Genomic DNA, 113,065 nt, shown 5'->3' with positions numbered 1-113,065 from the left:
AATAGTGCCAGCCCGGCCCCGGCCAGGGCGATAGTGTCCTCGGTGAGGGCCGTCAGCGTCGTTACGTCGCTGGTCTTCCGGAAGGCATCTGGAAAGCCCGACCAGCCGTGCTCGTCGATCTGGTCACTCATGACGCGGTAGGCCTTCAGGAAGGCGTAGCTCTCGAAGGCGATCGCACCCAGCAGCACCGCATAGTTGACGTAGACGGGTTCGATCTGGTAACCCAGCAGTTCCGGGGCTCGCGCCTCGACGGCGTGGCCTCCCTCAGCCAACTTCTCGTAGCCGTGTTTGACGCTCTCCCAGCCCGCAATGCCAAAGAGGAGCACCGAGACCAGAAACGAGTAGAAGAACTGGGCCTTCCCGTAACCGAAGGGGTGGCGACGGTCGGCTTCGCGGGCTCCGTAGCGGATCCCGATCAGCAGGAACACCTGGTTGCCGGTGTCAGAGATCGAGTGATACGTCTCGGAAAGCATCGCCGCGCTCCCGGTCAGCAGGAAGGCACCGAACTTCAACAGCGCGATCGCGCCGTTGGCGAACAGTGCCGCGATCACGACGGAGCGACTGCCGGCCATGGGACACGCTCCGCCGGGGAGTCACAAGTAGGTCGGGGTCGAGGCGGTTTTGAGCGGGGCAGTCGTCCATCCGATATGCTCGCTGTGCTTGCTGACACCCACGGGACCGGAACCCTGCGGCTGACTGACCGGGCAAGAACGGCACTCGAAGCGGCACAACGTGTCGTCCACGCCGGGGATTTCACGACGCCGGCAGTCTACGAGGCGTTCGAGGAACGGGCGAAAGAGTTGATCGCCGTCCACGGCAACAGCGACACGGCTGAGTTACGCGAGCGACTCCCAGCGGTACGGACCGTCAACTGGGATAGCTGGAAGCTGCTGGTCGTCCACGGACACGAACACGATCGAACGTCCCTGCCGTTGCTGGCCCGAGAACGAGAGGCAGACCTCGCAATCGTCGGGCACACGCACCGCCCCGGGATCGAGCGGGTAGGTGACCTGCCGGTCGTGAACCCGGGAAGCCACGCCGACCCGCGGGGTGGCCCCCCGACCCACGCGGAATTGCGACCGAAAGGGGGAACGCTAACGGTCGAACTCAGGACTGGTGAAGGCCAAACGGTCGACCGCGAGCAGGTTCTGGGAGGGGGGTAATCGGGTGCGTGCGATCGGGAGGGCCGAAGCGGGTCAGCGCACTTCGATCAACGGGGGAGAGGACAAAAACGACATCGGAGGATCAAAGAGTCGTTTGACCCATCATCGCCGGACGTACCAGAGGACGCCGATCGCGACCAGCACCGTGACGCCACCGGCGAAAAAGAGCAAGCCAGGCGGGAGTCCCCCGCCCCCGTCGGGCGCGACAGCCGTCACCGCGTCGACGGTCTCGGTCACCGTCTCGACGGGCGTCTCGGTCCCTGTCGGCACTTCTGTCGCTGTTTCGATCGCGGTCTCGGTCTGTGTCGGTGTGGCTGTCGACACTTCCGTCGTCGTTTTGACCGCAGTCTCGGTTTGCGTAGGGGCGGCCGTCTCGACAGCTGTTTCCGTTCGAGTCACAGTTCCGGCCGGCTCACTCGTTTCCGTGACGGTCTCGGTCGCCCGTCGTACCGTGTCCCCACCGTCTTCGAGGACCGTCGTCGTTCCCGTCATGTTCTCGCCCACGTCCGCAGGTGGTGGACCACTGCCGAACCCGAGATCACTACGGTCGCCGTATAGCGACTGGACGACGACGCTGGCCAGCGCGAGCACGCCGATCCCGCCGAGGAGTCGCGAGAGTGCTTCCCGGAGAGTGGGGGTTCGGGACTGCTCGCCCGCGTAGATGACCAGGGGCCGATCTGCCGGCGCGTAGACGTCCATCTCACGGCCCTTCTCGGAGTAGACGGTGTCGATCACTTCGACGGCACCGGCCTCCGCGAGGTTCTCTAAGTGATACTGGACGTTCTGGAGGCTGGTATCGACGCGATCGGCGAGGGAGGACGGCGGGGCCGGTTCGTCGTGGAGAGCGGCGAGAATCTCGCGGGCCGTCTCCGAGGACAGTGCCGCGATGAGGTCGTCGGCCGCGTCGCTATCCACCCCGATGACACGCGGGCTGGACTCCTCAGTGTCCGACGTATCTGGCTCGGAGGGCAACAGGGACATACTCGCCCCAAGATCCGGGAGGGGTGACCAAAAACGTCCGGGGAAGGCAACGAGTCCACCTCCGGCGTCCTCCTCGTAGACGACGGACAGACCGACGAAACACCTATGCCATCCCGAGCGCAACCGGCGAGCATGGTCGATCCGGTACTGGTCGCAATCGTCGTCGTCCTGCTGGCGTTCGTCTTCTTCGTCTACCTGTTTCTCCGGCGGATCGCGACCGGGTTTAGCGAGGGGATGCGCGAGGGCAAGCGCGGCGGGTAGGCCCGCCGGCGTGACGAAACTGGTTTGGCCGGCGGTCGAGAAGGAAACGGCGTCATGGATCCACGTATCCGCGAGCACGCACAGCTGATCGCCGACGCGATCGATCTCAGCGCCGGTGACAACTTTCTCATCAAGAGCGAACCAGCGGCCGAGGACCTCGTCGTCGCGCTCTACGAGGTCGCCGGCGACCGCGGTGCCCACCCCGTCGCGATCCGCACCAACCGTAGCGGGCGCGCCATCCGGAACTACCTCCAGGCCGCCGACGCCGCCGACGTGGACTTCGAGACGCCACCCCACGAGGAGGCACTGGTCGAGGCCGCGGACTGTCACGCCGTGATCCGCGCCCACGCGAACGTCACCGAGTTGGAAGACGTTCCCCCCGCGGTCAATTCCGACTACGAGAAGGCACACCAGCCGATTCTCAACGAGCGGTTGACCGACCGCTGGACGCTTACCCAGCACCCGACGCCTGCCGACGCCCAGCTCGCCGAGATGAGCACCGAAGCCTACGAGAATTTCGTCTACGACGCGATCCTCAAAGACTGGGACGAGCAGCGGGCGTTCCAGTCACAGATGGTCGATATCCTGGAAGACGCGAGTGAGGTCCGCATCGTCAGCGGCGACACCACCGACGTCACCATGTCGGTCGCCGGTAACCACGTCATCAACGACACGGACAGCCACAACCTCCCCGGTGGCGAGGTATTCACCGCGCCGATCCCCGACAGCGTCGAGGGCGAGGTGCTCTTCGACAAGCCCGTCTACCGCCGGGGTCGGGAGATTACTGACGCCCAACTGGTCTTCGAGGACGGTGCGGTCGTCGAACACAGCGCCTCGAAGAACGAGGATCTCCTTTCGAGCATCCTCGACACCGACGAGGGCGCGCGTCGCCTTGGCGAGCTTGGAATCGGGATGAACCGCGACATCGACCAGTTCACGTACAACATGCTCTTCGACGAGAAGATGGGCGACACCGTCCACATGGCGGTCGGGCGCGCCTACGAGGACAACGTCGGCGAGGGCAACGAGCAAAACGAGTCGGCCCAGCACGTCGACATGATCGTCGACATGAGCGAGGACAGCTTCATCGAAGTCGATGGCAAGATTGTCCAGCGAAACGGGACGTTCCGCTTCGAAGACGGCTTCGACGACTGACCCCGAACGCGAACGGAGTGAGCGTCCGGTCTTGTACGGGTGTTTCCGGGTGGAATACCCTCCAATACCCCCCCTGAATAGGCGAGTGGCGACAGACGGAACAGACGAGTGGCGAGAGCGAGTGGCCCATCGACGATGCCGACGTTCTCACGCAGAGTATCGTCACCGAACACCAGATCGATCGTCCCGTCGCCGTTCGGCGTGGGCATGAACGGATTCATTCGCGGGTCCGGATCAGTGCGTGCGGCGACCGCCTGCAACGCCTGTGCGTAGCCGAATTCCGATCCGTCGACAGTATACGTTACTGGCGTGAGGTTGAGGGTCTTGAACGGCGCGACGTCGTATCCCTCGTCGTCGAGTAACCGGCACAGCAGGCTCGTGACGAAACTCTTGCCGACACCAGTGCCAAAGCCAGTGGAGCTGACGAATATCGTTTCGCCTGTCATGATTGGTGTCTCCTGGGCGTTACCTCCTCGCACAGGGGTAGACGCCCGCGCCGTGAACCGTTAACCCGGACATTTCCTGCACATCAAAAATCGGCCGGATGGACGACTGTCTGGGACAGTAACTGCTGTTGGCCGCGGCGCAACAACTCCGAAAGTGCCGAGGTCGTCGTGTCCAGTTCGTCTGCGAGATCAGCCAGTGTCGCCTCACGGGGCACCGCGAAGTACCCCGCCTCGAAGGCGGCCACAAGCGCGTCGTGCTGACTCGGTGTCAACCCGTACGCGTCCGTAGTGTCGGCTCGCGCCTCGAACAATCGCGTCAGGTGAAACTCGATGCCTGACTCGATGCAAGCCTCTCGAAACGCCGCCAGGTCATCGCGACTCGCGAAGTGCGTCCGGGCGCGCCACCCGCGCTCGGTCACCGTCGCCCCTTCCGGATATGTCCGCAACGAGACTAACCGCTCGTAGACATCCGGAACCGGTCGGTCGACGGTCACTCTGGCGCGCGTCTCCTCGAACGTCGATTCGAGGCTGACGACGTTGATCACCCCCGATCCGTTCCCCAGCGCCGCCTCGAGACGGTCAGGCGCGAAATCGTGCTTCGAGACCACAATATGGGGCCGTGCCGGACTCTCGGTGATCACACGCTCCACGTTGACGTCTGTCTCGAGTGTCGATACGACATCCGTCAGCGGGAGAGCATCGCTGACCAGCGTGAACTCACAGACCAGACTCATAGTCACACTTCGGCTGGGACTGGGTTAACATCACGACCTCAGCCGCGTACTACGCGACCGACGGATGACGACGAATGTACACTCTCGCTCATCAGAGAAGAGATCCGGCCTAACGGAGTGCTGGTGGGACGACGAGTTCGAGACGTAAGTAGCGATTGCGGGGCTGTGGTGAGATACGGCGAGCGCCGCGAACCGTTTCGCTGCGAGTGCGCTCGCAGGCGTTTTTGCCCACGTTTTGCAAAGAGGGCGCGCTTACGTGCTCCCGACGAAGGAAAAAGGTGGACCGGTACGGTGGGATTCTCACTCGATGCCAGACCTCACTTCGCTCGGCCTGCCGTAGTTCGAATCCTGATGCCGTTACTGCTCACTATCGTTCGCAGATAACGGGCACGGTGGGATTCGAACCCACGACCGTCGGATTAGAAGTCCGACGCTCTATCCGAACTGAGCTACGTGCCCCGTCAGGAGACAAACGAGGGGGAGCAAAAAGCGCCCGGATTCGGAACGCGATCAGGTGCTGACTCGCGGTTCGCCCCCACCGATCCTCGATTCCGCGATCGCGAACGCGAGCGTGCTGAACAGGCCCAGCAACGTTCCCGCGGTCAACATCATGGCCAAGTACGAGAGGTCCACACGCCCGAGCACGTACAGGCTCACGGCGTGGACGACACCGGCGATCGCGAGGATGTAAAACGGGGCATTGAGGTATCGCCAGCGGAACGCCCCGGCGAGGTACTCGTCAGTGACCTGTCCGAGGCTAGAAGTGATCCCCGCAGCAGCGAGCCAGTGGATCGAGCCCGCAATCACCGCGGCGACCGTCTCGCCGGCGCCGAGCATTCCCGGCCCCTCGCGGACGGCAGTCAACATCTCAAAACCGCTGGCAGCACCGATCACCAGCAGTGTCAGCGCGACCACGTAGGTGACGATCGTGACTCGTCCAGCGTACAGGCCCGTGCGGGCGCGCTCGACAGCCGCATCGAGCCACTCGCCGAGCCCCAACCCCCGCGAGAGGAGATAGAGCCCGAGCAGGCCCGAGGCGACACCGAGAGCGTCGCCGGGCATACCCATGACGTCCGCGAGCACGGCCAACGGGTAAATGAGCAACAGAATGCCCAGCGGGACAAGGATGGTCCCACGCGTCTCGGGGTCGTTCAGCACCTGCTTGATGGTGTAGTACATCGACTCCAGATCCTCCGCCTGGCGGACGACCACGCGCCGGACGCCGTCGATGTCGATCCGCGAGCGAATGACCGGAACGACGCTCTCGTCTTGGGCACCGTCGGTGACCACGATCGCACGGATGTCCTCGCCAGTGGTCAGGCCAGCCAGGACAGTGTCGATCTCCTCGCCGACGGCCCGGTTGGCGACGACGTCGCTACCCTCAGTCCCCGTGACCGCGGCGACCTCAACCGACTCGGAACTCTCCTCACGGAGTTCGTCGTGAAGGTGTATCCCCTCGAAGAGGACGTTCGCGTCGCTGTCCTCAGGATCGGCAGTCGCTAGCGCGACAGCGGCCCCCTCGACGGCATCGCGTCCGACGACCGGCGTCTCGACACCCGTCTTGCGACCGATGTCATCGTCGAGGTCCACACAGAGGACCAACAGCATCGAGCGGGGATACGCCACGGGCGTTTAACACTTTTCCGGGCCAGCGACTCACCCCGACGCAAGGATCTCGTCCATCGTCTCGACCTCCCGGTCGAGGGCGTCGTCACCGATCCGATCTACTTCCTGCTGGAAGTATTCCCGGAAACTCCTGAGCCGAGACTCGTAGGGATCAGAGACCGACAGCGGCTGGGACTGCTGTTCCCACTCGCCGAGCGGGAGTTCGCCGGGCGGCACGTCGATGGCGTCGTCGGCCGTGACATCGATCCGTTCGGGATCGCGCTCGTGGACCATCCAGTTCTTCAGGAGATCAGCGTACCTGGCCAACAGTACGGCCTTTCGGATCCCGGTGTTGTCGAAGTGCTCGGGAGAGCTATCGGGGAAGTCGACTGTGGTCGTCGTCTCGTCGGTCGAACCAGAGCGGTCCTCCCAGGACGCCCGAAGGGTCAACTCCGCGCCCTCGGCGTCCCCCGCGAGCTTGACGAGGACCACCCCGCCGCGGGTTTCACCGTCCGCCGTCGGGGAGGGGAACAGCGTGTTGACTTCGAGGAGTTCGTCAGTCGCCTCCTCGGCGGCCGTCGAACCATACACTGTCTCGATCGTGGCCCCGGATGCGTCGAGTTCGACCGAGAGGTCATACACCAAGGGCGTCACCATGTATTCGAACTCGTCGCCGAGATAGGACTCGAAGTCCTCGGCGGAGTGGACCGACCGATAATTGGCCCCTCGAACGGCCGTGATCTCATCGACGAGTTCGGGATTGAAGTCGACGCCGACGCCGACAAAGCTCGTATGGATCCCATCGTCTGCGTAGCCGGAAAGGCGGTCCTGCAGTACTCGGTCGTCAGTCTGGCCCGTATTTGGCATCGCGTCGGTGACGACGATCTGTCTGGTCTCGACCGCGGTCGGATCGGCGTCGCTGTACTCGCCGAGCATGTCGGCAGCCTCGCTCATGCCGTCGGCGATGTTCGTCCCTCCGCCGGCCTGGATGTCCTCGCGGACGTGCCCGCGAATCGCGTCCATGTCCGTCGTCTGGACCTCTCGAAGGGGTTTGGCGACACTCGCCTCGTGGTTGAACAGGACGATCCCCAGCCGATCGTCCGGTTCGAGGTGCTCGGTCAACGCGACGAGGGCGTCCTTGGCGACGGCCATCTTCGAGCGGCTGTCGTCTTCCTCGACGGTGTGTTTGTTGCCGAATCGGTCGTAATAGTACTGATCGAACTCCGAACCCATAGATCCGGATATGTCCAGGACGATCACGACGTTGAGCTGTTTTCGCTCGAAGGATTCTGTATCGAGTGTCGAATTCAGCCCGACAGTAAAATAGCGATCCGTCGAGTCCCCGAGCGGATCCTCCGTGATCGCCGTCGCATAAGAGGGACAGAACAGCGACGAGCACTCGCCCGACCCACCGGTGTCGAAGTAGTAGTTGTAGAACAGGCCTTCGTAGGGGAGGCTCTCGGGGACTGGAAGGTACCCCTCCTCGACGTTGCGCCGGAAGTCGGCGACGTTCTTAGCTCCGCCAGTTGCGAAACCGAGGTCGGCGCTTTCGGCTGCGCTCCCGGCGGTCGACTGGAGGGCGGTACCGCCGCTTGCGTTCAGACCATCGGTCCGCTGGGCGGGATCGTACTGCCAGTCGTCGATGCGTTCCGGATCGTCCTCGTCTTCCGTCAGTGGGCCGTCTCCTTCGACGAGACCGGTACAGCCCGCCAACGCCGCGCTGGCACCGATCGCACCCAGACGGAGGAACTGTCGTCTGTCGTGATCCATGTGCGTCCGTACCCCGCCACATACCATAAGTGAGTTGAAGAGTCAAGTGAGCGTTTGAGGTATGCAGCCACTCGCGCGCGAACGGTTCCCAATCGGCCGGTGTTGTCGAAGTCGCACGGCTTATACGGTTCAGACGGGTCTAGGGTGATACGCGAATGATCTCGGAAGGCTGCGAACAGTGCGCCAAGGGCGGCAAGATGGTCATCTTCGTCTATGGCTACTGCGACCAGCGCGATTGTTTCTACTGTCCGCTCGGCGAGAACCGCAAGAACGTCACTGACGTCTACGCAAACGAACGCAAAGTCGAGGAGGACCAAGACCTCATCGAGGAAGCCAAACGCATGGATGCGCTGGGGTCGTCGCTGACTGGGGGCGAACCCCAGGAAGTCATGGACCGCACCACGCGGTACATCTCGCTGCTCAAAGACGAGTTCGGCGAGGACCACCACATCCACCTCTATACGGGAATCACTGGGGGACGGGAGAACATGCGTCGCCTCGCGGAAGCCGGCCTCGACGAAATTCGCTTCCACCCGCCGCTGGACATGTGGGGCGACCTCCACGGCACCGAGTGGGAGGACATCCTCTACATCGCTCGCGAGGAAGGCATTACCCCGGCCTTCGAGATCCCTGGCATCCGCCCGGAGGACGAGTTCGTCACCTTCGTCGAAGAGGGAGCCGCCGAATTCGTCAACGTCAACGAGTTTGAGATGAGCGATGGCAACTACCGCCGGATGCAACAGCAGGGTTTCGATCTGAAAGAAAACCACATGAGCGCCGTCGAGGGGAGTCACGATGTCCTCGATACGATGGCGGCCCACCCGAAGGTCTACTTCTGTACCTCGGTATTCAAAGACGCCGCCCAGCACCGCAATCGGCTCAAGCGCATGGCCAAAAACGTCCGCCGGTCCTTCGACGAGACCACCGAGGACGGCACCCTGGTCTACGGCAAGACCTGGGTCGAACCCGAACGGCTCGACGAACTCGGCGTTCCAGCGGAGTACTACGCCGAAAAGTCCGAGCACGTCGAACTCGCCTGGTGGCTCTTAGAGGAGATGATCGAGGAAGGCGACCTCGAAGAGGGCGAAGTCGTCGAGCAGTATCCGACTGTGGATGGGACAGTAGTCGAGCGGACGCCACTTCCTGAAGTATCCGCCGAGCAAGGCGAAATTGCTCAGCAATCTCGATGAGGCAAGCGGTATAACCGCGAGCCAGTGAGGGTGTTGACTGCGAGTAACCGAAGGGAACGAGCAGGTCGTTTTTCGCCACCGGGAGAGCAAGCTCTCCCGAGCCCACACTCACTTCGTTCGTGTGAACCACGTTTTTCCGAGTCGAGCGGGACCGGCGGTCCCGCTGACCATGCGGATAGCGTGAGAGCAAAGCTCCCACGGACAGTGCGAGCGGTCTGTGGGCGTCGCGGTCCCGAGGACAGAAACGATGGAAGAGGGGACGAACGGCGGAACCACGAGCTGGGCGAGATTCTCGTGCAGAGACAAGCCACGAGTGGCAAGCGATGGAGTCCCAAGTAGCGAGGAGCGAGCGCCAGAACCCGGTACGACTCGATGGCGTTGCCGAACACGAATGAAAGCAGTTATTCGACCGGACGCCAATCAGGATGCACAATGACTCACACGAACCCGGAGAGTGAGAACCGATGCGCGTCGTAGTCAAGTTCGGCGGGACGAGTCTAGGTAGCGGCGAGCGGATCGAGCGAGCCGCGGACTCGATCGCGAAAGTGGCCGAACAAGGCCACGAGGTAGCGGTCGTCGCCAGTGCGATGGGGTCGACGACCGACGACCTGCTCGAGGACATCGAGTTCGAGGCCGACGAGGCCGACCGGGCAGAGATCGTCAGCATGGGCGAGCGCACCTCGGTCCGGATGCTCAAGGGCGCGCTGACCGCCCGCGGGATCGAGTCGGAATTCTTCGAACCCGGCGGCGAGGAGTGGCCGGTGATCACCGACGCCTACGGCGAGGTCGACGTTGAGGAGACGAAAAAACGGGCTCACGCCCTGGCAGGCCGGATGAAAGACGTCGTGCCCGTCATCAGCGGCTTCATCGCCGCGGATCACAGCGGCGATACGACCACGCTGGGCCGTGGTGGCAGCGACACGACTGCCGTCATGCTCGGCAGGTACATGGACGCCGACGAGGTCATCATCGTCACCGACGTCGAGGGAGTGATGACCGGCGATCCCCGGGTGGTCGAGGGGGCCCGCAACGTCGGTGAGATCTCCGTCGACGAACTCCGAAACCTCTCTTTCCGTGGTGCGGAAGTCGTCGCGCCGTCGGCGCTGTCCTACAAGGACGGGAACATGGACGTCCGGGTCGTCCACTACCAGCACGATACCCTCCTGACTGGTGGAACGTCTATCGAGGGCGAGTTCGAGAAACTGATCGACCTCCAGGAGAACACCCTCTGCTGTGTCACCGTCGCCGGCCGAGCGATCCGAAACCAAGCGGGTATCCTCGCAGATCTCTCGACAGCACTGGCAGAGGTGGACATCAACGTCGAGGCGGTCTCGAGCGGGATGGACTCGATCACGTTCTATCTCGATTCCGAGGTCGCCGAGGACGCGGAAGCAGTCCTCCACGAACAGGTCGTCGACGACGAGACACTCTCGAGTATTACCGTCAAACACGATATCGCGGTGATCCGGGTGACCGGCGGTAGCCTGCCGAACCAGCCAGGTGCGGTAAAGCAGGTAATCAATCCGATCTCCGACGCCCACATCAACCTCTTCGACGTCATCACCAGCGCGACCTCGATCTCCGTGTTTGTGCCCCGAGAGGACCGCGAACAGGCACTCAGTCTAGTTCAAGACGCTTTGTAAACTACCTCAGCCTACTCGCTCACTACACTCGCTCCTTGAGGTCGGAGGCTCCACCTTGTATATCGCTAAAAGCCCTGATCGAGTTGGTGGTGGCACCGTTTCGAGGCGTCCGTTGCTCGATACCGCCGCTCAGCGACCGGTCCCGAGTCGAGTGCCGATCCGTCGCGGAAGTCCGGCCTCGGCGACGGCGTCGATGACCGCCCCCACATCGTACCCGACGCGACGCTGTTCGACGGTCATCGCGTCGAGATCGAGGATGGCGTAAGCCGCTCCCGGATCGCTGTCCCGGGGCTGGCCGACGCTACCGGGATTGCAGACGATCCCGTCGTCGTATCGTTCGTGATGCTGGACGTGCGTGTGTCCCAGGATCAGAACGTCTTCCTCGCCGAGCATGTCGGGCCCGAACTCCCCGGGATAGGTGTAGTGATCGGGATTGTCGGGGTGACCGTGGACGACCTTCACCCGACCATCGAAGAGCTGTCGTTCCGTGGGGAGGTCGCCGAGCCACTCGCGTTGGGCGGCCGACAGCCGCTCGCGCGCGAACTCGACGCCCGCGGCCGCCATATCGTTGAATCCCGGATACGAGCCGGTGGCGACGGCCCGGTCGTGGTTGCCCTGGACAGTCGGCACGTCCCGCTCGCGGATCCACTCCAGGCACTCACCCGGCCACGGGCCATAGCCCACGATGTCGCCGGGCGAGACGATTCGGTCGACCTCGGGCATGTCGGCCGCAACGGCCTCGAGGGCGACCTTGTTCGAATGGACGTCGGAGATGACGGCGATTTTCACAGTCTCCTATCTAGACTCAACGTAGTTAGAAGTAGTCGTCTCCGTTTGACCATGATGGTCTCGGACACGGCGGTCTACCAGTCGGCCGGACCGTCGACTGTGGATGTCACGCTGTCGGCCGGATCGTCGCTGTGGACGTCACTCAGGCGTGCAGATTGCCGACTGCGGACGTCACTCGTTGACGATCGCCGTCTCGAAGTCCCCCGTCGATCCCGAAACGCCGGCCGCACACACCGCGTGTTCGAACTCGTGGTCGTAAACCTCGCGGGCTACTCCAGTGGCGTCCTCGCTATCGAGATCGAAGGAGACCGGGTCGTCGCGCTCGTAGGTCGCCACCAGCGTCGGCTCCTCGACGGCTTCCACGAGAAGCGCGTCACGACGGACGGTCCCGATGGCTGCGCCGGCTTCACCTGCCGTGGGGTCGTCCTCTGGGACGCCGACGATCCCCGCGATCCGGGGCGTGTCGTAGTCGTCCTTCTCAAAGTCAAGCGCCTGCAGGGGAGCCGCGAGGGCGTCCCGAGCCGGCGTCCCCAGCGCGAGTTTCTCCGCGATGGGATCGACGTGAGAGCCGTTCCCGATCACTGCGCCGCGGTCAGTCAACCGGACCGCGTTGTAGGAAATGTAGGGATTGTCCGTCTCCGGGGCCTCGGCCGTCGGCGCGACGGTGATCGTTCCGTCGCGATCGACAGCCTTCCGGTTGGGAAACGAGCGGGAGGAGACGCGATACGCGCCAACCTCCGGAGCGACGACGACGAAACGTCCGACGTACATGCTCGCTGCTCGGACCGAGACCGGAAAGTAGGTGTCGGTTTGTGACATCGACGCCCAAAGCCGGTGCGTTCATCCGGCCCGGGACCCTCCATGGGGTCGATGATGACAGGCCTGGACAGCGAAATAGTCGGAGCCGAGGCTGCCGCCCAGCGGCGCGACGAGGTGGTCGATGCGGTCACCGAACACGCCGGACGGATCGCCCGCGAACTCGCCCGGCTACAGGGTGGCGACTACGGGCAGGCGGACTTCGAGACCGACGCCGGGACCTGGACGCTGAAGTACGAGGCCGGCGACGTCCAGTATCTCCGCTTCGACGGCCGCGGTGCGGACACATACGTCGTCTCGACCCAGCAGCCACCCGAACCGGACGCCCTCGCCACGGCGATGGCCGACTACGACGCCTTCGTCGCGGCGTTCAACGAGCACGTCCGCTCGCTCGCAGGCGTGCTCGACGATGTCAGCAGTGACTTTCCCGCGGTCGAATCGGTCGACGATCTCGTGGCGGAACGCGAACGTATCCTGGGGAAGATGCGGGAAGCGACCGACGCCATGGCCCGCCAGCTCCAGCGCTACGAGGGCGGGGACTACGGGACGTTTGCGGCTCGGGTAACCGACGGCGGTGGCGCCGCTGGATCGAGACGTGGTAATTCTACTTCCTCCCACGGTTCCCGGTGGGAACTCAAATGGGAGGACGGCCGGACGAGCTACCTTCGGGTCGGCGGCGAGGGTGGAATCTATATCCTCTCGCAGTACCAACCACCATCCGTGCGGGATCTACGCGCTCACGCCTCTGACTTCCCGGGATTCGTCAGAGCGTTCAACGAGGAGATTGCCGCCGAATCCGAACATCTCGAAGATATCTCGCTATAACTCGTTCGCACTGAAACCGATCGTCTTCAGGTCGCTTTCGGCATAGACGAGTCGACGACCGGCGACGTCGATGGTCAACCGGAGGTCGAGGCTCTCGTTCGAGCCGTCGCCAGCGTCGACAGTTGTATTCCGTTTCATACCGACAAATGGTAGGAGATGCCACCAGATACCGCCTCTGTCGAACTACTCCGACATTTATAAATCGTGGAGGGATGGTCTTTTCGCGACGTCAGCGGTCAATCGGTTTCCGTCGGGTCGGTAGACGCGTCGGCGACGAGACTGCCGACGACGTGGCCGAGCGCCCGCCGGAGTCGGACCGACATCGTCGATTCAGAGACGTTGAAGTACTCGGCGAGTTCAGCGAGAGAGGTTGCCCGAGGCACCTCGAAGTAGCCGGCCTCGTGTGCAGCGGCCAGGACCTCGAACGCATCGTCTTCGACGGGGAGTGCCATCTCCCCGACCGGTTCGCTTGCCTCGAAGACCCGGGCAAGTCGACAGTCGATCTCGTGATCGGCACAGAACTCGAGGAACGCCCGGATCGAGGCACGATCAGTCGTCCGGATACGGACACGCCAGCCGTCGGCCGTCGATCGCAGATCGAGCAGTTCGTCGCCGAAGCTGGCGACGTGCTCGGTCATCACCGGGACGTCCGGGGCGATCGTCAGTCGGTAGGTCCGCCGGTCGCCATAGGCGGCGAACACTTCGCTGTGGGCGACAGTCGGGTCCGCGGCGAGGGCGTCCTCGAAGGCCTCGAAGTCTGCGGCCAGAACGGTCACGTGAAACCAGGTCGAACCCTCGTGAGAGACCGGTAATCGCTCGGCGTAGACAGTAACGTCGAAATCGCTCGCGAGCGTCGGGCCGAGCACGACACGCGAGGAGGAAACGTCCAGTTCTGCGATGATGGTCTGGCGGTCCACGCGACAGTTAAGATAGGGGAGAACATCCGTATTTCGACCCGGTCCTTTGATGCGAAAAACGCGGGGAGACAGCGCATGACGAGCCAGAGTGAATGCAGCCACGCGATGCGGGAAGCGGCCGAGCGTCTCGGCAAGTCCCCGACGAAAGCCGAGTACGAGAGCCTCGATCTGCTGCCGTCGGCATCGACGATTCTTCGGGTCGTCGGTGGGTGGAGCGAGGCGAAACGACGTCCTGGACTCGAAACGAGTCCGTCTACAGGGACGCAGGTCGAGTCGAGACCCGACGATGTCGACCTCCCAGACGGAACGAACTGGGCAGATCTGACGCAGGGCCAGCGGAGGCACGACAAGCACGTCGAGGAAAACACCGAACGGACGCTAAAGCGCCGAAAAGGACGACGAACGGGGTGAACGAACGAAAAGCCAGTCGTGGTTGTTCAGAGTGGGGAGAGTCCGATCCGGCGTATCTGGATTTCCATCACATGAACGGCGACAAAGACATGGCAATCACCGACATGGTCACGAACGGATATTCGACCGATCGGTTGGAAGCGGAGATCGCCGGCTGTGAGGGTCTCTGTGCGAATTGCCATCGAAAAGAGCACGTCGAGTTGCCAGACGTGGCGGCCGTCAAGGGGTGATACGTCCCAGTCTGTCAGGGGGAGACACGGTTCGCAAAACTCAAGTACGACAGACGGGTATGCCCGAATGGAGTCCTGTGGTGTAGTGGCCAATCATGTAGCCTTCTGGGGGCTACGACGGAGGTTCGAATCCTCCCAGGACTATTTTGCGACGGAACAACTTCGTGGGTCGCAAATGTCCCTGAGATTCGAACGCTGGATCGGGACAGCGAGTCACTGTCAGCTCCTGGTTCGTCGGTCACGGCGATTCCCACGGCGAGTTTGCCAGCGGATTGGCCGCTGTCCTCTTCCAGGACAGTCCGTCCAGCCAGAGACCCGAGTCCGTTGACGCTCAAGATAGTCGCTGTCAGCGTAGTTCGACGATGATCCGTTCGGCGTCGCCGTTCCGGATCCGGCGGCTGTACGGTTCGCCGATCGTCGAGCCATCGACCTCGACTGTCTCATCGTCGTCGGACGCCTTCGCTCCCGGCGAAACGCTGGAGTCGACCGGTACTGTCGAGAACACCAGCGACGTCGTCGGTCAAGATGTCGTCCAGCTGTATGTCCGAGACTTCATCGGGAGTCGTTTGCGGCCCCAGAAGGAACTGGTCGGTTTCGAGACTGTCGAACTCGAACCCGGAGAGACCGCTGCGGTGACGATCGAGATCGACGAGAACGATCTGGCGTTCTGGACCGCCGAGGAGGAGTGGGCAGCCGAATCCAGCGCGTTCGGTCTGATGGTCGCTCACGCTGCCGACGACATCGTCCACACCGAACGATTCACGCTCGACGAGTAGCGACCAGGAGGGTGTTACTGCGAGGACGAGTACGCAAGTCTACCCTGAACCATTGCGGTATCGCCAGACACCTCACAGTGCAAGTATAAGTTTCTCGCCGTCGAACGGGACGTATGGTCTTCGAGAATCTGACGCTGTTCGAGGTACACTTAGAGGACGCGACGTTCAGTCCGACGCAGAGCCTGGGTGAGGGGACAGACGACGAGCGGTCGGCCGGGGGCGACGACCAATCGACGGCGGACGAACACGAAGCGCCGACAGATGGCGCTGGAGTGGGCCGAGTACTCGCGCTCGTCGTCGCGAGCGTCGTCGCTTCGATCGTCGTAACGGTCGTCATCAGGCAACTCGTCGGCGACGAGGAACCCGAAGTCGACATCGACGCGCCGGAGGAACCGGTCGACGTGTCGATCGACGACTGAGTCGGTCGGGATCAGTAGTTTACAGTCGGTCTTTGATCGCCTCGGGTGCGTACTGGACGGAGAGTTCCCGCGAACGGCCGCGCCCGTCGACACTCGTGTAGGTTGCCTCGATCAGCCCCAGCTGGTCGAGTTTGTTGATGATCTCCGAGTAGCGCGTATAACCCAGATCGGTCTCCGCCTGGAAGAACTCGTATATTTCGCCCGCCCGCTCTCCGTCGTGGTCGGCAACGACGTCCAGCAACGCCCGTTCGTTGGCCGACAGTCCCTCGAGGTATCGCGAGAGGTGGACGTGTTTGGACTTCTCGTAAGCCTGGGCAACGTCCTCGTCCTCGACCTGCTTGCTGGCCCGCATCTCGGCGTTCAACCCGGCCCGACGAAGGAGGTCGATCCCGACACGGAGATCACCTCCCTGCTCGGCAGTGAGTTCCGCGACCCGGTCGAGCACGGGTGCGTCGACGACCCCCTCGTGGAAGCCCCGGTCGACCCGTTCCTCGAGGATGTCCGCGATCTCGGGTTCGTCGTACTTCGGGAAGTAGACTTCCTCGGGTCTGAAGACACTCTGGACGCGCCCGTCCAGCGCCTCGATGACGTCCAGATCGAGGTCCGAGGAGACGACGACAACGCCGATTTTCGCCCCCGAATGGGCCTCGTGGGCACGCAACAGCGAATAGAGTGTGTCCGAGGCTTCGCCCTCGTAGAAGAGATAGTTCACGTCGTCTAGGGCCACCGCCAGGACTTGGCCGTCCTCGACGAGTTTCTCGGTAATCTGGCCGAACAGCTTCTTGAACGAAACGCCGCTGGTGGGCGGTTCGTACTCGAATACCTCCTCGAACAGCCGCGAGAACACCGCGTATCGCGTCGAGTCCACCTGGCAGTTGACGTGGGCGACCCGGACGTCAGTCTGAGCGCCCAGTTCCCCGTAGAGCTTCTGGATCGCAGTCGTCTTGCCGGTCCCCGGCGGTCCGCGCGCGATGACGTTCAGCGGTCGTGAGCCCCGAACCGCCGGCCGGAGGGCGTACTTCAGGCTCTCCATTTGACTCGACCGATGGCGAAACGTTTCGGGGACGTAGTCGATCTCGAAGACGTGTTCGTCTCTGAAGACGGACTCGTCCCAGGAGAGCATCCCCTCCTCGGGGTCGTCGGTCATCACTTTCACCACGCCCGGGACGCTACTTAACTCTTGGCGCGAAGGAGAACGCCAACGTGCAGAAACGCGTTCGCGTGGGGAAACACTGGCACAAAGAACACGAAAGCCCCCGCCCGTGCCGGCGACTTCGCCGGCCGATCGAAGTGGAAAAGGAAGCCGACCGAGCTATTCCGCAGTCGTCTCAGTCGCCGTCTCTGTGACTGTCTCCGTAGATTCTCTGGTTGTAGTGCTCGTCGATGACTCCACTGTCGGAGTGTCCATGAAATACACAGAGGAACTCTGAACGGACTGACAGTCTACAGAATAGGTCACCTGTCGTGAGTCAGCCGTTTCGGTGAAAACGTCAGTCCCTTCGGCAGTGACGTCGAAAGAGGCAGTCACAACCCGCCGGTCTCGTTAGCAGCACACGCGAACGTAAATTCGGAAAACCGATCGACTCACTGATACCGAGATTAGCCGTCTCGAGAGTGCCGACGTTCGGATCGGCGGAGACGTCACTACCTAAACGATTATTTAACGAAATAGAACCCGACGAACGGCACTGAAAGATAAATAATTATTTCACTATATCCATATATTTTATCCATATTTGTATATCATTCACCCATCAATTTTAAAATAATAAATACAGTTTCAATCACCTAGTAGAGAGCAATCGAATGGGGTGACGATCAACGCGACCGCAAACGAGTCCGAGCTAGCTGACGTGTTCACGTCACCACACATACCCTGACTGCCACGATTATCGAGAGCAGTGTTCCACAGCTGTACGTTGTCACTATCTCGATCGCTGGCTATTACGACCGGAAACAGAAACGGTGAGAACCGCTCGTTTCAGTCCCGCTCAGTGTCAGCTAGGAAGATGATCTTCTGATAGGCCTCTCGAAGGTGGTACTTCGTATTCTCGTCCTCGGCCGTCTCCAGGGCTGTCGAGAGGTGTTCACTCACTGTCGTCCGCTCCTGTTCTCTATGTTTGGTACCCATACCCATCCTCTCGAGAGTGATAACGGCTTCCACACCCTTTGTATTGGAGTCCCTAATACCATCAAACGAGACATTGACGGTATGCTACCGGCAAAAACGATTATTTCATAATCCACCATCACTGATATAACAGTGAGAGAGACAGATATTCATACATATTTTCGTATCGTCCCCCACCGATCGTATCGGGGACACGACCGCTACGGCCACTCCTCAACAATCACCTTCTGGGAGGCTTCCCGGACATGTTACTTCGTGTCCTCGTCCTCGGCCGTCTCCAGGGCCGCCAAGGGGTGTTCCCGAAGCGACGTTTTGTCCTGTCGTCCCCGTTCTCGTCCACAGTTGTCACCGACCGGGCGTACGTGAGTGGAAAGCATCGTATGGACGAACATGAAGTCACGCAGGCGAACTGTCCCGATTGTCGACCACCTCGGAAAACGTCACGATCGCACTATTGGCCCTGATACAGGGTGTCAGAGAACCGTTGAGCGGATTCAAACGGCGGTGTTCAGATAATTGAAGAGTGGGGCGTGGCGTTTTCAAAGTGATCTATGCCTGAAAACGCACACCTCAGCGGTAGTATCAACCAGATCAACGTAGAGTTTGTGGGGCACGAAGCGACACCGCGATTGCTGATGAAGCTCAGTATTCAGTTGCATCTTGCTGGACTATCTATTTCGAATACTGTTTTTATTCTTGAGGAGTTTGGTGTCAAACACGCTCGTTCGACTGTTCATAACGGAGTTCACAAAGCCGATCTACAGCCCGAAACTGGACGAAGCTCGGATCAGATTGCGATTGACGAGACCGTGGTCCGACTTACTGACGAGAGATACTGGCTGTACGCCGCCGTCGATCCCGACACAAACGAATTGCTGCATACAGCGCTTGAGCCGACGACTAATTCGGTCATCGCTCACGCGTTCTTTCACGAGCTGCGTGAGAAACACGACGTTGACGATGCTGTGTTTCTCATCGTTGGGTCGCACTCGTTGAAAGACGTCTGCAACCGATACGGCCTCGATTTCAGAGACGAAAAACGTGGAAATCGGAACAGTGTCAAACGTGTATTTCTTGAGGTAAAACACAGAACCTATTTGTTCTCAAACTGTTTCAGCCACGCCGCTGCAGAAACAGCTGACGACTGGGTCAGATCCTTCGCATTTGCATGGAACCAGCTTATCTGAACACTACCCGTCGGCAGACACCAACTTATTTATATGAGATTGCCGTCATCGCAAGCATGACTGCGGTACGCCGACGCCTCGAAGAGAGTGGAGTCGTAGCGGTGCTTCGAAACGTCGATCCCGACGCTATGGTCGAGACGGTGGCCGGACTGCAAGACGGCGGCGTCGAGGCGGTCGAGATCACCGCCGATGTCCGAAACGCTGCGGACATCGTCGCGCGGGTGACCGAAGCGTTCGAAGACAAGAACGTGCTCGTCGGAGCTGGATCGGTACTCGACGCGGCTACCGCGCGGGCGATGATCGACGCGGGTGCGGCGTTCGTCGTCGGCCCGACCCTGGAGCCGGACGTCATCGAGACGGCACACCGATACGACACGCTCGCCGCCCCGGGAATCATGACGCCGACGGAGGCCCTCCGGGCAGCGGAATCCGGTGCCGACTTGTTGAAGGTGTTCCCCGCTGGGACGGTCGGGCCAGGCCATCTCAGCGCGATCCAGGCACCGCTTGGGGACCTCCCGTTGATGCCGACCGGCGGGGTCGATACGGACAACGTCGGGGCGTTCTTCGACGCAGGGGCCACCGTCGTCGGTGCAGGGAGTGCACTCGTCGACCACGACGCGATCGAACGACGTGATTTCGATGCCGTCCGAGCGCAGGCCGAGCGTTTTGTCTCCGCGGTCGAGGACGCACAGGCCTGAACGTCGGTCGGGACGCCGCCGACTTCCTGCCGACCGCCGCGAGGACGGTTCGAGTCTTCGGCCGTCAGTAAGCGTGTCTACCGGAGAAAACGAATCATCTTCTCGACCGCCCAGGACACGGTCACGGGCGCGTTTGTACAGAGCGGCCGCTCGTCAGTGACACGAGCCGTTCTGATGGAGAAATGGTGCCGCTGAGGACCAGTCGATACCTTCCGGAGCGTGCCTGTCGGGGACCACCCATGTGTCACGGAGAGAGGTCTGACTGGCGGCGCCAACGCCTCAAGTGGTCGATCGCGCAATCGCTCCTCGCTCCGCGGGTGGTTTCAGAATCGTCATGCCAATGGGAAGATCGTCGAAACGATCAAGACCGTTATGAGACCGCTGACCGAGATGATCGTGGTGAGGACGGTCCAGGTTTTGAGCGTCTCGGTCTTGGTGAGACCTCCGATCTCGCTGACGAGCCAGAACCCGGAGTCGTTGAACCACGAGCAGATGTTTCCGCCGGCACCGATCGCCATGACCAGGTACGCAGGGTGGACCGCGAGCTGGCCGGTAAGCGGCGCCATGATCCCGGCGGCGGTCAGCATCGCGGCAGTGGCCGATCCCTGTGCGATCCGGACGATCGCGGCGATCAGCCACGCCGTCACGATCAGTCCAATGCCGACGCCCTGGAGAGCGTCCGCGAGGTAGTTGCCGATCCCCGAGGCCGCGAGCAGCGCGCCGAAGGCCCCGCCGGCTGCCGTGATCGCGGCGATGTTCCCACCACTTTTCAGCGCCTCGGTGAGTTCATCACTCCACGCCTGGCGATCCATATCGTCGAAGCGGTAAAACGTGTATGCCGCCGCGAGCGCAGCGATCGTCAGTGCGACGTTCTTGTCGCCGAGGAAATTGGTGTATGGTTGGAATGCCTCCAGTGCAGGAGCGACTTCCTGAAACGTGTCGACCGCAGTCGCGGACGCGATAAGCACGACGGCCAGAAAGATCGGAGCGACCGATTCGAGTACGCTCGGAAGGTCACTGGTCGGCCGGTCTGCGACTTCCTGTAGCTCCTCGGTCGAGGTTGCCATCGTGTCCCGCAACGGGATGTCGAGACGGCGGTTGATCCATCGGCCGTAAACGAGACCGGTCACAGCCGCCGCCGGGATCGCAGTAACCAACCCGATGACGATCGTCATCCCGAGATCGCTCCCGATCTGATCGGCGACCGCGAGCGGACCGGGCGTCGGCGGGACGAATACGTGCGCCGCAGCGGCCCCTGTCCCGACGACAACGATGAAGAGCGTGTAGTCACGACCCAAACGTGCACGCATCGAACGCGCAAGCGGCGCCATGAGGTAGAACACACTATCGAAAAACACCGGGATCGCGAGCAGCGAGCTGCTCCCAAGCAGCGCAATATCGGAGTTTTCCTCGCCGAGCACGTTCTGAAAACCCCGGACGATTCGCTGGGCCGCACCGCTTTCGAGCATCCCCTTGCCGATGATCGCCGCCATCAAGATTGGGATCCCGATCCCCGCCATCCCGTTCCCGAAGGCCGTCGCGACTTGGCCGGCCGCATCGGAGGCAGTGAAATCCGCGACGAATACGGAGTTGATGATGCCGACGAAGAACGCCGACATGATCAACCCCACGAACGGGGGTAGATCGAGCCAGACCAGCAACGCGATGACCGCAATCAATCCTAACACAAAGGTAATCAGCGGGCTGTGCACGAACTCCGTCATTTGTAATGGTATGACTACCATACCGTCTCAAACTGTATGCAGTTGGTACTTAAAAATTATGGTCGTTTATAAACCGTTCAGATCCGCTGACATCCGGCAGGCGAGACGCCTTCGCGTTCACGGCGATGGGGACGTGGCATTTGGTCACCGCCCGACGACTGCGTTTCGCGTCTCTCAGACCACAGCCACTCGGCCGGTCAGCGCCCTCAGGCCAGCTCAGGCCGGATCGAACACCGTCAAGCAAAGCTTGAGCAGCCCGGTCCCGCTACGCGGGATCGAACGCCGAAAATCGAAGATTGTCGAGTCCTACGAGGTTACGCCTCGTCGAATGAGTCAAATCGGAGATTTGCCGATTCGATCCGGCTCAGGCCGGATCGAACGCCGACAGGCTCGCCCCGCTCGCCTGTCGAGTCCGACGAAGCTATGCTTCGTCGAACACCGTCTCGCCGTCGACGGCGTGCTCAGCGACGGCGTCGAGATCCAGCGTGAGTCCGAGACCCGGCCGCTCGGGGATCGTGATCGACCCGTCCTCGATGACCGATCCCTCGACGAGGTCGCTCCACCAGCCCAGCTCGTAGGAGTGGTACTCGACGGCCAGCGCGTTCGGGATGGCCGCCCCGACCTGGGCTGAAGCCATCGTCCCGATCGGCGAGGCGACGTTGTGCATCGCTACGGGCACGTAGTAGAGATCGGCGAGGTCGGCGATCTTACGTGACTCGCGCATCCCGCCGACCTTCGGGACGTCCGGTGCGACGATGTCGATGGCCTGCTCTTCGAGGAGGCGTCGCATCCCGTGTTTGCGGTAGACGTTCTCGCCGGCGGCGATCGGGGTGGTCGCCGTCGTTCGGGTGACCTCCCGCTGGACGTCGTGGTTCTCCGGTGGAACGGGGTCTTCCAGCCACCAGATGTCGTAGGGTTCGAGGGCCGCCGCCAGGCGCTTGGCGCTCCCACCCGTGAAGGTCCAATGACAGTCAAAGGCCACGTCCGCACGGTCTCCGACACGCTCGGTGACCGCCTCGACGATCTCGACCTTGTGCTCGATCTCCGGATCCCGGAGATGACGGTTGGCGCGATCCTTCTCGTGGCCGCTGGGGACGTCGAGGTCGAACTTGATCGCGTCGTAGCCCAGTTCTTCGACGACGCGTTCGGCCTCGTCGGCACAGGCCTCGGGGTCGGCCTCGTTTTCGGTGTGGAGGTCACAGTAGACCCGGACGTCGTCGCGATACTTCCCGCCGAGCAACTGGTAGGCAGGGACGTCGAGAAGCTTCCCAGCGAGGTCGTGCAGTGCGATCTCGATACCCGAGATGGCGGTGACTGTGACGCCCTCGATCGAGCCCTCGCCGGACATCTTCTGGATGAGGTGTTCGTAGAGGCGGTCGATGTCCAGCGGGTTCTCGCCGACGACGAAGGGCTTTATCCGCTCGATCAGTTCGGGCACGCCGGCACCCCAGTACGCCTCGCCGGTACCGACGACTCCGGCATCGGTATACACCCGTACCAGCGTCCACGGGTAGTTCCCATCGACCATCGTCGTCTGGACATCCGTGATCTCGACGTCCCGCGGGCCGCGGTCGACCTCGACCCCCATGGTTCCCGAGGAGAGGTCTCGCATCGTGTACTCCGCGTTCGGATCGTGCAGCTGTGTGTAGTCGCGTGTCACACCGAACAATTCCTAGTTCTAGTGTTTATATTTTTCCCCATAACCGCTCACCGGTCAATCCCTCGACGGTTGGCCTCGCGTACGTCCGCGACCATCTCCGGGGTGACGACGGCGAGATCACCCTCGATCGTCCGTTTCAGCGCCGCGGTCGCGACCCCCCATTCCAGCGCCTCTGCCACCGGCGCGCCATCGAGCCACGACGCGAGGAAGCCGCCGACGAACGCATCGCCCGCCCCGACGGAATCGACGGTCTCAGTCGCGAACGCGTCTTGCCGGTGGACCGTGGAGCCGTCGAACGCGAGTGCCCCGTCAGCGCCCAGCGTCACGACGACGAGGTCCAGATCGTGCGCCTCGGCGAGGGTTCGTGCCATCGCGTCGGGATCGCTGTCGACGTCGAGTACCGCACGAGCGTCCCGTTCGGCGACGAACAGGACGTCGACGTCCACGAGCAACCGTTCGATCGTCTCGCCAGCCGTCGAGGGGTCCCAAAGGTTCGACCGGTAGTTCACGTCGAAGGTCGTCGTCGTGTCGGCCTCGGCCGCCGCGGACAGCAACGCTCCCGTCGTCTCGGCGAGAGTTTCGGACAAGGCCGGCGTAATACCCGTAACGTGAAAGGCCCCGGCTTCGGTGATCGGATCCATCGACAACTCGCTCGGTGACGCGCTCCTGATCGCTGCCCCCTCCCGATCGTACACGACCCGTGAGTCCCGCGGCTGGGTCCCCCGCTCGAGATAGTACGTCCCGACCCGGCCGTCGTCGGCCCACATCACCACAGGCGAGACGCCGTGGGACCGGTACGTCGAAACGATGCGCCGCCCAAGCGGTGTCGCCGGAAGCTTCGAGAGCCACGTCGCGTCGATCCCGAGACGCTGGGCGGCGACAGCGACGTTCCCCTCCGCGCCGCCGACATAGACATCAAGCGCGTCGGTCTCTTCGAGCAGTGTACCCGGATCAGTCCCCAGCCGGAGCAACGATTCGCCGAACGTGACGAGATCAGGCATGACATCCGCGACTGGCACGAGAGCTGGCATAAATCCTCCGGGGAGCGATTGGGACAGCCGTATCGGCGGACCGTCTACCACGATTGGACGATCATCAGTTCCCCCGATAAACACCGCAGAACCCCGAAATGGGCAGACAGCAGAAAGGACACAATTATCATTAATGGATAAGAAGCCGCCCCCGGCACAGAGACCGTCCAATGAGGTTGGACAAGATTGGCACCAGAATGACCACACGATCGGCGACATCTCGGCCCTGCCCCCGATACTACGACCGTAGAAGGGCAAAATAGCATATATCGGGGAGGAGCACAGGGAACAGACATGATAACTCAGTCCTGTCCAATACTGTCGAACGGTAGCCTCGGTCCCGTGAAATGCTGGCGGAACTCGTCGGTTCGGTGGGTCTCCCGCTGGTTCCGAAGGAGATTTCCGGGCAGCCGTTGACAGTCGGTCGCATGAACGAGGGGAACTCGGGTCCGGCCGGCAACCACATCGAGGCTGTACAGAAATCGTTCACGCTCGTCGAGGCGTTAGCCGAGCATCATGCAATGGGCATCTCGGAACTGGGACGGACAGTCGATCTGCCCAAGAGCACAGTTGACGTCCATCTTCGAACGCTCGAAGAACTCGGCTACGTTGTCCGGACCGACGACGATGCCTACCGGCTCAGTCTCCAATTTCTCGAACACGGTGGCCGGATCCGCAAGCAGATCGACCTCTATCACGTCGCGCGGCCCCAGGTGGACAAACTCTCGAATTCCGTCGGGGAGGTCGCAACGATCGGCTACGAGGAGCGCTACCAGCGTGTCTTGCTACATCGAACAGAACCCATCGAGGGGTTATCGGACAACGCGCCGGTGGGACAGATCAATCGACTCCACTGGACGGCCCTCGGAAAGGCGCTCCTCTCGCAGTTGTCTGCCGAGGAGATCGACCACGTGATCGAAACGTTCGAGCTCCCACAAGCGACCGATCGGACGATCACTGATCGGGAATCCCTGCTCGAAGAGGTCGACCGGATCCGTGAGCAGGGATACGCCGTCGAAGACGAGGAACACATTCAGGGCGTCCGTTCAGTCGCGGTCCCACTTGATGTCGACGACGAAAACGCAGCGATTTCGACCGTCGGCCCGAAACACCGCGTGACGACCGACCGGATCGAAACCGAACTCGTCGAAGCGTTGCGGGAGACGGCGAACGTCATCGCACTCAAGTACGAACACTATTGATCGGGCGCGCCTCGAAACCGATTGTTTGTCGCTGCCAGCGGTTCCTCGTTCGGTGATGCGCCACTCGTAGCCAGTACTTTACAGTCATATTGTTGTAATCAACGCCGGCACATCGAGAGCACTCTACTTTACGACCATGTTGTTGTAAAATTTGGAGTGTAGGCGAAGTTCGAAACCGAAGATGAGGCGGTTCACGTGACTGCACGCAGAACAACAGAGATAAAAGCAGTTGAAGAGGGGCAATTCGGTATAGCACTCTATGTCCGAACACGATTGTCTCAGCGAACGGTTAGTTCTAATCGTCGTATACTCAGCGAAAATTTAGACGAAATAGATACAATATTTATTAAACAAGAACGAACACTGTGGCGAGGAATGACGCTCAGTAGTCAGTGTACCAAGCTTACCTATATTTCCAAATACTGTTGTTATTTTTTATATGTTCGTGGATTAATGGCCGAGTTCGACTGGTCACACCGACGTTGAGAAAGTCGATCGACAGTCGGAGTCTGGTCCCTCACCGAATCACGCTGCGGTCGTCAATACCGTGATGCAGCTGAACAAACAGCGCGATCGACAGTACATCACTGTCGACCGCGATACTATCGAATTGCCGTACGCAACGTTACTTCCACCAAAACGAGCGTAATTTCTCACGCGTCTTTCGCCCAACTTCCTGAGAAAGACGACGGCACCAGCGCCGTGATGGCCATCGATGACACCCAGCGTTGAACGCTGCCTGCTCACGTCACGGCTCCGCTCACAGATTCGAACACTATGTGATTTGAAACTAAGCCCAAAACATATTTTCGCATATAATAAATAGAACGTTTTCGTTTTCGTACTATTTCAGCAGCGCTTACCGAGAAACTGCTGCCGGCGAAATCGAATCTTCCGCATGGGACCGGCGTCTCTGAACACGACCACCCTACGGCCCTCAACCATTATGAGGTGATAGAGAGAGAGCTCGGGGCCGCACGAGTGGGTGGGACCTTCGGGTCCGCGCACGAATCGTTGAGAACGACGAACTGCTCCTCGCTGTCGCGGTACTTCTCGACCTCCTCGGCGGGTTTCTGACGTATACGGGCCTCGTCGATCCGGGAACCGACACCAAGACGCGGGAAGTATCCTCCTGGGAATCGAGTGGCGAGTTCGCTCACCGGACGACGGTCCTGAACGGGACAGCAGTCTTCGCCGAGGGGAGCACGCTACGGAACCGATCAGTATACTTCCGGAAGATACCCCCAGCTGAACGGCTCGTTCGCCTACACCTACCGCGCCACGGACGGGGGCGACCTGACGGTCGAGACGACCGCCTCACCGGTCTTCCGGTCGATCGAGCGTGTCGAGGACCGTCCGAACTGACGGCCGGGAAACGGACCGGGACGGAGCCGGGATCACGCGCGCCCATCCGCCGTGTGTACCGGAACATTCTCAGTGTTAACAACTCTCTTGGGGTAGACGTTCGTCCAGAAAAAGAATCTATACAAAGTTATTTTTTGATGTTTTTGTCGTATAGAAGTCCCCAAGAATTGTTTCCCGTAGTATTTGTCGGGAATCTCCGGAGCGTTTTTCCGTCCTAATTAGCGACACTCGAACGAATGTCTACAACTGTTGAAAGTGGCGTATTGAGTGGTGACGGTGATCGGTTCGTCTACCTGGTCTCGGCGATGGCCGCGCTGAACGGGCTGTTGTTCGGCTTCGACACCGGCATCATCTCCGGGGCGATCTTGTTCATCAACGACACCTTCAGTATGTCGCCGCTGGTTGAGGGGATCGTCGTCAGCGGGGCGATGGCGGGTGCCGCGACCGGGGCGGCCCTGGGCGGCCGGCTGGCCGATCGGGTCGGACGGAGACGGCTGATCATGTTGTCGGCCGGGGTGTTCTTCGTCGGGTCGTTCCTGATGGCCGTCGCGCCGACGGTGCCGGTCCTGGTGGCGGGCCGACTAATCGACGGCCTCGCGATCGGCTTCGCGTCGGTCGTCGGGCCGCTGTACATCTCCGAGATCGCCCCGCCGCGGATCCGCGGTGGGCTCACTTCGATGCACCAGCTGATGGTCACCATCGGGATCCTGGCCTCGTACTTCGTGAACTACGCCTTCTCCGGGAGCGGCGCCTGGCGCTGGATGCTCGGGACCGGAATGATCCCCGCTGTGATCCTCGGCATCGGCGTCCTGAAGATGCCCGAGAGCCCGCGGTGGCTCTACAGCCACGGGAAACCCGATCGCGCACGGGCGGTGCTCCGTCGGACGCGACAGGGCGACATCGAAGAAGAACTCGGAGAGATCAAAGAGACCGTCGAGCGCGAGTCCGGGACGAGTCTCAAGAGGCTGCTCGAACCGTGGCTTCGCCCCGCGCTGGTCGTCGGGATCGGGCTGGCGATCCTCCAGCAGATCACCGGCATCAACGCGGTGATGTACTACGCGCCGACGATCCTGGAGTCGACCGGGTTCGGTAGCGCGGCCTCGATCCTCGCGACCGTCGGGATCGGCGTCGTCAACGTGGCGATGACCGTCGTCGCGATCGCCTACATCGACCGCGTCGGCCGACGGGCACTCCTGCTGGTCGGGACCGCCGGCATGACCGTCACGCTCGCGATCCTGGGCGTCGTCTTCTACCTCCCTGGGCTGTCGGGTGTCCTCAGTATCACTGCGACTATCTGTCTCATGCTTTATATTTCCTTTTTCGCCATCGGCCTAGGGCCGGTCTTCTGGCTGCTCATCTCGGAGATCTACCCACTGGCGGTCCGTGGGTCAGCAGAAGGGGTCGCGACGGTCACCAACTGGCTCGCCAACCTCGCCGTCGCACTGTCGTTCCCGATCCTGACGGCGAACATCGGCCCCTCGTCGACGTTCTGGCTGTTCGGCGTCTTCAGCGCGGTCGCGTTCGTGTTCACCTACGGGTTAGTCCCCGAGACGAAAGGACGGACGCTCGAAGCCATCGAGAACGACCTGCGTGAGAACATCGGCGTCGGCGACTGATCGCGAGATTCAGTCGCCCGAGAACGGCGGCTGGTCGCCCCCCAGGCGCTCTGATACCCGTTCGACAGCCGAAGAGAACTGGTCGTCGCTCTCGGTGATCGCCGCCCAGTCGGCCAGCCCGCGTTCCTCGCGGGTACCCGGCACGGTGTTGTCCAAGGCGAATGCCACCATCCCACCGACGGCCATCTGAACGTCACCGACGATGTACAGCGTCTGGGCGACGACTTCGGTACCGAGCAGGGAGCCGACGAAGGGCACGTCCGTCAGGCCCTGGCGGAACAGTTCGAATCCGCTCGCGACAGCGTCCATCTCGGCCGCCGCAGCGTCAACGTTGCCGATGTAGGCCGGGATGGCCATGCCCGCAAACAGGGCGATCCCGATGATGAAGAGGTTCCGCGAGGAGTCGAGATCGACGTACTTCAGATTCGAGAGCCCGACAGCGACGATCTGGCCGAACATAGCGATGTAGAGTCCGCCGACGATCGGTCCCGGGATGGTCGCGATCACGCGGCCAAAGAGTGGAATCACGCCGACGATCAGCATCGCGATCGCGCCGATCTGGACGACGAACCGGGAGGCGACGCCAGTCAGTCCGATGGCGCCGATATTCTCCGAATAGGACGTCGAGCCGCCGGTGCCCATCAATCCGGAGAAGACGTTGGCTAGCCCCTCCATGCCGATGCCGTGGTTGATGCGTCGCTTCGAGGGCGCGCCAACACCCGAGATGCGGGCAACGGCGTGGTAGTCCGCGAAGGACTCGATGATCGAAGCGAGAACGCCCGCGAACATCCCGATCGCGAAGGAGGTCCGGAACTCGGGCATCCCCCACTGGAGAGGGTAGGGGACGTAGACGAGTGTCTCGGTCGTGAGTTCGCCGAAGTCGAGATACGCAGGATCGCCCGCGGGAATGACTCCGGTAGCCGATCCGACCGCGGCGACGAGCCACGCACCGGCGATGCCCAGCAGGATCGGGAACAGATCGAACACGCGGGAGACCCGATCGAGGTATTGCGAGAAGACGACGATCAACAGCAGCGTCAGCCCGAGCAGATACCAGTTGTTCGTCGCCGAGGTGATGTCGCCGGCCGAGAACAGCGACAGACCGATCAGCGCGACCACCGGTGCGACGACGACCGGCGAAAGATACTCCCGGATCTTCCCCACAAGTCCGAAGTATCCGATAGCCACCTCGACGAGGGCGGCGCTGATGATCGCCCCCTGGAGGAAGAGCAGTTTGGCGTTCCAGGAGGGGAGCCCCTGGATAGTCACCTCGGTGGTGACGATGGCAATCGCGGGCGCCAGCATCGAGAACGGTGCGCCCTGGATGATCGGGTAGCGGTTACCGACCGTGGTCTGTGCCAGCGTCGCGATCCCGCTGACGACGAAGAAGGTGCCGACGAACTTCGCGGTCACGTCGGCGGGCATCCCCATCAAGTCCGCCAGGATGAGCGGGACGGCGATGTTCGCCCCGATCATCGTCAAGTAGTGCTGGACTCCCAGCAGGATCGAGCGGGAAAGCGGCGGGCGGTCGTCGATTCCATACTCCACGAGTGCGTCGCGGTCGTCCGCCTTCTCGGTTTCATCCATGCCTGGGGCCCACCTGTCGGAACGAGATTGAAAAGCCATCGAAACGCGCACTTCTTTCGAGCGGGTTGGCACACTGGACGGATGGGCACCCGTCCGACGCCCGATAGCGTGCCCGTGGGCCAGCGGATCGAGCGTCACGGGTCGCAACGTCTATGCCCGTCGACTGTCCCTAGTGACACATATGAGCGACTTCGACGAGGAAGCCGAGCGCGAACGACTGCGCGAGCAGTACGAACGCGAACAACAGAAGCGCGAGGCGACCGAGCACATGAGCGAACTCCTCTTGAAGGGCGCAACGATGACCGACGCCCACTGTGAGGAGTGTGGCGACCCCATCTTCCGGTACGACGGCCAGACGTTCTGCCCGACCTGCAAGCAAGAAGTCGACCCCGAAGACACCGAGGAGCCCAGTGAAGACGACTCCGGAGCCGAATCTCCGGCCGGAGCATCTAACGAGGAACGAAGCGACGCAGAATCAGGGACAGAACAGTTATCCGCAGATGCGGGCGCAGCGATCGACAACGCTAACTCCGGGAGAGCGCCGACGACCGCCAGCGGACGAGAGAAATCCGAAACGGGAGACAACGCGACCGTCCCGTCTACCGCCGGGCGGGTCGAGGTGCCGGCGGTCGAGCCCGAAGGCGGAGCGGATTCGCCTCGGGACGGGCGCGAGACCACAGGTAGTCTGGAAGATGCTCGCAACTCGCTACAGCGGACTCTCCTCTCGTTCGCCCGGCAGGCCGAATCGACCGACGATCCGCGGCGCGCCCGTGACGCACTCGAAGCAGCCCGCGAGGCCGCCGACACTCTCGCCGCGATCGACAAGATCCGATAACCGCGTCGATCCACGGTCGACCTTCCGGAACTCGACGCCCAAACAGTCGCGATCAGGCGGATCGATTTTTCTATCATCTGGCCATAGTTTCGGCCGTATCAAGTAGTTTGGATATATAGTAAAACCGCACACAAGTAGAGATTTGACATGATTGGGGGGTGTCTCACTGCAAGAAGGCGAAATCAGAGCACTGTCGGAGACAACGGTGTGGGCAACGCAAAGCCCAGTAAGACGCGGTGGTGTCCAGAAGCGAGCAGAGAGATAAGTCAAACAAGACAGTCGACTCCGTGGATTACAGAACCCCAAAAGGGGGATCAGCACGGATTTCGGCGGTATTCTGGCGAACTCGGGCGGGCCGACATTCGGCTCCGAGGGCTGTGCTTCGAGCTATTTATCATCGCCGCGGTCGTCATCAGCGCGACGAACCACGGCGAAATGGAGAGCCACTGGGATTGCTCCTAGATTCGCTCGTGTTCAGTTTCCCATCTTGCTGGTGTTAAAGGGGATGTCCGTCGAGATCCAAGAGGGGCGATGTAGTCGTCATCGGCATCGTGATGGTTGATACCCTCCAAGGACTGAACCTGGGCGAGTCGCGCTTTGGAACCGCGTTCTCGATACGAGTCCCAGTCGGCGAGACCCGCGCTCACTCCGTCGGCGGTTCGACCGCAAGCAGGCCTTCGAGTGATTCGATCTCGAATGTCGGTTCCGGATCTCCCTCCGGTCGATCACCCTCTCTGACCAGTAGCGCCGAGTCGGCGCCGGCTCGATCGGCCGTCTCGACGTCCGAGAGTCGATCGCCGACGAACAGGGCGTTGCCCGGTTTGACGCCCAGCGCGTCCAGGGCAGTCTGTAGGTAGTGTGGGTCGGGCTTCATCCGATCATACCCCGGGAGCGTCGGCGCTCGACCGTAAGCAGCCTCGAAGTGATCGCCCCACGGGAAATAGTCTCGGACAAACCGGACGGTGCCGTGGCGGTTGTTGCTGGCGATCGCCAGTTCGCCAGACTCCGCCAACGTCTCGAGAACATCGACGTCCGGGAAGGGCTCGCGTTCTCCCTCGCGGATCCAGTCGTTTTCTAGCTCCGTGGCTGCGTGTTCACGATACCCCCAGTAGGATGCAGCCGGAACATCAAACCGTTCACATAACCGGCGGATCGTGGCTACATCGTCCGGCATGACTAGTTCGGCCGGTGGTTCGTTGGTCGCGGCGTCAAAGTCGGCTAGCGCTGTGACGGTCGCCTGTCGATAGACGGCCGGTGCCGTGTGATAGCCGGTGAGCAACACCCCATCCAAGTCGAACACGATCGCGTCGTACACGGATGGGTTTCAATGCGTCCGCGACGACAGTAGGTGTTGTGAAAGCTGGTTCATCCTGGCGAGACTAGAATTACAACGGACAGACTGAGCCCGCAGAAATCCCACGGGCCGGATGGGAATTGAACCCGATGGCGAGATGGTCCGGTTCGGCTCGCTGTGCTCGCTTGCACGGGCTGCAACTCGCGTGATTCAATTCTCATCGGTCACGCACAGCAGGCGCTCGCTGACGCTCGCAGAAGTCTCACGGGCCGGAGGGGAATTGAACCGAGTGAAGACGTTCCGGGATACTCGTTCACATTGTTCGCTGCGTTTCCGGGGCTGCGACTTCCCGGCTTCAATTCCCATCGTCGCGCATTTGTTGCTCGCGAATTGCTCGCAGCAAAATGCTACGGGCCGGATGGGAATTGAACCACGGTCGTTCCCGTTCGCTCGCTACCTCACGGCTACGCCGTTCGGCTTTTCGAGGTCGCTTCGCGACCTCGCACCGCTCGCTCACCTCCCACTCTCTGATTCAATTCCCACCGGCAACGCACAGCAGGCGCTCGCGATTTGCGAGCGCCACGAGAGCGGGCCGGATGGGAATTGAACCCATGACCGTCTGGTTAAAAGCCAGACGCTCTGCCTGACTGAGCTACCGGCCCTCACCGAAGTTTGGGGGAGTCCCCGGCTAAGTCCTTACGGTTGTCGATGGTCGGGGTCGCCAACGGCGTCGTAGTGCTCGGAGAGCGCCGCAGCGATCAATACTCCGGGCGATTTGTCCTCCAGAGAAGCGCGCCGACGGAGTTCACAGTACGCATCAATTGGGAGTGTGACAGTGATTTCACCGAGAGGGTAGCCGGCACTGGAAAGCGCCGAGACGGGCTCGGCTCCGTCGTTGATCTCACTGGCGAGCGACCGCACTTCTCTGACAGTCAGCCCGTGATCCAGAGCCGCAAACGCCAGCAAGAACCTAGACGTCCCGCCGACGCGGGCGATATGTTTCGCCGCCGTGGGGGCTATCTCACCCTTGGCAACGTGGCGACGGATCGACCGCGGCAGATCGTGGACCCGTGACCACTTGCGGATGAACGACACCGTCGCGGAGCCACCCGCCCGCTCGGCGGCTGCCTTATAAGAACCCTCACCGCGGACGAGTGCCGCACACGCCGCCGCGCCACGCAGCATGTAGACGCTGTCCTCGTCCCCAGCGGTGTCCTCGGCGAACGAACGGACGGTCTCGGCAGCCTCCGTGAGACTGTCGGGATCATCCGGATCGAAGGCTACTGCACGATCAGCGTGTTCGCCGGTCGCCTCCGGGTCTCCCCGGATCACCGGCTGTCCCACCGGCGACTCCCGATCAGTCGGAAGCCCGGCCCGCTCCGGCTCGTCACTCATGTGTGACCCAGAGTTGTGATGCGTAGGTAAAAACGTCCGGTCGAAGATCAGTCGCCCGCAGCGTCCTGTTCGCGTTCCTCTGAGAGGTGCTCCCAGACTTCGGCACACCCACACCCGTCTTCGACGTTGTCGAGGTGATCGGTCTCCGCTGACTCGGCGTCACTCATCGATTCTCCCTCCGTTCGACCCGCCAGTCACCGCGACTGCAGCAGGCGTCTGGACGGCGCCGTCTGCGCTGTCAATCATCACCCGTCTCTACTGGACACACCCTCAAAAGGCCGCTCACACGGGTAATGACTACCCGAACTCCCGCGTAGGAGTGATTCTTGCCGCGACTGCTGACGCAGTCGTGTCATGGACTCCCGAGGAAGACGGCTGGAGAACCGTCCAGGTCCGGCGAGCGATCGGCGCCCCGAGCGTCGAGTGACGGCGAGACTTGTCCGGGCCGACGCCTACTCGGGGACGAGTCCCGTGGCGGAGGTAATGGTGACTGCCGTCCGGATCCTCGACGATGGAGCGTGGATCAGCGTCGACGACCAGCGTGTCGTCTCGGTGAGTGAACTCTGGCGGCTTCTCGACCACGGCGTCTGTGACTGTCAGATGGCGGATTTCCTCGTCGAAGGGTTCGTCGAAGTCGACGTGGTGGATCGGACGGTGCTCGTTCGGGCGGCCGGCCAGTGTGTGACCTGTGGGGCGAGTGCGGTCGCAGGGTGGCACCCAGTCGGCCGGATCGTCGGTCCGGACCGCCGGTTCGCGCCACTTGCCCCGGGGGACGTTCGCACGCCACAGGTTTGAAGCAGGCAATATCATCCGCTTCCGGGGAGAGGGCGGGAAGCTTGACGAGACACGCGGGCGTATACGTGGTCGGACCCAGGAACGGATATATGCCGACTGACGTGGAACGCTGGAAAGACGAAGTCTACGGCGAGGAGATCCGCGAGCACCTCATGGAGTTCGCGGAGGAGGGCTGGGAGGCTATCCCAGAAGACGAACACGACGCCTGGTTCGAGCGCTTCAAATGGTGGGGGCTGTACCACCAGCGGGCCGGCCAGGAGAGCTACTTCATGATGCGCATCGGGACGCCCAACGGCGTCATCGAGCCGGGACAGCTCGAAGTCGTCGGCGAGATCGCAAAGGAATATGCGACTGGACCCGCCGAGAACCCCGAGTTCGGTGGAGCCTACTGTGACTGGACAACCCGTCAGTCGATTCAACTGCACTGGATCAAACTCGAAGACGTCCCCGAAATCTTCGAGAAACTGGAGGACAACGGTCTCTCGACCCAACAGGCCTGCGGGGACTCCTGGCGGAACATCGTCGGCTGTCCGGTCGCCGGCAAGGACAGCCACGAACTGATCGACGCCTGGCCGATTGCCCGGGATCTCCACGACACGTTCAAAGGGAACGAAGACCACACGAACCTCCCCCGGAAGTGGAAGGTCTCCGTGACCGGCTGTACGGAAGGCTGTGGCCAGGGTGACATCAACGATCTCGCCCTCGAGCCGGCACGAAAGGAGATAGACGGCGAAACAGTCACAGGATTCAACGTCCGGGTCGGCGGCGGCCTCTCACGGAAGGAACCCCGCCTGGCCCGAGACATCGACGTCTTCGTTCGACCGGAGAACGCCGACGCGGTTGCTGGGGGCCTCTCCTCGCTCTTTCGGGAGCACGGCGACCGCGAGAACCGCTACAACGCCCGCATCAAGTTCCTCGTCGACGAGTGGGGAACCGAGAAGATCCGCTCGGTCCTCCAGGAAGATTTCGTGGACATCGACCTCCACAGCGCGGGCGAAGATCTCCGCGAGGAGTACACCTACAACACTGGGACCCAGGACGGTCACAACGATCACGTCGGCGTCCACGAGCAGGTCGACGGGAACTACTACGTCGGGTTGAACGTCCTCGTCGGGCGGATGGGTGCCGAGGATGTCCTCGAACTGGCCGACCTCGCCGACGAATACGGCAGCGGCGAGGTGCGACTGACCCAACGGCAGAATATCATCCTCACCGACGTCCCCGAAGATAACCTCGACCCGCTACTGGACGAACCCCTGCTGGAGGATTATTCGCCGGACCCCTCGCCGTTCATGCGTGGGTCGATCGCCTGTACGGGAACGGAGTTCTGCTCGCTGTCGATCGTCGAGACGAAGAACCGCCAGGTCCGGTACGCCCGCTGGCTGAAAGAAAACGTTGAGCTCCCAGAGGATCACGAGGAGTTCCACATTCACCTCTCTGGATGTACGGCCTCGTGTGCCCAGCCCCAGATCGCGGACGTCTCCTTGCGCGGGATGAAGACCCGCAAAGACGGCGATCCGGTCGAGGCCTTCGACGTCGGCCTGGGCGGCGGCCTTGGCGAGGACCCGCGCTTTGCCGACTGGATCGCGATGCGCGTCCCCGCCGATGAGGTGCCGGGCGCGATCGCCAACCTGATCGAGACCTTCGCGGACCGTCGGGCGGACGGCGAGACGTTCCGGGAGTTCGTCGAGGCCCGCGACGAGGACGAACTCGCCGACCTGCTCGACCCCGAAGAGACTGATTACGAGGACCCCTATATGCATAACACGAAGAAGACCTGGTATCCCTACGCAGCGGAAGACGACATGGACGCTTCGCCCGCGCCGACCGACGGCGCCGGTAACTCCCTGCCGGCCGACGACTGATCGGAACCAGTCTGCTCGGCCGGCCGATCGGATAGAAGTGCCAGTACGGGCTGTCGGGCCGATACTTATGGGCATGGCGTGTCAACGGTAAACATGCGCCTATCGAAGAGGGGTGTCCGGCGTGGCCAGTCGGGGGCGCAACTGCCAGGGAGTGACCACCAATGCCAACGTACGTGACCCTGCTTGAGTACACGGAGCAGGGGATTTCGACAGTGGAATCGAGCCCGGACCGCGTCGAGGCCCACAGGGACCTCGTTGCCGATCTCGGTGGAGAGTTCAAGGACTTCTACATTACGATGGGCCAGTACGACGGGGTCGCGATCGCCGAGTTCCCGGATGATGAGACCGCCGCAGAGTATGCGCTGATCCTCGGGAAAGGGGGCAACGTCCGGACAGAGACGCTTCGGGGCTTTAGCGAGGAGCAGTTCAGAGACGTCGTCGACGACATCTCGTAAGCGTCCCTGCTGAGTTCGACCGTCTCCCCTTCTCCGTTCTTCGCACGGACGACACGGCTAAGTCCGCCCGGCCGTCAGTCCGCGTATGGCCGATCGCATCCTCACAGTCAACGCGTACACGACCTTCGACCTCCTCTCTGCCCGCGTCGAGGGCCACGGCTTCGAGGCGATGGCACCGGCCGTCCTGAACGTCACGACCGACCGGACAGCGCCCGATCACGTCAGGCTCGAACTCGAACTCGACAACACCGAGACCGACGAACTCCCAGCCCACGCCGAGACGGTCGAACTGTCGGCCGAGCAGGCCCGGGAACTCGCGACGGAACTGCGCAAGCACGCGGCGGAACTCGAACAATAGGGGAACTGCGCGAGCACGCAGCGGAACTCGAAGACCACAGACCCGGATTCCCTCGGACGAGTGAGCCCCCAATATACGGGGATTCAATCCAAGGATGCATCCAACATATGTGAACAAAAAGACCGGGATGCATCTCGTATGTGAGAAATTGATGGCGTGATGCATCTCGTATTCGGGCAAAGACTGTTTTTCACGCCTTGGGAATAGCGCTGTCATTTACTATCGTTAAGAACAGTTCTTCCGATGTGAACCGAACGTCAATGCCACTATATAGGGGGTTAAAGTAGCGATGAGCGACGGCTGGAACATCGTCGTCTGTGTCAAGCAGGTACCTGATGCCGCAGAGGTGTCGATCGATCCCGACACAGGAACACTCAATCGGGCTGACGCCGACGCGGTGATGAACGCACCGGACTACAACGCCGTCGAGGCGGCCCTGGAAGTCCGGGACGAAGTCGGTGGCACAGTCACGGCACTCACGATGGGGCCACCGAGCGCCCAGGAAGTACTTCGAGCGGCTGTCGGCATGGGTGCCGACGACGCCGTGTTGCTGACCGATCGCGCCTTTGGCGGCAGCGATACCTGGCCGACGGGTCTGGCGCTGGCACGGGCGGTCGAGGAACTCGACGCCGACGTGGTCTTCGGCGGCGAGGAGACGACCGACTCCTCGACCGGCCAGGTCCCGCCGGGCATCGCCGCCCACAACGGCTGGGCGCAACTCACCTACACCGAGGCCATCGAACCCCGGCCCGACGAAGATCGGCTGATCGCGAAACGCGACATCGAGGGGGGCTACGAGCGGGTCGCCGCCGAGTTGCCCGTCGTCGTCGCCATGGAGTTCGGCGAGAACGAGCCTCGGACTGCCGGCCTTCACCGAAAGATCTACGCCGAGACCGACTTCGAGCCGGTCGAGTGGTCGGCGGCCGATATCGGTGTCGAAGACGAAGTCGGCCTCGCAGTCTCGCCGACCCAGGTCGGCGGGATGGCCACTGCCGAACCAGTCCCGCGCGAACAGGAGACCGTCGACGACGTCGAGGACCTGGCTGATCGCATCGTGGAGGTGCTCTGAGATGGCTGCCGGTGCCCAATCGGACAACGCCGCCGACATCGAGGCCCACAGCGACGTCTGGGTGTTCGTCGAACAGCACGACAGCGAGGTCGCGAAGGTCGCCTGGGAGCTACTCGCCAAGGGTCGCGAACTCGCCGACCAGAAGGATGAGGATCTGGTCGCACTTGTCATGGGCGAGGACATTCACGAGACGGGGATCCCGCAGGAAGCGATCGCCCGCGGCGCAGATCGCGTCTTGATTGCCGACGATCCGATCTTCGAGCCCTACCGAGCCGACCCCTACGGCAAGCAGTTCCGCCACCTCGTCGAGGAGCGCAAGCCGGACATCGCACTGATCGGCGGGACTCACACTGGTCGGGACTTCGCCGGCCGCGTCGCCGTCCCGACTCACGCCGGGCTCACGGCCGACACGACAGAGCTAGAGATCACCGACGAGCGCTACGAGATGCGCCGGCCGGCCTTCGGCGGGGACGCCCTGGCGACGATCATCTGCCCGAGCCACCGCCCGCAAATGTCCACCGTCCGGCCGGGCGTCTTCGACACGCCCGGCCCCGACGAGAGTCGCGAGGGGGAGATCGAGGACGTCGAGGTCGTGGTGAGTGAAGACGAGACGATGACGGAGGTCCTCGAACGCGAGGTCGGTGACGTCGCGGACATCACAGACGCCGAGATCATCGTCGCCGGTGGCATGGGTCTGGAGGGTGACTTCGATCCCGTCTGGGAACTCGCCGACCTGCTCGGCGGCGAAGTCGCGGCGACGCGGGAGGCCGTCGAGGAGGGCTGGATCGAACCCGCTCGCCAGGTCGGACAGACCGGCAAGACTGTCCGACCGAAGCTCTATATCGCCGTCGGCATTTCCGGCGCGATCCAGCACGTCGAGGGGATGGACGACTCCGAGACTGTCGTCGCGATCAACACCGATCCCAACGCGCCGATCTTCGAGAACGCCGACTACGGGATCGTCGCCGATTATGCCGACGTGCTGCCTGAATTGATCGAGTTGCTTCGCGAGCATCTCGAAGCCGACACCCAGGAGGCCACAGCATGAGTACCGACGCCCAATCAGGAGAGAACAATGGCGTCGAACCGGAACCCGAGCAGACAGACGAGGACAGCGAGGGGCCACCGATGCCCCAGCCCACCAGCGAGACGCCCAACTACGACGGCGAGTTCGACGCGATCGTCGTCGGAGCGGGTCTCGCAGGGAGCACTGCCGCACTGACGATGGCCGAGGAGGGTTTGGACGTCATCATCCTCGAACGGGGTAACTCCCCTGGAACGAAGAACGTCTTCGGCGGGATCCTGTTCACGCCTCGCATTCGAGAGCTGACGGACTTCGATGATGCGCCGAAGCAGCGCTTCGTCGCCGAGAAGACCTTTTCGATGCTTTCCGAGGAAGGCGACGCGACGGAGGTCTCGATGCAGCCGGCGGCCTGGAAGGAAGAACCACACAACGACTCCTGGATGGTCCTGCGCGGGGACTTCGACGAGTGGTTCGCCGAGCAGGCTGTCGAGGCCGGGGCGACGCTGATCACTGAGACCACAGTAACCGATCTCGTCCGCGAGGACGGGGCTATCGCCGGTGTCGAGACCGACCGACCGGACGGCACGCTGCACGCGCCGACAGTTGTCCTCGCGGAGGGGGCCAACTCGCTGGTCAGCGAGGGGGCCGGCCTAGCCGAACCCCAGCAGCGCAAGGACGTCGCGGTCTCCGCAAAGGAGGTCCGCAAGTACGACCGGGAGACCATCGAGGATCGCTTCCACCTCACCGACGAAGAAGGGGCCGCGATCCACTACTTCGGCGACGGTGCGGTCGGCGACGCCGTCGGCGGCGGGTTCATCTACACGAACAAGCGCACGCTGGCTATCGGCGTCGTCTACTCCATCGAGGACGCTGTCCACGACGAGCGGAGCCCCGACGACGTGCTCGATGACTTCAAGTCCCATCCGGCGGTCGCACCGCTGGTCAAGGGTGGACGGATGATCGAGTACTCCGCCCACGCGATCCCGGAAAGCGGCCCCGACGCGATGCCCGACCTCGTCCACGACGGCGCGGTGATCACTGGCGATGCGGCCGGACTGGTGCTCAACAACGGCCTGCATCTGGAAGGCACAAACATGGCCGTCGAGAGCGGCTACCAGGCCGGGAAAGCCGTCGCCAGCGCGGTCGAAACCGGCCGAACCGACGCCGCGGCACTCGCCGACTACGAGGATGCCCTCGAAGCGTCCTGGGTGATGGACAACCTGAACCACTACGGGTGGTTCCTCGACGCCGCGGCCGAAGACAAAAAGTTCCTCTTCGACGACTTGCCACAGGCACTCGCCGACGCCGAGACCGACTACTTCCGGATGAACGACGAACCGAAGACCCGCCACACGAAATCCGCCCGCAAGCGCCTCGTCGGTGCGATGGGTGGTTACCTCGGTGCGGCGAAGAAAGCCTGGAAATACCGCAAGCTATTCCGCTGACTATGAGTGCACACCCCAAAACCCCCGACGTCGAACAGCCATCGATCGAGGACCGCCTCTACACGGTCAAGTACGAGGACCCCGGCGAGTCCCACCTCGACGTGAAACTGCCCGGGATCTGCGAGGAGAAATGCGTCACCCAGGACTGCGTCTCGGTCTGTCCCGCCAACGTCTGGCGGATGGAGGGCAACGACAGCGTCCCGACGATCGCCTACGAGAACTGCCTGGAGTGTGGCAGTTGCCGATGGGCCTGCCAGCACGGCAACGTCGTCTGGGAGTACCCCGAGAACGGGTCCGGCGTTTCCTACAAGTACGGATAGCGCGTCGGAGACGGGCTAGGCTCACGAAGGTTTTTATCACTTTCCGGACTATTCAGCAGCATGGCACGGGCCGATCCTGGTGACGCCGACGCGCCGGATCGAGAAATCCCACAGATGCCCATCGGCCAGCGAGCGCGCCGGCAAAAGCTCACCAAGCTGGAAGGACGGTCTGATCGCGATCGAGAGAAAACCAGCGACCGGTAGTATCGAGTGCTCGGTGCAGCGGTCGAGCCGCCGATCGAACTACCGGCGGTGGCGTGAGAGTGTTGTTCGAGTGGAGGTATAGTCGGCATCCGGATGTATGGAAGTAGAGCGAAATCCAGCACAAGTACGGGATCCAAGCAAAATGCTCTCGACACGATGACCAAATAGATGAAATGTGCTTGTTTGGGGCCTAAAAACAGTTCTCACGAAGATTGGGAAGACCAGCAACAGACAGGTCGTGTACCCAGAACCGATCTGTATCGGATAACGAACAGTCCAGGAGATCTGTTTAGTATCTGGCCGCGAATCGGTCTAACTCAAAATGAAACGATGGTTTCTCAGTTATAACGGGATATGGCCGACAATTCTTCATAGAGGGACGCTATCGATTCCGATGCTAACTCAAATCTAGATTTATTCCGTGTTCTCGAACGACCGGGTCAAGATATCGAAGATGTCCACGGCCTTGAACTCCTGATAGCGCTCTTTCCCAGTCGTTTCCTGAAGTACGCCCTCGTTCTCCAGGTCGGTTATCGCGTTCCGTGCGGTCTGGTGAGAGACGTCGAGTAACGCCTCCACCTCGTTGGTCGTGACGTACGGATACTGAAAGAGCCGCATCGCCAACCGGTCTCTCGCGGTCTTTTCGTGGCCGTAGCGTGCCTCGTACTTCCGGCGCAATTCCCGTAGTTCGTTCGTTCGCGTAATCGCATCCGCCGCCTGCTGACGGATACCGTCGACGAAGAACTGGAGCCATGGTTCCCAGGCGCCCTCCTCGCTCACCGCACGCATGCGGGTGACATACTCGATCTTGTGCTCGTTGAAATACGCGCTCGGGTAGAGGTACGGCTCAGTCAGATAGCCCTGCTGGATGAGTTGGAGCGTGATCAACAATCGGCCGAGGCGACCGTTTCCGTCGCCGTACGGGTGAATCGTCTCGAACTGATAGTGGACGATTCCGAGGTCAACGAGGTCGTGGTAAGCGCCACCGCTCTGGATGTAGGTGACGAGATTAGCCACGAGATCCGGGACCTGCGTGGCAGCGGGTGGAATATACGGCGTCAAATGGGGCTCTGGTGGGGGGATGTGGACCGGTGCCGTCCGAAACGTACCAGCACTTTCACCTTCGTCACGGACGCCCTCCATGAGCGTTCCGTGAAGGTCGTCGAGCAAGTCGATCGAGATCTCCCCGTCCTCAGAGACACGAGCGGCCCCCTCCCGAACGGCCGTCTCGTAGTTTACGCCCTCGCGGATGTCTTTGGTCGTTTCGCCATGATCGATGTCCTCGGGCCGAAAGAGATCCTCGAGTTCGATATTTGCCCCTTCGATGAGAACTGATTCGACGGCCTCACGCCGCACGAGTGACGTATAGACGATCGGGCTGGCGTCCGTTTCCTCGCTGATCCCCTCCAGACGACCTAGCTGGTAGATCGCATCCTGGAGTGTCTCTTGAAATTCGGAGCTGAATTCGATCTCGTTCGCTGGCGGGAGTTCGTCAGGGAGGTAGTACGACCGCTGTCCGAAGGGAACGTATTTCCCCGGTGCCTCTTCTGGAAGTGCATCCGTGGACATTGTAATTAGGAAAGCGAAAGTGGCCCTAACTCAAATATCTTCTCTAGAATTAGGATTAAGCTGTGGCAGAACCACGCCACTTATGAAGAGATAGTCACGAGGGCGGACGCTAACTCAAATCCACCGTCCAACAGTACCCGACTCACCGAGGATTCCGTCAACCGACAAATAGATCGAGTAACTGTTAACTTGACTTCGGAATTGCAAGCCGCTATTATGCCTCCTCCTCTCGTGACCTGCTCGTTGTACGCCGACAATGCGAACGCCCACGGGTGAAAAAGTGGAGATCGAACACGTCATCCGCTCTCGAACGGCGGCGCCAGGTTCGACATCGAATCCCAGAACGATTCCAAGTGGCGTATCGACGTAACGCGGCCTGGCGACGTCGATCTCGTGACGACCTGGCGCGACGGGCTTCTTGACGATCTCGATGAGCCCGATTGGATCGAAGACGTAGTGGCGCAACTCCAGCGGGCAGCGTATCTCAAGCCAGAAGCGGGCAAACGTGGAATGAGTGGGTGGCAAAGGTTACCTGAGGACGGGAGAGCGATCCTTAACGAACGTGATCGTAATATTGCGGTGTCGTGGAACGAAGAAGTACATAAGTGGATGATTCGTACCCTTTTCCTCAACTACTAATTGTGATGAGTGTTATTGGATCAGCAGGATGGGCGAGTCAGGTAGGGATCCAGTAGATACAAAAAACGAATTAAATCTCCTACAGCAGCGGCTCCAAAACAAGACACAAAATATAGGGCGGATTATCCAATTCAATATTATTTCGTTATCGATCGTAGCTGGATTCCTTCAGCTCGGAGACCTGTCGGACGTTGGCTGGAATTTAATTACAATCAGTGGTGTATCGATCGTCGCTCTCTCTATCTTTTTGGCAGTTTTCGGAATGACTCTCAGTAGAGCTTCTTTTGCTTGGATGACGAAAAAACCGTCAGAATCGGCGAGTAAACAAATGGTGCTGCACGAATATCGGACACGTAATCGGTATCTTGGTTGGATCGTAGCCGGATCGATTGGAGCTGGTGGCTTTGGTATTGCAACGATGTTGGTGGGGGTTTTCAGAGCGGTCGAGATAGAGCCAATTTTTCCATGGTGGGTGAGTGAATCAATCGTTCTCGTTACCCTTGTTGGAAGTGCGCTCCTCGGATATTGGTTTGCACGGCGTATCAGGACGGATATTTCCGAATAGGGCTACCGGAATTTTTCGGAGCCTGCACAGGCGCGCGTGCCATTTGGGCCAGACTGTGAGCCTACACGACGATCAGCTCAGAACGAGAGCGTCCCATTCCGGAGCATGATCCCACCGGAGATCGCAGCTACGAGTGCAACAGCCCCGATCGTCGCGAACGCTTCGTTAGCCCACTCGTTTTTCGCGTAGACCAAATCCAGCGTGTACCGCGTACTCGACCACGGTCGGAGTGGACGGATCCCCATCGGCGTGATCACGTCCCCTGCGAGGTGACTCAGGAAGCCCAGAAACGCACCCCCGAAGGTCGCACCGACCAGCACGACAACATGCGTGTCGATCGGATACGTCCCACTGACGGCACTGTAGAGTGCAAGCGCTGCGACGACGCAGCTGGCCACCGCCCCGGCCAGGAGTGTGTGGGCGCCCCGCGGTGCGAGACCAGTGGAAGCTGCATATCGAAGTCCGGGGCGTAGCTGAAGAACACGGCACAGATCAGTCCCAGGGCCAACACCGACAGGAGATCGGAGTAGCTCAGCACGAACGCGACGGGTGCGTAGAATAGCATCCCGAGGCCGATGTGGCCTTTCGAGTGCATGCCAGTGCGTTAGTAATTCCGGCGGTCCTGGACGGCGCCGTCCGATCCGTGGATAACGAGTGTGTCGCCCGAGCTTGTTTTCTTCTGCCCAGCGGAGACGGCCGGCTGCTTCTTCCGGTGGTTCGAGACAACGGATCCACCCGCTTTCTGGAGGCGCCACTGGTTGCCGCTGGGAACGACGTGATATTCCGTCATGTATGGCACCGAGACTTGCAATTCTAATAACTTTCTAGGGTACCGTAGTGGTGTACCAAACCTGCCAACGAAACGTACGCGCGTGGCGTTGCTCACAGCATAGCTGATGTGATTTACTCCTCAAGCGAGAGTAGCTCATCTTCTACATAGTCTTCCCCAGTGAGTGTGAGTTCGTACACATCACTTCCCTCCCGGGTATCGACTTTTTGTAGATGACTTTCCTCAACTTGTTTTGAAAGATCCCGTGACACATTAGCCCCTAATTGGATTTTTGCATCTTGCGCTTGGTCTTCGACCTCTGGTCGAGTAAAATTCGACTGATCGCTCTGGTATTCAAGGTACCAACCGACAATAAGTGCAGCGTCTCGCTTAGTGAGGTTATTTGCCATTTTATAATATTCTTGCAAAGACCTCGACTTGTTGGTTGATGTTCCGGTATTTTCTGAGACTGGTTTTTCTTCTGAAGAATTTGTAGCATCCGTGGTTGATCGTGTAGCAGCAGCGGCCACTGCTTCAGAATCAACGCCGTTTAGGTAATCTTCTTTTAAGCCTTCAAACCAAGTTTCAGCGTCATCAATTGGTCCCTCAACTTCAATCGTCACATCACCAACGGAAACATGGAGATGAAGGGTTTCTGTCGATGCCATTTCTTCTGTTGTTTCAGCCATGCTAGCTAGCTACTATATCCTTCCCATATATTTGTTGGTGACTTGTTTCACTTGTCTTTACTCCGTTCTTTAGAATGACCAATCCTTGACTATTTTAGCCTACCGGGTGTATATACCGAACTATCTCAAGTACAAGTAAATCTAAATGGTTAGAATATATACTAGCGATAAGCATGTCAGAAGAACAATCGACTTTCCAAGATCTGCTGGTTGATGAAGAGGAAGCAAGCGAAGTACTCCTCACTGAAACACTAATTGACTACATTCGAATTGGAGATGATAGCGGGAACATCGTCCCTCAGGAGAAGTTTGAGGACCTTACTAATCCAAAGAAAGTATCGGTTATTCTCCTCGCCCAGCATGCCCTTGAGGGACTGGAAATGGAAGAGGAACAGTGGCTGACCCCGACGGAAATCAGTGAAAAGAGTGGTATCAAAAAAGGGTCCGTTTACCCAGCGGTCCGGAGACTTGATGATGAAAACATTGCAGAAACGGACGATGGGTCATATCGAATCCCGTCGCATAATCTAGAAACCGCAAAACAGTATCTCACACAGGAGGAAAACTAATGACTGAAGTCGAAGCCCTCGAAACCCGTGTCGAAGAACTCGAAAGCCGAGTCAATGAACTAGAACAGCTGATTCACGATGGACAAGGGACTGATGAGGTGACTGGTTTACGTGAATTCGTGAATCAAATCAATCCAAGCACACATGTAGAACGAGCGCTGGCCATCGGGTATTATCTTGAGCAATACCAAGGTCAAGAAAACTTCACTCGTGCTGATCTTGAGGAGGAGTACCGAACCTGCCGGGTCCAAAAGCCAGCGAACATGAGCGATGTTCTGGCCAATCTTCGAGAGAAAGAATGGGCGATGCCCGATGGGGAGAAAGGCCAATCGAAGCCGCATCGTCTGACTGCAGATGGTCTAACACAAATCGAGGAGGGGCTCAGCGATGGGGCTTGATGAGCGTATTCAAGACGAGATGTACGTTGATACTGAGTCCCTTCTGGAAGACGAATTCGACCGGGCCAAAGAACTCTACGATATATATATGAAGACAATACGGTTGATATTGACGACAGAATTGAGGAAGTTGAAAACAAAGAGAAAATCCTCATTCACTTGATTGCATGGCAGTATATAGCGGAAGCGACAGAAGAAGCCACATCCGGACTTGAGTACGATTATTTTTATGAGCGCATTGATGCTAGCGATAGCACCATCCGCGGCTACTTCAGCGATCTTGATGATGAAGGTCTCATCCGCGAAAACGAAGACGGAAATAAGGAATTTGTTGTCGAACGACTCAGTGACGCAATTGAACGGATCGAATCCGCTATTGACGGAGAAGATTAGCTCGATCCATCAAGTTATTCCCAATCAACTTTGGTTACGTCTACGCCCTTCTCAGCAAGATATTGGGTGCTTTCACGCCCCCAATCTTCTTCCCCAGACCCCTTTGTGAGAACGATATACACCTGGGCATCGCCGAGAGGGCGCATGGTACGGCCAGCGCGCTGTCCAGTTTGAGAACGTGACGACCCCATGGTTGAAGCCAAGATAGCTACTTCAGCGTCAGGAAGATCGATCCCTTCGTCTCCAACACGGGAGATGATCAGTGTCGTAAGTTCTCCCGCTCTGAACTGATCATAAATCCGCTCGCGCTCTTCGTGGTTCGTGTCTCCGTACACGAAGGGGAGATTTAACTCTGAAACGAGGTCCTTTCCTTGTTTAATCCAGTCGACGAAAATGAGCGTTTTCTGACCGTCATGTTCGTCGACTAGTGTTTCAATGACTGGGGCTTTTTGTGGATTGCGAGCTGCTTCAATGAGACGCTTGCTACCCGAAGCACGCTGATATCGTTCACGTGCGCTATCACTGGCCCACGGAACAGTGATGAGTTCAACTTCTGGCTTCTCGACCCAGCCATCAGCAAAGAGCGAACCCCAATCTGTGCCGATTGGTGGCCCGATGAGCGTGTAGATTTCTTTCGGATCCTCCGCTTCCCGAACGGGGGTAGCCGACAAACCGAGTCGAGCCTTAGACTGGATCTCCCGAAATCGTTTCCAAGTTGAAGCCACCGAATGATGGCATTCATCAGCGATGACAAGGCCCCAATCGCGCTCGTTAAACAGTTTCCGGTGACGACTCATTGCGGCTGTATCGTAAGTGGCGATCGTTACTGGCCGAATCTGCTTTGTGCCACCGTGATACTGGCCGATTTGACGTCGCGATAACGTCGTCTTCTCTGTGAGTTCGTCTTCCCACTGTTGGACAAGTTCGCGGTTTGGGACGATAATGAGGGACTCACCACCGACTGACGCCATTGTTCCGAGAGCAGCGATGGTTTTCCCACTTCCAGAGGGGCCAACGAAGACACCACTATGACGAACTCCGAACTGCTCCACCCACTCCTGTTGGTAATCTCGCAATGCAATCCCGCTATCAAGTTCGATTTCGAGCTCTGCACCGTCTTCTAATCGGCGTTCATCTATGACCGGATAGCCAGCATCATACAGTGCCTCCTTAACCTTGGCGTCACCGCCCTGTGTCACTCGAAGTTCGGTGTCTGAGAGGAATTCGGTATAGTGATCACCATATTCTAGTTTTCGTTTCGCGACGTTTTCGAAGACATCAGGATCCTGGGCTTCAAGCACGGAATATCCGTCTGGATGGGTACACAGACGAAACTGATTGGCTCGATCCCAATCCTCTTTGATGCGACTCTCGAACCCACCATCCCAATGATCGTCACCGATAAGCTCGATTAAATCCGCTCGAAGGCTTGTGAAGGAGTCATAAGGCGCATTCCAAATGTCGGTCTCGTCGATCTTGTAGAGATACCCATCCCCAGTAGAATCCACGAGATGTGCTGTTTGTGCGAGTGTCCGTTGGCTTTTATCAGTGGGAGAATCTACTACTACTTCACGTCGGCTAGGGAAGAAAAGAACACGTTCGTCATTTGTCTTCGTTTGCTTTGTGGCAGAACTTCGATCTGACTTTGGATCCAAGTAGGAAGGATTCTCTTGCTGATTGTTTGCCTCGCTTGGTTGTTTCGTGGCAGACTCTTCTGGCGATAGTGATACCCACTTGGGAGCGTACCACACTTTCGCTCGTCCGCCAACTTGTTCAGCTTCCAAGGTCCCTTCTTCAGTCAGCTGGTATAATTTTTGACGGGCCGTTTCAGGTGTACAGCCAACGAGTTCAGCAATATCGGCTGTCGTCACAAATGGCTTTACGTTGTGTACCTCCTCAATTGCTTCCCTAATCTCTTTGATATGAAACTGTGTATTTGGGGGCATGCTTTGGGGTAGATATCCGCTTCGTTAATTGATTCTGTTACGTGCCAAACACTTAGATATTTCGATGACACATTCTTTGGCTCGTCCCCTCAGAAGAGTAGGCGAATCCGATTGTGAGTAGCCTAAGTCCGATGGGCAGTAGATAAATTGTTATTTTCTTCATGGCAACTATCCCCAGTACCTTTAACCTGACTTCACTTCTATTGGCTCCTTGCCTATCCTCCTAGCATTATAAGTGGGTGCTCTATGTTAGCCGGTGTGATGAGTCTTGAACGCGTTCAACGGGAATTATTAGATGGAGAACTACATGAGGAGTCTGTTGAGCGGCTTCTTGACCATTATCAACGGATGCAAGGACGACTTCAAGAGGGTGAGTATGATGAAGCGGGTACACACATTGGCAATTTTTGTGAAAATATGGTAAATATACTGCTTGATCAAATGGGTGAAGGAATACAAGATCATCCCGCTGTGGATGATTTCATCAATGATTGTCTTAATGGACAGATTGGACTAAATGAGGTTGATAGTATCCGTCTCCAAATCCCTCGTACGATTCGGGCAGCTTACGATATCCGAAATAACCGGGATTCAGTTCATGTTAACCTTCGAGTTCCCGTGAACTATGCAGACACACAGGCAGGAATCGCGATGTGTTCTTGGATGCTGGCAGAGGTACTGCGTGTCTACGGGGATGGGGACCATACGGATGATATGGAAGAAGTCGGAGATCTCATCGAAGAACTCTCGGCACCGGTTTCAGACGGTAATCCATTGACTGAGTTGGAAACTAGTCGTGATGATTTTGATCGCCAAGCTGTTCTTGAAGTGCTTGAAGGGAGGGTTCAAGTCTTTGGTGAAGATATTCGTCCCGGGGCAGAGTTTGAAGATTTAGCTACAGACGAGCGAATTATTGTACTAATGCTAGGTCGTCTTGCGGCTACTGATCTCGAAAATATTGAGAACCAAGGAGCCTCTTCAGGCTGGTATAGTGAACCAGCTGATGTCTCGGATACGCGTGTTCGTCAAATCGCAAATGACCTCTCTTTTGTGAGCAATAGTAATCAGGCAGGAGGCTACCATATTCCTGGTTTTCGAGCTGATGAAGCAATCGCATATCTTGAGGAAGAGTAGGTGATCGTGGTTGACTGCTGTGAAAGAGTTTTACTGTGACTTCTGGAGCCTATTGAAGCGATATTCGAACACGGTTCCTGAAATACTCGCAATTGGTGGGTTTACATTAATTCTCGCGGCATTCGTCCTGTTCGCGTTCTATGTAGGATTTTCGCTTGGCATCACTAGGGATTCGGGTGTTCCGGTTAGGATTTATCTTGGAATCGGAATCGGTCCTTTCCTCACCGGCGTTATTGTTACATTCCCTTCTCCACTGCAGGCCGTGGTGAATCAATACGTATGGCGCCGTCTTCCGGAAAATCTCTATAAGGATGGCTAATTAGAAGAGTTGAGATTAGCTTTCCTCGGACTATATTATGTCATTCCGAATAGTATACCACCACTCCTGGATCTGAGCACGCCAAGGGTGTTCCCAGTAATAGGGATCATCTGGTTTCTCCGAATCCTCAAAGTCTCGAATCTCATTGTAACTGTCCGGCGCCCTTTCCTTGATCTCTTTCCAGGCCGCCTCAAAATCTTCCCGACCAAAAATCGTTTCAATCCCCGCTCTCCAGTTCTCCCACGTAGATTTACTTACACGACCGTTCTGCCTCATGTGAATCTGATCATTGGTGAGGTCGATATATCGGTAGTAGTCTTTCAGTTCACCCTCATAACCGTCAGAGTGGGAATTTTGGAGCAAAGAATCCACAGGAATCTCGTATACAATGTCTCGATAGTCACTCGTCAGTTTGTCTTCAAATTCCGTTCTGAATTGCCTGTGTCTCTGCCTCAATTGGTACGCAAGTACGAAAACAGAAGCCGGTGTCGCAATCGATACCATAAAATCCCAAGGGATTGCCATATCTCGTTTCGAGACCAACTAAACGTATAAAATCTTTCCCCTCCCCCAATATCCTTTGATCTGTCCATTATTACAACAACAAGAGCACTCTCCGTCTTGTTAATACCATAATCCGTTTCTTTGTGCAAGCACCGCTGCTTTCGCAGTAATTCCGTATACTCTGACCCATTCTACGATCTATCCAGCGTGAGAGCATTCCCAGTTGTTCTTCGAGGTCGAGACCTATCGCAGATAGTTTGACATCGCAACTTCGGAATCGCAATCCGCGCTTAAGCATCCATCTCGTCAGTCTGACGTGCATGCCGACGATCTGGACTCCAATTAGTCATGCGCTCACGACGGTTCCGACCAGTCAGAGTCGACCTGCACGATTGCCTCTGGGAAAGAAAGACCCTGCTCAGTGCAGATCATCTCGATCAGTTTCTCGGCACGTTGCCAGCGCGGATCGCTGGGATAGTCCCTGCAGTAGCAGTCTCAGTGTGCAGCCACTTCGACGACAATCAACCAACCCAAGAGATACAGATTTGGCATGAACTGGGCTGACTCTGCTCCCATACAAGAAGATGCGGTCAGTCGTCAGCGGATTTCGACACGTCCGGACGACGAGAGACCAGCTCATCTTGCGCTGGGATCCACCGGACAGCCCCGAAGACACGGACCCAAGCATTGTGACGGTTCCGGCTCACGATTCGATCAGCATCGGCTCCCTACGAGATATCGCTGAAAACGCCGGTGCCAAGAACTTTGAGACGTGCTGCGAGTGGATCGACGAGCACCACCGAAACAGACTCGGTCGTCGATAGGACCGCCAGGGCAACGTCGTCTGGGAGTACCCCGAGAACGGGAGCGGCGTCTCCTACAAGTACGGGTAGATGGGATCGTCACTTCGAACACGCCCGGTTGAACTGTCGGTACACTGATGAAGGCCGGGGTCGATGGGACGGACCGTTATGGAAGCGAGAGCAGTCGACTTCATCATGTACAACGTCACCGACCTGGAGACCGCTCTGCCCTTTTATCGGGATACGCTGGGCCTCGATCTGGAAGAGCACCTCGCGGAGTTCGGCTGGGCCGAATTCGCCGTCGAACCCACCACGCTCGCGCTGAACGAACTCGATTTCGAGGGGGACCAGGGGCCGAACGCGGGCGGCGCGGCCGTCGCCCTCTCCGTCGATGACGTCGAGGCAGCCATCGAGGAGGTCAGCGCCGCGGGAGGAACCGTCCTCCAGGAACCGATGGAAACGGAGGTCTGTGATATGGCCACCGTCGCCGACCCGGATGACAATCCCATCACACTGCACCACCGCCACGACGGTACGGCCGGCCGGCGGGATCCATTCCCGTAGCGAAGGAGGGGCCACTGGGATGCAGCCGCTGGCAGGACACGAGCGGCACGTCGGATCGAGGGACGTCAGGTAGGTCTGACGATTGCCTTCAGGAACTGCATGGAGTGGTCAGATTCCGGTGGGTCTGCTCGCAGAGCACCGTCGTCTGTGAGTCCCTGATCGTGTTGACAGTGATGATCGTCGCGCTGTTCGTCAAGGAATATCGCGAGAGACAGAACAGATAGTTTCATATGAGCGACCTGAGACAGACAGTCTGAACTATGGGTATCTTCAGACGGATCTCGATCGGGTTCGGATTGGCACGGCGCAGCGGCCGGGTGTTGCGGGCATACCCGAGACTGCTGGCGTTCCCGCTGTTAGGTGGGCTCGCCGGGTTGGCGTTCGTCATGACGGTCTTTGGCGGGTTGTTCGTGGCCGATCTCGGATCGGGGCCGATCTTGTACGCGACGCTGTTCGTCATCTACGTCGTCGAGACGTTCGTCGCCTCGTTTTTTACAGCAGCGCTAATTGCGGCGACCAGAGAGACCTTCCGGGGCGAGGAGCCGACAGTTCGGGGAAGCCTGACAATCGCCTGGGAGAAGCGCTGGCAACTGCTCGCGTGGTCAGTCATCGCGGCGATCGTCGGTGTGATCATCCGGGGGATCGAAGAGTCGAGTGAGATCGGCGGGGCGATCCTGGCAACCCTCTTCAGTCTCGCGTGGGGCGTGATGACCTACTTCGTCGTCCCGGTGATCGTCTTCGAGGACCCCACCGTCACGGGGATGTTCAAACAGAGCGGCCGCACGATCAAGCGGACGTGGGGCGAGTCGCTGGGGACACTATCGGCGATTTCCATCGTCACGTTCGTGCTCGTACTCGGTGGCTTCGCCGTGGCAGCCGTGACGTTTCTGACGTTTGCAGGCGCGGGACTCGCAGGGATGCTGGTGACAATCGCGATCGGTGGCACGGCCATCGTGCTGTCGTACCTGATCGGCCAGGCACTGACCGGGATCGCCAAGACCGCGCTGTACGTCTACGCGACCGAGGACGAAGCACCCGAGTTCTTCGAGGATATGGACTTCAACCAACTCGGTGGCGGTCGCGACTCGGCCGGAGCGATGGGCGGACGGATCTGACGGCGACGGGACGGTAACGTTTCCTGGGCTACCCCAGCGCGACGTCCAGATACAGCATGACGAGGATGCCAGCCATCGTCCCAAGTGTTGCGATGCGCTCGTGACCGTGAGTGTGAGTCTCAGGGACGATCTCGTCTGAGATGACGAACAACATTGCGCCCGCTGCAAACCCCATCGCGTAGGGCAACAACGGTTCGACGACCGTCACCGACATGGCACCGATCACGGCAAGCGGAATCTCCACGACGCCTGCACGGACCCCCGCGATAGCGGCGTAGAGTCGTCGATCGAGCCCGGCGTTGATGGCAGCGATCGAGACCGCCAGCCCCTCCGGGACGTTCTGGATGCCGATCGCAAGCATCAACGCGAGCGCACTGCCGACCTCGCCCGATCCGAACCCGACACCGACAGCCAGCCCCTCCGGCACGTTATGAAGAGTGATCGCCAGAATGAACAACAGTACGGAGGCGATCCGCGGGTCGTCGATGGGAAGCTGTTCGGACTGGCTGGCGGCATCGGCGCGCTTGCGGCCGGTCAACAGGATGTGGGCGTGCGGGACGAGGGCGTCACCGCGGTCCAGGACTAGCACGCCCAGCGCGATACCGATCAAAACGGGCAGGGGCCGAAGGAGTCCGTCTGCGGGAACGCCCGGCACCAGAATCGCGGTCGCATCGATCCCGGGGACAATCAGACTGGTGAACGCTGCGGCCATCATCACCCCGGCTGCAAAGCCCAGGGCACCGTCCAGGGCGCGCTCGCTCGGGTCGCGCCATACTAACACGAGCGACGCGCCAAGGAGGTTGAACGACGCAATAACGACCCCGCCAACCAGCGCCTGGACGACGACGTTCTCACCGATGAGGTCGACGAACGTCTCCGCGATCATCGGCTCCGCCACCGGTCGAATCCCATCATCGTCGACGGATCATCGTCGCCCTCCCATGTAACTGTGGCCCATGACTAGCACCGAGAACAGGTCGGATCGTTAGATAATTCCTAGAAAGTTGGAATTGAACCGATCTTTATAAGGGATGCGACCGAACGTATGACTGTTCACACTATGAAAGCGTTTGTTATGAGCGAAGTCGGCGAAACAGCTATCGTTGAGAAGGAACGACCCGAGCCGGGGCCGATGGACGCTATCATCGAGCCCACAGAGGGCCTGATCTGTACCTCCGACTGCCACACGGTTCACGGCGCGATCGGCGAACGCGAGGATCTGACACTGGGCCACGAAGTAGTCGGTATCGTCGACGAGATCGGCAGCGAGGTCGAACACTTCGAAGAAGGCGATCGTGTCGCGATCGGCGCAATCACGCCCGACTGGAACTCCCTGGCCGCACAGGACGGTCACCCCTCCCAGTCCAACGAGGCACTGGGCGGCTGGAAGTTCGCCAACGTCAAGGACGGCACCTTCGCGGAGTACGTCCACGTCAACGACGCCGACGGGAACATGGCGAAGATCCCCGAGGGCGTCACCGACCACGAGGCGGCCTACGTCGCGGACATGCTCTCGACAGGGTTCACCGGCGCCGAGCGGGCGAACATCCCGATGGGCGGGACTGTCGCCGTCTTCGCGCAGGGACCCGTCGGCCTGATGGCGACGAAAGGCGCCGAGTTGCAGGGCGCCGGCCGGATCATCGCCGTCGAGACCGTCCCCGAGCGTCAGGAACTCGCCCGTGAGTACGGCGCGACCGACATCGTCGACTTCGGCGAGGTTGATCCCGCCGAAGAGATCATGGAACTCACTGATGGCGAGGGTGTCGATGTCGCCATCGAGGCACTCGGTGCAGACGAGACATTCCAGGACTGCATCAAAGTGACCAAACCCGGCGGGACGGTCTCGAACGTCGGCTATCACGGCGAGGGCGAATTCCGACATATCCCACGGGCTGAATGGGGTGTCGGCATGAGCGAGATCAACATCGTTAACGATCTCTGTCCCGGTGGTCGCCTGCGCATCCAGCGCCTACTGCGCCTGCTCGATCAGGGCAAGGTCGACCCGACGAAGATGACCACCCACGAGTTCGAGTTCGACGAGATCGAGACGGCCTTCGAAATGATGGAGACCAAAGACGACGGGATGATCAAGCCGCTGATCCACTTCTAAGGTGGGTCAAGACAGTGGGCGGCCCAGAAGGTAGAAGGTACCGCTGTTGGATGTTATTCGCTGGTCGTTCGAGGCGGCATATCCATCGAACAGGTCGTCGCTGCCAAGGCCGGATCGTCGTATTTTTCCGTCTGTTCTCGAAGTGCCTACTATATGCCCTCCACTAAACAGCCGTATAGAGCCGCTTTAGCGGTTGTTTTGCTCGTTCTCGTTGGTCTGTCGGGCTGTGCAGGCGTATCGGACACTGGCTCACCGACACAGACAGCAGTCGAAGCTACCTCCCCGACGTCGTCAGCGACACAGACACCGACAGCGACACCAACGGCAACACCCGCCGGGGCCGAACTCGATCGGTTCCCCGCGGGACTGACTGATTCCGGAGTCCGCAACGTCACACAGCTGCTTCGCACACACAAGACAGCAGCGATCGAGACACCGGGTATCCTGACACAGACGACAAACAGAACGGGCGTCCTGACACAGACGACAAACAGGACGCTCCGCAACTTCTCAGTCGTGACATCGACGCGAGTGGCGACCGACACGAATCTCACACGAATTCGGTACGTCACACGAGGCCAGCGGACGATCGAAAACCAGGTACAGAACAGTACAACAGCCCTTGCCGCAAACGAGACAACTGTCAGACAGTACACCGTCAGAGATGGGAACAGTACACTGGACAACAGACGCAACCGGACGACGCTGTTCAACCGTTCGTTTCGTACTCTCTCGACAGCAACGAGTCCGCTCGGGGGGGTGCTCCGGCACGGAAACTTCAGTCTGATCCGTGTTGATGACAGCGAGACCAACAATACCGTGACGCTCCGCGCCGACCAATATGAATCTGGGAAGCTGTTCGAGGCCCGGAACGTCGTGGCATACAACGCAACCGTTCAAATGACGACCGAAGGGCTGATCAAGTCCGCTACCGAGCGTATTGTCGCCAAACGGAACGGCACTGAAAACCGGTATCGCTTCACTTACGAGTTCGAACCACAATCAGTCGATCTTCCCGCGGTACCTCAGATCCCTGCAGACGTCCGTATCGAGTCGGGCGCCTCAAAGAAGAACTAAAAGCACGATTGACAGCCCCGTGGCCGCTTGTCTTGAGGAAGACGCTGATTCGATCGAACAGGCTACAGAAGCGGCACAGAGCGGAATTTACGACGATCGGGGCTTCGTGGAACATGGTTTGCGACACGAAATCACCGATAGATGTCACAAAGCACGAGCGAATTGCAACGATGTTCGATCTACTGCGAGCCTAGCACAGAGCGACCTGACTGCGAGTCCAGATCGCCTTCGTGACGAGAGAACCAAAAGACGGCAGGGGAAGCGGACTAGTAGTCCTCCGGTCAGGGTATCCGCTACCGCTAATTTTAGCCCGCAAGCGCGACGTTCACGATCAGTGCAAGCGCCAGCAGCGCCGAGACGGCTACCGTTGTCAGGACGATTTTTGTCGCCGTACTCATATGCATTCGATCGGCCGGCGGTAAGTTAAACGTTGGCGCACGCTCCTCATCCCCCGTCGACACTCGATCGGGCGATCGCACGCCACCGCCCCGATCGGAACCGGACGACGTTGACGACGGCCCGGACGTAGAAATCCCCGAACAGAGCCAGGAAGATCGCAGGCATACCCAGCCCCAGGCCGATCGGTATCGACAGACCGGCCACGGTGAGGGCGTAGCCGGCCGGCAACGCCAGGGCGGCGATCGGGAGTCGGACGACATACGTCGAGACCAGCATACCGTAGAACGGCCAGCTGGTGTCGCCGGCTCCGCGCAGACTGCCCCGCATCGTTCGGGAAATCGAGAACCCAACGACAGCCAGAGCGAACACGCGGATGAAGTCGACAGCCAGGCCGACATCCTCCATCCCGAACGAAAGCGCGATGGGTTCAGCTGCAATCCCGATCACCAGCGCGACCGGGACCTGGGTTGCCAGTGCGATCCGCAGAGTCTGCCAGCCGTACTCGGTCGATTCACGCTCCTCACCCCGTCCGATCGCCTGGCCGACGAGCGTACTCGCGGCCGTCGCGTACCCCCAAGCGGGCATCATCGCAGTCAGGACGACCTGACGAGCGATTCCAAAGGCAGCGACTGCTGGGGTCCCGATGACGCCCAGAATGAACAGGAACGGGAACCGGCCGAAAGTCTCTAACATGCGCATCCCTGCCAGCGGCGATGCGACACGGACGATTTCGCCGAGCAACTCCCGATCGAGATGAGGGCCACCAAGACGCAAGCGCACCGAGAACCGATCGGTAAGCAACAGGGCGAGGAACATTACCGCCGCGAGGATGGTTGCCAACAGGGTGCCCAACGCCGCGCCAGCGATCCCCAGCTGTGGGAACGGGCCGATCCCAAAGATGAGGACGGCGTTCAAGACGATGTTCGTCGGCAGCGTCAACAAGCGAACGTACATGGGCGTCCGGGTGTCAGCGCCACCAGCCAGCGCTCGCGCGGCGACCATATTCCAGAACCGGAACACCAGCGCCAGCATAATAATCCGGAGGTACGCACTCCCCTGCTGGATTACCGCGGGATCAGCATTCAACAGCGCGATCATCTCTTCGGCGTACACCCACGAAATGCCCATCAACGGGGCCGACAGCAGGATCGACAGCCACAGCGACTGTTTGACCGCAAGGTCCGCACGGGCGTGCTCGTCGGCCCCTTTCAATCGTGAGACGACACTGATCGTCCCGCTGGTGACTGCCAGCGCGAGTCCAAAGCCGATGAAGAAGTACTGAAAGCCCAGTTCTAGCCCGGCGATAGCCGTCTGACCCAACGCGACCCCGACCATGAGATAGTCAGCTAGCCGCAACGCCACTCTGAGCGCGCCGGAGACCATCACCGGCGCCGCCAGGTCTAGTGCCTCGGTCCCCTTCCGGCGATCAACCAGGCCGAAACGGGCCAAAACAGTCGGAAACAACGCAATCAATCGACCGATCAACGCACGGAGGGCCATCATCCGAAATCGTCGGAAGGCCCCGCATTCAACCTTCCGACCTTGGGTGTTCGCACACTCAACCCTGGCGCTAATGGGGGTCCCCAGACAGGGCCAGACCCGATCAACCCACATTCGTTCCGACTGAGAGATACTCGTCAGACGTACGCACGACGAGTCCAGAAGCCAAACCCCCCTATTTCGGATCGAGAGAGAGAGTCGTTACCACGCCATAGTTTAACTATCGGCGGATAAACGGCCGAGTACCGAGAATAACGGCACTTTCAGACCCTAAATGTGTCGAGAAGGACGAAACGCCATACGCGACGGTGCAGTAGAAGAAAAGTTCCACTCGAAACACCCGAAACGAGGGTCAAGAGAGGACGGAATAGAAACCGATAGCCGGCCGGCACTCGAAAACGACGGTGATGATACAAACTGACGATCTCGACACGGCGGCCCTACTCGGGCGGGCGGCCGAGTACGCCGACGAGAACGACATCGACGCGGTCTGTGTGGCCTCGACATCGGGCGAGACGGGAGCGAAAGCCGCCGAGCGGTTCGGAGAGGAGCTCGTCGTCGTCGGTCACTCCTACGGCTACGACGAGGAAAACGAGCAAGAACTGGCCGACGAATACATCGAGATGATCGAGGACGCTGGCGCCGAGGTTTTCACCGGCCCGATGGTGTTTAGCAATCTCGGCTCGGCCATCGCCCAGAAAGAAGGGTTCTCATCACACGAACTCGTCGCCGACGTCCTGCGGCTGTTCGGCCAGGGGACAAAAGTTGCCGTCGAGTGTCCACTGATGGCCTGTGATGGTGGCCTCATCGACGCTGGCGATCGCGTCCTCTCGATCGCCGGAACGGGCGACGGTGCCGACACTGCACTACTCGTCCGGGCGGCCAACAGCCGGGACTTCTACGAGACGCGCGTCCTGGAGGTCATCGCCAAGCCAGCCGAGGAGGAGAACCTGATCTACTGGTAGGATCAAGCGCGGTGGAGTCTACGAGTCGATACCCTTTCGGTCGCACCCGCGAAGGGAGGACGTATGGGCGAGATGGCGGAAGACCGGATCTACGCCGAGCGCCGCGGGAAGACCGATGTCTACGTCGGGGCCGACCTCGGATTGACGCTGGTCGCGATCTCCGACGACCGCGTCGGTCGGTTCCGACTGGTTCGACGCGGCGAAGTACAGTCGGTCGGGGCGAGCGAAGCGGCGGTCGTGATCGGGACCGACGAGGACACCTATCGGGCGGCGAGTGAGGATGTTGAGTCCTTCGAGGCCCTGGGGTTCGGTCCAGCCGTCGCGGTCGATGCGGAGGGGCCGATCGCTGCCGCACCGGACGGCGAGGTCGCTCGCTACGACGGGGCGGAGTGGCGAACGCTGGGTGCCGTCGGGGAGCCACGGGCGATCTCCGGCAAGTGGATCGCGGCCGGGGACGGACTCTATCGGCTCGAGGACGAGCGACTCGACCATCGTGGTCGGGCGGCCCGAGACGTCACCGCCGACCCGGTCCCGACGGCGGCGACTGCGGACGGGCTGTACCGATTTACGGACAGCGAGTGGGACCACGAACGTGAAGGAGCGTTCCACGCCGTTGCCGGAGGATCCGAGCGGACGCTCGCAGTCGGCGAAGACGGACTGATCGAACGGCGGGACAGCGAGTGGGTGAGCCGCGACCCGCCGACAGACGAGCGAATCGTCGACGTAGGGTACAGCCGGGGGATCGTCGCCGTCACGTCGGCGGGGACGATCCTCGTCGATCCACCGGCCGCCAAGGACGGCGCAGCGGGCTGGCGGTCCCGGTCGCTGGGACTCTCGGAGGTGTCCGAGTTGGCCGTCGGACCGGACCGATGAGATCGAAAACGGGTTTACCACCGGCCCTCAGACTACGCATATGATCCTCAGCGGGTCGGCTTCCCAGACGCTCGCGGCCAGGATCGCCGAAGCGACCGGCGAACCGCTCGGCGCAGCCGAAGTCGAGTACTTCCCGGACGGAGAGTTGAACGTGGAAGTCACCGAATCCATCGCCGATCGGGCGATTGTCGTCATCTCGACGGTCTCGAACGACGCCCATCTCGAGGCGCTCCTGCTCCAGGACGCCGCCCGGCAAGCAGGTGCCAAAGAGGTTGTCACCGTCGTCCCGTACCCCGGGTACGCGCGTCAGAACAGGAAGTATCGTCCCGGAGACATCGTCTCCCTGCGGACGGTCGCCCGTGCGCTCTCGCCGGGAACTGACCGCGTGATCACGGTCAATCCTCACGAGGCGGACGCCGAAGAGATGTTTGAGGCACCTGCCACGGCTGTCGATGGGTCCCATCGACTCGCCGCACCACTCCCGGGCGATCTCACCGATCCACTGTTTTTAGGAACTGACCAACAGGCCCGGCCACTCGCCGAATCCGTCCACAACTCCTACGGTACCGGCACCGTCGACCATCTCGTTCCACCGGCCGGCTCGGCTACCGCCGCGGATCTCGCCCCGACAGAGGCCGCTATCGATGGCCGTGACGTGGTCTTCGTCGACGACTTCGTCGCCACGGGTGGGACAATGTCGACCGCGGCCCGGGCAGCCACCGATGCGGGAGCCGAGCGGGTCTTTGCGACCTGTGTCCACCCGCTGCTGGCCAGTGGCGCCTGGAGCAAACTCCTGCGTGCCGGCGTCGAGGACATGTATGCAACGGACACCCTAGAACGGATCGTCAGCGACGTCAGCGTGGCACCCGTCATCGCGGACGCGCTGTAAAGGTGATCCGGAACCAGGCAGGTGCCCGTTGTCGACGCCCGCCAGCCTATCGAGGTCACTCATAGAGTGATCGCCTGACTGCTTGAGAATAGCCGATCCGTGCACCTCGATTCCCTGGATGAACTTCGCCACGGTCTTTGCGGTACCACGTTGGCAGCGGCTGGCCCCTCCCGTAGCCTGCCGTTGATCGGTTCGGAAAGTGGCGAGAAACCAGACTGAAAGCGCTTCGAGAACGCATTTAGTCCGGAAACACGTCACATTCTGCCGCCGACGAGGCTTCACAGTGGTCCCGACAGGGTTGGTCGGTGCGATCGCCGATCGTCCGAACTTGTTCGCGAGACAGTTCGAAGCCGATACGATAGGCTCGATTGTCCTTCAGCGAGAGGCCGAGTCCCTGTTCGAAGAACTTCTGTATGGCACACCGCCGCCACAGGACTGCTCTGGCGACCCATTCGCCCCGGTCAGTCAACTCGACGCCACGGTAGCGTTCGTACTCGAGCAGCCGCTCTGCGGCGAGAGACTCGATCATCCCGGTGACGCTCGCGCCACTGACACCGAGGTACTCGGTAAGTTCGTGGTTGCTCACCGGCGTCGAACCGACCAGCGTCCGGTAGAGCACCCCACAAAGGTACCGGCCCTCCGCGGGTGTGAGGTCGTCGACGACTGCGGGACTCTCTACATCCGACGGCGTCCTGGATGTCGTCTCGCTCATCCCTAGGCCCCCTCGTGCTGCCAGTAAATTCTCGTCCGTCCGGTCTTTCGACAGGCGAGTGTGTCATCCTCGACGAGCGCGTTCAGCTTCTGCCTGGCTGCTTCCGTCGAAATGGCGAGGACGTCGCCGACGTCAGAACTCGTCACGACCGGTCCGTCGACCGCGTCGAACACCGACAGCACATCCTCGGCAGTGATCGAATCGGCGAACTGCCCGTTGTCGTCACGGGCGCGTTCGCGCCGCCGATCACGGCGCTTTTGTGGTCCGTCTCCCCCACCCTCGCGACATCGCCGTCCGCCACTTCGTTGCTCACTCCTGGGCGTCATCGGTTGGGCTTCGCTATCGAGCACGAAAGCCCTTTTGGGAGTAGCCAAATGGCGAGAACGATTCTCAGTCGGTAGTTGTCGGTCAGAGGTCGATCGTCGAGCCCGCGCCGACGCGCTCGAACGTATCGCCGAATTCCTCGTGGAGAATCTGTCGAGCCTGATGGCTCGTACAGTGAGTCGGGACGACGCGTTCGACGCGCTCGTCGAGCCAGGTCGCCGTCTCGCGTAGTTGCTCGGGATCCGGCGATCGGAGGTGGGTCCCGCCGACGACGGTCCGGATCGGTTCGTCGAAGACGGCCTCGGCGTGGACGACCGTGTTCCGGAGGCCAGCGTGACAACAGCCCAAAACGAGGCTGATCCCATCCGCCCCCACGACGACGAGCGCCTGATCGTCCCGGACTGGATCCTCGATGCGGTGACCGTCCCCGTCCTCCCGTTCGCCTGTTCGACTGTCTGGATACTCGCGCGGAATCTCGCCCAGTGTGTGAATGCCCGGGGCGACTTCGACGGGGTCGGTGTGAGTGGTGACTGACACCTGGGCCTCGATCCACGACCGGGCGTAGGGCATCCCGATGGGTTCCTCGCCGTGGTACTTCTGCTCGAAGGCAGCAGGGTGGCAGTACAACCGTTCGGCTGCGCCGAGAAACGGCGGCAAGCCCTTGGTGTGGTCGTAGTGGCCGTGACTCAGGACGATCGTCTCGAAGGGCCCGACGCCGAGTTTACGGGCGTTTTCGGCGGCGAAACCGGTCTGACCGGCGTCGAAGAGGACGTCGCCGACGGCCGCGGAAAAGCCCCATTCGGCATGGAGTCCCTTCGGTCGAGAACCACTGACTTCGTTGTCGATGAGAACGGTGACGGTGGTCATTGATGTGAACGACGACAAACGCGACGATTACGCACCGTCGTCGTGGCCGTGTGCGTGGTCGTCTCCCGTTGCGGCATGATCATGCCCGTGACTGTGACCATGTCCGTCCCCGCGATCGTGGTCGTCCCCGTGCTCGTGGCCATGGCCCTCACAGTAGGAGCCACTCGGCGTCGCGGCCTCCAGTTCTCCAGCTTCGTATTGCGCAATCGCGTCGCTGACCGTCCCCTCAGCCCCACAGTAGACCTTGATGTCCATCTGGTCGAAGCGATCGACGGCCTTGCGACCGAGATTGCCGACGACGAGGACGTCGGCCCCCGTCTCGGCAATGATCTCGGGTGGTGAACGCTGGCCACCGTGGTGTTTCCCGTTGTTCTCGGTCACGTTGAACCCGTCGGCCTCGTCGTCGAAGAGCGTGTAGTTCGGTGCTCGCCCGAAGTGCGAAGAGACCGGTGCCCCGAGCGTCCCCTCGTCGCGACTCGGTATGCAAATCAACACTGTCACTTATATACTAGGTTTCCGAGAGGTATGTTGGTTCTGATTGTCGTGCGAGAGAGAACCACGCTATTGAAGACAGGTGCTCTCCGACGGCCGGCGTTGATCCCAAGAGCCTCTCAATGGGAGTCTGGACGAACGGATCGTCGACCACCAGCAATCACACAGCCACATAGAAACGTCGACGGTCGCGATTCAACACCTTGATCACAATCTCGTCACAGCCAGGGCGGTAACGGGCGTCACGTCGGCGAACGGGAACGCCTCAGTGACGCCTCGAATAGCGCGCCGCAAGGGCAACGAGAGGGGGACGATTCCCACGGATACGAAGGGGCTGCCGACGGTCAGGCGAAGACGACCAGAGACGCAAGCAGCGAGAGGGCGCTGACGGTCACGAGCGCCGTGAGCACGACCAGCAGCGGCTGCACGCCAGTTTTGCGCATCGTCGCGAGTTCGATATTCGTCCCAAGCCCGACGAACGCCAGGAGGAACAGCCACTGGTAGGTCGCTTCGAGCCGAGCGACGTCGGCCTCGGTGAGCAGGCCCACACTGGCGACCGCGGCGACGATGACGAAGCCGACGACGAACTTCGGGAACTGCGACCAGAGGTACCGCCAGTCGTCGGCCCCGCTGTCGGTTCCGTACCGTCGGGCGTAGTAGACGGCGTAGCAGACGGCCACGACACCGATGAAGACGTTCCGGCCCAATTTCGTGACGGTCGCCCACTGTCCGGCCTGGGGCGAGTAGGCGAAGCCCGCAGCCACAACAGGCCCCGTACTCACCATACTGATCCCGGCCCAGGTCCCGAAGACGATGTCCGGGAGATCGAGAAACCGACCGATCGCTGGGTACACTGCCAGCGTCACCGCATCGAACAGCAGGATCGTCCCGACGGCATAGGCGATCTGCTCGCTTTTCGCGCGAACGCCACTCGAGACGGCGACGATGGCCGACACGCCACAAACCGAGTAGCCTGCCGCCAGCAAGGAACCAAGGCGCTCTGGAATCCCGAAGACGTTGCGCGCGACCACCTCGACGAACAACAGGCTAAAGGCCAGGAAACCGACGACCAGGGCGAGCAGTTCCACACCAACCGCGAACAGCTGGCCGATCGCGATCCGAGCCCCCATGAGCACGATCCCGGTCTCCAGCCAGAGTTTCTGGGTGTTGAGGCCGGCGCTGGCCCACTCGGGGACGCCCACCACATTCCCGAGCAGGACACCCAAGCCGACGGCCACGAGCAACTCGTTGATTCCCAACAGCGTCGCCGAAAGCCCGTGGGCGAGAGCCGCGCCAGCGACCAACAAAGCGATCCCGGGAAGCAACCGGACGGACTGGCGTATCATAATCGAACTATCATATTGTGTTCAATCAGATCCTCGATAATTCTATCATAATACGATCACAAATGAGAGGACGACGAGGCCAAAAATGACGGCTTTCCAGCCGCGTTCGAGCGTCTGCCACTGGTTGAGTACCGGGACGATGCGGTTCAGGACGGGAGGACTGTCTCCATCAAGCATCGCTATTGTACCCTCACACTCTGTCATAGGTACCGGAAACAGTTAATACTTATCATAAATCCGATATCTGCTAGATAATGATGGGGGATGATCCCAAGGCGTCACGAGCGTGAAATCGGGCGATTGACGGATTTAGCCAGTGTCGTACGAAATAATGGAACTCGCGTACGGTCCCGTCCCTTCGCGTCGGCTCGGCCAGGGTCTCGGTATCAATACTATTCCGCCCACAACCTGTAGCTATGCCTGCATTTACTGTCAGCTTGGATCGACGACGACCACCGAGGTCGACCGTCAGGAGTTCTTTTCCCCGGACGAAATCGTTGGGTCCGTCCGCGAGCGCGTCGAAGCGGTCCGGGCCGCTGGTGAGACGATCGATTTCCTCTCTATCGTCCCCGACGGCGAGCCCACGCTCGATGCCGCCCTCGGCGAGACGATCGACCGACTCCAGGGACTCGACATCGACGTGGCAGTCATCTCGAACGGGTCGCTGATGACAAAGCCCGAGGTCAGAGCCGACCTTGCAAAGGCCGACTGGGTGTCGCTGAAAGCCGACGCGGGCACCGCCGAGACCTGCCGGGAAATCGATCGCCCCAACGGGATGCTGTCGTTCGATGAGATCAGGCGTGGAATGGTCGCCTTTAGCGATAGCTTCGAAGGAACGCTGACCACAGAGACGATGCTTGTCGACGGCGTCAACGACAGCGAGTCAGCACTGCGGGCGACCGCGGACCTGGTCGCCTCGGTTGATCCAGACACGGCGTATCTGGCGGTCCCGACTCGACCACCTGCGGAGGACTGGGTGGACCCTGCAGGCGAGCAGGCCCTCGCCGCCGCCTACGCCATCTTCGAGGAGCAACTCGATCACGTCGAGTACCTCATCGGTGCCGAGGGGTCGACCTTCGCCGCGACGGGTGCCGTTCGCGAAGACGTGCTCGGCGTTACGGCCGTCCACCCCATGCGAGAATCGGGACTTGCGGACCTCCTCGAACGCGACGACGCCGACTGGGCAGTCGTCGAGGAGTTACTCGACGCGGGCGAACTACTCGAACGGACCTACGGTGAGGAGACGTTTTACCTTCGACCAATACAGACAATGGAAGAGTGACCGTGGACCGGCGACGGCAGGGAAAGACCGTGAATAGACGGAGCCGGAACACTACCACTGAGCTCCATCGAATTTTGAGACCACTCGGTTTCACCTGGCCGCTAGAGGACCCTCGAGCACAGCCAGAGCAGTGAGTGGACGCCGCTACGGGATGGTACCCCCTACGAACGGCTTCGCCATCCGAAGTCGGCCTCGACAGGCTGGATCGATACTAACAATACTACGACTGGCCGGCGATACGCAGACGACCATTTCGTTCGAATGGGATTGTACAGATAAGTGTACCATGTACTTTTGCGTATCGACAACGTAGGTGGCCGATACGAGTCATTCCATGTCCGAATCCGAGCGAACAGCGATCGAGCAGGCAGTCCTCGATCGACTGGCCGATGCGGAGACGTGCACGCCCGGACGGATTGCCCTGGCAGTCGACGGTGACCTGGCGGTCGTCTACGACGTGATCGGCAGCCTCCGGGAACGAGACCTCCTGGAGCGGGTCGGGTTCGACAGTTGTCGACTGACCGATCGCGGGCGCCGACTCGTGAACGGGCGTGCATCTCCCGCCCCCCTCGATGCCGACGGTGACGGTGATCGATGAGCGCGCCGAGTCTCACGCTCATAGACGCCTCGATCGGGTCGACGCCAGCGCTGCGGAACGTGCGTCGAGAGACCTCGCTTTCGGTCATCCACTGGAAGGTCAGCGAGGAGGAGATGCCACCAGTTCCGGACTCGGGCGAGTGGACCGACGACGGAGTCGTGATTTCCGGGTCCCAAACCGCCGTCTACGACGACGAGCCGTGGATCGAGCGGACGGAAGCGTGGGTCAGACAGGCCGTGGCCGCCGACGTGCCGGTGCTTGGCATCTGTTGGGGCCACCAACTCCTCGCCCAGGCCCTGGGCGGGCGCGTCGAGCCCATGGATCGCTACGAACTCGGCTACGCCACGATCGATCCCGTCGCCGACGACCTGCTCTTCGACGGGATCGAAGACACCTTCGTCGCGTTCGAGAGCCATTCCGACGCCGTGATCGAACTGCCCGATAACGCCCGACTCCTCGCCGAGAACGAGCGGGCGATCCAGGCCTTTCGGGTCCAGAACGCCCGTGGCGTCCAGTTCCACCCCGAGTACGACATTGAGACCGCTCGATGGGTCGTCCAGAACAAGGAGGACGAACTCGCTGCAGAACGGTTCGAGCAGCTCCTCGATTCGATCACGGCCGAAACCCACACCGAAACGGCGTCGGCCAGGCGCGTCTTCGAGAACTTCGAGAGTCTTGTTCGACAGCGAGGCTGACACCGAGCGAGTCGTGGGGCCGTGGCGATGCAGCTTACTGCTCAGCGTGTCATAGAAAGCTTCACACGCACTGTCTGGCCAAGTCGTGTCAGGACTCGCGTGCAAGATACAGGGTGCGAATGCAGCAAGAGCAATCTACCTCGTTCGGAATACTTTTATCCCCATCTGTGACGAATATTCATTATAACACAGTCATGAACTACAGGACTGGCAAAATTCACGTGCTTCATGTTGATGATGAGCCGAGTTTAACTAATCTCATGTCTGATATTTTAGGACGGGAGGACGACCAGATTTCTGTGACGACCGCGACCAGCGCTCGCGAAGGACTCGAATATCTCACTGATACCGACATTGATTGTATCATTTCTGACTACGATATGCCCGGCCAGAATGGGATTGAATTTCTCGAAACCGTCCGGAAGGACTGGGGAGATCTCCCGTTTATCCTCTATACGGGGAAAGGGTCCGAAGAGGTAGCTGCCGATGCAATTAGTGCGGGCGTGACTGATTATCACCAAAAGAGAGGAGGGGCTGAACAATACCGCCTCTTAGCAAACCGTGTAGTGAACGCTGTCGAGAAGTCTCGGGCAACCAAATACATTGAACGACAGAACGATCTGTTCACAAAAGCTCAGAATATCGCCAGTGTTGGTGCCTGGGAATATGATATCGAGACAGATGCGTTCTATAATTCCGAAGAAGTGCTTCGAATACATGGTCTCTCTCCGGCTGAGGATATAACTGCAGAGAAATCCTTCACGTACTATCACCCAGACGATCGACCACGCATCCGTAACGCATTCCAGCAGGCAATTGAGGCAGGCGAGTCCTACGACCTGGAGTTGCGGTTGATCGATGACGATGGAAATATACGGTGGGTCCGGACACTAGGCGAACCCCAGACCGAGGATGGCAAACTCGTCAGAGTCCGGGGGACAATTCAAGATATCACCGAACACAAAGAACGCCAACAGGAACTCAACGAACAAAAAGAACGAGCAGAGCAGTTTTTCGAATCCGCAGGGAACATTATGGTCGTCCTCAACCGTGACGGGACTATTGGTCGAATCAATGAACGAGGAAGCGACCTCCTCGGATACGAGCAGTCAGAACTCGTCGGATCCGATTGGTTCGACCGTGTCATTCCCGAACAGATTGAGGGCGAACTCGACGAGATATTCTCAGAGTTCTGGAAAGACGACTCAGAAACTATCGAAAAGAATACGAACTATATCGAAACGAAAGGGGGCCAAAAATCATTCGTCAAGTGGCATAACACGACATTACGGGACTCACAAGGGAACATAACGGGAGTACTCTCCACCGGGATCGACATTACCGAACGCAAGGAACGCCAGCAGGAACTCCAACGGACGAATGCTGTGCTCTCGACGTTGTTCGAGACGCTCCCAGTCGGCGTCCTTGCCGCAGATGCTGACCGGAACGTGGTTGCAGCCAACGAACGTCTGTTTGACCTCCTCAATCTATCCGGTTCACCAGAAGCTGTTGTTGGTGCCGACTTCGAACAACTTCTCGCCCGTGCTAGCGATTTGTTTGTTGGGTCAGAAGCGTTCCTCAGGCGAACCAATGAGCTGGTAAACAGTGGTGAATCTGTCCACAACGAGGAGTTGTCACTCCAAGATGGGCGGACATTCGCTCGCGATCACGAACTATTAGACCTCCCAGAGGGTGACGGTCACTTCTGGGTATACCGAGACATTACCGAGCAGTTAGAGCGTGAAACCCAGCTTCGTGAGATGATCTCCCGGCACGAAACGTTGTTCGATAATTCTCCAGATATGATCGATGTCCTCGATTCGGATGGGAAGTTACGCGACGTCAATCGCCGTTTCTGTGAAGAACTAGGATATGACGAAAACGAGATGCTCGGACAATATATTTGGGAGATAGATCAACTGGTTGATGCCGAAGATGTGACGGAGCTCCTTACGGACTTCGCGCTCAATGAGCGGCGAAAGTTCGACGGCCGATACGAACGCCGTGACGGATCGACAGTCCCTATCGAGGTTCACCTCCTTCGGTTGGACATCAAAGGCGAAGACCGATTTCTGGCGATCAGTCGGGACATTACCGAGCGCAAGCAACACGAACAACAGCTTGAACGGACAAATACTGTTTTCCGGACGATCGTCGAGAACCTGCCGATGGGCGTGCTTGTCGAAGACGCCGAACGGGACATTCTTATCACGAACGATCAGTTGGGGGAGATCCTCGGCACTCCGCTGGCCGGCGAGGACCTCATCGGACGTGACTGTTGGACGGTAGCCAAAGAACTGCAGGATCGGTTTGCCGATCCTGAAAGATTCATCGATGTGCTCAACGAGCGAGTTACGCAGCGAGAGCCGGTTCACGGCGAAGAGCTACACCTCGCCGACGGTCGCGTGCTCGAACGGGATTACCTGCCGTACAGCCTGCCCAAGGGCGAAGCCAACTTCTGGCTATACCGCGATATCACGGAACGGAAAGAGAGAGCAAGAACTACGACAACAGAACAAGCGTCTTGAGGAGTTTGCCAGCGTCGTTGCGCATGACCTCCGCAACCCGTTGAACGTCGTCCAGGCGCGGATTGAATTTGCCGCCGAAGAGTGTAACAGCGAGCATCTCGACACGGCAGCGGATAATCTCGAGCGAAGTTTTGACTTGATAGATGATATGCTCACACTAGCACGACAGGGACAGCAGGTGAGCGATATGGAACCGATCGATCTCGGCAGTTTCGTCGAGACCTGCTGGGCGAAGGTCGAGACAGCCACAGCAACAGTCGTTGCTGATATCGATACCACGATACAGGCGGATCCAAGCCGGGTAGGCCAACTGCTGGAGAATCTGATGCGTAATGCGGTCGAACACGGTAGCGAAGATGTGACTGTCCGAGTCGGGCCTCTCCCGGATGGGTTCTACGTGGAGGATGACGGACCCGGCATCCCCAAAGACAAGCGCGAAAACGTGTTCGAACCAGGCTACTCGGAAAGCCAAGGTGGAACAGGCTTCGGGTTAGCAATCGTCAGACAGATCGCCTACGCCCACAACTGGGAGGTGCAGGTGACTGAGAGTCCAGACGGCGGTGCACGCTTCGAGTTTGCGCGTGTCAGAGAAGCAGTCTCATAGCGTGAGCTTCTCACGACCAGGAACGTCTTTCTGCTCAGGGTTGGTGATTGCAACGACGATTCGGAACACAGTGCGAGGAACAGTTCTGCTCGTACGGGGACCCGGCCTCGGTCGCGGACGTGCCCGAGGTCGCAGTCCGTGACTGCGTCGTTGGTTCGTTCAACTCCTGTCTGTCAGTGATACGTCTCGACCAAGATGGATTGCTTGCGCTGAACGTCCTCACTGTGTTCCTCAATACAGTCTTGGACCCTCTAGCGATGTCTTTCGGATCAGCAGTGTTTCGCGGATTGGACGGAGCTATTGGCACGACCTCGAAATCGAGGTGTTCAAACAGTGGGACTATCTCGGTAGCCGCTGCATTCAAGAACTTATCTACCGAAGTCAGGTCTTGCAGGATTGCAGTTGTGCTGGACGCACATTCCGCACCTTGCTGCTTCCTCCGAGACGCGTTCTATGACAGGCGCTACTGCTCGGAAAGCGTGAACCACCAGTCGTACTGCTCGTAGCCATCGTCGTCGGCCTCGGCCTCACGAGCGTCGACGTCATCGCGCGTGCCCGGCGGCGGTAGGAGGACCCGATCGCCGAATCGTTCGTTCTCGGGCCAGTTTGCCGGCGTCGCGACACCCTCGTTGTCGCTCTTCTGGAGGGCATCCAGCGAGCGCAGGATCTCGTCGATGTTCCGACCGATCTCCTCGGGATAGTACAGGACCTGTCGGACGACGCCCTCGGGATCGATGACGAATACTGCCCGCACAGTGCTGGTACCGGCCCCGGACTGGATCATGCCGAGTTGCTCGCCGACCCGGCCACTCTCGTCGGCGATGATCGGGAAGCCGATGTCGACGCCGATCTCCTCGTCAATCCAGTCGACCCACTTTAGATGGGAGTGGACGCGATCGACCGAGAGACCGATCAGATTGGCATTTCGCTGCTCGAACTCCTCGCGTCGGTCCTCGAAGGCGACGAACTCGCTCGTACAGACCGGGGTGAAGTCACCCGGGTGGCTGAACAGTACGATCCACTCGCCCGCGCAGTCCTCGGGCAAGGAGATCTCTCCGTGGGTCGTCTCGACCTCGATGTCGGGAAACTGGTCGCCGATCAGGGGGATCGAACGCTCGTCCGCTGTGTCGGATTTCATTGCATTATATTGTACTCACATACCAATATTAAAAACTTCGATTGCAGAATGAGAAGTTTAATTTCCGATAGAAGAAAGAGAGATGGGTTCTTGCGGAGACCTGTCGACAGCCGCGTCCCCTCACCCCATCGCAAGCACTTGCCAGAGGACGAAGATCGCGCCCGCACCGGCAAGCGTGCTCACCACGGCATATTGTCGAATGCGGTTGGCGTCGCGCGAACACTGAATCGTCCCGTGGCCGCTCGAATCGGCGTGCGAGCCGACGTGGGAACACTCTGGAAGCATGTCGATGGCGACGTGGGCGAACACGCCCGTCGACACGCCGAAGAAGACTGCTTTCACGATTGGCGACAATGGCGGCGTCAGCATCGAGAGTGGAATCGCACTGATCGCGACGGCAGCGGCAGGGACCACCATCACGACACGGGGCAAGCCGGACTGTCTCAACGTCTCCGAGCCAGTGAACCCGGCGGGGAACTTGTGCGCGAGGACGCCAAACCCAAACAACACCGAGAGGTTCGGCAGGGATTCGTACACCACGCCCATGATCGACCCGGCGGCCAGCGCGTACAGCGTCAGTTCCCCGACAGCGGCGTTCAGCGGCAGGTCGTAATGGGTGACCTGATGGCCGAGTTCGTGTGCAGCATACCCCAGCAGGTAGCCCAAGGCGATGGCGAACCCGCCGTAGGCTTCGTGTCGCAGGATCGCTTTCGGCGCGAGCAAGGCGGCCGCACTCGCGAGCATCGCCCCGCTCGCCAGCCCATACGCCCAGACCTGTCGCTCCGGCGTCTCGAAGTCCCCGAAGAAACTGATCGCGACGCCACCCAGCATCGCGAGCAGGCCGAACACGACGACGGTGACCAGCGACTGCCGGCCCGTTGCGATCCCGAGACCAATGACGGCTGCAAAGACCAGGGCAGTGATGGCACTCACGGCATACGCCAGTCGATGACTCCGGTCAGACGCCGTCGGTGTCGCTTCGTTCATGGTCATATCGGTAGCTATGGACTAAATTACATTGTGTGTTTTGAACAATATTCGTTGCTGGCTCAGCGGAAGATGGTCCCCAGTTGTGCGCCGCGTTCGCGGGCGTCGCGGTCGCGTTTTGCTTCCCGGTAGAGTTCATACCCGCCAGCGACGTTTTTCGCGTCAAAGCCGTGCTGGGTCAAGATGCGCGTCGTGATGTAGGACCGAAGGCCAGCTTTGCAGTGGGGAACGATCGTCGTATCGCTCGGCAGTTCGTCGAGCCGGTCCCGGAGGTCGCCGAGCGGGAGTTCCTCGGCCCCGATCACCCGGCCGTCCTCGTGGCGTTCTTCCAGTGGGCGGCAGTCCAACAACGTGTATTCGGATGGATCGAGGTCTTCGAGGTCGTGCCAGTGAATTACATCGACCACGTCCTGCACGATATTGCCGGCGGCGAACCCAGCCATATTGACGGGATCCTTGCCGGAGCCGTACGGCGGGGCATACGCCAGATCCAGGTCCTGCAGGTCGAAGACGGTCGCCTCGAATTCGATGGCCGTCGCCAGCACGTCGATACGCTTATCGACGCCGTCGCCGCCGACGATCTGAGCGCCATAGAGGCGTCCGTCCTGGGGATCGAACAGGACTTTGATCCACATCGGCTCGGCGCCGGGGTAGTAGCTGGCGTGGGACATCGAGTAGGTGTAGGACTTCTCGTAGTCGATGCCCGCCGCCTCCAGGGCGCGTTCGTTGCGACCGGTCGCCGCGACAGTCTTGTCGAACACTTTCGCGATCGACGTCGAGAGCACACAGTCCTGGCTGTCCTCCATCCCGGCGATCACGTTGGCGACGATCCGCCCCTGTTTGTTCGCCGGGCCAGCCAGCGGGACGTGCGCCGGTTCGCCTGTCACGCAGTCGGGCACCTCGATCGCGTCACCGATGGCGTAGATGTCCGCCGCGGACGTTCGCAACTGCTCGTCGACGACGATGCCGCCAGCCGACCCGATATCGAGGTCGGCCGCTTCGGCCAGTTTTGTCCGGGGAGAGACACCCGTCGCGAGGACGATCACGTCGGCCGGGACGGGCGTCCCGTCGGCGAGTTCGACCGTCGTCGCGCCGTCGGTGTCGATCGCCTCGGCGCGGGCGTTAAGGTGGAGGTCGACGCCCTGATCGCGCAGGTGGTTGTTGACCTGGGCCGCCATCTCGTAGTCCAGAGCTTGCATGACATGATCTTCCATCTCGACCAGCGAGACGGCCATGCCTGCTTCCTGAAGGCTCTCGGTCACTTCCAGGCCGATGTACCCACCGCCGATGACGACAGCACGCGTGGCATCGGGTGCCTCGACGCGGTCTTTGATCGTTCGTGCGTCCGACAGCGACTGGAGCGTGTGGACGCTCTCACAGGATTCGAGGCCGTCGATCGGCGGGACGATCGGATCCGCACCCGGCGAGAGCACCAGTGACTCGTAGGGTTCCTCGGAGGTATCGCCACCCTGCTCGACGGTCAGTGTCTGTTCCACTGGATCGACGTCGATCACTTCGCTCCCGGTTCGGACGTCTAGGGCGAACCGTCGTTCGAGCGACTGGGGTGTCTGGACCAGCAACTCGTCGATGGTTTCGATCTCGTCGCCGACGTAGTAGGGCATCCCGCAGGTCCCGATCGAGACGTTCTCCCCACGCTCGAAGACGACGATATCGAGCGATTCGTCGAGTCGACGCAGGCGGGCGGCCGCGCTGGCGCCACCCGCATTCCCGCCGACGATGACGACGCGCTCGCTCACAGGTCCCACCCCGCAGCAAGATGCTGGCCGTCGAGTTTGCGTTCGAACGAGCGGCCATTTTTCGAACCGTCCACAGAGACGACCTGACAGCCGGCGCAGTTGAACTGGTGCGTTCGACACCGATAGCGGGCATCGGTCGATACATTCGACGAAGATTCGAGGGGGTCGGCGACCATACCGTTCACGCCAGTCTTTGGGTATCGATCAGGTTACAATCGCGGTGCAACAGCTTGCAGTCTTTAAGTCACAGTGCAATCCCGGCAGTCAACTGGGGTCGCAATTCCTTCCAGAACCGTTGGGACGAAGGCCTCAACTATGCCACGTCGAATCTATCGCCGGGCGACGATCGATCGAAATGGTTAATGCCAGGAGCAGCCAGTAGTGCGTACAAACTACAAGACTATGAATGACCTATTCAGCAGGAACATCTACCCACGGTCACAGCTACGGAACGTCGTCGAATTCTTCGGCCCACAGTGGTTCGGGTCGACGATGGGGACAGGTGCGCTCGGCGTCGCGCTGTCGCTGGTGGCAGCGCACTTCCACCTCGCGATTGTCGACACCCTCGCGACGGCCATCGTCGCGCTGACGATCGGGCTGACACTCGTGTTTGCCATTCCGTGGACCCTCCGAATCCTCCAGTATCCCGATCGCGTCTGGGCCGATCTCACGCATCCGATCCGGGGTCAGTTCTACCCCACGATGCCGATCACGCTCATCGTTATCGGGATTGGGATTCACCGGACAATGGGCGGACTACTGGGGCCAGCGGTCGAACGACTCGTTCTGACTGGGCTGTTCGTCGCCGGGAGCCTGGGCATCTTCGGCTTCGGACTCCTGCTGGTGACAATCATGTTCGCCAACGACGAGGTGGGGATCGGTCACGGCGTCTTCGCCTGGTACATCCCGCCGGTCTCCCATCTCGTGATTCCACTGTTGGGGCTGTTGCTCGTCGAGAGCACCTACGCCGGAACGACGACGGGCCAGTTGCTGTTCATGGTGTCGATGATGGCCCTGGGGGTCGGGGGCTTCATGTTCCTGTTTTTCGGATCGATCGTGCTGCATCGCTACGCCTACGAATCACTCCCGCGTGAGAAACTCGCCCCGACGTTCGTCATCGGCCTGGCCCCGACAGCCGTGCTCGTGATCGCCGTCGGTCGGTTGATCGGGGCGCTGCGTGCCGGTGCCGGGTTCGGCCTCTCGGCCGAACCCGTGATCGCTGCGTTGAAGCTCCTCGCGACGGTGCTCTGGGGCTTTTCTGCCTGGTGGTTCCTGCTCACGTTGGCGGTCGTGAGCTTCTACGTCCTCGATCGAACGCATCCGTTTTTCTTCACCTGGTGGGCCTACACCTTCCCGCTCGGTGCCTTTGCCATCTCGACCGCGGTCATGCACCACCTGTTCGGACTCGCGGCCTTCGCGTTCGTCCTTGCCGGCGTGACAGCGTTACTCGCCGTGCTCTGGACGATCACCGCCGCGTTCACGACCCGGATGATACTCCGAGGGCACGCATTCACGCCTGAGTGAACGCCGTCCGGAGCGCAGCCGTCACGAACTGGAAAAGACGCCGCGGACGAGCTTGGCCTCCGCAGCTCTGAGTCGGCGAGAGAGCGCCGATTGGGAGATATCGAATTCATCAGCCAGCGTAGCCAGTGTCACGCGCTTGTTGTCGTCGTAGTAGCCCCATTCCAGCGCGAGTTCGACGGCCGTACGCTGTTTGTCCGTCAGCGTCGAGCGATCGACCAGTGCCAGCGACCGTGTCTCGTCGTCCTCGCCGCGAAGTGCGTGAATGCGCTCAGTCGTAACGTCGTAGCCAATCGCACGGAGCTCCTCCAGCAGCGTCCCGATCGACGCCCGATCCGGCGGGTGGACAGTGATTCGGAGCGATCCATCCTCGACGGCCGTGATGTGTGGCACGTAGCCGTGTCGGTGAAAGACATCCGCGAGACAGTCGGCGGACCGCTCGCGCTCGAGACGGAGCACGTCGACGCCGTCGCCCTCAGTGACGACCTCACACTCGCAGATCTCGCCGACCTGCTGGGCCGTGACCGAGGAAATTGGCTGTTCGACGTCGGTCAACGGACAGACGTCGGCCACCGCGATCTCGAAGACGGCTCGCAGTGGGCGAGCAGCGCGTCCCGACGTGGCAGGGCTGTGTTCCCGGCGATCCGCTCCCATACACCAGCTATGCAGTTCGGACACTTAGCGAGCGGGATTCGCTCTGCTCGCTTTGCCCGAACGACGGCTCGCGACTGTCTATCCGGACGGCGTCGCGCACTCCGACACCGCGATCGCCGAGCGCTTGACCTTCGATTGCTCGCCGCGGAACCGGTGAGGTCAGTCATATCAACGGCGGTCGCCATTGCAACGAGTAGTCGAACCACCGACGACGGATCGACAGCTGAAGAACGATACTCACCATCAGAAGAGAACCACTTAGATTTGTTTTGGACAATATAAACAATATCGTCTCCTGGAGAGATGCTATAAACGCCCAAGATAGACAATATCAGAGACATATTCCAATATATCCATCAACATCGCCCACCCATATTGTACTACTTCCAAAATATTATTACGTTCAGTCACCCTGCTTCGCATATGAAGACTCACGTTGCGATCGTTGGGGCGTACGGGTCGGCGGGCGGCGCCGTCGCGAGGGAACTCGCAGCGGATCCCGAAATCGAACTGACGTTGATCGACGACGGCGATCCGGGCGGTGGTCTGTGCATCCAGGCCGGCTGCATGCCTTCGAAAGAACTCATTTCGGCCGCCGAACACCGCTTTGCAGCGCGGGCCGACGATCGCCTGACGGGATCGCTTCCCGAAGTCGATCTGGAACGAGTCGTCCAGCAGAAGGACGAGCACACCTCGAACTGGGCGGCAGGCCGCCGCAACGGGATCGAGGGGTTGGCCGATCGCGACCACGTCGAGTTTATCCACGGCACCGCGCAGTTCGTCGACGATCGCGTGATCGAGGTCGGCGATCGTCGGATCGAGCCCGACTACGTCGTCGTCGCGACGGGATCGACGCTCGACGTCCCGCCGATTCCGGGGATCGACGACGTCCCAGTCCAGACGAGCGCTGACGTCTTCGATGCGACCGAGTTCGGCGACTCGGCGGTCGTGCTCGGACTGGGCTACGTGGGGCTCGAACTGGCTCCCTATCTCTCTGAAGCGGCCGGCATGGACGTGACCGGAGTCGAAGTGCTGCCCGAGCTGGTGCCCGAGGCCGACGATGGCTTCGGCGAGGAACTGGCCGAACACTATCGGGACGCCTTCGACATGGATCTGCTGTTGAACGCCGAAGCTCGACAGATCGAGGAGACCGACGAGGGCGTTGCCGTCACGGTCGACCACGAAGGGGAGGCCCAACGGCTCGAAGCCGACCAATTGTTCGTCTTCACCGGCCGCAGGCCTAATCTCGATGGACTTGGGCTCGAAAAGACGAGTCTCAGCCCTGAGGAAGACTGGGTCGCCGATACGATGCAGGCCCGAGACGACGACCGCGTGTTCGTCGTCGGCGACGCCAACGGCCGTGAGCCAATCTTGCACGTCGGCAAGCACCAGGCGACGACGGCAGCGAACAACATCCAGGCACATCGCTCGGGAGAGAGTCTCGAGTCCTACCAGTCCGTCCACCATCACGTCATCTTCTCGGCGCTGGGTCGGCTGCCGTTCGTTCGCGTCGGCCACTCCGCGGAGTCAGCCACGGCGGCCGGCATCGAGCACGTGACGGTCGATACCGCCGCCGCGGACGACGGCGTTTTCAAGGCCAAAGACGCCCCCGAAGGGCGAGCGCGACTCGTCGTCGGCACGGACGGCACAGTGTTGGGCTATCAGGGCCTGCACTATCACGCCGACGCCATGGCCAAGACGATGCAACTGGCCATCGAGATGGAACTGGACGTCCGAGAGATTCCCGACCGGGCGTATCACCCGACCACGCCCGAAATCCTCGACGCGCTGCTATCGCAAGCGACCGAAAAACTCGACGCACGCGAGAGTAACCAAGTTGACGCTACTCGCTGACGACGGTCAGGTTTCCCTCGACGCTGAACCGAACGACGAAGCCAACCGTTATTATCGGACGGCCCCGCGTTAGTATATGCCCATTGTCAGTGTCTCGATGCCGGAGGAGCTGGTCGATCGACTCGATCAGTTTGCGACCGAGCACGGGTACAGCGGGCGTAGCGAAGTAATTCGGGACGCGAGCCGGGAGTTACTCGATGAGTTCGACGACGAGTCGCTCGATGGCCGCCAACTCATGGCGACGGTGACGGTCATGTTCGATTACCAGTCCGGCGACATCGAGCGGAAAATGATGGATATTCGTCACGAGTACGACGACGTCGTCGCGACGAACTTCCACACGCACGTCGGCGAAAAGAACTGTCTCGAATTGTTCGTCCTCGAAGGGTCGATGGACGCCATTTCGACGGTCGTCGGAACGATTCGGGCCACAAAAGATGTCCACACTGTCGGCTACTCGGTGTTGCCAATGGACGAGGGACGCGTCCTGCTTGACTGACCTGCGCTGGTCGTTTTATAAGTGACACTGTATCGATAAGAACCCGGCCCAATCGCGACCAATCGTGAGTATTGGTGACAAACCACAATCAATAGGGTTCGCTGGTGGGACCCACCACCCGGTCGGCGGCAACTGCCGATAGCTACCCGACAGCGATGGGGCTAGGAACCCCATTACTATTTAATATATAAATGACTTCTATTGGGGCAAGATTATTAAATCTGTACTAAATATTAGTAACTGCACGTGGCACACATTCACCTCGGCGAGGGGGCGTTCCCGCTGTGGGCGCTCGCTCTCTGGACGGCTGTCGGCGCCGGCGTACTCGGCATCGTCGTGTATCGAATCCGAACGCGAGGCGTCGATTCGAGACGGATCGCACTGGCGGGGATCGCCGCCGCCGCGAGTTTCGCCATCTTCCAGTTGAATATTCCCATCTGGGGCGGTATTCACATGAACTTCACCGGGCTCGTGGGGATCCTGGCCGGACCGTTTCTCGGCGCGATCATCGCGTTCGTGGTGAACGTGTTCTCGGCGGCGCTCGGTCACGGGGCGATCGGACTGCTCGGCGCGAACACGCTCGTCAACGCGACCGAGGCCGTCGCAGCCTACTACGGGTTCAAACAATTGCGGCGTGCTGAGTGGGACCTCTTCCCGGCTGGGACGGCGGGAGCGACACTCGGTCTCGCCGCCGGCGCGGTACTCATGGGCGCCGTCATCGTCATCAGTGGCGTCAACGGGAGTGCGCTCCCACGAGGCGGGTTGACGATTGCCGTCGCCGGCATGGTCGGGTTGAACCTGGGCGTCGCGGTCATCGAAGGACTGCTCACCGGACTTATCGTCCGCTTTCTCGCATCGGTCCGACCGGACCTGATCGACGAGCGCGCTGAGGAGAACGTGCGAGCGGGGGTGAGCGCCTGATGGAGCGCTGGAAGCAATACAGCGTGCTCGCGGGCCTGCTGGCGACGTTCACGGGACTGGGGTACTGGGGATTCACCGCCACTGGTGGATCGCTGCCGTATGCAAAACGCTTCGCGGCGACGATCCAGCGTGGCGTTGAGACGGGTGGCGGATCCATCGTTGATCTCGGTCGCGGGGTCGTCATCGCCGGCCCGATCCGAAACGGCGGACTTGTGCTCGAATGGCTCGCCCTCTTAGGATTGCTGGCAGCGGTCGGAGTCGGCCTGTACGTCTACGGTGACCGACTGGTCGAAGGAGGGCGATACCCGTGACGGCGCTCTCGAATCACGTTCCGGATCCCCGGCTGATGACAGCCTACGCCGAGCACCAGGAGGGGCCGATGCACCGACTCAATCCCTGGACGAAAATCGGGCTGCTTGGGGCGCTCGTCCTGGCAGTGACGATCCTCGAGGACCTCGTCCCGCTGGTCGGTCTCTACGGCGCGGTCCTGGTCGCCTACGTGGGGGCTGGCCTGCCGGTTCGACGGCTCCTCGGGTGGTTCACCCTGCCCACGTTGTTCGTCGTTTCCATCGGCGGGCCACTGCTGATCATGGAACCCGGGACACCGATCGGGGGCATCCTGGAGACGCCACTGGGCGGTCTCTCAGTCACCTGGACAGGGGCGACGCTCGTCGTCGAACTCGCCGCTCGCTCGTTGACGGTCGTCACGTTCGTGCTCGCGACGGCGATGACGACCCGGTACGCCGACGTCGCGACGGTCCTCGATCGACTCTTCCCGAGTCCGATCGATCAGGTCGCGCTGTTGACCTACCGGTTCACGTTCGTCATGCTCGAAACGCTCGAAGATCTCGTCAAGGCGGCCCAGGCACGCGGCGCGACGCTCTCAACGTTCTGGTCGAACCGGGGCCTCTACGCCCGCATGCTGGGAATGACGATGCTGACCGCGATCGAGCGCTCCGAACGACTCGTCGCCTCGATGGAGGCCCGCGGATATGACGGCGACATCGCCATGAACAGTGCGATTCCGAGACCGTCGCTGCTCGAACTGGCGGCCGTCCTCGCGGCCTATGGGCTCGTTGCCGCGTACGTGCTAACCAGCATGGGGGTGCTCGCATGAGCAACGACGACACAACCGATGGAGCGACCGACATCCAGTCCGCCTACCGAGCCACAGATACGACCGACGAATCCATGACCGATGACACGCCACTAATAGACCTCGAATGCCAGTCACACACCTATCCCGACGGGACCGTCGGGGTCCACGACATCGAGTTCAGCGTCTATCCAGAGGAAATTGTCGCCGTCGTCGGCGGTAACGGCTCCGGGAAATCGACCTGTCTCGAACACCTCAACGCAACGCTGGTCCCCGACGAGGGACGGCTCGTCGTCCACGGTACCGAGATCACAGACGAGAATCGCGAGTTAGCCCGCTCGGAAGTCGGATTCGTCTTCCAGGACCCGGACACACAACTGGTCGCGCCGACGGTAGTCGACGACGTGGCCTTTGGTCTCAACAACCACGGCGTGACCGGCGAGGGGGCGCTCGAACGCGCCCGTGACGCACTGGCGTCGGTCGGCGCGAGCCATCTCGAAGAACGGATCCCGCATTACCTCAGCGGCGGCGAAAAGCGCCTCGTGGGGCTCGCTGGCGTCCTCGCCATGGAACCGAGCGTGATCGTGTTAGACGAGCCGTTCGCGGGGCTGGATCCCGAGCGCTCGGCGATGGTTGCCGAGCGCTTGCGCGACATTCGCGCCGAGGAAGGGATCAGCGTCGTCCTCTCGACGCACGACCTCGATACGGCCGCCGATCTGGCCGATCGGGTCTGCGTGATGGCCGACGGCAACGCGATCGGCGGCGGCACCCCACGCGAGGTGTTTTACGACGACGCCCTGCTCGATCGGGCGAACCTCACACCGCCGACGCCGGTTCGGATCGCTCGCGATGTCGGCCTGGACGCGAGTGATCGACCGCCGGTCACCGAGGCCGAACTCGTCGATCACCTGGGCGACGGGGCGAACAAGACCAGGCGTGCTGTCGCCGCCTCCGACGACTGAAATCTACCGACGTCTGTTCGATCAGTCCGAGGCCAGCGGCGAGGACTGGCGCTCGAAGACGGTTCCATCGAAGGAGGGGGCGAGCAACTGCTGGACCTGGTGGTGAACGTGGCGACCGCTAGCAGTGAGTTGTTTGTACGCCTGGAGTGGCTCACGATCCCCGATCAACACGCCACCGACGAGTTGGCCGTCACGGAAGGCGAGTCGTCGCCACTCCCGATCGCCGTACCGGCGTTCGTGATAGGTGTCGCCGAGGCGCGGGTGACCGAACGACGCGAGTGGAAATTCGAAATGGGAGACCGAATAGGACGGGACGTACTCGAAGGGCGCTCTCGCGTCGGGCGCGGCGAGCATGTTCCGGGCGGCCAATTCACCCTGAGCAGCCGCACTCCCCCAGGACCCGTTGCTGACGTGTCGCCCGAGCCGAGGGTCGTCGTAACGAGCCACGTCACCCGCCGCCCACACCGACGGGACGTCCGTCTGAAGCGTCTCGTCGACGACGATGCCATCTTCGAGGGGGACTGGCGTCTCCTCGAGCAAGCCCGTGTTCGGCGTCGTCCCGATGGCGACGCCGGCACAATCGGCCTCGTATCGGCGGCCATCCGATGCGATTGCGGCACGGAGGTGCCCAGCGTCGTCGGTCTCGAAGCGACTGACCTCGGTCTCGACGACGGGCGTCACGCCACGCTCGCGCAAGGCCTCGTGAACGATCTCGGCACCAGTTTCCGAGAGGGCGCCCGAGAACCAGTGGCCCTCCCGAATGAGGTAGTGAGCGTCGATGTCCTGGGCGGCGGCGATGGCAGCGTAGTCGATCCCCAGCAGGCCGCCGCCGACGATCACGTTGTGTTCGGCCCTAGCAGCGTTCTGCCGAATCTCCTCGGCGTCCTCGATCGTCCAGAACGTGGTGACGCCGTCGGCGTCGGCGTTCTCGACCGGTAACGACCGCGGTGTGCTCCCGGTCGCAATCAGCAACTCGTCGTAAGCGATCGACTTGCCGGCCTCGGTTTCGAGGACCTGGGCGGCGGTATCGACAGCTTCGACGCGTGTGCCGAGGCGGAGGTCGATGTCGCGGTCGTCGTACCACGATCGGTCGTGCATTCGGACGACGTCCGCCGACAGCGTCCCTTTGGCGAACTCCTTGATCAGAATCCGGTTGTAGAGTGGCTCCGATTCGCCAGTCACTACCGTGATCGAAGCGTTGGTCGTCCGGTCGGACAGTTCTGCCGCTGCCGAACTGCCGGCGATACCATCGCCGACCACGACGTACGACGCGTCGGTTTCGTCTCGAACAGGCTGTGATATCATGAGTAGTAAACCCCCGACCGAGGAGACCCTGGATGGGTTTGGTCTTGTCTGCTACAACCACTACTACAGGTTGCATACACATAAATCTAGGCGTAATAAACTACAAAATGGTTGAGTAGTAATCTCTATTAGTGATATACGATAGTTTGAAATTGTAATTAACGTGCAATACTATTGTGCGAGCGCTGAGAATGCCAGGTTGTGAGACACCGAGACGGCAATGAGTACGCAAAGGGCCGTGCAGTATCGTGGCGATCAGCACGGTTCGCGAACGAACGCGTTCGTAACGGTTACCCGGGCAGTTGGCGCCGATCACCACAAGTTCTCCGTCACAGCCGTCGCTCGTCGCTCAGGTCCAGCTACGCAGTAGCGTACACCTGCGACGGTTACGACCCTCGATCCAAACAGTCAGCCAAGAAGGTTCTCGGGCAACAGGTGGGCAGCGCAAGGTACAGGACTGCAGCACCAGCGGTAAAAAGGGCCAACAAGAGGATGGCTTCGTCGAAGTAGTCCTCGGCAGCCAGGACGCCGACGAAGGTGGAACCGAACGCACTCACGACAAACAATGCCGTACGGACACCGCCCCAGGCAGTGCCAGCAACGTCGTCGGGGAGCAAGTCGATAATGAACGCGTTCGAGACAGGTGCGAATCCCATGCGAATGCCGATCGTAACGGTACTGGCCGCAACGAGAAGTCGGCTATCGAAGGCGACCAGTCCCAACAGTGGGAACACGCTCACGAAGGCGATGGCTGCGAGGACGCGAGCCGATCGCCGACGGTCGGCAAAACGACCGGCGAGCCACTGTGTCAGTGCGCCGACGAGGAAGAGCAATCCGAACAGAAGGCCCGCGTCGGGCTGTGTAAATCCTTTCTCGGTGACGAGATAGGTCGTCAGGAGGGCCGTAATTCCCTGAAAGCCGAAGTACATCACGATCGCCGCCAGGATGGCGAGCGCAGTCTGGCGATTGGTGATCGCACGGCCCGCCGAGACGAGGACGCTCGCAATCGACGGTCCCTCACGGTCCTGGCCTTGCTCGACGGCGGACTGATTTGCGCCTTTCCCCCCGTCGGTCTGCTTTGCGCCGACAGCAACGTAGACACCGATAGAAGCGAGCAGGAAGCCAGGAATAGCGAGTCCAAGTGTGGCCCGCCACCCCAATCCGGCGACAAGTACGGCCGCGATCGCGGGAAGGGCTGCGGCACCGATACTCCCGAGGGCGAGCGTGATTCCCAGTGCCCGGTCTGCGTGTTTCGGAAACGTCCGCGTGAGGAGCGTCCCCCGAGGCGGGCCATACAGGCCAGTGGCCGCACCGAACGTCCCCGTCGCGACGACAAACAGGGAGAATGTCGGCGTGAACGAAAACGCGAACAACCCGAGCGCGGCCAAGACGAGACTCGCAACGAGGACCCGGCGCTCGCCGATCCGGTCGGCCGCGATGCCCGCCGGAAACTGCATGATACCGTAACTTGCCCAGAGTACAGTCACTGCGATCCCCGCCTGCGTTTCGGTCGCATCAGGGAACGAAGCAGTGATCGTCGGCAAGATGCCCGGAAGAGCAAAACGCAAACCGAACGTGAAAAACCAGCCGCCGGCGACACTCGCGAGTATCAGCGTCTGTCGACTCGGTGACCACGACGCCCGACGAGAGGCCCGGATCCGTTCCACTGTTGAAGGATTATCTCGGTGAGAAGCTTGAAGATTCCGAACTGTTTCTAAATATGCCAATTTAACCTTAGATATTACATTCTAGAGTGACGAAAGTGGATATATGTGATCGTATTGAGACGATAGATAGAAATTGCGATAGTTCTTTCACGAAAGTACAGGCAAGATAGTGGCAAAAAACGCCGAAACAAGCAGACAATGTCGGAGCGCCGGCCTCAGCCCGACGAGTAGCTGAACCCAGGCTCTTCTTCGCATGGTTGATTTCGCCCCGGAGTCGGCGGCGTCGCGAAGAGCGACTTACGCCACGACGCCGCAATCCGGCACGCCGACGCTGTCGGCGACGATATCACGCGGGACCATGAACAGGAAGTACAGGTTCGCGTCCACATTAATGGGGAGTTAGATACTCCGCGGCAGGCAGGCCTTCCACCCGGAGTGAGTTACTGTGGGTGGCCGATAGAGGATTCAGAAGCCTCGATTCGACTCAGTCCGCGCCCGTCCAGGTGGCAGTACGGCACGTCGACACACCCCCGACAGTATTGCTCGCCGTCGCGCTCGACCGTTTTGGGAGCCATGACCTGCTCCCCACAATCAGAACAGACGGCGTCCTCGAAGATCGGCGCCTTCTCGGGGAGGGCGACCGACACGCCCGTCTCGACGTCACAGCAGTCAAAGATTGGGCGCTCGATCAGGTCGAACGCAACCTCGGCCCACCGTTCGTCGAGGCGCTCACGCTCCACGGGCGTCCCCTCACGCTCGCTGACGACCCGCTCGAACAACTCGCTGGCCTCGGGATAGTCCCGCTCGATGATCCCCTCGCGCTCGCGGACGTGGATTCGGACGCCGTCGTCGGGGTCGTCCCGTGAGACGAGCGTCACAGCAGTCTTGCCGTAATCACGATAGATCAGCGCATTATTCCCGAACGTACAGCCCGTCACGTACTGGACACCGTCGGCGAAGCAACTGTTCGTCTCGACGACGGCCACAAGATCCTCCATCCCCTCGCTGGTCGCCCCGAGTTCCCGCATCGCGTGGACCCCGGCCATCACACCCAGCGCGAGATACGGACACAAATGCCCGTGGATCTCGCCGGTACGGAGCAGAAGTTCCCTGTGGCTACGATTGCGAATCGCCCGTTCGACTCGCCCACGGGGGGTTGTACGGCGGTCTTCGTCCACGGTGTCCGGTTGGTCTAAACTCGGCGCGTAAGGCTTGATGTCAAGCACGGGCGTCCCGTCGATAGCGTCGAGACCGGAGACGCGCAGTTGCCGGCCGTCTCGCTCAAGTAACTCGACGGTCGTGGTCCCGATCGGACTCGGTCGATTGGGACTTCGGCAGGCGAAGGTCCCGCGTTCGACGCCATAGCGCCGGGGACCCCGGAGCGTCGGCTCGTCGGCCTCGTGGAGGAAAAAGACGATCTTGAGGTGGTCGGTGTCCTCGATCCGGTAGAGGCCCGCCTCGTAGTCGGGATCGACGACGATCGTACTCTCCCGAGAACGCATCTCGTCCGGATCGGCTGGTTCCTCGAAGGCGCTGTGCACCGTCCCGATCTGTGTCAGGGGGTCATCCATCGTATCACGCTCAGTTAGTCGTCAGTCGCCACCGGTTCGCCCGCCACGGAGGTGTCAGCCGGTCGGTCCAGCGCTGGTGAACCCCCGGGTTCGCGATCGACCGGCGATTCGGGGACGACAAGTCGCCGATCGCCGTGCTCGCGGACGCTTGCCTCGACGTCGTAGACCGCCCGGACTGTCTCGGGCGTGAGTACGTCTGGTTCGCCCACGGCGTAGACCCGGCCGTCTGAGAGGAGCGCAACCCGATCGCAGTAGCGGGCCGCCAGGTTCAGGTCGTGAATTGCGATCAAGCCCGCAACCCCGTCTCGGACTTCACCGAGGATGCGGTCCATGACATCCAGGCGGTGTTTCAGGTCGAGCGCGCTTGTCGGCTCGTCGAGCAACAGGACCGACGGATCGCCCACGAGCGCCCGCCCGAGGCAGACCTTCTGACGCTGCCCCCCGGAGAGGTCGCCCACGTTTCGGGTCGCCAGTCCGTCGAGGTCGAGTCGATCGATCGTCGCCTCGACGGCCGCCCGGTCGCTATCGCTCGGCGTCCATCCACCGTGGGGCCGTCGTCCCTGCAGGATCGTCTCGAAGACCGAGGCCGGAAACGCCCGGGATTCCGCCTGCGGGACGTATCCGATTCGACGGGCCCGTTCGTCGGCCACGAGGTCGCCGACGGAGGTACCGCCGAGGGAGACGGTTCCCGAATCAGGCTCCAGCAGCCGATTACAGCACTCTAAGAGCGTACTCTTCCCGGACCCGTTTGGCCCGAGGAGACCGAGCAGTTCGCCCGATTCGGCCGTGAGGTTGATCCCGTCGAGGACACGTTCGTCGTCGTAGGCAAACGCCAAATGCCGAATGTCGAGTGTCACCAGTATTCCCTCCCCCTGAGGACGAGATAGATAAACAGCGGCGCACCGATGAACGACGTGAGAATCCCGACCGGTAACACCACCGGCGCAAGCACCGTCCGGGCGATCGTATCGGCCGCGACAAGCAGGGTCGCTCCGACCAGCGCCGAGGCCGGCATGAGCGTGCGCTCCGTACCGCCGATAACCATCCGGACGATGTGGGGGGCAACCAGCCCGACGAAGCCAATAATTCCCACAAAAGAAACAATTAGTGCAGTGACGATCGAAGCAACTGCCATCCCGCGAATCCGTAGCGATTCGACGTTCACCCCGAGGCTCTTTGCCGTGTCCGTTCCCGCATCGAGCACGTCGTAATCCCAGCCGTGTCGAACGAAGTATGCGGTCGCCGCAAGGACGAACGCGAGCATCACGAGCACCTTCGGCCAGCCAACCCGTCCGACATCGCCGAACGTCCAATAAACGATGGCCGCGACCTCGGTATCACTGGCGAAGTACTGCAACAGCGTCAACCCAGCCTGGAACAGCGACCCGAGTGCGACGCCGGTGAGGATCATCGTTTCGGGTGTGGCCCGCCGATACGTGACCAACGCGAGAATGACGCCCGTCAAGACCATCCCTGCGACAAACGCGGCGATCGGTGTCAGAGACGTCGCGAGGAACCCACCGGCCGCCGACCCCGCCCCCACGCCAGTGATGGAAATCGCCAGTGCGGCCCCGAAGGCCGCCGCCTGGGAGATACCAAGCGTGTATGGCGCGCCGAGCGGATTGCGGAGGACGGTCTGCATCGCCGCTCCCGCGACGGCCAGACCACCGCCGGCCGCGGCAGCGGCGAGGACCCGCGGTAAGCGATTTCGCCAGACGATGTTGGAATGCAGTTCCGTGCCGCGGCCGAACAGAGCCCCAAACAAATCAACCAGCGGAACGCGAACGGAGCCGATCGCCAGCGCCAGCAGGGCGGTACCGGCAAACAGAGCGCCGACACCGCCGAGAAAGGCGACTCGTCGACGGAACGATCTTTGATGACCCGCCACAGCGGTCTCTGTCATGGCAATTCGAGTCGGTCGAACGCGTCGTAGGCTTCGAGCAGATTCTCGTACAAACCCGTACCGAGCATCGTCTCGAAAATCTCGTTCGTCTTTGTCTTGAGATCGACATCCTCGAAGCGGTCAGGATAGACTGTACGCCCGACGAAATAGGCGTTCGCGAGGATCGATCCATAGTTGTGGTGATAGCTGGCGTGCGGGAGAATCGAATACGTCTCGCCGGTCTCGACCGCTCGGATCGAGGCATACTCAGGGCTCGCGGCCGCGTCCTCGCGGACCTGGCCGAGGTTTGACGCACTGACGAACATCGTCGCTGGATCCCACCGAAGGAGCTGTTCGTCGCTCACCTCGACGGACGCGGCGTCGGTACCGATCGCGCCGGCGACGTTCTCGACACCGGTCCAGCGAAACGGCGCGAAGCACTTTCGTGTCGTCGCGATGCCGTGGCCCCCCTTGTAGTTGATCGCGCCGACGTACGCAGCGTCTCGCTCGCCGACTGCGATCTCGTCCGTCCGTGTCCGGAGGTCGTCGATCGTCCCACGGACGAACTCGATCAGTGTCTCGGCCCGCCCGTCTTGGCCCAGCACGTCGCCGACGAGCTGCCAGGTGCCGAACATCGTTTCGCGAGCGGCCGGATAGACGAAGTCGACGATATCGAGACCGACAACCGGTGTGTCCGTCTGAGACTGCAACGACTCCGCCCGAGAGCTGTCCCCATAATAGAAGAGTACGTCCGGGTCGACTGAAAGAATGGCTTCACTGTTGCCCCCAGCAGAGGGGCCGGCCGAACCGATCACGTGCTTGTCTCGTAACACGGGGTTGGCCTGGTTGTACGGCACACGTCTCGCCCAGCCAGCCTCTGCGTCTTCGATACCGACCACGCGGTCGGTGGCGTCCAGATAGGCGATCTGTCGGAGGGCGCCCGGCCCGACGCCAACGACGCGCTCGACCGTCTCCGGAACGGTCACCGACCGACCGAACCCGTCCGTGATTTCGCGAGCGGCCGTGGTCGTCCCACCACTCGACGCCGAAAACGACGCGGTACAGCCTGTGAGTCCTCCCACAGTGCTGGCCCCAAGTGCGCTGAGTACCGATCGTCGGGTTCGCATCAACAGCGAGGTACTCGATCGTAGAATAATACTTTTTCGATCTTCAGTAATACTGATTGCCGAGTTATTACATGTGAAGTGATACCATGCCCCACCTATCTATTATAAACGCCCGTAATACTGGGGTGGCGAGTATTTGTTTGTACAATCAGCTGATCGAAAGCAAATGGGGTTTCGGGGGATCCATCGCATTGGTCTTGCCGTCGTCGTACTGTTGGCCGTCCTCGTCGGCGGGGCCACTACCATGGCGGACGCGGAAGCGGTCGAACAGACTACGACTATCAGCAACGACACCGACAGCGGGGAGGTCCACGTTGTCTTCTTCCATCTCCCGACCTGTCCGCACTGTGCCAACGTCGAGGCATTCCTCGAGGAACAGCGCGACGATCACAAGTTCTCGGTCGAGAAGTACAACGCCCGCAAGCACACGGATCGGATGACCGACTACCTGCGCGAATACGACGTTCCACGGAAATATTGGGGTACAGTCCCAGTCGTCTTCGTCGATGATGCGTACGCCATCGGGGACAGACCAGCGATTAAACTCCTCGAAAAGCGCTTCGAAGCGACCGCCGAGCAGGACGAAGTGACAACGGAACCAGGCCCAGAGGCCGACAACGCAACAACCGAACAGGGCCCAGAGGCCGACAACGCGACGGCAGGACCGGCTGGCAGCGATAGTCCCGAGACGATCACACTCGTTTCCCTGGCGGGGCTGGCCATCGGTGATGCGATCAATCCCTGTGCGCTGGCGGTGCTCGTGGTTTTGCTCACGACGATCCTAACCCGAAACCCCGAGCAGCCAGTCACGGTGCTCAAATCAGGGCTGGCGTTCTCACTCGCTGTCGGCCTGACCTACGCAGGGCTGGGTCTGCTTCTCATCTTCGGCCTGAAATCCGCAGCGAACGCCGCCACCGTCGAGATCGGCGGCCTCAGACGACTGTTCGGCCTGCTGGCTATCGGGTTGGGGCTGCTCAACGTCAAAGACGGGGTCAGTCACGGCGCTGGCGGGTTCGTCTTCGAAGTACCCCGATCCTGGCGGCCGACGATGCAGCGCTATCTGACGAAACCGCTGTGGAACCGGGCCGCCGTCCTCGGTGGCCTACTCGCCGGTATCGCGGTGAGCCTCTTCCTGTTGCCCTGTACCGGCGGCCCCTACATCGTTGCGGGCGGCATCCTTGCCGAGATGGCCTGGAGCCAGTCGATTCCGCTCCTGGTGGCGTATAATTTCGTGTTCGTCCTGCCGATGATCGTCATCACGGTCGCCGTCGCCGGTGGCTACACGAAAGCCGAAGCCGTCGGTGCGTGGCGCGAGAAACACATCGAAACCTTACACTTCGTGGCCGGCGGGCTCCTTGTCGGGCTCGGTATTTTGCTGGTCGCCGGCCTCCTGTGAGTAACTGCCGTTCTGATTCGGACATCGGAGCGCCGACGCCACGGGCACCTTCGAAAGGATCGTCAGCGAGGTGACTGTCTCTCCCAGGATCGCCGACGCGCTTTGGGGCGATCCCGGATGACCCCTCTCACTCGATGTCAACGTTCGCCAGCCCGTCCGCCCTCTCCTGGAGTGCGTCGTCCGGGTTCTGGACGATCGCCGAGCCGAGCGCACCGATTCCGCCAATATCGCCGCCGAGACAGTTGACGCTCCCGCCGGCTTCGAGGAACCCAAAGCGTCCGTTTTCGTTGTCGATGACGAGCACGCCCGCGAAGAAGCATGTGTTCGTCGTTGGCGATGTCAACGGCCGTGAGCCGATCGTGCACGTCGGAAAGCACCAGACCAAGACGGCAGCCACCAACATCCAGGCCCACCGCACTGGGAAATTACTCGAAACCCACCAGCCCGTCCACCATCACGTCATCTTTTCGACGCTGGGTCGGCTGCCGTTCGTTCGTGTCGGATACTCTGAGGAGTCAGCCACGGCGGCCGGCATCGAGGACGTGACGGTCGATACCACCGCTGCGGACGACGGCATTGTCAAGGCCAAAGACGTCCCCGAGGGGCGAGCGCGTCTCGTCGTCGGCACGGGCGGCACCCTGCTGGGCTATCAGGGCCTGCACTATCACGCCGACGCCATGGCTAAGACGATGCAACTGGCCGTCGAGATGGAACTGAATGTCCGGTAATTCCCAACCGGGCCTACCACCCGACGACGCCCGAGATCATCGACGCGCTGCTTACACAAGCGACCGAAACGCTCGACGCACGCGCGAGCGAGCAGGTCGACGCCACCTGATGATTCGACATCACGGTGTATAGAATAGCGATACCAACAGCCACCAGTATTAGTCCGAGGCCAGCGGCGAGGACTGACGCTCGAAGTCGGTCCCATCAAAGGACGGGGCGAGCAACTGCTGGACCTGTTGTTGCACGTGGCGACCGCTGGCAGTGAGTTGCTTGTACGCCTGAAGTGGCTCGCGATCGCCGATCAAGACGCCACCGACGAGCTGGCCATCCCGGAAAGCGAGTCGCCGCCACTCCCGATCGCCGTACCGGCGTTCGTGATAGGTGTCCCCGAGTCGCGGGTGACCGAACGACGCGAGTGGAAACTCGAAGTGCGAAACCGAATAGGACGGGACGTACTCGAAGGGCGCTGCCGCGTCGGGCGCGGCGAGCATGTTCCGAGCGGCCAACTCACCCTGTGCAGCCGCACTTCCCCAGGTACCGTTGCTGACGTGTCGCCCGAGTCGAGGGTCATCGTAGCGAGCGACATCACCCGCCGCCCACACTGACGGGACGTCCGCCGACAGCGTCTCATCGACGACGACGCCATCCTCGAGGGCGACCGGCGTCTCCTCAAGCAGGCCCGTGTTCGGCGTCGTCCCGATGGCGACGCCGGCACAATCGGCCTCGTATCGACGGCCATCCGATGTGATTGCTGCACGGAGCTGTCCAGCGTCGTCGGTCTCGAAGCGACTGACCTCGGTCTCGACAACAGGCGTCACACCACGCTCACGTAGCGCTTCGTGAACGATTTCTGCGCCGGTTTCTGAGAGAGCTCCCGAGAACCAGTGTCCCTCCCGGATGAGGTAGTGAGAGTTGATGTCCTGGGCGGCGGCGATGGCAGCATAGTCGATCCCCAGCAGGCCACCACCGACGATCACGTTGTGTTCGGCCCTAGCAGCGTTCTGTCGAATCTGAGCGGCGTCCTCGATCGTCCAGAACGTGGTCACACCGTCGGCGTCAGCGTTTTCGACCGGCAACGGCCGCGGTGTGCTCCCGGTCGCAACGAGCAACTCGTCGTAGGCGATCGACTCGCCGGACTCTATCTCGAGGACTTGTGCCGTGGTGTCGACGGTCTCGACGCGCGTGCCGAGGCGGAGGTCGATGTCGCGGTCGTCATACCACGATCGATCATGCATGCGGACGACGTCCGCCGACAGAGCTCCCTTGGCGAACTCCTTGATCAGGATCCGATTGTAGAGGGGCTCGGATTCGCCAGTTACCACTGTGATCGAGGCGTCAGTTGTTCGGTCAGCGAGTTCGGCCGCCGCCGAGCTGCCGGCGATACCGTCGCCGACCACGACGTACGACGCGTCGGTTCCGTCCCGAAAAGGCTGTGAGGTCATGAGTAGTAAATTCCCGACCGAGAAGACCTCAGAAAGGCCTCTCGGTTTTGTCTATTACAACCATTACTACGGTTTGTATACACATAAACCTGTGCGTAATAAACCACACTATGGTTGAGTAATAATTTCTATTGGTGATATAAGACGGTTTGTAATTGTACCTGATTTGCGATACTATTGTGCAGTCAATGAAAATACCTCCTGTGAGAATCCAGTCTCGGTGACGAGAAATATCAAAAGTGAACTGGCGCTTGGAGGCTCAAACAGTCCCGGATCTAGCTTCAGGTGAAGTTGAAGGGCCATTCGACGACATCACCATCTGAGAGGACGGTCCCAGTCGCAGATATATCAGTACCTGACTAGTTGTTTTTCACTGTAATTACAGAGTGACGGTATCGAGTTTCCATCGCCAGTTGCGCTTACACATATTGGATATGTGCAGGCCAATGGTTCGTCGATGCTCCCGTGGTCGTTGATCAACACCGTCCTCCTTTTTGACATACCTCTTTCGGTCCTGTCCGGTAAAACGCGGCCACAGGCCGCGAAGACTCAACGGTATGAATTATGTCCGATCAGACTTCTTCGATCGCGATCTCAGCGGTGAGTCCCTCGATCTCCCAGGTTTTGCGATAGCCGTCTTCGATCGCACCGAACGTGTCGGCCCGGACTTCCTCGGCGATGATATCTTCGTGTTCGGCGACGAGTTCGGCCACACGCTCGTCGTCGATATCGTACTCGACCCGAATGCGGGCATCCATCTCCAGATCGAGATCTTTCCGCATCTCCTGGACACGCCGGACGACCTCGCGGGCGTAGCCCTCACTCTCGATGGCCTCGGTCAGTGTGGTATCAACGTAGACGATACCGCCACCGTCGAGGGCCTCGAACTCCGTGCTCGCGACGCCCTCGGGCGTGTTCCGGACGAACTCGACCATCTCTGCCTCGAGATCGACACCCCGACCCAGTTCGCTCGCAACGGCCGATTCCAGGGCCTCGACGGTCGGCTCGGCGACACTTGCCTCGTTGAGCGCGTTCATGACCGTGCCGGCGTCGTCGCCGAAGGCGGGACCGAGTTTGCTCATGTCGGCCTCGGCGCTGTAGGTGAGTTCACCCCATGCCTCGTCGGGATCGACAACCTCGATCGACTTGGCGTTCAGGCGCTCTCCGAGCAAGCCTGCCTGTAGTTCGATCGACCCGCCGACCTCCTGATCGTCGACGTCGACGACCACGCGCTTGACGGGCCAACGGAGTTTCCGCTCGGCCTGCTGGCGAGCGTTCGAGCCGGCTTCTTCGACCGCTCGGACGACGCTGATCTCGTCCTCTAGGCCAAGGTCGCGCAGGTCGGCGTCGGGTTCGGGCCAGTCGCACATGTGGACCGTATCGTAGCCGACGTCGCCGGTCAGATACTGGTAGATCTCCTCGGCGATGAAGGGGGTAAAGGGAGCCAGTAACGCGACAGTATCCTCCAGCACGCGGTACAGGGTTGCGTACGCGGCGTCCTTCGAGCCGTCTTCGCCTTCTTCCCAGACGCGATCCCGAACGGCCTGGACGTAAAACCGTGAAACGTCCTCGACAATGAAGTCCATTAGGACATCGATCGCCCGGTCCTGGCGTCGATCCTCGAAGTGTTCGCCCATCTGGGCTTCGACGGTCTGCAGCCGGGAGAGCACCCACTCGTCGATCTGTTGGAGAGAGACATCCTCGACAGTCGTGTCCTCGGGAGAGTAGCCGTCCATCCGCATGTACGGCAGCGGGAACCGGAAGACGTTCCAGAGGATATTGAGGTTGCGCCCCATCGAGTCCATCCCTTCCCAGGAGAAGCGCATGTCCTCGCCCTGGGGGTTCTGGGAGAGCAGGAACGCCCGCATCGGGTCCGCCCCGCCCTCGTCGATGGCCTCCTGTGGCTCGACGGTGATGCCCTTGGATTTGGACATCCCCCGGCCGTCGGGCATCAACGCGTAGCCGTGCATCAGCACCTCGTCGTAGGGGATCTCGCCGACCGCCGCCGTCCCCATCCCGAGTTGCGACCAGAACCACCCGCGGGTCTGGTCGTGGGCCTCCATGATAAGGTCGGCCGGCCACAACTCATCGAAGTCGCCTTCCTGCTCGGGGTAATCGAGGGTCCCCCACGAGGCGACCGAAGAGTCGAGCCACACGTCGAAGACGTCCGGGACCCGCTCGTAGACCACACCGTCCTCGGTGATCGTCAGGTCGTCGACGGTCCCCTTATGGAGGTCGACGGCTTCGGGGTCGATCTCCTGATCGACGCGCTCTGCGAGTTCCTCGCGGTCGCCGATGACGATGGCTTCCTGCATCGAGCCGTTCCAGTCGATCGGGTCTCGCGGCTCGTCGCCGCTCGACGGTTCCGAGGCGCTATGCGCCTCGCTCGGCAGCCAAATCGGCAGAGGGATCCCCCAGTAACGCTGCCGAGAGACGTTCCAGTCGGGGGCCTCCTCGACGAAGTCCCGGAAGCGATTGTCACGCGCCCACTCGGGGTGCCACTCGCTGTCCGCGATGTTGTCGAGCATCTCGTCTTTGATATCCGTGACCGTGATGAACCACTGGTCGGTGACGATCTGGATGATGCCCGTATCACAGCGCCAGCAGTGGCCGTAACTGTGGTTGGTCGTCCCTCGGGAGAGTAGATTGCCGTTGGCTTCGAGGTCGTCCATGATCGCCTCGTCGGCGTCCTTGACGAACTCGCCGGCGTATCTCCCGGCCGCCTCCTCGTAGACGCCGTCGCCACCGACCGGACAGAACACGTCCAGGCCGAGTTCCTGGCCGCGCTCGAAGTCCTCCTCACCGTGGCCCGGTGCGGAGTGGACCAGTCCAGTCCGGTCGGCCTCGACGTACTCGGCGGTGTAGACCTGCAGGGCGTCCTCGCCGTCAGGTGCGTTCGGGACCTCCTCACGAAGTGGGTGTTCGTATTCCCAGCCGACCATCTCCTCGCCGCTCGCTTCGTCGACGATCTCGTAGTCCTCGTAGCGCCCCTTCGAGAGAACATCCTCGACGCAGGACTCGGCGATCCACAGCACCTCCGTCTCACCGTCCTTGGTTGCCTCGACGCCCTGGTAGGTCAGCTCCTCGTCAACGGCGACGAAGGTATTGGCGGGGATCGTCCAGGGCGTGGTCGTCCAGATGACGAGGCTGCCTTCCCGACTCTGCAGGGAGAACTTCACGTAGATCGAGGGGTCAGAGACGTCCTCGTATTCGACTTCGTTGTTAGCGATGGCCGTCTCACAGCGGGGACACTGCGAGATCGAGCGCTTGCCCTGTTCGACCAGTCCCCGTTCGTGGGCCTGCTCGAACCCCCACCACGCTGCCTCCATGTATTCCGGGGACACCGTCTTGTAGGGGTTGTCCCAGTCCATCCAGACGCCGAAGGACTCAAAGTCCGACTGGAGCCCCTCGAGTTGCTCCTCGGCGAAGTCCTTACATTCCTCGATGAACGCCTCCTCGCCAAACGCCTCGATGTCCTTCTTGTTCTGGAAATCGAGTTTCTCCTCGACTTTCGTCTCGATGGGCAGGCCGTGCATGTCGTAGCCCGGCCGGTCGGTCACATCGTAGCCCTGCATGCGGAGATACCGGATATAAGCGTCTTTCAGCGTCTTGTTCCAGGTCGTGCCCATGTGGGCCGCCCCGGAGGTGTACGGTGGGCCATCGACGAAAAAGAAGTCCTCGCCGTCGGCGCGGTGGGCCTTGGTCTGCTCGTAGGCCTCGACGGCGTCCCAGTGGGCGAACACCCGCTCGCGGACGCTTTCGGGGTCGTACTGGTCGGCCACCTCGCCGAACCGGTCGTAGGTCGGCGACAGGTCGGCCTGGTCCTCGGTATCTGTCATACCTGTTCACACCATCGCCGGGATTAAAGGCAAATCGATCCCACGCCCAGATCTGTCGAAACCCGTGTGCCGTAGCCACTGTCGCCCGGCCTCTGGCTCTCTGCCAGCCCCCGGGTTTTTCGCTTCGGTCCTCGTCAGTAGAGTCATGGAGTTTCGCACTCTCGGATCGACCGGCGTAGACGTGTCGGCGGTCGGTCTCGGTACGTGGAACGTCGGCCCCGCCTGGGGCGAGGTCAGCGACGAACGGGCCAAAGAAGCGATCCATACGGCCCTGGACGCAGACGTCAACCTGATCGACACCGCCGAAGTCTACGGCGGCGGCCGTGCGGAACGACTCATCGGCGAGGTACTCGAGGAACGCGGCCGCGACGGGATCTTCGTCCCGACGAAGGCCGCACCCGACGAGGACGGCGGGCACTCCGAAACGGGGCTACAGGAGTCCATTGCGGGGTCGAAAGACCGCCTCGGCGTCGAGACCATCGACCTCGTGCAGTTGCACTGCCCCGAGACGGGGGCGTTCTACGATCCCAACACGTTCGAGACGCTGGAAGAACTGCGCGAAGTGGGTGAGATCGCTCACGCCGGCGTCAGCGTCGAGAAGGTAGAGGAGGCGATGAAGGCCATCGAGTACCCCGTGGTCGAAACGGTCCAGATCATCTTCAATCCGTTCCGGGATCGCCCCGCCGAGCGGTTCTTCGAACGGGCGGCCGCCGAAGACGTGGGCATTATCGTCCGCGTGCCGCTGGCCTCCGGCCTGCTCGCCGACGCCTTCGACGGCATTGAGGACTTCAAGGAAGGGGACCACCGCAAGAGTGCCGCCGAGGGGGGCGTCGATGCCGGGATCGGTCGCGCCGGCGGAGAGACCTTCGCTGGCGTGCCTTTCGAGGCCGGTTTGGACGCCGTCGAAGATCTGCGAGCGCACGTTCCCGAGGAGATGTCGATGGCCCAGTTCTCCCTCCGGTGGATCCTCGATCACGACGCCGTCTCGACGGTCATTCCCGGTTCGACCTCGCCCGACCACGTCGAGGCGAACGCCGCTGCAGCGGACTTCGATCCGCTCTCACACGAAACTCACGGCGCAGTCAGAGACATCTACGAGAAACAGCTTTACGACGACGTCCACCACCGCTGGTGACGAGGTGCGTCCGACCGGAACTCAGGCTTCGGCGCGACGGGCCAGCACTTTCTCGCGGATCAGCTTCGCGGCGGCGATCAACAACAGGAGCCCGATAACGGCCTCCCAGGCGCCGAGGACGTTCTGGCCCTGTGTCAGGGTCTCGAAGCCAGCCGATTCGACGAGGAAGCCACCCACGCCGAGGGCACCCGCTAGAAGGGCGTATACGATCGCGGACAGCTGTTCGACGACGATTTCGATCATATGGTTGCTTCACCGTCGAGCATTATGACCATTTCTATTGGGCTGCGTCGAGACGAAACGGTTTTCTCTGCGCTATCGAAGTAGGACGTATGTCAGGCTATCGTGACATGGACTACGTGAAACTGGCCCGCTGGGGGTTCGTCCTCGGCGCGGCGATGTTTCTGCTCGGCGGTATCGGTCACATGGTTGGCCCCACGCTCCAGGGTTGGGAGTCGGGACTCCTCCTCGATATGGAGATCGGAGGCATTCTCGTGGGTCTCCTCTCGCCGCTGACCTTCGGGATCGTCCTGCCGCTCACGGAGTGAAAACGCCCCGGGAGGTCAAAACCAGTCAGCTGCTTCTTCGCCGTAGGTTTCTGGCGGCACGTCAACGACATTTTCGTCGTGGAGCGTAACGAAAAACGGCGAGTCCGACCAGTAATACTGATCGAACACCGATCGCGCGACGATGTCGATCACCGGCGGATTCGCCGGATCGTCGTCCTGCAGCGTCACGGCGAGATTGAAGCTGTTGTGCCCGGCCGAGGCATAATACTCGAGGACGTTCACGATCCCGGCCGCAAAGTCCTCGACGACTGGATCTTCAGGATCCGGGACGGTCGCGTCGGGCGCGATCCCGCGGACGTGGCGGTGGTGTTTCGGCGCGTACGGGGCGATCCACTCGACGTCACCGGTCGATCCGACATGGCGATCGGTCTCGACCGTCTCTTCGAGAAGCGCCTCCCAGTATGACTCGCCCTCGTCCTCGCGGTACGCCCGAGCCGCTTCGGCGCGTTCGGCCTGGCGGTTCGTCCCGCACTCGTCGACCAGCGTCTGCATGTGCGGGTGGATGATGCTGCTGCCCGCCGGTCGCAGGAAGTTCATGTTGATCGAGGCGTACTCGTCGGCGGCGTCCGATTCCAGTGCCACGTCGACGAACTCCAGAGCTGCGGCGAGACCGTCTGTGAACTGCTGGTCAGTGAACGCTTCGATCGGGACGTAGTGGTCCTCCGTCAGGACGATGACGTTGGAGTGGTCACCGTAAGGGTTGAGGTTCGGGAAGGAAGTCGCCTCGCCCCACGACCCACGATCGAAGCCGACCCAGTCTGGATACGTCGGGGTCGCGTCGGTCACCATCTCCGGACAGAAGAAACACCCCTCGCTGTCACCCACGATGGCGTCAATGTCCGGTTCGTTCTCGGGGCGCACGAAGTTATCCGAAACGATGCGACTCTGTCGGCCGGTGAGCGGATCCCGGCGGACCTCCGTCTCGACGGAGACTTCCTCGAAGTCCTCGAGGGGGCTGTGAAACCACGTCGCCTGGATCTCGGGATCGAACTGGAAGGGCATGCGATCGACTGTTCGGAGAGACGACTCAAAAAGGTACTCGCGACCCCGCGGTTTTTGCATCGTGGATCCGTTCGATCGCGTATGACCGATTGCGTGTTCTGTGCGATCGTCGCCGAGGAGTTGCCGAGCCACACCGTTCACGAGACCGAGGACACCCTGGCCTTCCTCGACGCAAACCCACTCGCGAAAGGACACACGCTCGTGGTTCCGAAAGCTCACCATCAACGACTTGTGGACGTGCCAACTGAGACCGCGACAGAGTTCTACGACACCATCCACGAGGTAGTCCCAGCTGTCGAAGCAGCCGTCAATGCGCCGGCGACGACCGTCGCGATCAACAACGGCACGGAAGCTGGACAGGAAGTTCCCCACGTTCACGCCCACGTCGTCCCCCGCTTCGATGGCGACAGCGGGGGACCGATCCACACCCTATTCCGGGATCGCCCATCCGTCTCCGAGAGTCGCCAGGAGGACCTCGCGGCCGATATTGCCGCTCGAACGTGAAGTCGTTCTAGACAGTGAAAAATAAGTTCAATAGATTAATTACATCCAAGTTACTTTTTCACGATAACCGTGCACGCACCAGAAATGGCCGGGGACTGCCCGGAGTGTGGGAATAGACTGACGCGTGACGGCCGCGAAGCAATCTGTAGCGAGTGTGGATTAGTCGTCGCCGAATCGCGAATCGACCACGGACCGGAGTGGCGCACTTTCGACGACGAGGGCAAGAATCGGCGCCGTACTGGGCCGCCGCTCTCGCGGGCCCGGCACGATCGGGGGTTCTCGACGCGAATCGGCCGGGACAGCGGGGCGGGACCCAGACGCCGACGGCGGATGGCTCGACTCCGTCGCCAGCATCGACGCTCGCGAACCGCCTCGAAGGCCGAACGAAATCTGATGTACGGCATGATGGAGATCCGCCGGGTCGTCGACCGGTTGTCGCTAACCGAGGGTTTCCGAGACGACGCCTGCGTCCTGTTCGAAACCGGCCAGGACGCTGGACTGTTACATGGACGGACGATCGAAGGAATGGCGGCAGCAGCGGTTTACGCCGTCTGTCGGTCAGCAGATATTTCCCGTATGGTCGAAGAAGTCACGGCCGTCGCCCAGGCTGACAGCGATGAGTTGACCGTCGCCTACGCTGCCCTCAACCGCGAACTCGGACTCGAGACCGGACCGATCGACCCACGCGAGTACCTGCCGCGATTTGCCGACCGACTCGACTTGACACCCGCAGTCGAACGCCGCGCCAGGGAATTCGTCGGGATCGTTACGGATCGAGATCTCGCAGGTGGACGGGCACCGAGCGGTGTCGCCGCCGCCTGTCTGTACACCGCCGCACAGGAACATGGTACCGAAGTCACACAACAGGACGCGGCGGAGGTGGCCGGCGTAGCACCCGCGACGCTCCGCTCGACATACCAGGACATCAGCGAGAGAAGCGTCGAACCCGCGTCCGACTGACGAATGATCTCGCCAAAACCCCTCGACATCGTCCGCAAGTACTCGCTCATAGCCTGGAAGTTTCGAGTGATCCCAGTGCTCGCCCAATGGTCCGGAAGTTTCAGGTCGTCCGCAAGTGATCGGTGCGGGGTTCGTAGACCTCACCCTGCTGTTTGAGTTTCTCGATCTCGTGTTCGGCCTTGCTGGCCTCCATCCCGACTTCCTCGGCGCGCTCGATCACGACATCGACAGGTGCACCCTCGTCGTACTCCTCCTCGATGTCGGCGATGATCCCGCGGATGTTCTTGATCCGATCGCGCTGGGACTTCGAAGTGCCCGTCTCGACCACGTCGGCGTCAAGTTCGCCCGTCTCGGGATCGATGCCGATGTCCTCGAGCGACGACCGGACGATCCCGATGACCCGTTCGGCGTCCTCCTCCTCGACGGTATCGGAGAGCCGGACGCGTGCGCTTGCCTCCGCAAGGCGGACCAGCGCTTCCAACTTGCGGGCCGTGACGGGCACCGGCGCGTCCTCGCCTGACCCCTTGGTCCGCAACTCGACGTAAAAGTCCCGGATGGCAGCCTTTGCCTCCTCGGTCATCGTCGGGAAGCAACTCCGCTTTGCGTAGGCGACGTACTTCCGGAGGAGTTCGGGGTCGATCTCGGGAGCGACCGTCTCGGTGACGTTCTCGACCTCCTCGGCGCTGTAATCGGGCGTGCTGTTCTGCTGGCGATGCGTGTTGAGTTCGCCCGCGTAATTCGTCTGGAGGATGTGTTCGGCCAGATTGGCGTCTTCCTCCTCGTCGGGCTGGTCGGTGACAGTGAAGATGAGGTCAAAGCGGGAGATCAGCGCCGGCTCGAGGTCGATCTGCTCGCCGATCGGTTCGTACTGATCGAAGCGGCCGTACTTGGGGTTGGCCGCGCCCAGTAGCGAACAACGGGATTTGAGTGTGGCGTTGATTCCGGCCTTGGATATGCTGATCGAATTGTGCAGGATGACACCATGACTCACGAAGGTGTTGGTCGGTTCGACCGTCACGTCGTAGACCCACTCCGTAGCGTGCTCGCCTTCGTTGGGGAGCGTTTCTACGTCGGTAACGCGGTAATATCGGAATTCAGTTCGTGATTCGAGAGCCTCCGCCCGCTGCTCGAATTCCGTGAGAGCAGACTTGGCAGCTTCCAGGGCCTGTCTCGTGAGCGAAGCGCGTCGTTCAGCGTCGTATCCGCCAGACTCAGCGTAGTGAACTGCACTCGTCGTTTCGTTCTCCAGACGCTTGGCGAGTTGCCGACCGGACCAGCCGATAGCGTTCCGAACAGACGCGAGATCGTCCGCTCGTTCTAGTGCAGATCGGATCTCTTTGGCACGCTCGCGGAGTGTATCAAGTTCCACTTCGACGGTGCCGATATGAACGCCAAAGCCATTATCGAGATTGGGCTTGAATTGCCCAGTCTTCCGTAACCCGAGTAAATTCCGCAGTTCGCGGAGTTCCCGGGCTGCATCCGTCGGCAAAACGTCGTGGTGTCTCGGCGTCTCATTACTTCGCTCAACGAACGCTTGGGCGTCGTCGTATCGGTCGTCACGTGGTTGAACGATCTTTGTGACAAACTTCTCCGTCGAATCTCCCATCACGTACGTTTTCCACGAATCCTCCGCGTCGTCATGATGGATCCGGGTCCCAACGCCGATCTTTGCCAGCGCGTCGGCATAATCCTCGGCGAGACCCGGGGACGCCGTCGAAAACGCCATCGCTTCGCTCTCAACGCCACCGTCTCCCTGGAACGCGCCGACCAAGAAGCGCCTGATCTCCTCTTCGGAGGCACCGAGTACTTTCGACGGGATCCGTTTATCCCGTGCAGTGTACATGAATTCGGGAAAGTTCTCTTGGAACCAGCGATAGAATTGCGTCGAGATCCACCGTTTGGTCACGGTGCCCGCAGCGTTGGTCGTATCCGTGCTTTCCAAACCGAAAACGCGACCCATCAATTCATCCATCCGATCGAGTAGCTGTTCGTCCTGATTGGAGAAGCCGATCTCGTGGGAGGAGCCCGCATAGGAGTGCCCTTCAGCGACGAGAAAGCCAAGAATTTCGGCGAGATCAGGCGACATAGCAGCTGGTAGGGCTACGTCTTTCTCTTTACCGCGCTGGGATTCGTCTTCGAGTGGGACCGTCGCGGCAGAGTTCGGAAGGTTGCGAGGTGCCGGGATGAAATCTCCTTCGTCGACCAGACTTGCTTCGGTCGTACAAATATCACCGTTCTTCGCAACGAACATCGGGTGCTCCGGAGTGACGACGACTTCTCGTCCGTTCGAGAACGAGACGCGGACGAACTCCTCGGGAGCCTCGTGGCGACTGACTCGATCCACGGGGAGTTTTTGTACGTCGTTGTCGTCCAGGTCAGCCGAATGGACTCGAACGTCATCGACGGGCAAGATGTCACAATCGACGCCGTCGATTACCTCTTCGGAGCGTTCGGCCATCTGTTCATCCACGAAGTCACCGATTTCGACACGCCGACCGTCTGCAAGGAGAATTTCTGAATCGGGGTGGTAGGACTGCTGCTCAAGCGCTTCGTGCATGGCCGAACGGTCTTCGGATCTCATCTTGTCCAGTTCGTCCACTGCCGCAATCCCCCGGTCGGCCAACACCAGCGCACCCGCCTCCAGGGTCCACTGCTGGCCGTCGCCGAAGTCATCTCTCACAGCCGCAGCGGTCAGGCCAGCGCTGGATGAGCCCTTCCCCGACGTGAACACTGACCGCGGTGCAATGTGGCGAATGTACTGGAGTATCTGTGAATTGTGTGAGACGACGCCGTTGGAAACGTAACTATGAGTGCCCTCGACTTCGAGGTCGTAAACCCACTCGTCGTCGGGTTCGACCGCTTCGATCGACGAAATACGATCCCAGCGAACGTCGTTCGAGGCGAGATCGCCCAAGCGCTCGACAGTGGCTTCGACGGCGAGCGCCGCCTCAAGTCGGTCGCGGACGACCGCGCTGGCGGCAACCGTCTCACCGCCGTCGGGTGCGACTTCGTTCCGTTCGTAGTAGCTGATCGCCGTCTGAGTGACGTCCATCCCGTCGGCAAGCGATCGCTGTGAGATCCCGAGTTCCTCGCGCAGTTCGACGATCGTCCGCCAGTCGTCGGCAGCCAACCCGTCACGCTGGTCTTTCAGCCACGCCAATCGCTCCTCGAACGCGTCGACGACGGCCCGTAACGATTCCCGGCTGGGGTTTCGATCGCCGCGCTCGTAATGCTGGTAGGTAGTTCTGGGAACGTTGCAGTCCGTTTGTGTGAGCGCGAGCGATTCACGAACCTCACGTAACGTGTCCCCGGAGATTGGAACGACATCTCGGTTCGTATTCCCCGCCGTCTCCTCGTAGGACGCTGCGGCAAGTTGTTTCCGATCCGTGACGAAGCCGATCTCCGAAACGTAGCAGCCGAAATCATCCCCGCTAATCCGGAGGCGGTAACTCCCGTTATGACGTTCGTGGATACTTGCGTCGATACCGAAGGTGGTGAGGAGTGCACGCACGTCTTCAAGGAGCACTTCGCTCATCGAGGCGACCGTGAGTTCGCGTTCGGACGTGGCAACGTGACCCTCGCCCTCGACATAGGCACGAAGGAAGGCTCGACGGATGGGATCGCTTGCCCGTGTAATCCCTTCCGGGACGCGTTGCTGTCCCGATTTTTCGAGGATCGCCGGCTCGATGGATTCGAGAAAACTAACGAACTCGCTCGAATGACACCGGAGGCGGGAAACGTCAGACTCCTCTCGCACGTCCTCGGAGTACGGTAAGTCGAGCGCCTCGAAGGCCGCTCGGGCGTCCTTCAGCACTGGTTCATCCGCGTCCGTGATCCGGAGATCGGCCGTGTTGTCCGTCCGATGTACGACGTGACCTTCCGCGACGATGTACCCCACAAGCCGAGCAAGCGAGCGAGTCCACGTTTCGGGTGCAGAAAACCGGACCGCGTTCGGGGATTGTGACCTTCGATAGTCCGCTTCGATTCGATCGTCCGCTGCTGTCGGAACTGATCGCGGTGTGGCGACGAACTGGCCTTCCGCGAGGTGCTCAGCTTCCAGCGCCGTCGGCCCCCCGTCCTGCTGGACGAACAGCGGATGGGATGGCGTCACATCGAGTTCTCTCCCACTCTCGGTCCGAATCCGATACAGGTGTTCGGGAGCCTCCCGTTTCCAGACCTTCGTCGCTTCGGCTGTCGTGACCGTCCCGTCCGGCGCGAGCGTCGGCAATGCAATCGACGTGTGATCCCAGACGCCGTCGTCAACGGGCTTTGGGTCGTCGAGGTTCGCCTCGACGAGGTCACCGATCGATCTCGTCGATCCACTTGCGAGGCGGACACTAGTGTCAGATTTAACGCACTTACCCGTACCAGGGTCCCCGATCAGGAGCACATGGAGGTCGCCCCGAATCCGAGATTCGTCAGGAAGATGTTTTGTCACTCCCGAGAATAATTGGAGAGCGATGGCGAGTTTCTCCTCGGGATAGCCATAGATCGAAGGAGCGATGGAGTCGGTCATCTGCTCGTAGATGTCACGTTCCTCCGAGAGGGCGACGATCTCCTTTTTGTCGTCCTCGTCGATGTCCATCTCTTCGAACTCCTCGTCCTCGATCTCGACGCTGACGCCATTCATGTAGACGTCGAACATGGCCGACTTCTCGCGGTCGTTGCCACGCTGATCGAGTTTGAGCACGCCCGTCACCCGGACGTGGTCGCCTGCAGTGACGTTGCCGGTAATGTCGTCCTCGATGTTGACGTCGATGTTCTGGGGCGTCTCACCGCCGCGCAGCCCCTCCGGGGATTCCTGAACCCGGAGCTTCTGGGCGTCGATGAACTCCGATTGATCGAAGTTGATCCGGAAGGGACCCTGACGCTCACAGCCCTGGCACTCGTGGGGCTCTTGAAAGTCGCCGGTGGATTGAGGAATGCGTGTCAGCGTCCCACAGCGCTGGCATTCGAAAGCGGCATCGGTGATTTTGGGCCGGACTTCGGTGGCTTTCCGGATGATGCCCTGGATGCTGACGAGCTGACCGCGATGGTCGGCCCGAATCGCCCGGATGTCCGTCGACTCCGGGAGGTTGGTCATCCGGACATGGGCCTGCCCGAGTTTCACGTCGATCGGGAGGTCGAACAGTCTGAGGGCTTCCTCGGCGTACTCCTGGAGCTGTTCGGGTTTGTTGCGGTAGTCTTCCGCGAGGTCAGGATCGAAGCGGTAGAGGTCCTGCCAGTCGACGAACAGCGACTTTTGCTCGGTGGGGTACTTCTGGGCGAGCTCGCCGATCTCGTTGCGGTAGTAATCGCGATAGAACTCCTCGAAGAGATCGATGAACTCCGTGTTCTCCGCGCGAGCCATTATGGTAACTCCTGTTGTGCGTACTGCCTCAAGAAGGTTCCCAAACCAGGGTGAAAGTGGATCGGGACACGAAGCGGGTATCCCGCTGTCGCGACGACCAGTCCGTCACTCGAGCGCGCCGAACCAGTCCTCGACGCGGCCAGCCGGGGCCTCGGCAACCTCGGCGACCGTCTCAGGATCGGACTCGGCAAGGTCCTCGACCGTCTGGATACCCGCCTCGCGGAGCCGCTGGGCGTACGTTGGGCCGATGCCGTCGACCGTCGCGACGTCGGGGGACCCCTCGGTCGTGTCAACCTCGGCGTCCTCCGGTTCTGTCGCTTCAGTATCCTGCGAGTCGACCGATTCGGCCTCGTCTTCTCCCACAGCTACCTGCGAGCGCTCGCTGAACCACTCGGCGACCTGGGGCCAGACATCCTCGTGGGTGCTCGAGGAGACGGCCATACCGACGTGACCCGTCGAGTACTCGATAATCCCCGTGTCTTCACTGGGGATGACGTCGTTGAATGGCTTGCTCGCTGACGGCGGGACGAGGTGGTCGTACTCCCCGACGATCTGCAGGACCGGCATGTCGATGTTGCCGATGTCGACGTGCTGATTGCCGAGATACAGCTCGTTCTCGTAGAGCTTGTTGCCCTGATAGATGTCCTCGAGGAACTGCGCGTAGGTCGCGCCGGCGACGTCGACACCCTCCTCGAGCCACTGCTCCATCCGCGCGAAGTTCTTCACGAAGTCCTCGTTGTCGATATTCTCGGCGAAGCGGACGTACTTGGTGACGTAGTTGTCAACCGGGTCCATGAGGGCAAAGCCCTCGTCTAAGAACTCCGAGGGAACGTTCCCGAACGTCTCGATCACGTTTTGGGGATCGTAGTACTCCTCGTCGCCCCACCGCTCGAGGACGCCGCCCGACTCCTCGAAGTACAGCCCGGTCGCCATCAACCCGAGGGTGTTGACCTTCGCCGGGTGGAGGGCACTGTACATCACGCTCATCGTTCCGCCCATGCAGTACCCCAGGATGTTGATAGCGCCCTGACTCGAGCGCTCCCGCACCACGTCGACGCAGTTGTCGATGTAGCGATCGACGTAGTCCTCAAGCGTCAGGTGCTGGTCGAGGCGCGACGGCTCGTTCCAGTCGATCAGGTAGACGTCATGACCCGCTTCCAGCAGGCGACGCACGACCGAACGGTTCGGCTGGAGATCGAGAATGTAGGGCTTGTTGATCAGCGCGTAGACGATCAGGATCGGAACGTCCTCGCGTTCGTCTTCGGGAACGTCGATGCCAGCCGCCTCGGGATCGTAGTGGAGGAGTTCGAGTTTGTTCTCCTCGTAGACGACATCGGCGGGGGTCTGCCCCACCTCGACGTCGGCCATGGTCTCGAGGCGCTCGTCGAGCACCTGGACGGTCTCGCCGGCCTCTTGCATCTCCTCGAGGGCCCGGCGCTGGACGTCCAGCGCGGCACTCAGTGGGTCGGCCATCGTAATCACTCCTCTATGGCCTCGAGGATCCGGTCGAGTTTCTCCTCGACTTCGTGCTGGCGACGCTCGAGTTCGACCAGGCGCTCGCCGACCTCGTCTACGTCATCGCGCGTGGGGAAGCCGAGTTCGGCGATGGTCTCTTGGCCCACGTCGTCGGCCTGCTGGCGCATATCGAGCATCGACTGGATGAGCTGGCCGTTGGCCGCCGCGAAGGCGCTGGTACCCATGATCTCCTTTGCGGCCTCGTTGGCCGACTGCAGCCAGATGTCCCGGAACTCGGTGGGGTCGATCTCCTCGCCCTGGGCTGCGTCAGCGGAACGCTCGAACATCCGCTCGGCGGCGTCCATCCAGACTTCCGTCGCCTGGTTGTACCCTTCAGTCCCCTCGGCGAGTTCGTTCTCCTCGACCATCGAATCCGACATCGCCTCGGTCCAGGACTCGACGAACGCTGCCTGGGCTTTCATGTTCTGCTCGATGGACTCCGCGACGGCCTCGTTCATTTCCTCGATCATCTCACTGTACTCCGCCCCGATGTCCGCGTTCTTGTCGCTCATGGTTTATCACGTGTGCGCGTGGGAGAAAAAACTACGTACTCGTTCAGGCTTCGACGGCCTCGGCGGCCTGATCCTGGACGTCCTGAATCTGCTCGCTGACTTCCTCGACCTGGGCCTGGAGGTCCTCGACCTGGTCGGCCATGCCCTCAACGGCGTCGACTGACTGGGTCTCGAGATCCTCGTGGGCCTCGATCAGCATCGAGATCTGCTCGTCAAGCGCATCGAGGGAGTCGGCGGTCATCTCGTCGTAGACATCGACGCCCTCACCGAGCTCTTCTTCGGCAATATCGAAGGCTTCGGCATGATTTTCCAGCAGGAACTCGAACTGCTCGTCGGCGGTACTCCGCAGCTCCTCGACGGCCGGCTCGACGCCGGGGACGCTCGATTCGAGCGTGTCGAGGTACGTGTGGATCGCCGTCTGGCTCAGCTCGACGCCCCGGCGCTGGACGGACTCCTGACTCTCGAGGCTACCGAGAACGACTTCGTTCATCCGCTTGTGGAACTCGACGCCCTGTTCGAGAGCCTTCTGGCTCTGTTCGATGGTCGCGCGCTGTGCTTCGAATGCGGTCGTGACGGGTGTGGTGTAGTCTGCCATGGTTATTCACTCCGGTTACGTTTGACCGGCAGGACGACGGCCTGGACGATGTCGCCTTCCTCGATGTCCAGCGCCTCACGCTCGGCGTCAGGAATGGAAATCCGGCCGCCGCTCTGCACACGGGTCTTGAACGTCGCCAACTGACTCATCGTCCCGAGCTGGTTCATGTCCATCCCGGCTGCCCCTCCGCCCATCATTCGGCGGAGGAAATCCTGCTGTTGTTCGAGCGCCTGCTCGCTCGCTTCCGTGAACATCGCGGGCGGCCATGGAAAGCCGTCATCCTCGTCTGTCATCGGTCAACTATACATACTTCCTACAGGTACATAAGCTTTCCCCTCAATACCATTGAGTACCATCAAATGGCATAGGAAGTGGAACAGTCCGGTACGGACGGCTCAAGAGACGACTATACTCCGGGAAGTGAAATCGGTTCGACGCCAGCCAGCGGATCGACAAGACGGAACGACGCTTTCGCTCACGTCACCCACAGTTTAGTAGCGGGCCGTCGAACCGACCAACGCAATGAGCAACGACCCAAATACGACACTCGAAGGCGGGACGGATCTCCCGGAGTGGGAGTGGGAACGCACGGTCGAGGACAGCGGCGCAGTCGACGTCGGCGATCGCGTCACCTTTAGCAAGGAAATCAGCGACGACGACGTGACCAGCTTCGCCGAAGCCAGCGGCGACACCAACCCCCTCCACCTCGAGGACGATTACGCCGCAGAGACGCGCTTTGGCGGTCGTATCGCCCACGGCATGCTCGTCGGTGGCCTCATTAGCGCCGCCCTGGCCCGTTTCCCCGGGACAGTCGTTTACCTCTCCCAGGACTTCGAGTTCAAGGGACCCGTCCGTATCGGTGACCGGGCCACTGCGGAAGTCGAGGTGGTTGATACCCTCGAAGGAGAGAGGTTTCGGCTCTCGACGCAGGTCCTCGTCGACGACGAGGCAGTCATCGACGGCGAAGCAGTCGTCCTGATCGACGAAGAGCCCTGAAGACAGGGGGCTCGCTACTTCTCGACGACGAGCATCGCGACGCGTTCGAGAACGAGATCCGTCAGCGTCGCATCCGTCGCCTCTCGCTCAGCGTCGGTCACGTCGAAGAATTCAGCGATCAGTTCGGAGTCGGACGCATTGAGCAGCCCGGCTGGTTCGAAACACTCCATCGCCTCGACGACCTCGCAGGCCGCCCGCTCGCGTTCGGTCGTGCTGTCGTCACCGTTCTCACTCTGGCGGCCACCTACCGCGTGACAGACGACGACAGCCGGCTGCTCGCCTCGAGAAACGCCCATCGTCAGGGCATCCTGGATCTGGCGGCGACCAGCCGCGTACAGTAACAGTTCTACCGCCGGATCGCGTGCGATCATCTCCTCGCGTGCGTGCGCGCGGTCAGCCAGTTCACCGGCCCGCCGGAGGTGCTCGCGTCCGGCGACGTACCGCGCGTCGAACGCCTGAACGGCCACTCGATGGTCGTCTCCGATTGCCGCAAGTCGCTCGAGGAACTCGTCCAGATCGTCGATCCGGAGTGTCCCTTCGACGACTTCCATCAGAAATCGACCTCCATCAGAAGTCACCCAGACTAGACTGGTCGGCCGGGCCGTCCTCGTCGCCGTCCCGCTGGCCGGATCCAGCGCCGTTTGCGGCAGTCTGGCTATCGCCAGCTGCCGAGGGAGTGCCATCGGGTTCGACTGGCGTCACCCCGTTCATCGAGGGGTCACGATGGCCGGCGTTCTCCAGGACGTTCTGGGCGGTCTTCTCCCGCCCGCGCAACGCTCCCAGCACGACGCCTTTCTCGGCTTCACGGAGGTCTTCACGGGACTCGATCCCGGCCGCGAACAGTCGCCGGGCGCGCTTTCGCCCGACGCCGCGCACGCCTGCGAGGTCGACCAGTTCCGCCCGGACGCCGTGTTCGACCCGGACGCGAGCCTCCCGGATCGCTGGCGTCACGTCCAGGCCGACCTCGCCGGCCAGTCGCTCGGCAGCGTTGAGCAGCCAGCTCGCCGTTTCGACCTTTCCGCGGATGTCACCCGGGCCGACGCCGTACCGTTCGGTGATCGTCCCTTCTTCGACCTCATCAGCCCAGTCTTCGAGGAGTCTGGCCGTCTTCAGCGCCGACAGCCAATCTTCGAAACGCCCCTCTTCGAACTCGCTTGGTATCGCCCCGAGGAACTCCTCCTCGCGCTCGTAGGCCTCCATCGTGTACTCCTCCTCGTCGCCAGAGCGGAGGTACAACTCGTACATGTCCGGCGTCCGGGAGACGAGGTGATACAGCCCCATCGCGGTCGGGTCCGGAATGGCGTCTGTCCCCTCGCTGTTTTCGGTCCCATCCGCCTCGGCAGCCAGTTCGCTGGCCGTCTCGAAGCCCGGCGGCTCGTCACCCGCTGTCGCCTCTCCGTCGTGTGGCGAGGTCGCTCGCTGCCCGGCCGTCCGCTCGAACTCGCGGAGTCCGTCGAGCATCTCCGCCGCGCTCATCGGATCGAGATACAGCCGCGAGACGGTCTGACCGAGCGAGGTGGCCCGCAGCGTCCCATCTTCGTTCTCCTCACGCGTGAGAAAGTCGTTGGCCTCCAAATAGGCGATCACCTCGTCGACGACCGTCTCCAGACGACCGCCTTCGGTCGTCTGGCTGGCGTACAGCGTGGCTTCCAGAAAGTCCAGCAACCCCGCTCGGGAGTTGGCAAAGCCAGACGCCACCGTCGAGAGGATATGCGTCCGGAGGGCCGGTTCGGCAGCGAGTTTCGACCGGACCGGTTCGGGATCGGCCCAGACGTAGCGCTCGAACAGTTCGTCGAGTTCGTCGTGGCTGCTCGCCAGCAGCAGTGCCTCCCCGTAGGGATCCAGGCCGGGGCGGCCGGCCCGGCCCATCATCTGGTGGACTTCCAGAACCGAGAGAGGTTGCATCCCGCCGGCAGTCCCGTCGTAGCGTCGCCAGTCCCGGACCACGACGCGACGCGAGGGAGTGTTGACGCCGGCCGCCAGCGTGGGCGTCGCGGCGATGACTTTCACCAGTCGCTCCTGGAAGGCGTCCTCGACGAGCGAGCGGTGTTCACGGGAGAGACCGGCGTGGTGGAACGCCGCTCCCCCCTCGACAGCGTCGGCCAGGTCATCGCTGGTCTCGGTATCACTGACCTCGCGGATCTCCGTCGCGATCTCTGCGAGCCGATCACGCTCGACGCCGTCGAGATGTGGCTCGGTCGTCGAGGCGAGTCGTCGGGCGGCCGCTTCGGCGTTCCGGCGAGAGTTGACGAACACCAGGGTCGAACCGTCGTCTTCCAGGGTGTCCCGAACGATAGCCGCGGTCTGTTTTTCGCTGTCCCGCACGGGCAGGCGCTTCTGGCTGCCATCTTCGAGGTGGAGGGCCTGCCCGTAGTGGACCCCTTTCTTCAGGTCGATAGGCCGCCACGTCGAATCGACGAGTTCGGCATCCAACCACTCAGCCAGTGCGTCGGCGTTGCCGATGGTTGCCGACAGCGCGACAGTTTGGAGATCCGGATTCCGCTTTCGCAACTTGGCGAGGGTCACCTCCAGGGTCGGGCCACGCTGGCCGTCGTCGACCAGGTGGACCTCGTCGGCCACCACGCAGTCCAGGTCGGCGATCCAGGGCGCATCGTTTCGCACGAGGGAATCGACCTTCTCGCTGGTGGCAACGACGACGTCTTTGTCGGCGAGCCAGCCCCCGTCGCTCTCGTAGTTCCCCGTCGAGACGCCGACCTCCAGGCCGTACGCCTCGAACTGCTCGAACTCCGCACGTTTCTCGCTGGCCAGCGCCCGCAACGGGACGATATAGAGCGCGGTGCCGTCAGTGGCCGTTTCGTCGTCCTTCCCGTCCGTGATCGCCGAAAACATCGCGAGTTCTGCGATGAGAGTCTTCCCGCTGGCTGTGGGAACGCTCGCCACCAGATTGGCTCCATCGGTGACGCCCCGCTCGACGGCCTCGGCCTGCGGTGG

Annotated in this window: 112 protein-coding genes, 3 tRNA genes and 4 pseudogenes (2 of these 119 only partly in view); 60 read left to right on the top strand and 59 right to left on the bottom strand. The window is 60.9% G+C overall.

All coding sequences use genetic code 11. The features are described from left to right. Positions 1–572 carry the 5' portion of a cation diffusion facilitator family transporter gene (locus BN2694_RS11240; RefSeq protein WP_135665281.1) on the bottom strand. The gene continues 379 nt to the left of window position 1, outside the view, so 572 of the gene's 951 nt are visible here — the first part of the coding sequence; its start codon is at positions 570–572; the stop codon falls past the left edge of the window. Between the two features lie 75 nt (positions 573–647). Here BN2694_RS11240 and BN2694_RS11235 point away from each other — a divergent pair, with 75 nt between their 5' ends. Next, positions 648–1,163: a metallophosphoesterase gene (locus tag BN2694_RS11235; RefSeq protein ID WP_135665279.1), complete on the top strand. Its 516-nt coding sequence runs from the start codon at positions 648–650 to the stop codon at positions 1,161–1,163. 102 nt (positions 1,164–1,265) lie between these two features. Here the strand turns inward: BN2694_RS11235 and BN2694_RS11230 are convergent, their stop codons facing one another. After that, a complete protein-coding gene (locus BN2694_RS11230; protein WP_135665277.1) occupies positions 1,266–2,144 on the bottom strand; it encodes an ArsR/SmtB family transcription factor in 879 nt (292 codons plus the stop codon). A gap of 132 nt (positions 2,145–2,276) precedes the next feature. On the opposite strand from BN2694_RS11230, the gene BN2694_RS17940 reads away from it, so the two are divergent. Next, the gene (locus tag BN2694_RS17940) at positions 2,277–2,405 is read left to right on the top strand and encodes a DUF7859 family protein (RefSeq protein ID WP_280176676.1); all 129 of its coding nucleotides are present in this window, start codon (positions 2,277–2,279) and stop codon (positions 2,403–2,405) included. Between the two features lie 54 nt (positions 2,406–2,459). After that, a complete protein-coding gene (locus tag BN2694_RS11225; protein ID WP_135665275.1) occupies positions 2,460–3,560 on the top strand; it encodes an aminopeptidase in 1,101 nt (366 codons plus the stop codon). Between the two features lie 227 nt (positions 3,561–3,787). Here the strand turns inward: BN2694_RS11225 and BN2694_RS17760 are convergent. The 5 genes and pseudogenes from BN2694_RS17760 to BN2694_RS11200 all read right to left on the bottom strand — a co-directional run. Further along, positions 3,788–4,006, bottom strand: a pseudogene (locus BN2694_RS17760) (nucleotide-binding protein); the annotation flags it as partial. Positions 4,007–4,089: 83 nt separating this feature from the next. Continuing rightward, positions 4,090–4,740 carry a helix-turn-helix domain-containing protein gene (locus BN2694_RS11215; protein ID WP_135665273.1) on the bottom strand — a complete coding sequence of 217 codons (651 nt, stop codon included), beginning with the start codon at positions 4,738–4,740 and terminating at the stop codon, positions 4,090–4,092. Between the two features lie 384 nt (positions 4,741–5,124). After that, positions 5,125–5,199, bottom strand: a tRNA-Arg gene (locus BN2694_RS11210). A gap of 51 nt (positions 5,200–5,250) precedes the next feature. Next, entirely contained in the window at positions 5,251–6,348 is a 1,098-nt protein-coding gene (locus BN2694_RS11205) for a DUF373 family protein (RefSeq protein WP_135665271.1), read from the bottom strand. Positions 6,349–6,396: 48 nt separating this feature from the next. After that, entirely contained in the window at positions 6,397–8,115 is a 1,719-nt protein-coding gene (locus tag BN2694_RS11200) for a vWA domain-containing protein (protein ID WP_135665269.1), read from the bottom strand. A 155-nt stretch (positions 8,116–8,270) separates the two neighbouring features. Here BN2694_RS11200 and BN2694_RS11195 point away from each other — a divergent pair, with 155 nt between their 5' ends. Further along, a complete protein-coding gene (locus BN2694_RS11195) occupies positions 8,271–9,305 on the top strand; it encodes a radical SAM protein (protein ID WP_135665267.1) in 1,035 nt (344 codons plus the stop codon). A 464-nt stretch (positions 9,306–9,769) separates the two neighbouring features. After that, positions 9,770–10,948, top strand: coding sequence for an aspartate kinase (locus BN2694_RS11190; protein ID WP_135665265.1), 1,179 nt, complete (start codon positions 9,770–9,772; stop codon positions 10,946–10,948). 129 nt (positions 10,949–11,077) lie between these two features. Here BN2694_RS11190 and BN2694_RS11185 read toward each other — a convergent pair whose 3' ends face one another. Both BN2694_RS11185 and BN2694_RS11180 read right to left on the bottom strand, forming a co-directional pair. Beyond that, positions 11,078–11,737 (bottom strand): metallophosphoesterase family protein, encoded by a 660-nt coding sequence (locus tag BN2694_RS11185; protein ID WP_135665263.1) that lies wholly within the window; start codon positions 11,735–11,737, stop codon positions 11,078–11,080. Between the two features lie 171 nt (positions 11,738–11,908). Continuing rightward, entirely contained in the window at positions 11,909–12,508 is a 600-nt protein-coding gene (locus BN2694_RS11180) for an IMP cyclohydrolase (RefSeq protein WP_135665261.1), read from the bottom strand. A gap of 99 nt (positions 12,509–12,607) precedes the next feature. Between BN2694_RS11180 and BN2694_RS11175 the strand changes: the two genes are divergently transcribed. After that, entirely contained in the window at positions 12,608–13,378 is a 771-nt protein-coding gene (locus BN2694_RS11175; protein ID WP_135665259.1) for a hypothetical protein, read from the top strand. Here BN2694_RS11175 and BN2694_RS17170 read toward each other — a convergent pair. Both BN2694_RS17170 and BN2694_RS11170 read right to left on the bottom strand, forming a co-directional pair. Next, the gene (locus BN2694_RS17170) at positions 13,373–13,516 is read right to left on the bottom strand and encodes a hypothetical protein (RefSeq protein ID WP_167880018.1); all 144 of its coding nucleotides are present in this window, start codon (positions 13,514–13,516) and stop codon (positions 13,373–13,375) included. The genes BN2694_RS11175 and BN2694_RS17170 overlap by 6 nt on opposite strands. Before the next feature lie 98 nt (positions 13,517–13,614). Continuing rightward, positions 13,615–14,295 carry a helix-turn-helix domain-containing protein gene (locus tag BN2694_RS11170; protein WP_135665257.1) on the bottom strand — a complete coding sequence of 227 codons (681 nt, stop codon included), beginning with the start codon at positions 14,293–14,295 and terminating at the stop codon, positions 13,615–13,617. A gap of 75 nt (positions 14,296–14,370) precedes the next feature. Between BN2694_RS11170 and BN2694_RS17755 the strand changes: the two genes are divergently transcribed. The 5 genes from BN2694_RS17755 (at position 14,371) to BN2694_RS11150 (ending at position 16,131) form a co-directional block, all read left to right on the top strand. Further along, positions 14,371–14,706, top strand: a complete 336-nt coding sequence (locus BN2694_RS17755; RefSeq protein ID WP_244605408.1) for a homing endonuclease associated repeat-containing protein — start codon at positions 14,371–14,373, stop codon at positions 14,704–14,706. A gap of 71 nt (positions 14,707–14,777) precedes the next feature. Continuing rightward, complete coding sequence (locus BN2694_RS17750) at positions 14,778–14,936, top strand: hypothetical protein (protein WP_244605407.1); 159 nt, start codon at positions 14,778–14,780, stop codon at positions 14,934–14,936. A gap of 71 nt (positions 14,937–15,007) precedes the next feature. Continuing rightward, positions 15,008–15,080: transfer RNA gene (locus tag BN2694_RS11160), tRNA-Gln, on the top strand. Between the two features lie 218 nt (positions 15,081–15,298). Further along, positions 15,299–15,712: a fibronectin type III-like domain-contianing protein gene (locus tag BN2694_RS11155; protein ID WP_135665255.1), complete on the top strand. Its 414-nt coding sequence runs from the start codon at positions 15,299–15,301 to the stop codon at positions 15,710–15,712. Between the two features lie 113 nt (positions 15,713–15,825). Further along, positions 15,826–16,131 carry a hypothetical protein gene (locus BN2694_RS11150; RefSeq protein ID WP_135665253.1) on the top strand — a complete coding sequence of 102 codons (306 nt, stop codon included), beginning with the start codon at positions 15,826–15,828 and terminating at the stop codon, positions 16,129–16,131. A 19-nt stretch (positions 16,132–16,150) separates the two neighbouring features. Here the strand turns inward: BN2694_RS11150 and BN2694_RS11145 are convergent, their stop codons facing one another. Together BN2694_RS11145 and BN2694_RS17165 are read right to left on the bottom strand one after the other, a co-directional pair. After that, positions 16,151–17,278 carry an ORC1-type DNA replication protein gene (locus BN2694_RS11145; protein WP_135665250.1) on the bottom strand — a complete coding sequence of 376 codons (1,128 nt, stop codon included), beginning with the start codon at positions 17,276–17,278 and terminating at the stop codon, positions 16,151–16,153. A gap of 834 nt (positions 17,279–18,112) precedes the next feature. Next, a complete protein-coding gene (locus BN2694_RS17165) occupies positions 18,113–18,262 on the bottom strand; it encodes a hypothetical protein (RefSeq protein ID WP_167880017.1) in 150 nt (49 codons plus the stop codon). Between the two features lie 551 nt (positions 18,263–18,813). Between BN2694_RS17165 and BN2694_RS11140 the strand changes: the two genes are divergently transcribed. Both BN2694_RS11140 and BN2694_RS11135 read left to right on the top strand, forming a co-directional pair. After that, entirely contained in the window at positions 18,814–19,449 is a 636-nt protein-coding gene (locus BN2694_RS11140) for an IS6 family transposase (protein ID WP_135665248.1), read from the top strand. 47 nt (positions 19,450–19,496) lie between these two features. Then, the gene (locus tag BN2694_RS11135) at positions 19,497–20,147 is read left to right on the top strand and encodes a bifunctional 4-hydroxy-2-oxoglutarate aldolase/2-dehydro-3-deoxy-phosphogluconate aldolase (RefSeq protein ID WP_135665581.1); all 651 of its coding nucleotides are present in this window, start codon (positions 19,497–19,499) and stop codon (positions 20,145–20,147) included. 332 nt (positions 20,148–20,479) lie between these two features. Here BN2694_RS11135 and BN2694_RS11130 read toward each other — a convergent pair whose 3' ends face one another. The 3 genes from BN2694_RS11130 to kdgK1 form a co-directional block, all read right to left on the bottom strand. Next, positions 20,480–21,892 carry a GntP family permease gene (locus BN2694_RS11130; protein WP_135665245.1) on the bottom strand — a complete coding sequence of 471 codons (1,413 nt, stop codon included), beginning with the start codon at positions 21,890–21,892 and terminating at the stop codon, positions 20,480–20,482. Between the two features lie 400 nt (positions 21,893–22,292). Beyond that, positions 22,293–23,483 (bottom strand): mandelate racemase/muconate lactonizing enzyme family protein, encoded by a 1,191-nt coding sequence (locus tag BN2694_RS11125; RefSeq protein ID WP_135665579.1) that lies wholly within the window; start codon positions 23,481–23,483, stop codon positions 22,293–22,295. Positions 23,484–23,578: 95 nt separating this feature from the next. Then, positions 23,579–24,532 carry a bifunctional 2-dehydro-3-deoxygluconokinase/2-dehydro-3-deoxygalactonokinase gene (gene kdgK1, locus BN2694_RS11120; RefSeq protein ID WP_135665243.1) on the bottom strand — a complete coding sequence of 318 codons (954 nt, stop codon included), beginning with the start codon at positions 24,530–24,532 and terminating at the stop codon, positions 23,579–23,581. 458 nt (positions 24,533–24,990) lie between these two features. Here kdgK1 and BN2694_RS11115 point away from each other — a divergent pair, with 458 nt between their 5' ends. After that, on the top strand, positions 24,991–25,764 hold the full coding sequence (locus tag BN2694_RS11115) for an IclR family transcriptional regulator (protein WP_135665241.1): 774 nt from the start codon (positions 24,991–24,993) through the stop codon (positions 25,762–25,764). Positions 25,765–26,708: 944 nt separating this feature from the next. On the opposite strand, the gene BN2694_RS11110 is transcribed toward BN2694_RS11115, so the two are convergent. Further along, the gene (locus BN2694_RS11110; RefSeq protein ID WP_135665239.1) at positions 26,709–26,924 is read right to left on the bottom strand and encodes a hypothetical protein; all 216 of its coding nucleotides are present in this window, start codon (positions 26,922–26,924) and stop codon (positions 26,709–26,711) included. Positions 26,925–27,365: 441 nt separating this feature from the next. Between BN2694_RS11110 and BN2694_RS11105 the strand changes: the two genes are divergently transcribed. Then, positions 27,366–28,745 carry a sugar porter family MFS transporter gene (locus BN2694_RS11105; RefSeq protein WP_135665237.1) on the top strand — a complete coding sequence of 460 codons (1,380 nt, stop codon included), beginning with the start codon at positions 27,366–27,368 and terminating at the stop codon, positions 28,743–28,745. Between the two features lie 9 nt (positions 28,746–28,754). Here the strand turns inward: BN2694_RS11105 and BN2694_RS11100 are convergent, their stop codons facing one another. Continuing rightward, entirely contained in the window at positions 28,755–30,332 is a 1,578-nt protein-coding gene (locus tag BN2694_RS11100; protein ID WP_135665235.1) for a uracil-xanthine permease family protein, read from the bottom strand. Between the two features lie 181 nt (positions 30,333–30,513). On the opposite strand from BN2694_RS11100, the gene BN2694_RS11095 reads away from it, so the two are divergent. Continuing rightward, positions 30,514–31,167: an Sjogren's syndrome/scleroderma autoantigen 1 family protein gene (locus tag BN2694_RS11095; protein WP_135665233.1), complete on the top strand. Its 654-nt coding sequence runs from the start codon at positions 30,514–30,516 to the stop codon at positions 31,165–31,167. Between the two features lie 643 nt (positions 31,168–31,810). Here BN2694_RS11095 and BN2694_RS11090 read toward each other — a convergent pair. Continuing rightward, a complete protein-coding gene (locus tag BN2694_RS11090; protein ID WP_135665231.1) occupies positions 31,811–32,482 on the bottom strand; it encodes an HAD family hydrolase in 672 nt (223 codons plus the stop codon). 397 nt (positions 32,483–32,879) lie between these two features. On the opposite strand from BN2694_RS11090, the gene BN2694_RS11085 reads away from it, so the two are divergent. Next, positions 32,880–33,068 (top strand): hypothetical protein, encoded by a 189-nt coding sequence (locus BN2694_RS11085; protein ID WP_135665229.1) that lies wholly within the window; start codon positions 32,880–32,882, stop codon positions 33,066–33,068. On the opposite strand, the gene BN2694_RS11080 is transcribed toward BN2694_RS11085, so the two are convergent. Further along, positions 33,050–33,123 (bottom strand) — tRNA-Lys (locus BN2694_RS11080). The genes BN2694_RS11085 and BN2694_RS11080 overlap by 19 nt on opposite strands. Positions 33,124–33,157: 34 nt before the next feature. Beyond that, positions 33,158–33,856 carry a DUF7119 family protein gene (locus tag BN2694_RS11075; RefSeq protein ID WP_135665227.1) on the bottom strand — a complete coding sequence of 233 codons (699 nt, stop codon included), beginning with the start codon at positions 33,854–33,856 and terminating at the stop codon, positions 33,158–33,160. A 354-nt stretch (positions 33,857–34,210) separates the two neighbouring features. On the opposite strand from BN2694_RS11075, the gene BN2694_RS11070 reads away from it, so the two are divergent. From BN2694_RS11070 to BN2694_RS17160, 9 genes are all read left to right on the top strand, one after another. After that, positions 34,211–34,651 carry a hypothetical protein gene (locus tag BN2694_RS11070; RefSeq protein WP_342210803.1) on the top strand — a complete coding sequence of 147 codons (441 nt, stop codon included), beginning with the start codon at positions 34,211–34,213 and terminating at the stop codon, positions 34,649–34,651. Between the two features lie 89 nt (positions 34,652–34,740). After that, positions 34,741–36,516, top strand: coding sequence for a nitrite/sulfite reductase (locus BN2694_RS11065; protein WP_135665225.1), 1,776 nt, complete (start codon positions 34,741–34,743; stop codon positions 36,514–36,516). Between the two features lie 161 nt (positions 36,517–36,677). Beyond that, entirely contained in the window at positions 36,678–36,971 is a 294-nt protein-coding gene (locus tag BN2694_RS11060; protein WP_135665223.1) for a GYD domain-containing protein, read from the top strand. 85 nt (positions 36,972–37,056) lie between these two features. After that, positions 37,057–37,329, top strand: coding sequence for a DUF6360 family protein (locus tag BN2694_RS11055; protein WP_135665221.1), 273 nt, complete (start codon positions 37,057–37,059; stop codon positions 37,327–37,329). 289 nt (positions 37,330–37,618) lie between these two features. Next, positions 37,619–38,398, top strand: coding sequence for an electron transfer flavoprotein subunit beta/FixA family protein (locus BN2694_RS11050; protein ID WP_135665219.1), 780 nt, complete (start codon positions 37,619–37,621; stop codon positions 38,396–38,398). A 1-nt stretch (position 38,399) separates the two neighbouring features. Continuing rightward, positions 38,400–39,446 (top strand): electron transfer flavoprotein subunit alpha/FixB family protein, encoded by a 1,047-nt coding sequence (locus BN2694_RS11045; RefSeq protein ID WP_135665217.1) that lies wholly within the window; start codon positions 38,400–38,402, stop codon positions 39,444–39,446. A gap of 80 nt (positions 39,447–39,526) precedes the next feature. Continuing rightward, positions 39,527–40,867: an FAD-dependent oxidoreductase gene (locus BN2694_RS11040; protein WP_135665575.1), complete on the top strand. Its 1,341-nt coding sequence runs from the start codon at positions 39,527–39,529 to the stop codon at positions 40,865–40,867. Positions 40,868–40,869: 2 nt separating this feature from the next. Beyond that, complete coding sequence (locus tag BN2694_RS11035) at positions 40,870–41,187, top strand: ferredoxin family protein (protein ID WP_135665215.1); 318 nt, start codon at positions 40,870–40,872, stop codon at positions 41,185–41,187. A gap of 60 nt (positions 41,188–41,247) precedes the next feature. After that, positions 41,248–41,391 (top strand): hypothetical protein, encoded by a 144-nt coding sequence (locus BN2694_RS17160; RefSeq protein ID WP_167880016.1) that lies wholly within the window; start codon positions 41,248–41,250, stop codon positions 41,389–41,391. Positions 41,392–41,805: 414 nt separating this feature from the next. Here the strand turns inward: BN2694_RS17160 and BN2694_RS11030 are convergent, their stop codons facing one another. Beyond that, positions 41,806–42,960, bottom strand: coding sequence for a Fic family protein (locus tag BN2694_RS11030; protein WP_135665213.1), 1,155 nt, complete (start codon positions 42,958–42,960; stop codon positions 41,806–41,808). Positions 42,961–43,353: 393 nt separating this feature from the next. Between BN2694_RS11030 and BN2694_RS18030 the strand changes: the two genes are divergently transcribed. Next, positions 43,354–43,599 carry a hypothetical protein gene (locus BN2694_RS18030; RefSeq protein ID WP_342210802.1) on the top strand — a complete coding sequence of 82 codons (246 nt, stop codon included), beginning with the start codon at positions 43,354–43,356 and terminating at the stop codon, positions 43,597–43,599. Positions 43,600–43,627: 28 nt separating this feature from the next. Next, positions 43,628–44,164 (top strand): hypothetical protein, encoded by a 537-nt coding sequence (locus BN2694_RS11020; RefSeq protein WP_135665210.1) that lies wholly within the window; start codon positions 43,628–43,630, stop codon positions 44,162–44,164. Between the two features lie 77 nt (positions 44,165–44,241). On the opposite strand, the gene BN2694_RS17155 is transcribed toward BN2694_RS11020, so the two are convergent. From BN2694_RS17155 to BN2694_RS11010, 3 genes are all read right to left on the bottom strand, one after another. Then, on the bottom strand, positions 44,242–44,574 hold the full coding sequence (locus BN2694_RS17155; protein WP_280176679.1) for a metal-dependent hydrolase: 333 nt from the start codon (positions 44,572–44,574) through the stop codon (positions 44,242–44,244). 194 nt (positions 44,575–44,768) lie between these two features. Continuing rightward, positions 44,769–44,954: a DUF2188 domain-containing protein gene (locus BN2694_RS17150; protein WP_167880014.1), complete on the bottom strand. Its 186-nt coding sequence runs from the start codon at positions 44,952–44,954 to the stop codon at positions 44,769–44,771. Positions 44,955–45,067: 113 nt separating this feature from the next. Then, complete coding sequence (locus BN2694_RS11010) at positions 45,068–45,622, bottom strand: hypothetical protein (protein ID WP_135665204.1); 555 nt, start codon at positions 45,620–45,622, stop codon at positions 45,068–45,070. A 173-nt stretch (positions 45,623–45,795) separates the two neighbouring features. On the opposite strand from BN2694_RS11010, the gene BN2694_RS11005 reads away from it, so the two are divergent. The 3 genes from BN2694_RS11005 (at position 45,796) to BN2694_RS10995 (ending at position 46,982) form a co-directional block, all read left to right on the top strand. Further along, positions 45,796–46,191 (top strand): hypothetical protein, encoded by a 396-nt coding sequence (locus BN2694_RS11005; protein WP_135665202.1) that lies wholly within the window; start codon positions 45,796–45,798, stop codon positions 46,189–46,191. After that, complete coding sequence (locus BN2694_RS11000) at positions 46,191–46,589, top strand: hypothetical protein (RefSeq protein WP_135665199.1); 399 nt, start codon at positions 46,191–46,193, stop codon at positions 46,587–46,589. The genes BN2694_RS11005 and BN2694_RS11000 overlap by 1 nt, the downstream gene beginning before the upstream one ends. 159 nt (positions 46,590–46,748) lie before the next feature. After that, a complete protein-coding gene (locus BN2694_RS10995; protein WP_135665196.1) occupies positions 46,749–46,982 on the top strand; it encodes a hypothetical protein in 234 nt (77 codons plus the stop codon). A gap of 14 nt (positions 46,983–46,996) precedes the next feature. Here the strand turns inward: BN2694_RS10995 and BN2694_RS10990 are convergent, their stop codons facing one another. Then, positions 46,997–48,928 carry a DEAD/DEAH box helicase family protein gene (locus BN2694_RS10990; protein ID WP_135665193.1) on the bottom strand — a complete coding sequence of 644 codons (1,932 nt, stop codon included), beginning with the start codon at positions 48,926–48,928 and terminating at the stop codon, positions 46,997–46,999. Between the two features lie 261 nt (positions 48,929–49,189). Between BN2694_RS10990 and BN2694_RS10985 the strand changes: the two genes are divergently transcribed. Together BN2694_RS10985 and BN2694_RS10980 are read left to right on the top strand one after the other, a co-directional pair. Further along, positions 49,190–50,062, top strand: coding sequence for a hypothetical protein (locus tag BN2694_RS10985; RefSeq protein WP_135665190.1), 873 nt, complete (start codon positions 49,190–49,192; stop codon positions 50,060–50,062). 19 nt (positions 50,063–50,081) lie between these two features. Further along, a complete protein-coding gene (locus BN2694_RS10980) occupies positions 50,082–50,381 on the top strand; it encodes a hypothetical protein (protein WP_135665187.1) in 300 nt (99 codons plus the stop codon). 30 nt (positions 50,382–50,411) lie between these two features. On the opposite strand, the gene BN2694_RS10975 is transcribed toward BN2694_RS10980, so the two are convergent. Next, positions 50,412–50,906, bottom strand: coding sequence for a hypothetical protein (locus BN2694_RS10975; RefSeq protein WP_135665184.1), 495 nt, complete (start codon positions 50,904–50,906; stop codon positions 50,412–50,414). A gap of 950 nt (positions 50,907–51,856) precedes the next feature. Here BN2694_RS10975 and BN2694_RS10965 point away from each other — a divergent pair. Beyond that, positions 51,857–52,252 carry a VOC family protein gene (locus BN2694_RS10965; RefSeq protein ID WP_167880013.1) on the top strand — a complete coding sequence of 132 codons (396 nt, stop codon included), beginning with the start codon at positions 51,857–51,859 and terminating at the stop codon, positions 52,250–52,252. Positions 52,253–52,512: 260 nt separating this feature from the next. Then, positions 52,513–53,367, top strand: a complete 855-nt coding sequence (locus BN2694_RS10960; RefSeq protein WP_135665175.1) for a DUF6159 family protein — start codon at positions 52,513–52,515, stop codon at positions 53,365–53,367. Positions 53,368–53,395: 28 nt separating this feature from the next. On the opposite strand, the gene BN2694_RS10955 is transcribed toward BN2694_RS10960, so the two are convergent. After that, positions 53,396–54,253 carry a ZIP family metal transporter gene (locus tag BN2694_RS10955; protein WP_135665573.1) on the bottom strand — a complete coding sequence of 286 codons (858 nt, stop codon included), beginning with the start codon at positions 54,251–54,253 and terminating at the stop codon, positions 53,396–53,398. Positions 54,254–54,427: 174 nt separating this feature from the next. Between BN2694_RS10955 and BN2694_RS10950 the strand changes: the two genes are divergently transcribed. Together BN2694_RS10950 and BN2694_RS10945 are read left to right on the top strand one after the other, a co-directional pair. Next, on the top strand, positions 54,428–55,477 hold the full coding sequence (locus BN2694_RS10950; RefSeq protein WP_135665571.1) for an NAD(P)-dependent alcohol dehydrogenase: 1,050 nt from the start codon (positions 54,428–54,430) through the stop codon (positions 55,475–55,477). A gap of 153 nt (positions 55,478–55,630) precedes the next feature. Next, complete coding sequence (locus tag BN2694_RS10945; RefSeq protein WP_135665172.1) at positions 55,631–56,554, top strand: hypothetical protein; 924 nt, start codon at positions 55,631–55,633, stop codon at positions 56,552–56,554. Positions 56,555–56,859: 305 nt separating this feature from the next. On the opposite strand, the gene BN2694_RS18245 is transcribed toward BN2694_RS10945, so the two are convergent. Next, on the bottom strand, positions 56,860–56,952 hold the full coding sequence (locus tag BN2694_RS18245; protein WP_449272213.1) for a hypothetical protein: 93 nt from the start codon (positions 56,950–56,952) through the stop codon (positions 56,860–56,862). Positions 56,953–56,998: 46 nt separating this feature from the next. Then, positions 56,999–58,453 carry an MATE family efflux transporter gene (locus BN2694_RS10940; RefSeq protein ID WP_135665169.1) on the bottom strand — a complete coding sequence of 485 codons (1,455 nt, stop codon included), beginning with the start codon at positions 58,451–58,453 and terminating at the stop codon, positions 56,999–57,001. A gap of 407 nt (positions 58,454–58,860) precedes the next feature. Between BN2694_RS10940 and BN2694_RS10935 the strand changes: the two genes are divergently transcribed. From BN2694_RS10935 to prs, 3 genes are all read left to right on the top strand, one after another. Continuing rightward, on the top strand, positions 58,861–59,418 hold the full coding sequence (locus tag BN2694_RS10935; protein WP_135665166.1) for a pyruvate kinase alpha/beta domain-containing protein: 558 nt from the start codon (positions 58,861–58,863) through the stop codon (positions 59,416–59,418). A 63-nt stretch (positions 59,419–59,481) separates the two neighbouring features. Further along, positions 59,482–60,291 carry an HVO_0234 family beta-propeller protein gene (locus BN2694_RS10930; RefSeq protein ID WP_135665163.1) on the top strand — a complete coding sequence of 270 codons (810 nt, stop codon included), beginning with the start codon at positions 59,482–59,484 and terminating at the stop codon, positions 60,289–60,291. Positions 60,292–60,331: 40 nt separating this feature from the next. Beyond that, complete coding sequence (gene prs, locus BN2694_RS10925; protein ID WP_135665161.1) at positions 60,332–61,180, top strand: ribose-phosphate diphosphokinase; 849 nt, start codon at positions 60,332–60,334, stop codon at positions 61,178–61,180. 238 nt (positions 61,181–61,418) lie between these two features. On the opposite strand, the gene BN2694_RS10920 is transcribed toward prs, so the two are convergent. The 6 genes from BN2694_RS10920 to BN2694_RS17145 all read right to left on the bottom strand — a co-directional run bounded on the left by BN2694_RS10920 (position 61,419) and on the right by BN2694_RS17145 (position 65,125). Then, positions 61,419–61,892: a metal-dependent transcriptional regulator gene (locus BN2694_RS10920; protein WP_135665158.1), complete on the bottom strand. Its 474-nt coding sequence runs from the start codon at positions 61,890–61,892 to the stop codon at positions 61,419–61,421. Positions 61,893–61,894: 2 nt separating this feature from the next. Continuing rightward, a complete protein-coding gene (locus BN2694_RS10915; RefSeq protein WP_210408942.1) occupies positions 61,895–62,218 on the bottom strand; it encodes a hypothetical protein in 324 nt (107 codons plus the stop codon). 82 nt (positions 62,219–62,300) lie between these two features. Continuing rightward, entirely contained in the window at positions 62,301–63,083 is a 783-nt protein-coding gene (locus BN2694_RS10910) for an MBL fold metallo-hydrolase (RefSeq protein WP_135665154.1), read from the bottom strand. Positions 63,084–63,110: 27 nt separating this feature from the next. Continuing rightward, a complete protein-coding gene (locus BN2694_RS17935) occupies positions 63,111–63,578 on the bottom strand; it encodes a NifB/NifX family molybdenum-iron cluster-binding protein (protein WP_167880012.1) in 468 nt (155 codons plus the stop codon). A gap of 341 nt (positions 63,579–63,919) precedes the next feature. Then, positions 63,920–64,921, bottom strand: coding sequence for a YeiH family protein (locus BN2694_RS10900; protein ID WP_135665146.1), 1,002 nt, complete (start codon positions 64,919–64,921; stop codon positions 63,920–63,922). Positions 64,922–64,966: 45 nt separating this feature from the next. Next, on the bottom strand, positions 64,967–65,125 hold the full coding sequence (locus tag BN2694_RS17145) for a hypothetical protein (RefSeq protein ID WP_167880011.1): 159 nt from the start codon (positions 65,123–65,125) through the stop codon (positions 64,967–64,969). A 127-nt stretch (positions 65,126–65,252) separates the two neighbouring features. On the opposite strand from BN2694_RS17145, the gene BN2694_RS10895 reads away from it, so the two are divergent. The 6 genes and pseudogenes from BN2694_RS10895 (at position 65,253) to BN2694_RS17725 (ending at position 70,628) form a co-directional block, all read left to right on the top strand. Then, the gene (locus tag BN2694_RS10895) at positions 65,253–66,203 is read left to right on the top strand and encodes a radical SAM protein (RefSeq protein ID WP_135665568.1); all 951 of its coding nucleotides are present in this window, start codon (positions 65,253–65,255) and stop codon (positions 66,201–66,203) included. Positions 66,204–66,537: 334 nt separating this feature from the next. Next, positions 66,538–66,801 (top strand): hypothetical protein, encoded by a 264-nt coding sequence (locus BN2694_RS10890; protein WP_135665143.1) that lies wholly within the window; start codon positions 66,538–66,540, stop codon positions 66,799–66,801. Next, a complete protein-coding gene (locus BN2694_RS10885; RefSeq protein WP_135665140.1) occupies positions 66,798–67,496 on the top strand; it encodes a type 1 glutamine amidotransferase in 699 nt (232 codons plus the stop codon). The genes BN2694_RS10890 and BN2694_RS10885 overlap by 4 nt, the downstream gene beginning before the upstream one ends. Positions 67,497–67,615: 119 nt before the next feature. After that, positions 67,616–70,024, top strand: coding sequence for a PAS domain S-box protein (locus BN2694_RS17735; protein WP_394346579.1), 2,409 nt, complete (start codon positions 67,616–67,618; stop codon positions 70,022–70,024). Positions 70,025–70,064: 40 nt separating this feature from the next. Beyond that, positions 70,065–70,139, top strand: a pseudogene (locus tag BN2694_RS17730) (hypothetical protein); the annotation flags it as partial. A gap of 33 nt (positions 70,140–70,172) precedes the next feature. Next, positions 70,173–70,628, top strand: coding sequence for a sensor histidine kinase (locus tag BN2694_RS17725; protein ID WP_244605432.1), 456 nt, complete (start codon positions 70,173–70,175; stop codon positions 70,626–70,628). On the opposite strand, the pseudogene BN2694_RS10865 reads toward BN2694_RS17725, so the two are convergent. The 4 genes and pseudogenes from BN2694_RS10865 to BN2694_RS10850 all read right to left on the bottom strand — a co-directional run. After that, positions 70,623–70,938 (bottom strand): annotated as a pseudogene (locus BN2694_RS10865) (IS5/IS1182 family transposase); the annotation flags it as partial. The gene BN2694_RS17725 and the pseudogene BN2694_RS10865 overlap by 6 nt on opposite strands. 153 nt (positions 70,939–71,091) lie before the next feature. After that, positions 71,092–71,766, bottom strand: a complete 675-nt coding sequence (locus BN2694_RS10860) for a peroxiredoxin (RefSeq protein WP_135665137.1) — start codon at positions 71,764–71,766, stop codon at positions 71,092–71,094. A 120-nt stretch (positions 71,767–71,886) separates the two neighbouring features. Further along, complete coding sequence (locus tag BN2694_RS10855; protein ID WP_135665134.1) at positions 71,887–72,759, bottom strand: ZIP family metal transporter; 873 nt, start codon at positions 72,757–72,759, stop codon at positions 71,887–71,889. A gap of 56 nt (positions 72,760–72,815) precedes the next feature. Continuing rightward, entirely contained in the window at positions 72,816–74,510 is a 1,695-nt protein-coding gene (locus tag BN2694_RS10850) for an FAD-dependent oxidoreductase (protein ID WP_135665131.1), read from the bottom strand. A gap of 402 nt (positions 74,511–74,912) precedes the next feature. Here BN2694_RS10850 and BN2694_RS10845 point away from each other — a divergent pair, with 402 nt between their 5' ends. After that, positions 74,913–76,034, top strand: a complete 1,122-nt coding sequence (locus tag BN2694_RS10845; protein ID WP_135665129.1) for a TDT family transporter — start codon at positions 74,913–74,915, stop codon at positions 76,032–76,034. 21 nt (positions 76,035–76,055) lie between these two features. Here the strand turns inward: BN2694_RS10845 and BN2694_RS10840 are convergent, their stop codons facing one another. Beyond that, positions 76,056–76,685 (bottom strand): helix-turn-helix domain-containing protein, encoded by a 630-nt coding sequence (locus BN2694_RS10840; protein ID WP_135665126.1) that lies wholly within the window; start codon positions 76,683–76,685, stop codon positions 76,056–76,058. Positions 76,686–77,108: 423 nt separating this feature from the next. Between BN2694_RS10840 and BN2694_RS10835 the strand changes: the two genes are divergently transcribed. From BN2694_RS10835 to BN2694_RS10810, 6 genes are all read left to right on the top strand, one after another. Continuing rightward, entirely contained in the window at positions 77,109–78,539 is a 1,431-nt protein-coding gene (locus tag BN2694_RS10835; RefSeq protein WP_135665123.1) for a dihydrolipoyl dehydrogenase family protein, read from the top strand. A 76-nt stretch (positions 78,540–78,615) separates the two neighbouring features. Continuing rightward, positions 78,616–79,038: a nickel-responsive transcriptional regulator NikR gene (gene nikR / locus BN2694_RS10830; RefSeq protein ID WP_135665120.1), complete on the top strand. Its 423-nt coding sequence runs from the start codon at positions 78,616–78,618 to the stop codon at positions 79,036–79,038. A gap of 246 nt (positions 79,039–79,284) precedes the next feature. After that, the gene (locus BN2694_RS10825) at positions 79,285–79,959 is read left to right on the top strand and encodes an energy-coupling factor ABC transporter permease (RefSeq protein WP_135665117.1); all 675 of its coding nucleotides are present in this window, start codon (positions 79,285–79,287) and stop codon (positions 79,957–79,959) included. Continuing rightward, positions 79,959–80,270, top strand: a complete 312-nt coding sequence (locus BN2694_RS10820) for a cobalamin transport operon protein (RefSeq protein ID WP_135665114.1) — start codon at positions 79,959–79,961, stop codon at positions 80,268–80,270. Before BN2694_RS10825 ends, BN2694_RS10820 begins: the two co-directional genes overlap by 1 nt. Further along, entirely contained in the window at positions 80,267–81,076 is an 810-nt protein-coding gene (locus tag BN2694_RS10815) for an energy-coupling factor transporter transmembrane component T family protein (RefSeq protein WP_135665111.1), read from the top strand. Before BN2694_RS10820 ends, BN2694_RS10815 begins: the two co-directional genes overlap by 4 nt. Before the next feature lie 74 nt (positions 81,077–81,150). Further along, positions 81,151–82,017, top strand: coding sequence for an energy-coupling factor ABC transporter ATP-binding protein (locus tag BN2694_RS10810; RefSeq protein ID WP_135665566.1), 867 nt, complete (start codon positions 81,151–81,153; stop codon positions 82,015–82,017). Between the two features lie 21 nt (positions 82,018–82,038). Here BN2694_RS10810 and BN2694_RS10805 read toward each other — a convergent pair whose 3' ends face one another. The 6 genes from BN2694_RS10805 to BN2694_RS10780 all read right to left on the bottom strand — a co-directional run bounded on the left by BN2694_RS10805 (position 82,039) and on the right by BN2694_RS10780 (position 89,569). After that, positions 82,039–83,322: an NAD(P)/FAD-dependent oxidoreductase gene (locus BN2694_RS10805; RefSeq protein WP_135665108.1), complete on the bottom strand. Its 1,284-nt coding sequence runs from the start codon at positions 83,320–83,322 to the stop codon at positions 82,039–82,041. A gap of 386 nt (positions 83,323–83,708) precedes the next feature. Next, a complete protein-coding gene (locus BN2694_RS10800; protein ID WP_167880010.1) occupies positions 83,709–84,989 on the bottom strand; it encodes an MFS transporter in 1,281 nt (426 codons plus the stop codon). A gap of 440 nt (positions 84,990–85,429) precedes the next feature. Continuing rightward, complete coding sequence (gene tsaA / locus BN2694_RS10795; RefSeq protein ID WP_135665102.1) at positions 85,430–86,560, bottom strand: tRNA (N6-threonylcarbamoyladenosine(37)-N6)-methyltransferase TrmO; 1,131 nt, start codon at positions 86,558–86,560, stop codon at positions 85,430–85,432. Between the two features lie 14 nt (positions 86,561–86,574). Beyond that, positions 86,575–87,417 carry an ABC transporter ATP-binding protein gene (locus tag BN2694_RS10790; protein WP_135665099.1) on the bottom strand — a complete coding sequence of 281 codons (843 nt, stop codon included), beginning with the start codon at positions 87,415–87,417 and terminating at the stop codon, positions 86,575–86,577. After that, positions 87,414–88,463: a FecCD family ABC transporter permease gene (locus BN2694_RS10785; protein ID WP_135665096.1), complete on the bottom strand. Its 1,050-nt coding sequence runs from the start codon at positions 88,461–88,463 to the stop codon at positions 87,414–87,416. The genes BN2694_RS10790 and BN2694_RS10785 overlap by 4 nt, the downstream gene beginning before the upstream one ends. Then, positions 88,460–89,569 carry an ABC transporter substrate-binding protein gene (locus tag BN2694_RS10780; RefSeq protein WP_135665092.1) on the bottom strand — a complete coding sequence of 370 codons (1,110 nt, stop codon included), beginning with the start codon at positions 89,567–89,569 and terminating at the stop codon, positions 88,460–88,462. Before BN2694_RS10780 ends, BN2694_RS10785 begins: the two co-directional genes overlap by 4 nt. 166 nt (positions 89,570–89,735) lie before the next feature. Here BN2694_RS10780 and BN2694_RS10775 point away from each other — a divergent pair, with 166 nt between their 5' ends. Continuing rightward, positions 89,736–90,965, top strand: coding sequence for a GAP family protein (locus tag BN2694_RS10775; RefSeq protein ID WP_135665089.1), 1,230 nt, complete (start codon positions 89,736–89,738; stop codon positions 90,963–90,965). A 127-nt stretch (positions 90,966–91,092) separates the two neighbouring features. On the opposite strand, the gene BN2694_RS17720 is transcribed toward BN2694_RS10775, so the two are convergent. Then, the gene (locus tag BN2694_RS17720) at positions 91,093–91,269 is read right to left on the bottom strand and encodes a hypothetical protein (protein ID WP_167880009.1); all 177 of its coding nucleotides are present in this window, start codon (positions 91,267–91,269) and stop codon (positions 91,093–91,095) included. Here BN2694_RS17720 and BN2694_RS17715 point away from each other — a divergent pair. Next, positions 91,259–91,693, top strand: coding sequence for a hypothetical protein (locus tag BN2694_RS17715; protein ID WP_244605402.1), 435 nt, complete (start codon positions 91,259–91,261; stop codon positions 91,691–91,693). The genes BN2694_RS17720 and BN2694_RS17715 overlap by 11 nt on opposite strands. 159 nt (positions 91,694–91,852) lie before the next feature. On the opposite strand, the gene BN2694_RS10765 is transcribed toward BN2694_RS17715, so the two are convergent. Continuing rightward, positions 91,853–93,136, bottom strand: a complete 1,284-nt coding sequence (locus BN2694_RS10765) for an NAD(P)/FAD-dependent oxidoreductase (RefSeq protein ID WP_135665086.1) — start codon at positions 93,134–93,136, stop codon at positions 91,853–91,855. Between the two features lie 572 nt (positions 93,137–93,708). Beyond that, positions 93,709–96,975: an isoleucine--tRNA ligase gene (gene ileS, locus BN2694_RS10760; protein WP_135665083.1), complete on the bottom strand. Its 3,267-nt coding sequence runs from the start codon at positions 96,973–96,975 to the stop codon at positions 93,709–93,711. 145 nt (positions 96,976–97,120) lie between these two features. Here ileS and BN2694_RS10755 point away from each other — a divergent pair, with 145 nt between their 5' ends. Next, on the top strand, positions 97,121–98,110 hold the full coding sequence (locus tag BN2694_RS10755; protein ID WP_135665080.1) for an aldo/keto reductase: 990 nt from the start codon (positions 97,121–97,123) through the stop codon (positions 98,108–98,110). Positions 98,111–98,131: 21 nt separating this feature from the next. Here BN2694_RS10755 and BN2694_RS10750 read toward each other — a convergent pair whose 3' ends face one another. After that, positions 98,132–98,353, bottom strand: coding sequence for a hypothetical protein (locus BN2694_RS10750; protein WP_135665077.1), 222 nt, complete (start codon positions 98,351–98,353; stop codon positions 98,132–98,134). 89 nt (positions 98,354–98,442) lie between these two features. Between BN2694_RS10750 and BN2694_RS10745 the strand changes: the two genes are divergently transcribed. Beyond that, on the top strand, positions 98,443–98,658 hold the full coding sequence (locus BN2694_RS10745; RefSeq protein ID WP_135665075.1) for a DUF7860 family protein: 216 nt from the start codon (positions 98,443–98,445) through the stop codon (positions 98,656–98,658). 15 nt (positions 98,659–98,673) lie between these two features. Here the strand turns inward: BN2694_RS10745 and BN2694_RS10740 are convergent, their stop codons facing one another. Next, on the bottom strand, positions 98,674–99,681 hold the full coding sequence (locus tag BN2694_RS10740) for a hypothetical protein (protein ID WP_135665073.1): 1,008 nt from the start codon (positions 99,679–99,681) through the stop codon (positions 98,674–98,676). Positions 99,682–99,762: 81 nt separating this feature from the next. On the opposite strand from BN2694_RS10740, the gene BN2694_RS10735 reads away from it, so the two are divergent. Further along, a complete protein-coding gene (locus tag BN2694_RS10735; RefSeq protein WP_135665070.1) occupies positions 99,763–100,185 on the top strand; it encodes an HIT family protein in 423 nt (140 codons plus the stop codon). A gap of 84 nt (positions 100,186–100,269) precedes the next feature. Further along, positions 100,270–101,145, top strand: a complete 876-nt coding sequence (locus BN2694_RS10730) for a transcription initiation factor IIB (protein ID WP_135665564.1) — start codon at positions 100,270–100,272, stop codon at positions 101,143–101,145. A gap of 100 nt (positions 101,146–101,245) precedes the next feature. On the opposite strand, the gene BN2694_RS10725 is transcribed toward BN2694_RS10730, so the two are convergent. From BN2694_RS10725 to BN2694_RS10705, 5 genes are all read right to left on the bottom strand, one after another. Then, positions 101,246–106,495: an LAGLIDADG family homing endonuclease gene (locus tag BN2694_RS10725; RefSeq protein WP_135665068.1), complete on the bottom strand. Its 5,250-nt coding sequence runs from the start codon at positions 106,493–106,495 to the stop codon at positions 101,246–101,248. A 105-nt stretch (positions 106,496–106,600) separates the two neighbouring features. Then, a complete protein-coding gene (gene phaC / locus BN2694_RS10720; protein WP_135665065.1) occupies positions 106,601–107,968 on the bottom strand; it encodes a class III poly(R)-hydroxyalkanoic acid synthase subunit PhaC in 1,368 nt (455 codons plus the stop codon). A gap of 5 nt (positions 107,969–107,973) precedes the next feature. Beyond that, positions 107,974–108,522, bottom strand: coding sequence for a poly(R)-hydroxyalkanoic acid synthase subunit PhaE (locus BN2694_RS10715; protein WP_135665062.1), 549 nt, complete (start codon positions 108,520–108,522; stop codon positions 107,974–107,976). Positions 108,523–108,565: 43 nt separating this feature from the next. Beyond that, positions 108,566–109,117 (bottom strand): hypothetical protein, encoded by a 552-nt coding sequence (locus tag BN2694_RS10710; RefSeq protein WP_135665060.1) that lies wholly within the window; start codon positions 109,115–109,117, stop codon positions 108,566–108,568. A gap of 2 nt (positions 109,118–109,119) precedes the next feature. Continuing rightward, positions 109,120–109,410, bottom strand: a complete 291-nt coding sequence (locus tag BN2694_RS10705) for an AbrB/MazE/SpoVT family DNA-binding domain-containing protein (RefSeq protein ID WP_135665058.1) — start codon at positions 109,408–109,410, stop codon at positions 109,120–109,122. A gap of 241 nt (positions 109,411–109,651) precedes the next feature. On the opposite strand from BN2694_RS10705, the pseudogene BN2694_RS10700 reads away from it, so the two are divergent. Further along, positions 109,652–110,113: pseudogene (locus BN2694_RS10700) on the top strand (MaoC family dehydratase); the annotation flags it as partial. Between the two features lie 14 nt (positions 110,114–110,127). Here the strand turns inward: BN2694_RS10700 and cgi121 are convergent. Together cgi121 and BN2694_RS10690 are read right to left on the bottom strand one after the other, a co-directional pair. Then, the gene (gene cgi121, locus BN2694_RS10695) at positions 110,128–110,664 is read right to left on the bottom strand and encodes a KEOPS complex subunit Cgi121 (RefSeq protein ID WP_135665051.1); all 537 of its coding nucleotides are present in this window, start codon (positions 110,662–110,664) and stop codon (positions 110,128–110,130) included. 16 nt (positions 110,665–110,680) lie between these two features. Further along, on the bottom strand, positions 110,681–113,065 hold the 3' portion of the coding sequence (locus BN2694_RS10690; protein WP_135665048.1) for an ATP-dependent DNA helicase. The gene runs 78 nt beyond the window's last position; only the last 2,385 of its 2,463 coding nucleotides appear in the window; its start codon lies off the right edge, out of view — the gene reads right to left on this strand; its stop codon occupies positions 110,681–110,683.

It is taken from the genome of Halorhabdus rudnickae (assembly GCF_900880625.1).
Taxonomy (GTDB): Archaea; Halobacteriota; Halobacteria; order Halobacteriales; family Haloarculaceae; genus Halorhabdus; species Halorhabdus rudnickae.
This window is presented reverse-complemented; position numbering and strand designations above follow the sequence as displayed.

Bases quoted from the DNA above. Each gene is read 5' to 3' on its own strand.
- BN2694_RS11235 (WP_135665279.1), top strand. From the start codon at position 648: ATGCTCGCTGTGCTTGCTGACACCCACGGGACCGGAACCCTGCGGCTG.
- BN2694_RS11230 (WP_135665277.1), bottom strand. From the start codon at position 2,144: ATGTCCCTGTTGCCCTCCGAGCCAGATACGTCGGACACTGAGGAGTCC.
- BN2694_RS17940 (WP_280176676.1), top strand. From the start codon at position 2,277: ATGGTCGATCCGGTACTGGTCGCAATCGTCGTCGTCCTGCTGGCGTTC.
- BN2694_RS11225 (WP_135665275.1), top strand. From the start codon at position 2,460: ATGGATCCACGTATCCGCGAGCACGCACAGCTGATCGCCGACGCGATC.
- BN2694_RS11215 (WP_135665273.1), bottom strand. From the start codon at position 4,740: ATGAGTCTGGTCTGTGAGTTCACGCTGGTCAGCGATGCTCTCCCGCTG.
- BN2694_RS11205 (WP_135665271.1), bottom strand. From the start codon at position 6,348: ATGCTGTTGGTCCTCTGTGTGGACCTCGACGATGACATCGGTCGCAAG.
- BN2694_RS11200 (WP_135665269.1), bottom strand. From the start codon at position 8,115: ATGGATCACGACAGACGACAGTTCCTCCGTCTGGGTGCGATCGGTGCC.
- BN2694_RS11195 (WP_135665267.1), top strand. From the start codon at position 8,271: ATGATCTCGGAAGGCTGCGAACAGTGCGCCAAGGGCGGCAAGATGGTC.
- BN2694_RS11190 (WP_135665265.1), top strand. From the start codon at position 9,770: ATGCGCGTCGTAGTCAAGTTCGGCGGGACGAGTCTAGGTAGCGGCGAG.
- BN2694_RS11180 (WP_135665261.1), bottom strand. From the start codon at position 12,508: ATGTACGTCGGACGTTTCGTCGTCGTCGCTCCGGAGGTTGGCGCGTAT.
- BN2694_RS11175 (WP_135665259.1), top strand. From the start codon at position 12,608: ATGATGACAGGCCTGGACAGCGAAATAGTCGGAGCCGAGGCTGCCGCC.
- BN2694_RS17170 (WP_167880018.1), bottom strand. From the start codon at position 13,516: ATGAAACGGAATACAACTGTCGACGCTGGCGACGGCTCGAACGAGAGC.
- BN2694_RS17755 (WP_244605408.1), top strand. From the start codon at position 14,371: ATGACGAGCCAGAGTGAATGCAGCCACGCGATGCGGGAAGCGGCCGAG.
- BN2694_RS17750 (WP_244605407.1), top strand. From the start codon at position 14,778: ATGAACGGCGACAAAGACATGGCAATCACCGACATGGTCACGAACGGA.
- BN2694_RS11155 (WP_135665255.1), top strand. From the start codon at position 15,299: ATGATCCGTTCGGCGTCGCCGTTCCGGATCCGGCGGCTGTACGGTTCG.
- BN2694_RS11150 (WP_135665253.1), top strand. From the start codon at position 15,826: ATGGTCTTCGAGAATCTGACGCTGTTCGAGGTACACTTAGAGGACGCG.
- BN2694_RS11145 (WP_135665250.1), bottom strand. From the start codon at position 17,278: ATGACCGACGACCCCGAGGAGGGGATGCTCTCCTGGGACGAGTCCGTC.
- BN2694_RS17165 (WP_167880017.1), bottom strand. From the start codon at position 18,262: ATGGGTACCAAACATAGAGAACAGGAGCGGACGACAGTGAGTGAACAC.
- BN2694_RS11140 (WP_135665248.1), top strand. From the start codon at position 18,814: ATGCCTGAAAACGCACACCTCAGCGGTAGTATCAACCAGATCAACGTA.
- BN2694_RS11130 (WP_135665245.1), bottom strand. From the start codon at position 21,892: ATGGTAGTCATACCATTACAAATGACGGAGTTCGTGCACAGCCCGCTG.
- BN2694_RS11125 (WP_135665579.1), bottom strand. From the start codon at position 23,483: ATGCGAGACCTCTCCTCGGGAACCATGGGGGTCGAGGTCGACCGCGGC.
- kdgK1 (WP_135665243.1), bottom strand. From the start codon at position 24,532: ATGCCTGATCTCGTCACGTTCGGCGAATCGTTGCTCCGGCTGGGGACT.
- BN2694_RS11115 (WP_135665241.1), top strand. From the start codon at position 24,991: ATGAACGAGGGGAACTCGGGTCCGGCCGGCAACCACATCGAGGCTGTA.
- BN2694_RS11105 (WP_135665237.1), top strand. From the start codon at position 27,366: ATGTCTACAACTGTTGAAAGTGGCGTATTGAGTGGTGACGGTGATCGG.
- BN2694_RS11100 (WP_135665235.1), bottom strand. From the start codon at position 30,332: ATGGATGAAACCGAGAAGGCGGACGACCGCGACGCACTCGTGGAGTAT.
- BN2694_RS11095 (WP_135665233.1), top strand. From the start codon at position 30,514: ATGAGCGACTTCGACGAGGAAGCCGAGCGCGAACGACTGCGCGAGCAG.
- BN2694_RS11085 (WP_135665229.1), top strand. From the start codon at position 32,880: ATGGGAATTGAACCACGGTCGTTCCCGTTCGCTCGCTACCTCACGGCT.
- BN2694_RS11075 (WP_135665227.1), bottom strand. From the start codon at position 33,856: ATGAGTGACGAGCCGGAGCGGGCCGGGCTTCCGACTGATCGGGAGTCG.
- BN2694_RS11070 (WP_342210803.1), top strand. From the start codon at position 34,211: ATGGACTCCCGAGGAAGACGGCTGGAGAACCGTCCAGGTCCGGCGAGC.
- BN2694_RS11065 (WP_135665225.1), top strand. From the start codon at position 34,741: ATGCCGACTGACGTGGAACGCTGGAAAGACGAAGTCTACGGCGAGGAG.
- BN2694_RS11060 (WP_135665223.1), top strand. From the start codon at position 36,678: ATGCCAACGTACGTGACCCTGCTTGAGTACACGGAGCAGGGGATTTCG.
- BN2694_RS11055 (WP_135665221.1), top strand. From the start codon at position 37,057: ATGGCCGATCGCATCCTCACAGTCAACGCGTACACGACCTTCGACCTC.
- BN2694_RS11050 (WP_135665219.1), top strand. From the start codon at position 37,619: ATGAGCGACGGCTGGAACATCGTCGTCTGTGTCAAGCAGGTACCTGAT.
- BN2694_RS11045 (WP_135665217.1), top strand. From the start codon at position 38,400: ATGGCTGCCGGTGCCCAATCGGACAACGCCGCCGACATCGAGGCCCAC.
- BN2694_RS11040 (WP_135665575.1), top strand. From the start codon at position 39,527: ATGCCCCAGCCCACCAGCGAGACGCCCAACTACGACGGCGAGTTCGAC.
- BN2694_RS11035 (WP_135665215.1), top strand. From the start codon at position 40,870: ATGAGTGCACACCCCAAAACCCCCGACGTCGAACAGCCATCGATCGAG.
- BN2694_RS17160 (WP_167880016.1), top strand. From the start codon at position 41,248: ATGGCACGGGCCGATCCTGGTGACGCCGACGCGCCGGATCGAGAAATC.
- BN2694_RS11030 (WP_135665213.1), bottom strand. From the start codon at position 42,960: ATGTCCACGGATGCACTTCCAGAAGAGGCACCGGGGAAATACGTTCCC.
- BN2694_RS11020 (WP_135665210.1), top strand. From the start codon at position 43,628: ATGGGCGAGTCAGGTAGGGATCCAGTAGATACAAAAAACGAATTAAAT.
- BN2694_RS17150 (WP_167880014.1), bottom strand. From the start codon at position 44,954: ATGACGGAATATCACGTCGTTCCCAGCGGCAACCAGTGGCGCCTCCAG.
- BN2694_RS11010 (WP_135665204.1), bottom strand. From the start codon at position 45,622: ATGGCTGAAACAACAGAAGAAATGGCATCGACAGAAACCCTTCATCTC.
- BN2694_RS11005 (WP_135665202.1), top strand. From the start codon at position 45,796: ATGTCAGAAGAACAATCGACTTTCCAAGATCTGCTGGTTGATGAAGAG.
- BN2694_RS11000 (WP_135665199.1), top strand. From the start codon at position 46,191: ATGACTGAAGTCGAAGCCCTCGAAACCCGTGTCGAAGAACTCGAAAGC.
- BN2694_RS10990 (WP_135665193.1), bottom strand. From the start codon at position 48,928: ATGCCCCCAAATACACAGTTTCATATCAAAGAGATTAGGGAAGCAATT.
- BN2694_RS10985 (WP_135665190.1), top strand. From the start codon at position 49,190: ATGAGTCTTGAACGCGTTCAACGGGAATTATTAGATGGAGAACTACAT.
- BN2694_RS10975 (WP_135665184.1), bottom strand. From the start codon at position 50,906: ATGGCAATCCCTTGGGATTTTATGGTATCGATTGCGACACCGGCTTCT.
- BN2694_RS10965 (WP_167880013.1), top strand. From the start codon at position 51,857: ATGGAAGCGAGAGCAGTCGACTTCATCATGTACAACGTCACCGACCTG.
- BN2694_RS10960 (WP_135665175.1), top strand. From the start codon at position 52,513: ATGGGTATCTTCAGACGGATCTCGATCGGGTTCGGATTGGCACGGCGC.
- BN2694_RS10955 (WP_135665573.1), bottom strand. From the start codon at position 54,253: ATGATCGCGGAGACGTTCGTCGACCTCATCGGTGAGAACGTCGTCGTC.
- BN2694_RS10950 (WP_135665571.1), top strand. From the start codon at position 54,428: ATGAAAGCGTTTGTTATGAGCGAAGTCGGCGAAACAGCTATCGTTGAG.
- BN2694_RS10945 (WP_135665172.1), top strand. From the start codon at position 55,631: ATGCCCTCCACTAAACAGCCGTATAGAGCCGCTTTAGCGGTTGTTTTG.
- BN2694_RS18245 (WP_449272213.1), bottom strand. From the start codon at position 56,952: ATGAGTACGGCGACAAAAATCGTCCTGACAACGGTAGCCGTCTCGGCG.
- BN2694_RS10940 (WP_135665169.1), bottom strand. From the start codon at position 58,453: ATGGCCCTCCGTGCGTTGATCGGTCGATTGATTGCGTTGTTTCCGACT.
- BN2694_RS10935 (WP_135665166.1), top strand. From the start codon at position 58,861: ATGATACAAACTGACGATCTCGACACGGCGGCCCTACTCGGGCGGGCG.
- BN2694_RS10930 (WP_135665163.1), top strand. From the start codon at position 59,482: ATGGGCGAGATGGCGGAAGACCGGATCTACGCCGAGCGCCGCGGGAAG.
- prs (WP_135665161.1), top strand. From the start codon at position 60,332: ATGATCCTCAGCGGGTCGGCTTCCCAGACGCTCGCGGCCAGGATCGCC.
- BN2694_RS10920 (WP_135665158.1), bottom strand. From the start codon at position 61,892: ATGAGCGAGACGACATCCAGGACGCCGTCGGATGTAGAGAGTCCCGCA.
- BN2694_RS10915 (WP_210408942.1), bottom strand. From the start codon at position 62,218: ATGACGCCCAGGAGTGAGCAACGAAGTGGCGGACGGCGATGTCGCGAG.
- BN2694_RS10910 (WP_135665154.1), bottom strand. From the start codon at position 63,083: ATGACCACCGTCACCGTTCTCATCGACAACGAAGTCAGTGGTTCTCGA.
- BN2694_RS10900 (WP_135665146.1), bottom strand. From the start codon at position 64,921: ATGATACGCCAGTCCGTCCGGTTGCTTCCCGGGATCGCTTTGTTGGTC.
- BN2694_RS17145 (WP_167880011.1), bottom strand. From the start codon at position 65,125: ATGACAGAGTGTGAGGGTACAATAGCGATGCTTGATGGAGACAGTCCT.
- BN2694_RS10895 (WP_135665568.1), top strand. From the start codon at position 65,253: ATGGAACTCGCGTACGGTCCCGTCCCTTCGCGTCGGCTCGGCCAGGGT.
- BN2694_RS10890 (WP_135665143.1), top strand. From the start codon at position 66,538: ATGTCCGAATCCGAGCGAACAGCGATCGAGCAGGCAGTCCTCGATCGA.
- BN2694_RS10885 (WP_135665140.1), top strand. From the start codon at position 66,798: ATGAGCGCGCCGAGTCTCACGCTCATAGACGCCTCGATCGGGTCGACG.
- BN2694_RS17735 (WP_394346579.1), top strand. From the start codon at position 67,616: ATGCAGCAAGAGCAATCTACCTCGTTCGGAATACTTTTATCCCCATCT.
- BN2694_RS17725 (WP_244605432.1), top strand. From the start codon at position 70,173: ATGCTCACACTAGCACGACAGGGACAGCAGGTGAGCGATATGGAACCG.
- BN2694_RS10860 (WP_135665137.1), bottom strand. From the start codon at position 71,766: ATGAAATCCGACACAGCGGACGAGCGTTCGATCCCCCTGATCGGCGAC.
- BN2694_RS10855 (WP_135665134.1), bottom strand. From the start codon at position 72,759: ATGACCATGAACGAAGCGACACCGACGGCGTCTGACCGGAGTCATCGA.
- BN2694_RS10845 (WP_135665129.1), top strand. From the start codon at position 74,913: ATGAATGACCTATTCAGCAGGAACATCTACCCACGGTCACAGCTACGG.
- BN2694_RS10840 (WP_135665126.1), bottom strand. From the start codon at position 76,685: ATGGGAGCGGATCGCCGGGAACACAGCCCTGCCACGTCGGGACGCGCT.
- BN2694_RS10835 (WP_135665123.1), top strand. From the start codon at position 77,109: ATGAAGACTCACGTTGCGATCGTTGGGGCGTACGGGTCGGCGGGCGGC.
- nikR (WP_135665120.1), top strand. From the start codon at position 78,616: ATGCCCATTGTCAGTGTCTCGATGCCGGAGGAGCTGGTCGATCGACTC.
- BN2694_RS10820 (WP_135665114.1), top strand. From the start codon at position 79,959: ATGGAGCGCTGGAAGCAATACAGCGTGCTCGCGGGCCTGCTGGCGACG.
- BN2694_RS10810 (WP_135665566.1), top strand. From the start codon at position 81,151: ATGACCGATGACACGCCACTAATAGACCTCGAATGCCAGTCACACACC.
- BN2694_RS10805 (WP_135665108.1), bottom strand. From the start codon at position 83,322: ATGATATCACAGCCTGTTCGAGACGAAACCGACGCGTCGTACGTCGTG.
- tsaA (WP_135665102.1), bottom strand. From the start codon at position 86,560: ATGGATGACCCCCTGACACAGATCGGGACGGTGCACAGCGCCTTCGAG.
- BN2694_RS10785 (WP_135665096.1), bottom strand. From the start codon at position 88,463: ATGACAGAGACCGCTGTGGCGGGTCATCAAAGATCGTTCCGTCGACGA.
- BN2694_RS10780 (WP_135665092.1), bottom strand. From the start codon at position 89,569: ATGCGAACCCGACGATCGGTACTCAGCGCACTTGGGGCCAGCACTGTG.
- BN2694_RS10775 (WP_135665089.1), top strand. From the start codon at position 89,736: ATGGGGTTTCGGGGGATCCATCGCATTGGTCTTGCCGTCGTCGTACTG.
- BN2694_RS17715 (WP_244605402.1), top strand. From the start codon at position 91,259: ATGACGAGCACGCCCGCGAAGAAGCATGTGTTCGTCGTTGGCGATGTC.
- BN2694_RS10765 (WP_135665086.1), bottom strand. From the start codon at position 93,136: ATGACCTCACAGCCTTTTCGGGACGGAACCGACGCGTCGTACGTCGTG.
- ileS (WP_135665083.1), bottom strand. From the start codon at position 96,975: ATGACAGATACCGAGGACCAGGCCGACCTGTCGCCGACCTACGACCGG.
- BN2694_RS10755 (WP_135665080.1), top strand. From the start codon at position 97,121: ATGGAGTTTCGCACTCTCGGATCGACCGGCGTAGACGTGTCGGCGGTC.
- BN2694_RS10750 (WP_135665077.1), bottom strand. From the start codon at position 98,353: ATGATCGAAATCGTCGTCGAACAGCTGTCCGCGATCGTATACGCCCTT.
- BN2694_RS10745 (WP_135665075.1), top strand. From the start codon at position 98,443: ATGTCAGGCTATCGTGACATGGACTACGTGAAACTGGCCCGCTGGGGG.
- BN2694_RS10740 (WP_135665073.1), bottom strand. From the start codon at position 99,681: ATGCCCTTCCAGTTCGATCCCGAGATCCAGGCGACGTGGTTTCACAGC.
- BN2694_RS10735 (WP_135665070.1), top strand. From the start codon at position 99,763: ATGACCGATTGCGTGTTCTGTGCGATCGTCGCCGAGGAGTTGCCGAGC.
- BN2694_RS10730 (WP_135665564.1), top strand. From the start codon at position 100,270: ATGGCCGGGGACTGCCCGGAGTGTGGGAATAGACTGACGCGTGACGGC.
- BN2694_RS10725 (WP_135665068.1), bottom strand. From the start codon at position 106,495: ATGGCTCGCGCGGAGAACACGGAGTTCATCGATCTCTTCGAGGAGTTC.
- phaC (WP_135665065.1), bottom strand. From the start codon at position 107,968: ATGGCCGACCCACTGAGTGCCGCGCTGGACGTCCAGCGCCGGGCCCTC.
- BN2694_RS10715 (WP_135665062.1), bottom strand. From the start codon at position 108,522: ATGAGCGACAAGAACGCGGACATCGGGGCGGAGTACAGTGAGATGATC.
- BN2694_RS10710 (WP_135665060.1), bottom strand. From the start codon at position 109,117: ATGGCAGACTACACCACACCCGTCACGACCGCATTCGAAGCACAGCGC.
- BN2694_RS10705 (WP_135665058.1), bottom strand. From the start codon at position 109,410: ATGACAGACGAGGATGACGGCTTTCCATGGCCGCCCGCGATGTTCACG.
- cgi121 (WP_135665051.1), bottom strand. From the start codon at position 110,664: ATGGAAGTCGTCGAAGGGACACTCCGGATCGACGATCTGGACGAGTTC.